We start from the raw sequence: 113,122 nt of genomic DNA, 5'->3' as shown, positions 1-113,122 counted from the left end.
ATCGAATTCAGCTCGTTCGCGCGGTTTGCTCAGGCGGCGGAGCGCGGCAAGTTCGATTTCTTGTTCCTGGCCGAAGGCCTGCGGTTGCGCGAGCAGAACGGCCAGATCTACGACCTGGACGTCGTCGGGCGACCCGACACCTTCACCGTGTTGGCCGCGCTCGCGGCGGTGACTGACCGGATCGGACTGACCGGCACGATCAACTCCACCTTCAACGAGCCCTACGAGGTGGCCCGGCAGTTCGCGTCCTTGGACCACCTCTCCGGTGGCCGTGCCGCGTGGAACGTCGTGACTTCGTGGGATGCGTTCACCGGCGAGAACTTTCGGCGCGGCGGATTCCTGGCAGAAGAACAGCGCTACGAGCGGGCGAAGACTTTCCTGCAGACGACGCTGGAGCTCTTCGATTCCTGGCGCGGCGACGAAATCGTGGCGGACAAGAAAACCGGCGTCTTTCTGTCCGATCCACACGCGGGCGCATTCGCCCACCGAGACGCGCATTTCGACATCCACGGTCGATTTAACGTCCCGAGGAGCCCGCAAGGTCGTCCGGTGATATTCCAGGCCGGCGATTCCGACGAGGGTCGCGAGTTCGCCGCTTCGGCCGCCGACGCGATCTTCTCCCGTCACAGCACATTGGGAGCAGGGCAAGCGTTCTATGCCGACGTCAAGGCCCGCCTCGCCCGATACGGGCGACGTCGCGACGAGCTGCTCATCCTGCCGGCCGCGACTTTCGTGATCGGTGACACCGACGCGGAGGCCGAGGAGATCGCACACCAGGTACGGCTCGCCCAGGTGTCGCCGCAGACCGCGATCAAGTTCCTCGAGCAGTTGTGGAACCGAGACCTGTCGGACCACGACCCGGACGGACCGCTGCCGAGGGTGGACCCCGTCGTGGGGGAGAACACCATCTCGCGCGGCCGGGCCAGCGTGCGTATGTTCCGGGACCCCGTCGCGATCGCGAACGAGTGGCGGGCCAAGGCGGAGGCGGAGCACCTGACCACTCGCGAACTCATCATCGAGGTGACCGGACGGCAATCTTTCGTCGGATCCCCGCGGACCGTCGCCGCTGCCATCAACGACCTGGTTCAGGCCGACGCCAGTGACGGGTTCATCCTGGTCCCGCACATCACGCCCGGGGGACTCGACCCCTTCGTCGACCAGGTGGTGCCGCTGCTGCAGGAACGCGGCGTGTTCCGAACCGAGTACCAGGGCACGACGCTGCGCGACCATCTCGGGCTCGCGCCGCTGCCCGTACCGCGGCGCGCCGCGTCCAGCGGCGTGGCCTCGTAGGTCATCATGACGACTCCACTGGCGGTGCTCGACCTGGTCCCGATCTCGTCGGGATCGACTGCGACGCAAGCTTTGCGCAACAGCATCGAACTCGTGCAGCACGCGGAGGCCCTGGGCTACGCCCGCTATTGGTTCGCCGAACATCATCTCAACCCGGGCGTTGCCGGTACCTCACCCGCGGTGCTGTTGGCGCTCACCGCCGCCGAGACCTCGACGATCCGGCTCGGTTCGGGTGCGGTGCAAATGGGGCACCGCACGGCGCTGGCGGCCGTGGAGGAGTTCGGTCTGCTGGACGCGTTGTATCCCGGCCGATTCGATCTCGGCTTGGGTCGCTCCGGCGGCAAACCGCGCGAGCCGGCACCCGCGGCGCCGGCCGCTCCAGCACCGCGCGAGTTGATCAATCGACGCACACCGAACGGACTGCTGATACCGGCGCCGTTCGATCCCACCCCACTGTTCAAATCGCCCCGCCTGGCGTTGCACAAAGCCTTGCTGCAACTGCCCGGGGCCCAGTCACAGAACTACACCGAGCAGGTCGACGATGTCCTCGCGCTGATCGCCGACACCTACCGCTCGGACGACGGGGAAGAGGCCCACGTCGTGCCCGGCGGCGGCGCCGCCCTGAAGGTCTGGATCCTCGGCAGCAGCGGCGGGGAAAGCGCCGCCGTCGCCGGCCACCGCGGGCTGCGATTCGCCGCCAACTATCACGTCGCGCCCGCGGCGGTTCTCGAGGCGACCGACGCGTACCGGGCCGCGTTCAGATCATCGACCGAGCTCGACCGGCCGTATGTCGCGGTGTCGGCGGACGTCGTCGTCGCCGAAGACGAGGCCACCGCAAGGGAGCTCGCCACGGGTTACGGCCTGTGGGTCCGTAGCATCCGCACCGCCGAAGGCGCGATCCCGTTCCCCACCCCGGACGAGGCGCGCGCCCATACCTGGACCGCTGCCGACCGCGAACTGGTAGCGGATCGGGTGGAAACCCAGTTCGTTGGATCCGCGGTTCAGGTCGCCGACCAATTGGAGCGGTTGCGCGACGCCACCGAGGCCGACGAGCTGATCGTCACGACCATCACGCACGACCACAAAGACCGGCTCCGCTCCTACCAGCTGCTCGCCGACGAGTGGGCCGCCCGAGGCGCCTAGCGAATCTGCAGCCCAGTCAGCGCCCGCGAAATGACCAGGCGCTGAATCTCGCTCGTGCCTTCGAAGATGGTGAAGATCTTCGCGTCGCGGTGCATTCGCTCCACCGGGTAGTCGCGGGTGTACCCGTTGCCGCCCAGAATCTGGATGGCCTCGTCGGTGACATAGACCGCGGTCTCGCTGGCCACCAGCTTGGCCATCGAGCCCTCCGCCGAGTCGAAGCTCTGGTTGTTGCGGGCCATCCAGCCGGCCCGCCACACCAGCATCCGCGCCGCGTCGATGCGGCTCTTCATGTCTGCCAGCTTGAACGCGATCGCCTGGAATTCGCCGATTTTGTGCCCGAATTGCTCGCGCTGGCAAGCGTATTCGAGGGCGTACTCGTAGGCGGCCCGGGCCACCCCGACGGCCATCGCACCGACTGTGGGCCTGGTGCGCTCGAAGGTCTTCATCGCGGCCTGGCCGCGCGACGAGGCGCCGGATTTGACCCGGGCGATGCGCTCCTCGAACTTCTCCCGTCCGCCCAGAATCGCGTCCTCGGGCAGCCGGACGTTGTCCAGCACCACTTCGGCGGTATGCGAGGCGCGGATCCCGTGCTTTTTGAATTTCTGCCCCTGCGACAGGCCGTGGGTGTCCGGCGGGATGACGAACGTGGCCTGGCCGCGGGTGCCGAGCTCGGGATAGACCGAGGCCACCACGATGTGAACATTGGCGATGCCGCCGTTGGTCGCCCACGTCTTGGTGCCGTTGAGCACCCATTCGCCGGCCGCCTCGTCGTAGCGGGCGCGGGTGCGGATGGCGCCGACGTCCGAGCCCGCGTCGGGCTCCGAGGAGCAGAACGCGCCGAGTTTGGGTTCGCCGGGCGTACCGAACATCTCGGGAAGCCAGCGGCCCAGCTGTTCTGGAGTTCCGTTGCCCGCCAACGCCGCCGCCGCCAGGCCGGTGCCCAGGATGGACAGCGCGATGCCGGCGTCACCCCAGAACATCTCCTCGAACGTGGTGAGAAAGCCCAGCCCCGTCGGCTCGGCCGCCTGCTGCGCGAAGAAGTCGGGGGAATAGAGCCCGACCTTCGCGGCCTCCTGGATCACGGGCCACGGGGTTTCCTCCCGCTCATCCCATTCCGACGCGGCGGGGCGGATCACTTCGGCCGCAAACTTGTGCACCCAATCGCGCACCTCGATCACGTCGTCGCTCAATTGCAGTGAGAATGTCACGGGTTTGCTCCTGAAATAGGTTGGTGGTCAGTCGTTCTTGGGCGTGCGATATTGCTTTAGGACGCTGAGCGTCTGGTCCACCCACGCCTCGATGTAGCGGTCTTCGGCGATGTTGCCGGGCAGGCGCCCGGTCAGCGCCTGCAGCGTCGCGGCGTAGGACAACGCCCCGATCGCCACGGCCGCGGTCGCAGCGGGATCGGGTATCTCGTTGCGGCCGGAGCGATTCAACGCGGCAAGTTCGTCGGCGAACCGCTGATAGGCGTTGTCGGTGATGACCTGCCAGGTCTTCTCGTCGAGATCACCGAGCGCGTCTGGCTCGCGCAGCATGACCTTGAGTAGATCCTCGCTCTGCTTGAGGTTGCTCCAGATCAGCTGGCCCGCCGTGCGCACCGCCTGTTCCACACTGGCCGGCTCCCCGGCGTCGTACTGCTCCCGGGCGGCCACGATGCTGTCGATCCGGTGCGCAACCGCGGCCTCCAGCAGCTCGCGCTTGGAGCCGAAGTGCTTGTACAGCGCGCCCGACCCCGGCGCCAGACCCGACGCCCGCTGGATGTCGGCCACCGACGTCGCGGCGTAGCCCTTGTCGGCGAAAAGCCGCAGCGCTTCGCCCAGCAGCCGGTCGCGTCCGGAAGGTTGCATAGGTGAGAGAGTACTCACTCACCTATGCGGTGGCCATATCAGTGTTACGAAGTTCACATCTCTTCCGGCGGCATTCGGCGGCGGCCCAATTTAATGGATGGAAAACATTTGCATTCGATAAGCGCCGGGCCCTCCAGGTTGCCCGCCTCCCAACATCCCAATTACCTTTCACGACAGGGGCCAGGGAATTCGCCTCCGATTCACGACACCGCGAGCCTTGTAAACCGTTAAGCCCCAACGTTTTACATCGGCATCGATGTCGAAGCATGCGAAGCGCACGGCAACAGCCAATGAGAAGGTGAGCAAATGCGGCAAGTCGGAGAATCCCCGGAGCGAGGCGTCGACCGCCCTCAAGTTCTGCGCTGCGAACGAAACGACAAGCTGCGCTCCATGATTCGCAGCGACCTGCCTGCATCGCTGGTCGTGTTCCTGGTCGCTCTGCCCTTGTCACTCGGGATCGCCATCGCATCCAACGCTCCAGTGCTCGCCGGCCTGATCGCCGCGATCGTCGGTGGGATCGTCGCCGGGTTGATCGGAGGATCGCCACTACAGGTGAGCGGTCCCGCGGCCGGGCTCACTGTCATCGTCGCCGACCTGGTGTCCCACTTCGGTTGGGGGGTGACATGTTTGATCACCGTCGCCGCCGGCGTCCTGCAGGTCTTGCTGGGCATGAGCCGCGTCGCGCGGTCAGCGCTGGCGATTTCACCGGTCGTCGTGCACGCGATGCTGGCGGGAATCGGAATCACCATCGCGCTTCAACAGGTTCATGTGTTGTTGGGCGGAAAATCGAAAAGCACTGCCTGGCAAAACGTTATTGGCCTACCGGACCAGGTGCTCGGCGCGCACCGGCCCGGCGTGATCCTGGGCGTGCTGGTGGTTTTGATTCTGATCGGATGGCGGTGGGCGCCCGCCAAAGTCGCCCGCATACCCGGCGCGCTCGTCGCCATCGTTACCGTGACGGTTATTTCGCTGGTTTTTTCGTTCGACGTCCCGCGGATCGAGCTCGAGGGATCCGTGTTGGACGCGCTGCAGCTGCCGGAACTGCCCGACGGCGGTTGGGGCGCCGTCGCGGTGGGTGTACTGACGGTCGCGCTTGTCACCAGCGTTCAGAGCCTGCTGACCGCAGTGTCGATCGACAGAATGCACAACGGAACGCGGACCGACTTCGATCGCGAGCTGATCGGACAGGGCGCCGCGAACATCGTGTCGGGCGCGATCGGTGGCCTGCCGATCAGCGGTGTCATTGTGCGCAGCGCGGCTAATGTCAACGCGGGCGCAAAATCCCGTGCCTCGACGGTCATGCACGGCGTCTGGATCCTGCTGTTCACACTCCCGTTCGCGGAACTGGTCGAGCAGATTCCGAGCGCGGCGCTCGCCGGCCTGCTGATTGTCATTGGAATTCAGCTACTCAAGCCGGCCCATATCGAGACCGCGCGCCGCACCGGAGATCTCGCCGTCTATATCGTCACCGCGCTCGCGGTGGTCTTCCTCAATCTGCTGCACGGCGTCATGATCGGCCTTGCGGTCGCGGTGGCGCTGACCGGCTGGCGGGTGATACGGGCCAGGGTCGAGGCCGCGGGCGTGGGCGACGAATGGACGATCGACGTCGGGGGTGCATGCACCTTTCTCGCGCTGCCCCGGCTGACGCGCGTGCTGGCGTCCGTCCCGGCGGGCGCCAAGGTGACCGTCAACGTCGCTGCCAACTACCTCGATCACGCCGCGCACCAGGCGATTAGCGACTGGCTGCGCCACCATCGGCATACCGGCGGCATGGTGCGCATCCACGGCATGAGTGAGCCGGACGGGACCGGTCGGTCCGACGCTGAGGCCGCTAACGTCGAGCGCGGCGGCGCCCAGCTGACCCTGGTCCATCCCAAGACGGGATCGGCCGAAGGGAGCTGACCGCTGCGCCGGCGCTCGTAGCGCTGCGCGTGTGAACCGCTAACCTCAAACATCGCGCCTATATCCTGAGCTCGTTGGTCAAGCCAGGGCCAAGACGGAAGGCAAGATGTCACGAGAAGTTCGGCCGCTGCCGCGGACGTGTGAGTGATGGCGACCGATAGGCCTCCGCCTCATCGTCTGCGGTTGCCGATGAAGGTGCTCTCGCTGCGCACCATCCTCATCGTCGCAGCGTTGTCGGTGATCACGCTGGTCGTCCTTCTGGGCGCGTGGGTGTGGATCGGCGTCACCAACGATCAATACAGCCAGCTCGACCGCCGGCTGGATTCGGTGAGCAGTTTGGGAGACATCAACACGCTGATCAACAGCGGCCAGCTGGCCAATCCCGATCGGCCGACGCCGGACGGCAACCTGGTGCGCACCGCGCGCATCGGGGATGTCACGGTGTCCGTTCCGGGCAATATCGTTTTGCCGAAGCTCCCGAACGGATACGCCAACACCACCATCAACGGCGTGCAGTACCGCGTCCGCACCTTCAGCGCGGGCCCCGCCTCGATCGCGCTCGCCGCCCCGCTGGCGGAAGCGCAACACCGGATCAACGAACTGCATATGCGGGTGTTGCTGATCTGCGGCAGCGTCATCGGCGGCACGATCCTCGTCGGCTGGGTGATCTCGTTGATCATGGTCAATCCGTTCCTACTGCTGGCGCAGCAGGCCCGCGCCATCAACGCCCAATCCAGCCCTGACGAAGTCCAGGTTCGGGGCGTGCGCGAGGCCGTGGAGATCGCCGAAGCCGTCGAAGGCATGCTGGCCCGCATCGGCAACGAGCAACAGCGCACCAAGGCGGCGCTGGAGTCGGCGCGCGACTTCGCCGCCGTCGCGTCGCACGAGCTGCGCACCCCGCTGACCGCCATGCGCACCAACCTGGAAGTGTTGTCCACCTTGGAAATACCGCGGGAACAACGCCAAGAGGTGATCGGTGACGTCATCCGCACCCAGAGCCGGATCGAAGCGACGCTGACGGCGCTGGAACGGCTCGCGCAGGGAGACTTGACCACGGTCGACGACTTTGTTCCGTTCGACGTCACGGAGCTTCTGGATCGTGCCGCGCACGACGCGCTTCGCGTGTACCCGGATGTGCAGGTGTCGCTGGTGCCGTCGCCCACGGTGTTGATGGTGGGGTTGCCAACGGGGCTACGGCTGGTGATCGACAACGCGATCGCCAACGCCGTCAAACACGGTAGCGCCACCGAAATCCGGCTCTACGTAACCAGTTCCGGGGAGGGCGTGGAAATCGCCATCGACGACAACGGCACCGGGGTGCCCGAGTCCGAGCGCACCGCGGTCTTCGAACGCTTCTCGCGCGGGTCTACCGCTTCCCGTTCCGGGTCGGGTCTCGGACTGGCCCTCGTCGCCCAGCAGGCCGAACTACACGGCGGGACAGCGTCCCTGCACTCCAGTCCATTGGGCGGCACGCGTCTGCTGCTCCGGCTGGCCGGTGACGGGCGCGGGCCGGCCAGCTGACGCGATGCTCTGCCACCTCGGTGTCAACGTGCCGGACCTCCGGGCTGCGAAGCGCTACTACGACGCGTTGATGCCCTTGGTCGGATTCGAGCCCTTCCTTGATGCCGTCGACGAATTCGCCTACAAACCCGCGGCCAACAAGCCCGGCACGTACCTGTTCTTCTACCCGTCGGGCCAACCGGGCGAGTACTCGGCAGAGCGGACCGGTCTGCAGCACCTGGCGTTCATGGTGTGGCGCAGATCCTCGGTGCACGCCGTACACGACCATGTCCTTCGGATCGGCGGCACGGTCATCCATCCCCCGCAGCATTTCCCGCAGTACGCCGGCCACTATTACGCCACCTTCTGGTACGACCCCTTCGGTCTGCGTCTCGAGGCCGTGTGCCACCACGACCGCGACTAATGGGTATCAGGGCCCTTGACATGAATCAGGCAGGTTGATATCACTGGGGGAAGCGCCGCCACACCGATTCGCCGACGAGTGACCGGGGGACGAGATGACTGATCCCAAACCACCAGCCTGGCTCAAAGCGATGAACAAGGTGATGATGGAGATGCAGAAACTCGGCATCGTCGCCGGACCAGTCCGGGTTCTTACCGTGCCGGGCCGCAAATCTGGGCAGCTGCGCAGCACGCCTGTCACGCCGTTCACGCTTCGTGACAGCCGCTACCTCGTCGGACATTCGCAGGCCGATTGGGTGCGCAACGCGCGCGCCGCCAGTACCGGAACCATCATGCGCGGCCGCAAAGCTGAGCGTGTGGCGTTTGCCGAGCTCTCCGAGGAGCAGGCCCGCCCCGTGCTGCGCGCTTTTCCCGAAAAGGTGCCGCGGGGCGTGGGGTTCTATAAGCGCTCCGGGCTGGTGGAGCATGGCACCGCCGACGAGTTCGAGGCCCTCGCCGGCCGATGTGCGGTGTTCCGGCTCGACGCCGCGCCGGCATCCTGAAGGCTAGGTGCTTGCTGCCGAAACCAGTTGGCGCTCGGGCGCTTTCATCACCGCCTGACCGCGCGGCGGGACGGCCCGCGGCCAGAAGAACCACCTACCCAGCAGCGCGACGATGGACGGGACAACGAGCGCCCGCACGACCAGCGTGTCCATCATCAACCCGATCGCGATGGTCGTGCCGATCTGCGCAATGCTGAGCACGCTGCTGCCCAGCAACGCGAGCACGGTGAGCCCGAAGACGATGCCCGCGGTCGTGACTACCCCGCCGGTGCCACCGAACGCGCGGATGATGCCCGTTCTGATTCCCGCGGTTGCCTCCTGCTTGATCCGCAACGCCAGCAGCAGGTTGTAGTCCGCGCCGACGGCGATCAATGCGATGAAGGCGATGGGCGCGACCGCCCAGTGCAACTCGTGATGAAGCAGGCGCTGCCAAATGAGCGCGCTGATGCCCAGCGCCGACGCGTAGGAGGCGACGACGGTGCCGACGACGACCAGCCCGGCCACCGGACTGCGCAGCATCGCCGTGACGATCAGGAAGATGAGGACCAGCGCCGCACCCACGAGCAATGCGCTGTCACGCGCGACAAAGTGCTGCAGATCGGCGGTCACGGGGCCGACGCCGGCCAGGTCGACGCCCGTCGGCGCCAGCGTTCCCTCCTTGGTGGCCTCCTTGATCGCCGTGCGCACCCGATCCGCCCGCGCCGCGCCCTCGGCGCCCCATTCATTCCCCTCGCCGTAGACCAGCAGGTAGCTGGAGCGGCCATCGGCCGAGATCAGTTGGTGCAGGACCTCGATGTACCGCGGGTCGGTCAGCGCGCGTTGCGGCAGGTAGAAACCGGACGCGGCGCTGCCCTGAAATTGGGTGGCGATCTCGGTCAGGTAGTCGGTCAACTGGTGCAGCTGCGGCCCGATCGTCTCGCTCAGGCTCAGCAACTCGTGAGCGGCCGAGCGCGCTTGTCCGAGGGCGTCTTTCATCGAACTCACGGTCTGCGGCAAGCCCGAGATGGCCATCGCGGCGGCGCTTGACCCGCTGGTCAGCTTGGCCGCGCCCTCGCCGAGCCGCGTCGAGGTCTGCACCAGGTTGTCGACGGGCTGGAGCACACGGTCCACCGTCGAGCAGATCGGGTTGGCATCGCAGCCCGGGGTGCGAGCGACGAAATCCCGCAGCGGGTCGAGGTAACCCGATACTGTGGTGACGGAACGCTGGACGCCGTCCATGCCGCTGCGCATGTCGTCCGCGGCCGCGGACATGTCGGCCAAACCCGCGCTGCCGCCGCGCAATCCACCCCCCAGCCTGTCCACCGCGATTTGCGTCTGGGCCAGAGCGCTGTCGAGTTCAGAGACCCGGTTCAGCCGTTGGGTCAGTGAGTCGATCGTGTCCCCGAGCTGACGGCCGAGCACTCCGGTCTGATACGTCAACGTCGCCTCGTCGGGCACCCTGCCGTCGGGGCGGCTCGCGGACTGCACCATGCGCACACCCGGGATCGCCATGATCTGGCGCGCGATCCGTTCGACCGCGATCAGCCCCGCCGGGGTGCGCAGGTCGTGGTCGGCCTGAATGGTGACGACTTCGGGCAGTAGCGAATTCGACGCAAAGTGCCGGTCGCTGGCCGCGTAGCCGCGGCTGGATTCGGCGCCGGCGGGGGTGGCGGCCGGTTCGTTCCACCCGATCCGCGTGCCCGTCAGCGGCAGCGCCGCCAGCAGGGTCAAGCCGCCCGCGGTGATCAGGATGGGGCCGGGCCAGCGGGTCACCGCTGCTCCCACGCGCCGCCAGCGCCGCGACGTCGTCGAGGGCCGCGGCTCGAGAAACCCCCCGCGCAGGGCCAGGCCCATGAGCGCCGGCGTCAGCGTCAGCGCGGCGGCCATGGTGACCAAAACCCCGATCGCGCAAGGTATCCCGGCGCTGCGGAACATTCCGACCCTGGCGAAGCCGAGGCATCCGAGTGCAACCGACACCGTCAGCGCCGACCCGATGACCACCGGCGCGACGGCCCGGTAGGCCTCGGCCAGCGCCTCCGGCGGCGCGATACCGCGGCGCCGGCCCTCGTGGTAGCGGCCGATGAGGAAGATCGCGTAGTCGGTGCCCGCGCCCAACGTCATCGCCGCCATGAGCGCCGCCGAGAACAGCGACACCTCAACGACATTGGCCTGGCCAAACGCCGCGGCGAGGGAACGGGCCAAGGCCAGCGCGATGCCGACCGAGGTCAGGGGAATCGCCGCGGCGATCGGCGATCGGTATACCAACAGCAGCAACAGCAGGATGACCCCGACCGTGGCGGCGGTGATCATGAGCATCTGCCGGTCGATCGCGGAGAATTCGTCGACGATGGTGGCGCCCGGACCCGTGACGAGGACGCGCAGGCCCGGCGGCGGTGACAGCTTGGCCACGTCGCCGCGCACGGCATTCACCGAATCGCGGGCCGCGGACGTGCCGAGCATTCCGGCGAGCCGCACCATCAGGCTGACCGCCCGCCCGTCGGAACTCTCGGCGCCCGCAGCCGTGGCGGGCTGCGACCACAAGTCGGTCAACGCGTTCACGTGGCCACGATCGGCGGACAGGGCCGCAGTCAGCGCATCATAGAACTGGCGGTCGCGCGGCGTGAGGCGCTGATCACGTTCCAGCACAACATAAACGAAGTTGTTGCTTGGCTTTTGGCCGAACAGCCCGGCGGCGCGGGACGCGGCGACGGAGCTCGGCGCCTCGGCGGGCATGAACGCGCGGGCGTGCGTGTCCACCACCCGCTCCAGTTGTGGGATGGCCAGATTCGCGCCGGCCGCTGCCAGGACCCACAGGCCGACGATCAGGATCGCGTATCGGCCGCTAAGGCGCGAGAGCATTCCCGTGCCGTCAAGCAACGGTCTGCCGATCGCTGGGTCCGCCCAGCAACTCCATGACTCGTCGCTCGTCCCCGGACAGGGAACGCACCCGCAGCGAGCGCCGGGAACCGATCTCCAGCAGGGCGTGCAGCCCGGGCTCGGCGGCCGCGAGGTCGGCCCGCACCCGTTCGGCCGCAACGCCGTCGTGCGCCGCCTGATCCAGCTTGGCGACGAGCATCGTCATCCAGCGCTGCCGCAGCGAAAGCAGTAGCCCCTCCTCGTCGCCGAACAGCCGAGACACCTCGGACGAACCGTCGGCCAGCGCCAGGGCCGCCTCGGGATCGGTCTCGGCGGCCTTGATCACGTTGGCCATGAAGGCCATCCGGTCGTGCAGCAGTGTCCATGTCATGCCTCGACGTTAGGAAGGCGGACCTCCGCCGCGCGTCGTGCCGAGGTTCGGTCTTTGCCTCCTACCAGGGGCGGAGACGGGTGCCGACCTCGGCATGATGTGACGAGGAGCGGAGCTCTCTTAGGATTGGACGATGTTGCGTGTCGCCGCGGATTACTTGCGGGAGCAGCTTCGCCGGCGCAGCGAGCTGATCCCCTTGGGTATCACCTGGACGTCGTTTGTCGCTGTCGACGTCACCGAGGTGGGCGCCTGGGTGATCGCGATCCTGCAACGCCCAACCGCCGGCCTGCCCGTGGTGCTGGCGGCGCTCGCGGTGTCGGTCTCACCGACGCTGCTGTTCTTTTTCTTCAACATGAAGCTCAGCCCGCTGCTGATGTGGGCAACCTGGTCGACGGCCACCGCCATCATGCTGTTCGGCACGCCGACACCCGTTCATGCCGATTTCGCCCCGGCGCTGCTGGTGCTCATGGTCCTATCCGTCGCGACCTTGAGCTCCATCGCAGGCGGCTTGCTGGCAGCCGCGTCGGCGGCCGGGCTGCTGCTCGCGGCGGCCGCGCTTCACCGCCTGGACGCGGTCGCCCTATACCTCGGTTTCGTTGCGGCGGGCTGGCTGCTCGGCTACATCATGCGCAGCCAACGGCTGCTGCTGGCCGAGCAGATACGCGCGCAGGAGGCGCTGGCCGAGCACGCCGCGGCCGACGAGCGTCGACGCATCGCCCGAGAAGTGCACGACGTCATCGCCCACTCGCTGTCCATCACGCTGTTGCACGTGACCGGTGCGCGGCGGGCGCTGCAGCAGGATCGCGACGTCGATGACGCGGTGGAGGCGCTCGAACAGGCCGAGCGGCTGGGCCGGCAGGCGATGGCAGACATCCGCCGCACTGTCGGGCTGCTCAACGATTCGCCAATGAAGATCGCGCCCGAGCCCGGCGTCGACGACATCCGGCTACTCGTCGGGGATTACGAGCGAGCCGGTCTGGCCGTTACACTTTGCGTCGAGGGTCCCACCCCGCGCGTCTCGGCGGCCGTCGGCCACGCGCTGTATCGCATCGCCCAGGAATCGCTGACCAACATCGCCAAACATGCCCCCGACTCGAAATCAACGGTGGCGCTGAGCGTTTCAGCGGTCTCAGCAAGCCTCGTCATCGACAATCGGCTGCCGGCCGCAGTGGCCGCGGCCCCGTGCGCGGAAGGGCGCGGGGTGAGCGGCATGCGCCAGCGCGTCGAACTGCTGGGCGGCGCGATCGACGTCGGCCCGACGAGCGACGGGTGGTCGGTGCGTGCCGAGATCCCGCTCGAAGCGGGCGACACGGGCTGGCGGCCGCCGTGGTGCAAGTTGTGATCGACGAGGTCGAGATCGCGGTGCTGCTGGTCGATGACCAGGACTTGGTGCGGTCCGGGTTGCGCCGGATCCTGCGCCGCAAGGACGGATTCAACGTGGTCGCCGAATGCGCCGACGGGGACGAGGTGCCCGCCGCCGTGGCCGCGCACCGGCCCGACGTCGTCGTGATGGACCTGCGGATGCGGCGCGTGGACGGGATCGAGGCGACGCGAAGGCTGGCCGGCGGCCCGCCGGTGCTCGCGTTGACGACATTCAACGAGGACGACCTGCTGTCCGGGGCGCTGCGGGCCGGGGCCGCCGGATTCGTGCTCAAGGACTCGTCGGCCGAGGAGTTGATCCGCGCCGTGCGGACGGTGGCCCGGGGAGACAGCTACCTGGATCCCGCGGTCACCTCGCGCGTGCTAACCACCTACCGCAGGGCCGCCGCCCCCGACGCCTGCGAACGGCGGGGCAACGAGATCGCCCAGCTCACCACGCGCGAGTTGGACGTGCTGACGCTGATCGGGAAGGGACTGTCCAACAGCGAAATCGCCGACGAACTGTGCATCTCGGGTGTCACCGTCAAAAGTCACATCGGCCGGATCTTCGGGAAACTCGACCTGCGGGATCGCGCCGCGGCCATCGTCTACGCCTACGACAACGGGATCGTCGCCCCGCGCTGAAACGTCAAGAGGTGCGGCGACCGCGCCCGCGAACGTGCGCCCAGCCGCACATTCGGCTTCGACCGTGCGCCCAGGCGCACGGTCGAGCAGTGACGGCGACCTACTAGCCCGAATTCACAGCGGGGTGGCCTGCTGGGCCAGGTTCAGCAAGACGTAGGCGATACAGAAGAGGAAGTTGAGTACGACCAGGACCAGGCCCATGAACAGCAGCGAGCGGGTGCCCTGGCGCTTGAGGCGCTTGACCCTCGCGCCCCGGGCCTCACGATTGAGCTGCATCGCGATCAACGCGAAATTCACATCTGTCACTTCGTCGTCGGCGACGGGCACCCCGGCCACCATCTGGCGCAGCCGTTCGGGGGCGGTGTGGACCCCGACGCGCTCGAAGTGGTGACACAGCCGCCGCGCCCGCCTGCGGCCGAGTGCCTGACATCGCATCTGTACCTGATGCAAGAGTTGCCGCCGTTCGTAGCCCCAGGCATCGGACGGACTCGTCACAAGCCGGGAGTCTAATGCGCGCCTACCCGATTTCGGGAGGTCTAATCGAATTCCGACGGCACCTTTTCACCGCCGCTTATCCGCTCGCACTCGGGCAGGTCCAGGTAGCGCTCGAGGTTGCGATGCATGTTGATGACGCGCCGTTCCTCGCTGGAGAGCGCCAGGTGGGTGAACCCGGGTTGGTGCAGGCCGCGCTGTAATCCCGCGAGCAGCCGGATGTCCTGGGTCAGCACCAAGCCCGGTTCGGCCTCCCCGGCGGTGCTTCGGACGTCCGCCGGCTTGCACCGCGGTGCCCCCGGTGCCAGCCGGGTCATCAAGAAGATGACCATTTCGCCGTGATCGGGATCGGCGCCGGGCCTCGAGCACATCAGCGTCAGGTGATCGGCGTTGGCGAGAAACGTCATGTTGGGAAACACGTTGTACTGGTGCAGCCGGGTGACCCGGTCGGTGTCGGCCCACGAGAGGTCCACCCCGCGGCTGGCCGCGAAGGCGCGGGTGCGCTCGGCGATCAAGTCCTGGACGGTCTGCCCTGGCTGGCGTTCGTCGGCGGGGAACGGCGTGCCCTCGGCTGCGCCCATCAGGGCGCCCTGCGTGTAGACGTACGCGTCCCAGACCTCTTCGTCACTCAGCGCGCCCTCGAAGCGCGGGCTCTGCACGCCGTAGGGCTGGTCCGACTTGCCGGTGTGGCCCCAGATCTGTTGGGGCGCATGGACGTCGTCGACGCAGCGCAGCAGCTCGGGATGCAGCGTCTGGATGTGGTAGGTCTCGCTGTAGCCGTCGGCGATCGTCTTCCAATTGGCGTCGACGTCGATGGTCAGCGTCGCGTAGCAGCGGAAGTCGCTCAGGTGGCACCACGCGATGTCGTCGGGCACCGCCTCCAGGTACTCGAGCAGCCGCATCGCGCCGACATCGAGGTTGACGAAGACCAGCCCCTCCCAGGTGTCGACCCGGGCGGGTATCAGCGGGAAGTCCGACATCCGCAGGGAGCCGAAGCCCTTGCGATTGGGCACCCGCTTCAGCGTGCCGGCGAGGTCCCAGGTCCAGCCGTGATAGCCGCACTTGAGCTCGCGCAGCCCGGAACCCGAACCGGCGCACAGCGAGTTGCCGCGATGGCGGCACGCGTTCTGGAAGGCGCGCAGGACGCCGTCGTCACCGCGCACGATCAGCACTCCGTAGGGCCCGCAGCGGTATTCGAAGTAGTCGCCGGGCTCGGAGACGTGGTCGACCATGCAGGCCAGCTGCCACACCTTCGGCCACATCCGTTCGACCTCGAGTTGGGCGAACGCCGCAGAGTAGTAGCGCTCGGCCGGCACCAGGGTCGGGCACGCGGGCGGGGTGCCGATCGCGTCCTCTTGGGCATTGGGGCGAGTTCGAGCGGGGTTGCCCACTGACGCGTTCATGCGCGGAGCCCTAGCGCGCTCCGCGCACCAGGCGGCCGGGGCGCGCCCCGGTGTCGACGTCGTTGCGGCGGGTCACCGTCCCGCTGACGATCGTGGCGGCGTAGCCGCTCGCGCCCTGCAGGATCCGATGGCCGCCGGCCGGCAGGTCGAAGGCCATCGCCGCCGGGTGCAGTCGCAGGGCGTCCATGTCGATCACGTTGATGTCGGCCTTCTTGCCGGCCTCGATGGTGCCGCGGTCGGTGAGGCCGAACAGGTGCGCGGTGTCGCGCGACTGCTTGCGGATCACGTACTCGAGCGGCAGCTTCTCGCCCCGCCGGCGGTCCCGGGCCCAGTGCGTCAGCAGGAAGGTGGGATAGGAAGCGTCACAGATCATTCCGCAGTGCGCGCCGCCGTCGGAGAGTCCCAACACGCCGGCCGGGTGCAGCATCATCTCCCGGATCGCGTCGCAGTTGCCGTCGGCGTAGTTGAACAGCGGCAGCATCAACATGTTGGTCGCGTTCGCCTCGAGCATGAGGTCGTAGAGGGTAGCCAGCGGATCCTCGCCGCGTTCCTTGGCGATCGCGGCGACGGTGCGGTCGGGCGTCGGCTCGTAGTCGGGTGGGTTGCCCAGCGCGTAGAGGCGGTGCAGCGAGTGCTGCACCAGGGCGAACATCCCGTCGAACAGCAGGGTCGGGTCCACCGGCAGGTCGTCCTCGGAAAGGATCGCCGCCTTCACCGCGGGATCGGCGAGGCGCTGCGCGAGCTCGGCGCGGCTGCATTCGGCCGCGAGCCGGCGATACGTCGGGCGATGGCTGAAGCCGTGATGCCCTTGGAAGCCGATCATGATGCCGAACGGGCGCGCCGCGATCTGCGGGTGCAGCCGTGCGCCCGCCGCGTGCGCATCCGCGGAGAGGTCGAGCATCTCGCGCCACAGCTTCGGGTCGGCGTCCACCTGAATGAGGGCGAACGACACCGGGCGGTCGATTTCGGCGCTCAGCCGGCGCATCCAGTCCAATTCCTTCTTCGGGCCGATGATGTCCTCGCCGGCGGCCCCCTGCGGGGCCAGCTCGAACACGGCCTGACCGCCGGCGGCCATGGCGCGGCCCAGGCCGAACAGTTCCTCCTCGGCGGCGAAGGTGCCGGGTACCGGCTCGCCGTCCATCGCGCGGTGGCCCATCGTGCGCGACGTCGAAAATCCGAGCGCGCCGGCCTCGATGGCCTCGGTGACCAGCCGCGACATGGCCGCGATGTCGTCGGGCGTGGCCGGCTCGTTGCGGGCGCCCCGCTCGCCCATCGCGTAGGCGCGGATGGCGCCGTGGGCGACCTGGCTGCCCACGTCGATCGCGAACTTCTGCTTGCCGATCGCGTCGAGGTACTCGGGGTAGGTTTCCCAGCCCCAGGTGATGCCCTCGGTGAGCGCGGTGCCGGGGATGTCCTCGACGCCCTCCATCAACTCGATCAGCCATTGCTCGCTGCCGGGCCGCACGGGGGCGAAGCCGACCCCACAGTTGCCGGTCACGATCGTCGTGACGCCGTGGCCGCTGGACGGCTCGAGCAGGCCGTCCCAGCTCACCTGGCCGTCGTAGTGGGTGTGGATGTCGACGAACCCGGGGGCCACCAGATGCCCTGTCGCGTCGATGGTTTCGGCGGCCTCACCGGCCATCGGGGGGTCGTCGGCACCGCGGCGGACGACGTCGACGATCACGCCGTCCTTGATGCCGACGTCGGCGCGATAGCGGTCGGCGCCGGTGCCGTCGACGACAGTGCCACCGGTGATCTTGAGATCGAACATGAGGGGCCTCTCCGCCGCATTACGCTACGCCGCGTAGCGTAAGTACTGACGATATTCCTCCCGGCACCTTCAGTCAATGAATCCTGCGAACTTGGGGTTAGAGACAACTCTTCAGTGCCGCAATGGTTTCCAGGTCGTCCAGCGCTGCCACGCCGCGCCGCAGGCCCTCCATCGCGATGCCTTCGACCTGCATTCCGCCCATCCCCGCGGTGATCAGCGGGGCCACATACGCGTACAGCGCACCCTGCCGGTAGCGCCGCCACAGCTCCTCGCGGTCGAGGTCCGGTCCGCCCGCCGCCGCCAGGGCGCGTCGGTAGTCGTCGAGCAGCTCCCGTTGGTTTGCCACGCGGTCCTCCGGGGTCAAGCTGGTGATCAGCGTGTACGCCAGCTCGCGGGAGGGGTGTCCGCGCCGCACCGCCTGCCAGTCCAGCAGCCCCGCCTTGCCGCCGTCGAAATACATGTTGCCGGGGTGGGCGTCGCCGTGCATGACGGTGTGCGGGGGCGTGTCGATCAGCGCGGCGACGGCGCGGTAGTTGTCGGCGATGAAAGCGCCGTTCTCGACGGGGATCTCGGTGCGTCCCGCGAGCCGTTTGATCGAGGCGTGCATCAGCGAACCGGTCAACAACGACGTGACGTCGCCCGACGGGGTGTACAGCCAGCCCAGCGGGCCGCGGCGGTCGCGGGGGAGGCGGTCCCAGAAGCTGGCGTGCAGATCGGCCAGCAATTCGACGATGAGGCTGGCCCGGTCGGGGGACAGCGGGTGCAGGGTGTCGGGGAATTCGCACGATCCGGCGGGCAGGTCTTCCAGAACCAGCAGGTAACGGCCCGTCCAGGTGTCGAACGCGGCGCCGTAGGCATACGGCACGCCGTGCAGCTGCGGCGCCAGTTCGTTGTAAAAGCGCACCTCGGTGTGTCCGAGGCGGCCGAGCTCGCCCATCAGACGGGTGGCGGTGGTTTCTGCGGCGACCTTGACGAACACCGACTCGGGGACGTTCTTGCCGGTCAGCACGAGCCGGGCTCGCGACGAGGTCCCGGCATCCCGGTCGAGCACGCGGACCGACCGAACGCTGGTTCCCATCAGCTTGGACAGGACCCGGGCGTCGATGTCAGCGACCGTCCGGGGCAACCCCAGCCGGGCCCCCACCACGGCGTCGGCGGCCACCCGGCGGACCCCCTGGCCCAGGTGAGCGGCCAAGCCCGCGAGGGAAAAAGCTTGTTCCGCAAGGCTTTTCATATGCATCCGTTCTGGTTCGGGAGCCCCGTGCCGGCGGGAGGGGTCACTCAACCGACCCGGGGTCCCGTCAGACAAAAATACCCGAACGTCTGGACATCAGACAATACGTGATTATTGTCTGATTTGTGGCACCAGGGCCCGCACCACGAACTGCTCGACGAACTGGCGCTTGTCGGCGGCCGGGCGATACCGCCACGACGGCCCCAGCAGAAACAACGTGGCGGTGTGCAACCACTGGACGATCGAGCGAAAGTCGAGGTCGTCGTAGAGGCGCCCCGACCGCTTCCACCGATTCAGCAGGGGTTCGTAGTGCCGCAGCAGCAGCTCCACGAAGGGTTCCGAGCCCTTCTCCAGGGCCGCGGCCACCGCGGTGCTCTCCGCGGCGAACATCGCCTCGTTCAGTGGATTGCCGGCCACCGACTCGACCCGCGCCAATACCATTTCGGGCACCGACCGAACCGGGTCGTCCGGCGCGGGCAGCGAGCGCACCAGATCACCAAGCGCTTTGTCGACCCGCATCAGCATCAGGCCGAGCAACACATCGTCGCGGCCGGGGAAGTACCGGTACACCGTCGACCGCGACACCCCGGCCTCGTCGGCCACCTCACCCATCCGGAACTGAGAGTTCCCCCGGCGGACGATGCAGCGCCCCGCGGCGTCGAGGATCCGCCTGCGCGCCTCCTCGTCGTCGAGGATCGCGCGGTCGGCGCCCCACCACCGGCTCGGTTCCATCTCGACGATGGTACGGGATGCGTTGTGCTACTTCGGTATCTGATGCCACGGGCAACCGCGGCGCGGTCGCGATGCGCCGAATCTTGTTGTGGCCCAGGTCATTAACCGGACTAAGAGGGCGATGATGGGCTACTCCGCCGCCGACGAGTCGTTCACGCACCAGCTCCCGACGACCTTCGACCGAGTGCACGATCCCGATCCGACGTGGTCGGACCGGTGCTACTTCTTCGCCGCGTCGCCCGACGGCACCATGCTGTTGGCCAGCGGCTACGGCAACAACCCCAACACCAGAACCGCGCTGGGATATGTCAAGGTCAGCCTCGCCGACGGCCGGCACTGGGACCTTCTGGCGGGCCGGCCCGTGACCGGCGCCGACCGCGCCGACCTGCGCGCCGGGCCGATGAGCTGGACCTGCGTCGAGCCGTTGAAGAAGTGGAGACTCGACGTCGCTCCCAACAAGTCCGGCATCGAGTGGGAGCTCTACTACGAGCCCACCGCCCCGATGTGGGAGCTGCTGCCGATGAAGGTGCACGGTGAGGACGGCCAGCTGCTGGCCGACATGTATCACATGAAGGAACCCGGACGGTGGAGCGGCTGGGTCACGATCGACGGCGAGCGCATCAGCGTGGACGGGTTCCACGGCGGGCGCGACCGCACGTTCGGCGTGCGCGTCTCGGACAAGATCGACTTCTGGCTTTGGCTCGACGCCGGATTCGACGGCCGGGCCATCGAGGCGTGGGTCATTGAATCCTCAGACGGCACAGTCAATTACGTCGACGGCGGGATCACTCACGCCGATGGCACCTTGTCGAAGCGATTCGTCGAGATCGAGCACGAGGTGGAATTCGACGGCGACAGCAAGCGGCCCGCCCGCGCGACACTGGTCTTCACCGACGAAGACGGCAAGGCCTACCGCGTCTTCGCCGACGCCGCCCGCCAGGAAGTCAACGCCTACTATGGCCTGCCGATGGCGCATTGCCAATACGAGGACCTGGGCAACGGAGCGTACTTCATCCATTTCCACTGGGACAGCACCGATCCCGAGCAGCTCGCGGAAACCGAAGGCAAATCGATGGCGCTCGACCAGTTGATGCGGTTCGAGATCGATGGCGACATCGGTTGGGGTGTCTTCGAATTGCTGCTCGGCGGGCAGGGCTACCAACGCTATCCGAACTGGACGGCAATGGACATGTCGGCGTTCACCCAGGACAAGACACCCGTCGACCGGCTGCCCGGAGAGGACGATCCGGTCCGCCAATGACGCTGGACGCCAACTCCGAAGAGCGCCTGACGGCCTGGCTGCGCACGCAGGTACCCGACGCCGACGACGTCCGTGCCGAGGGGCTGGACCGGGTGGACTTCGGACATTCCGCCGAGATGATGATGCTGAGCGTCATCACCCGGCACGGCGACCGGGACACCCGCCAAGACGCGGTGCTGCGGTTGCGGCCCAAACCACCCGCGCTGCTGGAGCCCTACGATCTCGCGCGCCAGTTCGCGATCCTGCGCGCCCTGGCGGACACGGCGGTCCGTGTTCCGCGTGCGCTGTGGCTCGAAGAAACCGGCGACGTGCTCGGCCGCCCCTTCTTCGTGATGGAACGGGCCGCCGGTCAGGTCTACGAGATGGAGGCGCCGGCCGGCGTCGCGGACTCGACCGTGGTGCGGATGTGTCAGAGCTTGGTCGAACAACTCGCGGCGATCCACACCGTCGACCTGGCGCGGACCGGGCTCGACGCGCTGGACGACGGTCGCAGTCATCTCGACCGCGAACTCGACCACTGGGTTGCCGAGATGAACCGGGTCAAGCGCGACCGGCTGCCCGCCCTGGAACGGCTCCACGAGGCGCTGCGCGCCGGCAAACCGCCGCCATGCCCGAAGGTCACGTTGGTGCACGGCGATGCCAAACCGGGCAACTTCGCCTTTCGCGACGGCGAGGTCAGCGCGGTGTTCGACTGGGAGATGACGACCGTGGGCGATCCACTGACCGACATCGGTTGGCTCGAGATGTTGTGGATGCAGCCCGTCGGTATCAACACCCACCCGGCGGCGCTGGGCATCGACGCCCTGCTGGCGCACTACGAGTCGGTCAGCGGGATCACGGTCTGCAACCGCGCGTGGTATCGCGCGTTCAACGCTTACAAGATGGCCGTCATCTGCCTGATCGGCGCGATGCTCATCGAGGATGGCCACAGCGACGACCAAAAGCTCGCGCTCGCCGCCTACGGCACCTCGCTCATGACCAGAGCCGGCCTGACCGAGCTAGGCGTCGACGAAGCTCTCGACGACGGTCCCGTGCTGCCGCGCGACGAACGCATTCAGCAGGTCCTGGCGCCGGCCACTTAGCGCGTCAGGCGAGCTCTTCCGAGGTCGAACCCTCGGAGACACGGCACAGCGCGCTGTCGAGCGTGCTGTACAGCGACAACACGTTGTCCAAACCCATGAGCTTGATCGGCCGGCTGGTGGCCGGGCCATTCGCGACGACCGCGAACCGAGTGGGCGGCGCGACGTCCGCCTGCGCGGACACCAGGACGGTCATCCCGGCCGAGGCCAGGAAATCCACTTTGGACAGGTCTACGACGAGTCCGGCCGGTCCGGTGGCCAGCTCGGTGTGTATCGCCTCGGCGAGTTGCGGCGCACTGAGCATGTCCACTTCGCCCGAGACGGTGAGCACGACCGTCTGGTCTACCTGCCGTTTTCCTACCTCGAAGGCGATCGGATCGGCCGAGTCGCCGGTTTGTTCGATCATGGTTCATCACTCACATTCGTCCGGTGCGGGGACAGAGAAATCAACAGCTACCGCCAAGCCGGGGCTGTCGACTCAACCCGCGTAACACGCCCATGTAGAGGACAAATACTCCATCGATCCTGCGCCGCTAGGCGGAGCGCAGCCGCACGTGATCATTCGATCCTAAGCCACGGGAGATCCCCACGGCGGCTCCGGCCCCGGGCGGGTGCTTACAACGTCGGTTGTCATTAGGCGACCGCTGAACGAATTCCGGCGCCGCGACGTGGTCGCAGTGTGCGTGAGGGTCGCCGCAGGTGTTGCGCACGGCAGCCTCAGGTGGATGAATTGCTTGCACCGAGTGTCGTTCCCAGGCTGCGCGGCTTGGCCCGGAATAGCGGGAAAGGACGGTGGGCATGGGGGCCGGTGATGAGGATGGCGTCCCGGAAGACGACGTTGACACGACCAAACCCGAACACTCCCGTCGCGTCGCACTGAATCGGCGGGCCGCGCTGCTCGGCATGGGCGCCGTCGCGGGCCTCGCGGCGGTGGACGTCGGCGGCTTTGCCTATGCCGGCGGCTGGCTGCGGCCGGACACTCTCACCCCACCCCGGTTCGCCGATCGCTTCGAGCACGTCTTCGGCCGCCATGACGGGTTTCGGCGAAACCATGCCAAAGGACTCAGCGCAACGGGGTCTTTTGCGAGCAACGGGGCGGGCGCGGCCATCTGCCGGGCCGCGGTCTTCCGGCCCGGGACCGTGCCGGTCGTCGGCCGGTTCTCGCTGGGCGGCGGCCTGCCGGACCAGGCGGACAAGCCCGACACCGTGCGCGGCCTCGGGCTGCTGTTCGAGGCCGGCGGCCAGCAATGGCGCACCGCGATGATCAACTTCCCCGTCTTCACGGACAGCACCCCGGAGGGGTTTTACGAGCGGTTGCTCGCATCCAAGCCGCTGCCGGAGACGGGTAAGCCCGACCCGCAAAAGCTGGCCGCGTTCCTCGATCGGCATCCCGAAACCGTCGCGGCGATGAAGATCATCAAGCAGTCCCCGCCCACCGCGGGGTTCGCGGACAGCACGTTTTACGGGCTGAACGCCTTCTGGTTCACCAACACCGCCGGCGCCACCGTTCCGGTGCGCTGGTCGGTGGTGCCAGTGGACGCCGGCCACGGCGGGGGCCCGCAGCCGCCGCACGGCAAGGACTACCTTTTCGACGACCTCATCCGCGCGGCGTCGCAACGGCCGCTGAGCTGGCGGCTGGTGCTCACGGTCGGCGAGCCGGGCGATCCGACCCACGACGCGACCAAGCCGTGGCCGCAGTCGCGGCGGACTATCGATGCCGGCACCATCACCATCACGGCGGTGCAGACGGAGGAAGCCGGCAACGCGCGCGATATCAACTTCGACCCGCTGGTCCTGCCGGACGGCATCACCGCATCGGACGACCCGCTGCCGCCGGCGAGGTCGGCCGTCTACGCCCGCTCATTCACCCGTCGCGCCGAGGAGCCCAAATCGCCCAGCGAGGTCAACGTGACCAAGGTGCTGTCATGACCGAAACCGCAAGCGAAACTACCAGCGCCCCAGCACGTTTCGCCGTCCCCTCCCGAATATTGCACTGGCTGATGGCGCCGATGGTCATCGTCCAGTTGCTGATCGGCGTGACCATGATCGCCTCGCTGAGCTACTACCCGCTGCTGCTGGCGATCCATCGCCCGCTGGGGGTGTTGATCCTGGTCTTCGCCGTGGTGCGCCTGGTGAACCGGCTCACCCACCGGCTCCCCCCATTCCTGGCGACGATGGGCCCGGCCGAACGCCGCATCGCGTCGTGGTCGGAATACCTGCTTTACGCGCTGCTGCTCGTCCAGCCGCTGATCGGGTGGGCGATGCTCTCGGCCGCACGATTCCCGATCACTATGGCGGGGCCGCTGCGGCTACCGGGCATCGCGCCGCACGACCTCGATCTGTACGCGGTGCTCCGGCAGGCCCACAACGTGTTCGCCTTCCTGCTCTTCCTGACGTTCACCGCCCACGTCTGCGCGGTGTTGTTCCACACGCTGGTGCTGCGCGACGGGCTCCTCGATCGCATGGCGCTGTGGCCCACCAAACGCTCCGACCCTCGGCAGGACGACAGCACGCAGTGACGGCCATGCCGTGCGAACATGACCGACGTGACGTACGAGAGCGACCTCACCGGCCTCGTTGTGATCGACCCGTACAACGACTTCATCTCCGAGGGCGGGAAGGTGTGGGATCGCCTGAAGGGCGTCGCCGAGGCGAACCAGTGCGTCCCCCACATGCGGCAAGTCCTCGACGCCGCGCGGGCCGCCGGTGTCCGCGTCTTCTATGCGCTGCACCATCGGTATCGGCCGGGCGACTACGAGACGTGGCGGTACATCGCGCCGATCCAGCGCGCGGCGTGGTCGCGCCGGACCTTCGAATACGGCACCTGGGGCGGTGAACTGCACCCCGGGTTCGAGCCCCAGGCGGGCGACATCGTCGCCCAAGAGCATTGGTGTTCGAGTGGTTTCGCCAACACCGACCTGGACCTATTGCTCAAGAGGCACGGCATCCGGCGGCTCATCATGATGGGACTCATCGCGCATACCTGCCTCGAGGCCACCGTCCGATTCGGCGCCGAACTCGGCTATGAGGTCACCGTGGTCAAGGACGCGACCGCGAGCTATTCGGAGCGGGAAATGGACGCCGCGCTCGAGGTCAATATCCCCAACTACGCGAGCGCCATTCTCACCGCGGACGAAGTCGTGGGCGCGCTGAAGACGCGCCCAAGTAACGGCGGTAGCGTCTGATCATGCTGATCGCGGCACTTCGCGACGTGCGCCGGCGACTGACGACCTGCCCGCTCGCGCCCCGATCGGACGAATATGATCGGCACCCGACAGTGCCACGAGGGAGTGGGGAAGTTCCATGCCGAACCAGCAGCAGGCCGACCGGATGACGTCGGGCAAGGGGTTCATTGCAGCGCTCGACCAGAGCGGCGGCTCGACACCCAAGGCGCTGCGTCTATACGGGATTCAAGAGGACGCGTATTCCTCCGACGCGGAGATGTTCGACCTCATCCACCAGATGCGTTCGCGGATCATCACCTCCCCGGCGTTCAACGGCGACCGGGTGCTGGCGGCGATCCTGTTCGAACAGACCATGGACCGCGACATCGAGGGGGTGCCGTCGACCACGTACCTGTGGGAGACCAAGGGCGTGGTGCCCATTCTGAAAATCGACAAGGGGCTGGCGGAGGCGTCCGACGACGTCCAGCTGATGAAGCCGATGCCGGGACTGGACGAGCTGCTCGAGCGCGCCGTGAGCAAAGGCGTCTTCGGCACCAAGGAACGGTCGGTGATCGGCGGGGCCAACGCGGCGGGCATCGCGGCGATCGTCGCCCAGCAGTTCGAGGTCGGCCATCAGGTGCTGTCGCACGGCCTGGTTCCCATCCTCGAGCCCGAGGTCACCATCTCGATCCCGGACAAGGCCGAGGCCGAGGCCATCCTGCGGGACGAGATCACCAAGCAACTCGAAACCGTGCCGGCCGGTCAGCGCGTGATGATCAAGCTGAGCCTGCCCACCGAGGTCAACTTCTACCGTCCGCTGATCGAGCACCCCAAGGTGATGCGCGTGGTCGCGTTGTCCGGTGGCTACTCGCGCGAGGAGGCCAACGAGCTGCTGGCGAAGAACACCGGGCTGATCGCCAGCTTCAGCCGCGCGCTGACCGAGGGGCTTGCGGTCGACCAGTCCGACGAGCAGTTCAACGCCACCCTGGACAAGTCGATCCAGTCGATCTACGACGCGTCCGTCGCGGGCTGACGCCCGGCGCTAGTAGCGGTGGTTGGCCATGGGCGGACCGCCCCGGCCGGGTTCGCCGTCGTCCGACACCAGCGCGGGCACCATCTCGCTGGTCACCAGCCCCTCGTGCTGCGTGAGTTCGTCGACGACGTCGAAGCATTCGGCGATGTTGGCCGGGGTGTCGATGACGATCGTGACCGCCGGGACGCGACGCCTCAGCGAGAGCAGCTTGTCCCCGTGGGGCCGATGCTCTCCGTGGTAACCCCAGATGCCCCGGACCACCGTCGCGCCGTCCGGCGATTCGCGCTGACGAAGCCGCTGGACGATGGCGCGGTGGATCGGCACCCCATCGTGCAGCGCCGATTCGGAGGTATAGACCATCAGCTTCTGCCACAGGGGCAGGCCGTGTTCGTCAACCCCCGGCAGGGCATGCGGCCGTTCCAGCAATTCGCCGTCGCGCTTGCACACGCGGACCCGTTCCAGCGTGAACATGGGCCGGCGGAGCAGGTCGCCGAGCTCCGGCAGCACCCGAGCGATCCGATCGCCGGACCCGACCGCGACGACCATCATCGGTACGTCGGCGTTGCGACCGAAAAAGTGGGCGCGGTGCCGTTGCCCGTGGATGAGGCCGTCGACGCCCAGGAAGACCGAGGCGCCGGCGATGTGGCGCCGGTGCATCAGATCGCAGACCGCGACGTAGGCCGGCACCCCCTGGGCGCGCTCCTTGCGGCCCAGGTAGATCGTCAGCTTGACGGCCTCGCGCAAGTCGTCGGGTAGCTCCGGCAACCGGACGTCCTGGCGCAGCAGCCGCGCGCGCTCCAGCGTGACCAGGCCGCGCTGTTTGATCGCGAGCACCGGATCGATCAGGGCCTCGATCGATTTGCGGGTGTCCACGGCGACGATCACCACGGGCGGGTCCTCGGATAGCGTCAGCGACTCGTCGGTTCGCAGGTGCCGACCCGTCCCGAATCCGCCGATGCCGCGCAGCACGACGCTGCTGGCGATCCGATGTTGTTGGTAGAGGTTGAGCAGCACGTCGGAGACGAAGCCCTCGCCGGTCCGCCGGCGCTCCGCCAGATAGGCACTGAGCTTCAGACAGTCCTCGTCCATGCCCGCTCCCGTCGCCGTGCGGGATCTTACCCATTGGATCCGCGCCGCTCGGATTTGGGACCAATTCCTCTGCTGTGGCGCCGCAGCGGCCGCTAATTTGGTGTGTGCCTTGATGTTTCGGGGCGTTACCGTTACGCGGACGTTAACACCATGTGGCCGCAAAACCACGAAGGAGTCGTCGTGCTTCCTGAGCGCATGGCCGGGGGAGGTGACCTGCGGCGACTGGCAGGTTTGCTCGACCGGATCGACGGCTTGTTGACCAGGTTGTCCGAGGCCGAGCGCGTGTGGGCGGACTGGCTGACCACCGTGGCGCCCGAGCATCGCATCAGCGCGCGAAACCTGGTCCACTACTGGGCCATTCGGCAATACGACTTGCGGGAGCTGCAGACGGACCTGGCGGAATTCGGGCTTTCGTCGCTGGGCCGCAGCGAATCACACGTTCACGCCACGCTTGCGGCGGTTCGCGCGGCCATCGCCGCCATCGTGGGAGGCACGTGGGAGCCGCCGCCGCCCGCGGTGGTACCCATCGAGCGGGGACCCGAGATACTGCGCCAACATACGGTGGACCTGCTGGGCCCGCGCCCGCCGCATCGCGCGACCCGGATCATGGTCACGCTGCCGTCGGAGGCCGCCACCGACGCCGACCTGGTTCGCGGGCTGGTGCGACGTGGCATGAACATCGCCCGGATCAACTGCGCGCACGACGACGCGCCGGCGTGGCGCGCGATGGCGCACCACGTCCGGGACGCGGCCGCCCGCGCCGGCGAAACCTGCCTGGTGGCAATGGATCTCGCGGGGCCGAAGCTGCGGACCGGGCCGCTGGAGCCGGGCCCCCGCGTCATCAAACTGCGCCCACACCGAAACGCCCTCGGTCAGGTCGTCGCGCCGGCACGCGCCTGGCTGACGTCGGCCGAGGAGCCGACGGACCCGCCCCAGCCCGGCATGGCGGTCATCACCGTCCCGCGACGGTGGCTGACCAACCGCAACGGCGGCGACGTACTGGTATTGCGGGATGCGCGGGGGTCCAGGCGGCGGCTGGGACTCGAGACCGTCGACGCTTCAGGCGGATTCGTGCTGACCGCCCAGCAGACCACCTACCTGGTGACCGGCACGGCCCTGCACGCCGGAGACGGCAGAAAGCCGGCCGAAGTGGGTCCGCTCCCGGCGAAGGAGCAGAGCCTGGTGCTGCGCGCCGGAGACCTGCTGCGGCTGACCCGCGACTGTTCGCCGGCCCCGGTCGACGGTGATCAACCCGTCGCGCGCATCGGTTGTACGCTGCCCGAGGCGTTCGACCATGCCCGCCCCGGGGATGCGATCCATTTCGACGACGGCAGGGTCGGCGGGCGGGTGGTGTCGGTCGATTCCGACGTCATCACCGTGCGCATCGCCCATCCCGAAGAGGGTGAGGCTCGCCTGAAGGCCGCGAAGGGTATCAACATGCCGGACACCGAGCTGCCGATTTCGGCGATCACCGACCGCGACGTCGCCGACCTTGCCGTCGTCGTAGATCTGGCGGACTTGGTGGACATGTCGTTCGTTCGGAGCCCGGCGGATGTCGAGCGGCTGCTGGACGAGCTCGATCGGCTCGGTGCCGACGAGCTGGGCATCGTGCTCAAGGTCGAAACCCGGCGCGCGTTCGAACACCTCCCGCAGCTGCTGCTCACCGCGATGCGCCGGCCGCGGGTCGGGGTGATGATCGCGCGGGGCGATCTGGCGGTCGAATGCGGTTACGAGCGGATGGCCGAGCTGCAGGAGGAGATTCTGTGGTTGTGCGAGGCGGCGCACCTGCCGGTGATCTGGGCGACGCAGGTGCTCGAGCAGCTCGCCAAGACGGGCCTGCCGTCGCGCGCCGAGATCAGCGATGCGGCGATGAGCGAACGGGCCGAATGCGTGATGCTTAACAAGGGTCCCTACCTGCCCGAGGCGGTAACCGTGCTCGACAACATCATGCGCAGAATGGCGGAGCACTACTACAAGAAGAACTCGTTGCTGCGTCCGCTGCACTCTTGGTCAGCGGCGGGCCCCGAGCGCCTCGACGATGATGCGGGTGGTGCGCTCGGCTCGGCGTCGTGAATATGACTGTGCGTCAGAGAGAATCGGGTACACCACGCCGCCGACGATGGCGTCGGCGGCTGACTCGGCCGTTGCCTCGTCGATACCGTCCGCGAGAAGCCGGCTGCGGACGCTTTCATGCAGCGGCAAACTGAACCCGGCCCGCAGTTTGGCGGCGGTTTCCGGGTGCTCCATGCAGGCGACGGTCAGGATGCGCAGCATCGCCGAGCCCCGCGGTGCGGTCAGGGTTGCGGCAAGTTTGCGCACCCACCCGACGAGGTCGGCCGCCAGGTCGTCGGTGTGGTCCACCGACGCCAGGATCTTGTCCGCGTCCTCGAGCATGACGTCGGCGACCAGAACCGGACGGCTGGGCCACCAGCGATAGATGGTCTGCTTTCCCACGCCGGCCCGGGCGGCGACCGCCTCGATGGTCAGTCCGTCGAATCCGCGCTCGAGGAGCAGTTCTCGGGTCGCCGTCACGATGGCCGTGCGCGATTTCTCGCTGCGGCGCCTCGGATAGCTTGCCTGGGTGAGATCGGTTGGCATCTAAGTGATCCTCATCTCCCCAGGTGTCGCCGGTCGTCCGCCGGATCTGGTCCGCTTTACATATCTTGACTCGCCCCGTAGTCTGCCACAAGACGAGACGGTTCGTCTTGTAAGGAAGGGGCAGCGGTCTTCGATGGCGTGTCGCCTCAGCCGCGCGGGGTCGCGGTCATGACCCTGGGACTGACCCCGGAACAACAGGACCTCAGCGACGCCGTCGCCCAGTTCGCCGGCCGGCACGCCCCGATCGCCGCAACCCGCGAGAGCTTCGATGACTTCGCCGCCGGACGCCTTCCGGAGTGGTGGGACGCGTTGGTTGCCAACGGCTTTCACGCGGTGCACCTGCCAGAGCGCCTCGGCGGTCAGGGCGGACGGCTCATCGACGCGGCGTGTGTGCTGGAATCGGCCGGCAAGGCGTTGCTGCCCGGCCCGCTCCTGCCCACCGTGACCGCGGGAGCCGTTGCGCTGCTGGCCGATCCGAACCCGACCGCGGAGTCATTGGTGCGCGACCTGGCGTCCGGCTTGCCCGCGGCGGTCGTCCTTCCCGGTGGCGGTGACTTCCACGCGCGTCGCGACGGCCAACGCTGGGTGCTCGACGGCGCGTCGGCCGTGACGGCGGGCGTCTGTTCGGCGCGGGTCGTCCTGGTGTGCGCTCGGACCGGGGACGGCGACGACGTCTGGGTGGCGGTTGACACCACAAAGCCGACGGCGGCCATCGAAACCGTGCGCGGCACCGACCTGGTGACCGATGTGGGGATCCTGCGGCTTAGCGAATATGTCGCCGCCGAGTCTGCCGTGCTGGGAGGGCTCGACGCCGACCGAGCCGAGTGCGTCGCGGTCGGATTGGTGGCCAGCGTGATGGCCGGCATCGCGCAGTGGTGTGTCGACGCGGTCACTGCGCACCTGCGAATCCGCGAGCAGTTCGGCAAGGTGATCGGTACCTTTCAGGCCCTGCAGCACAGCGCGGCGATGCTGCTCGTCAACACCGAGTTGGCGACCGCCGCGGCGTGGGACGCGGTCCGCGCGGTGGACGAACCACTCGACCAGCACCGCCTCGCCGCCGGCGGGGCGGCGACGATCGCCGTCTCACCGATTCCGGACCTGGTGCTCGACGCGCTGACGATGCTCGGCGCCATCGGCTTCACCTGGGAACATGACGTGCACCTGTACTGGCGCCGGGCCATCAGCCTGGCGGGATCGATCGGTCCGGCGAACCGCTGGGCGCGGCGGCTGGGCGAGCTCACCTGCACCCAGACCCGCGACATGTCCGTCAACCTGGGCGACGCGGAATCCGAGTTTCGTGCCTGGGTCGCCGAAACCCTCGATGCGGCAATGCAGTTGCGCAATGACACGCCCGCGCCGCACGGCGACTACCCGGACCAGGCCTCCGGGCGGCAGCGCACGCTGCTCGCGGACGCCGGGCTGATGGCGCCGCACTGGCCCGCGCCATGGGGCGTCGACGCGGGCCCGCTCAAACAGCTCATCATCGACGAGGAGTTCGCCAAGCGGCCCGCCTTGGTCCGGCCATCGCTGAACATCGCCGAGTGGATCCTGCCCTCGGTGCTGACCGCCGCACCAAAAGAGCTACAGGAGAAGCTGATCCCGGCGACCCAGCGCGGCGAGATCCATTGGTGCCAGCTGTTCAGCGAGCCGGGTGCGGGCTCCGACCTGGCGTCGCTGGCCACCCGGGCCACCAAGGTCGACGGCGGCTGGCGGATCAATGGCCACAAGATCTGGACCTCGTTGGCGCAGTATGCCGACCTGGGCGCGCTGCTGGCGCGCACCGACCCCGAAGCCAGCAAGCATCGCGGCATCGGCTACTTCATCATCGACATGCGATCGCCCGGAATCGAAATCCAGCCCATCAAGACGGCGACCGGGCAGGCGCACTTCAACGAGGTGTTCTTCAACGACGTCTTCGTTCCCGACGAGATGTTGCTGGGCGGTCCCACCGACGGCTGGAGCCTGGCGATCGCCACGATGGCCGAAGAGCGTTCGGCCATCAGCGGATACGTCAAGTTCGACCGGGCCGTCGCGCTCCGCCGCCTCGCCGCACAACCCGGGCCGGATCGTGACGACGCCTTGCGTGAGCTTGGCGAACTCGACGCCTACACCAACGCCATCCGGGCGCTCGGCGTGCGGGAAACCATCCGGCTACTCGACGGGCAGGCGTCCGGTCCGGCTTCGAGCATCGCCAAGGTGGCGATGAACGTGTTGCTGCGCCGCACCTTCGAGGCCACGCTGCAGCTGACCGGGCGGGTGGCGATGGTCGATGACCCCGACGCCGCGGTCGTGGAACCCTATCTGCACCTGCCGGCCGAGCTGATCGGCGGCGGGACGAGGGAGATCCAACTGAACATCATCGCGCAGATGATTCTCGGTTTGCCCCGGAAATAAGGACACCGCATGGGATTACGTGGAGAAGCCGCGATCGTCGGGTACGTCGAGCTGGCGCCCGAGCGCATGAGCAAGGCATCGCCCGCACCGTTCGCCATCGAACAATGGGCCGAGCTCGGCGCCGCCGCGCTGGGCGACGCCGGACTGCCTTTCGAGATCGTCGACGGCATCGTGGCCTCGCACCTGGCCGAGTCGGAGATCTTCGTACCCTCCACGATCGCCGAATACCTCGGCGTCGGAGCGAGATTCGCCGAGCACGTTGACCTCGGCGGCGCCAGCGCGGCGGCCATGGTGTGGCGGGCGGCCGCGGCCGTCGAACTCGGCATCTGCGAGGCGGTACTGTGCGCGCTGCCCGCCCGCTACATCACTCCCATGTCCAAGAAGAAGCCCAAAGCTTACGGCGACGCCCTGTACTTCGGCTCGTCGAGCAACCAATACGGCTCCCCCCAAGCGGAATTCGAGATCCCGTACGGCAACCTCGGCCAGAACGGCCCGTACGGCCAGGTCGCCCAGCGCTACGCGGCCGTCTACGGCTACGACGAGCGGGCGATGGCCAAGATCGTCGTCGACCAGCGGATCAACGCCAACCACACCGAGGGCGCGATCTGGAAAGACAAGCCGCTCACCGTGGAGGACGTCCTCGCCAGCCCGGTGATCGCCGACCCGCTGCACATGCTCGAGATCGTGATGCCCTGCGTCGGGGGCGCCGCCGTCGTCGTCGCGGACGCGGACCTGGCGCGGCGCTCGCGCAATCGTCCAGTCTGGGTCAGGGGATTCGGCGAGCACGTGCCGTTCAAGACCCCGACTTACGCCAAGGATCTGCTGCGCACCCCGATCGCTGAGGCCGCGGACACTGCCTTTGCGATGACCGATCTGACCCGCGATGACATGGACATGGTGTCGATCTACGACTGCTACACCATCACCGTGCTGCTGTCGCTAGAGGACGCGGGGTTCTGCGAGAAGGGCAAGGGCATGGAGTTCGTTGCCAACCACGACCTGACCTTCCGCGGCGACTTCCCGCTCAACACCGCCGGCGGCCAACTCGGTTTCGGCCAGGCCGGATTGGCGGGCGGCATGCACCACGTATGTGACGCCACCCGCCAGATCATGGGGCGCGCCGGCGCGGCCCAGGTCGCCGACTGCAACCGCGCCTTCGTCTCCGGAAACGGTGGAATCCTGTCCGAGCAGACGACGCTCATCCTGCAGGGAGACTGACGATGACCTTCGAGCGGCCGATGCCCGTCAAAACGCCTACCACCGCGCCGTTCTGGGACGCGTTGGCTCAGCATCACATCGTCATCCAGTATTCGCCGTCGTCGCAGAGCTACGTGTTCTATCCGCGGGTGCGTGCCCCGCACACCCTGGCCGACGACCTGGAATGGCGCGAGATATCCGGGATGGGAACGTTGTACTCGTTCACGGTGGCGCGCCGCCCCGTCGGCCCGCACTTCGCCGACGCGGTTCCCCAGCTGCTGGCCATTGTCGAATGGGACGAGGGGCCAAGGTTTTCCACCGAGATGGTGAACGTCGACCCGGCGGACCTGAGGGTCGGGATGCGGGTGCGCCCGGTGTTCTGCGATTATCCCGACCACGACGTCACCATGCTGCGGTACGAACCGGCCGAGTAACAGCCGCGTCACATCCGCCACAATGGCATGTGCGGGCAACGATGTTCGATCTGCCCGCCTCGCAGCGACAACCGGCCTTCGAGACAGCCGCGTTCACGGATTGTCGCTGCGAGGCGGGCACTTCGACATGTCCCGGAAATGGGTGACATATGTGCCGGATGTGGCAGGGCTGAAACGAGTCACTTCAACCGCTCGGTCGGCACCCCGTAGCGGTCCTGATAGGCGCTCACCCGGTCGCGGACCTCGGCGGCGTCCAGGGCGGTGTCCGACCAGGTGTATCGGCTGCCCCCGCCGTCGCCGGGGTGGGCGGCCAGGAAGTCGCGCATCCGCTGGGCGGCCTCGGGTTTCAGCTCGCGGCCCAGCTTTTGGTAGATGTCCTTGATCGTGGTCCACGGGTCGTTCATGAAATCGGTGAACAGCACGTCCACCACGCGGCCGGGCGGCACCGCGCCGCTGTCGCGCAGGGCCATCCCGCGCTCGAGGCCGACGACCACTTCTTCGTAGGACTGGGCCGCGCACTCGGCGATGTCGGATTCGTCGCTGCCCATCCGCCGCAGGTGGTGGGTCAGCGCGGCGATCGATGAGATGACGTTGAGCGGATCGCGGTGGGCCTGCACGATCAGCGCGTCCGGATATTCGGCGAGCAGGGTGTCGAGGTGCCACAGGTGCGCCGGCGATTTCAACAGCCACTGACCGGAGACGCCGGACTGCAGGTGCTGCAGGAAGATTCGGTGGAAGCGGTAGGCGCCGGCGTGGTCGGCCTCGTACAGCAGCCAGCGGTAGTAGCTCGGCAGCCGGTATTGCACCGAGAAGATCATGCTGGTGAACTCGCTGGCCGTGATGCGGACGCACTCCTGCCCGACGAGCGCCCCCATCGGGTGAAATGCCAAGAATCCCGGGATGATCTGCTCGGAGAGTTCGATGCTGGCCTGGGTCTGCGCGATCCGCGGGTCGTCGTGATAGGTCTCGGGCTGCGGGACCGGACAGGGCGCATCCACCTCCCACGTCAGCGGCGCCCGCAGGTCGGGGTCCTGGGCGAGCAGGTCATAGAGGATCGTGGTGCCGCTGCGCGGCTGGCCCACGATGAAGATCGGCGCCGTGATCGGCTTGTCGGCGACCTCCGGATGTTGCTTGCGCCAGTCGATTACGCCGAGCCGGTTCTTCAGGGCGCGCATGACGTCGAGGTAGGCGATCTCCACCCCGATCGCCGACAAACGCGCCTCGTTGACCAGCCCGTCGGTCAGCCGCTGCAGCCCGGCCTGCCACCCGTCGTCGCCGAAGTCGTCACTCCCGGCCTCCTCGCAGGCAGTGGCGATCAGCCGCTCCGGGGTGAATCGCTCCTGCAGCGTCATGCCCGGACCTTTCCCTCGTGGACCGACACCGAGACGTCGGGCGGGCTGGGGTTGTCCAGCCAGCGCACCACCACGAACCCGCGGTGCCGGCCGCCGGTGTCGAGCCAGTGGCCGATGCCGAAGTCCTCCGCCGAGATGGCGATCCGCACCCGCCCGTCCGCGTCGGGCCGCACCGCGCGACTTGTCACCGAGCTGTGCCGGCGGCGCGGCTCCAGGCACTCGTGCCAGAGGCTTTCCAGCGTCACGTTCCAGTAGCGCGTGTCGGGCGGCTCGATGTCGAGAACCAGCGCCTGCCCGGGATCGAGCCGGAATGTCCCCATCATGTAGAGGTTGTCCGGTGTGGTGTCGGCGGCACCCAGATCGGCGGCCTCGGCGGTCAGCAGCGTGTTGGGCGTCTCCAGAAGCTCGGGCTTGATGGTGCGGTGCAGCGTGACCAGCTTCATCAGCGACCAGGCCATCGCCGTGAACTGGTCGGCGAGTTCGTCGTCGGTCAACGGCGCGACGGGGTCGGGGTCCAGGGCGTCGATGCGCATGGTGGCCAACGTCTCGGAGGCGGGGTCGCCGATGTACTCGCGGACGACGACCGAGGACGCGTCCTCGGGGATCTTCACCCATTGCGCGCCGGCGAGATCGGCGGGTTCTTCCGAAGAGAGCACCAGCGCGAGCTCGTCGCCGTTTAGCGTCAGGCCGGTGTCGCTGATGTAGTTGGCCATCCGGCGCGGGGTCAGGCCGGTGCCGGCGAGGATCTGAAACCCAAGGTAGGCGCTGGTGCCCCGGGTGCCGGTGATCCGGTAGCGGCGGTCACCGCGGATCATCGCCAGGTAGTAGTTGCCGTCCGGGTTGGGCCCGCCGATCATCCTTGTCGGAGAACACATATCGAAGAACGTCGGCCGGTCGGGGTCGGCCTCGACGGACAGTTGCGAACACAGCGACGAGACGCGGGCGATGACGCGCAGCCCCTCGAGGAGCTCCCGTTCGGATTCGGCGTCCTCGGTCACGATCTTGGTGACGTCGGCCAGCATCTGCTGGAAGAACTGCCACGCGGCGCGCGCATTCGGAGCCTGGGTTTCAGCCATAGCCACATGCATAGACGATGCGTCAGCCTCCGGGCGCCGATTCGCCCGAATATCGGGAGGGCGACCCACGTGGGACGCGCGGCCCTGTCCGGCCTCACCTGCGGCATTGGACTAATAGTCCCTTACCATTGGCTCGGACTGCATGGTGGGCGGGCGATTGAAGCTGCTGAATAATTGCGGTGCCAGCGCGTATTTGCCGTTCGGCCATAACCCACGGAGCCGTTGACTCTGTGACAGGAATCATTGTCTACTAGTCGCTATATCGGCAGAGGAGTGCGGCATGAACAAGGACGACCTGATCCTGATCAGCGTGGACGACCACATCGCCGAGCCGGCCGACATGTTCGACGCGCACGTCCCCGCGAAATATAGGGACCTGGCGCCCCGGGTGGTCCTCGAACCCGACGGCGTCCAGCAGTGGTACTACGGCGAGGTTCGCGGACGCAACATGGGCCTGAACGCCGTCGCCGGAAAGCCCCGCGAAATGTACAACATCGACGCCTCGCGCTACGACGAGATGCGGCCGGGCTGCTTCAACGTCGACGAGCGTGTCCACGACATGAACGCCGGCGGCCAGCTGGCGGGCCTGAACTTCCCCAATTTCACCGGCTTCTCGGGCCAGGTGCTCAACCAGGGCCCCGACCGGGACGTGAACCTGGTGATGATCAAGGCTTACAACGACTGGCACGTCGACGAGTGGTGCGCGGCCTACCCGGGCCGGTTCATCCCCTGCGGCATCCTGCCGCTCTTCGACGTCGCCGAGGCCGCCAAGGAGGTCAAGCGGCTGGCCGACAAGGGCTGCCACGCGGTGACATTCTCGGAGAACCCGGAAGCCTTGCAAATGCCCAGCATTCACACCAGATACTGGTATCCGCTGTTCGAGGCCGTCTGCGAGAACAAGACGGTCCTGTGCACCCATGTCGGCTCGGCGTCTCGCTCTCCGCAGGTGTCGACGGACGCGCCGCCCAGCGTGCAGATGACGGCGTCGTCGATGATGAGCATGTTCACCTTCACCGAGCTGATCTGGGCCGAATTCTGGGCCGACTTCCCGCAGCTGAAGTTCTCGCTCACCGAGGGTGATGTCGGCTGGATTCCCTACTTCCTCTGGCGCGCCGAGCACGTCTACAACCGCCACTCGGGCTGGACGCTGGCGAAATTTCCACCCGGCTATGCCGGACCCAGCGATGTGTTCAAGCGCCACTTCTACACCTGCTTCATCAGCGACAAGGTCGGCGTGCGCAACATGGATTGGTTCAACGAGGACATGCTGTGCTGGGAGTCCGACTTCCCGCATTCCGACAGCAACTGGCCGTTCGCACCGGAGGACGTCATCGAGACCATGGGGCACCTGGACGACTCGGTCATCGACAAGATCACGCACGAAAACGCCATGGCCGCATACTCGTTCGACCCCTTCCGGTACATACCCAAGGAGCACGCCCGCGCCGGCTATCTGCGCTCGCAGGCCAGCGACGTCGACGTCGTCACACACGTCGGCCGCCCGGCCGGCCAGCGCGACCTCGACGCGTGGACCCGGATGACGCAGGCCGGTCTGCAGGCCCTGGCGCAGGGGCAGCCGCCGCCGACGGTCGAGATAACGGGCATCGCCGGGCGCGCCACCACCCTGGGCAACTGAGTGGCCGCCCGGGCACCGTTCGCCGACTGGCGGGTGCTGGAGTTGTCCAACGGCCTCGCGGTGTCCTACTGCGGCAAGATGTTCGTCGATGCCGGCGCCGAGGTCGTGAAAATCGAATCGCCGCAGGGCGATTCGATGCGGAGCTGGTCGGCTGGCGGGCCCGCCGGCGCGCTGTTCGGCTACCTGGCCGCTGGCAAGAAGTCGGTGAACGACCGTGGGCGGGCGGCGGCGCTGCTGGCCGGCGCCGACATCGTGCTCACCGACCTGACCGACGGCTGGACCGTCGACGACATCACCGCGCACACCGGACCGTCGGCGGTGATCGTGGCGGTGACGCCGTTCGGCACCACCGGGCCCTACGTCGAAGAACAGCTGGTGGCCAACGAGTTCATCCTGCAGGCGCTGTGCGGCTCGATCGACGGCCGCGGCTGGCCGGGCGACGAACCGGTGCAGGCGGGCGGGCGGCTCGGTGAGTGGCTGGCCGGGTCGTTCGCCGCGCCCGTCGCCGCCGCGACGGCCCGCCGCGCCGCCCGGGGCGGAGGCGGGGAGGTCATCGACCTCTCGACCTACGAGGCGATGGCGATCGCCATGGGTGGGCTGTCCGCCATGTCGGCCAGTGTGCTGGGCGCGGATTCCCTTCAGCAGCAACGCAGCCTGGAACTGCCGTCGATCGTTCCCACGGCCGACGGCATGGTCGGCTTCTGCACCATCACCGCGCAACAGTTCCAGGACTTTCTGGTGATGATCGATCGTGCCGACCTGCTCGACGACGCCGAGCTCGCGTCGTTCGTCGGGCGGGTCGAGCGCCGCGACGAATTCCTCGGCATGGTCACGCAGTGGACGGAAACCCGTACCACGCAAGAGATCACCGACCTCGCGGTGGCCTTCCGCATCCCGGTGGCCCCCATCGGCACCCCGGCCACGCTGCAGAAGGTCGACCACTTCGTCGAGCGCGGCGTCTTCGTCGAATCGGGACCCGGCGGCGTGCAGCCGCGGGTGCCGTATCGGAGCGACGCGATGGCGACAACGCCGCCCGGACGGCCCCCGCTGCTGGGCGCGGACAACGGCGGTGTCCACTGGCCGCCGCGGCCCGACCGGCCGCAGGCCGCCGACGCTGGCGCACTCCCGTTGTCCGACATACGGATAACCGACTTCACCGCGTTCTGGGCGGGGCCGGTCGCCACCCAATTCCTGGGCTCCCTCGGCGCCGACGTGATCAAGCTCGAGGGCGTCCGCCGGCCCGACGGCATGAGGCTTTCCGCCGGCCGCCCACCCGACTGGGACCAGTGGTGGGAGTGGGGCCCGGTGTTCTTGTGCAGCAACAACAACAAGCGTGGCATCAGCGCCGAACTCAGCGTCGACGCCGGGCGCGCCATCGCCTTGGAGCTCATCGCCGCGAGCGACTTGGTGATCGAGAACTTCTCACCTCGGGTGATGGAGAATTTCGGCCTGGACTGGGATGCCGTGACCGCGGCCAATCCGCGCGCAATCATGGTGCGGATGCCCGCGTTTGGCCTCGACGGCCCGTGGCGCGATCGCGTGGGCTTCGCCCAGACGATGGAGCAGGCGACCGGGATGGCGTGGGTGACCGGTCACGCCGACGGCCCTCCGGTGATCCCGCGTGGGGTGTGCGACCCGATGGCGGGGCTGCATGCCGCGTTCGCCGCGGTTGCGGCGCTCGTGGTTCGCGACCGGGACGGGACCGGCATGCATGTCGAGTCGACGATGGTCGAGGCTGCGCTGAACGTGGCCGCCGAGGTGGTGGTCGAGTACTCGCGCTACGGGATCGAGTTGCGCCGCAACGGAAACAGGGGCCCGGGCGCGACGCCCCAGGGCGTGTACCCGTGCCGTGGCGACGACGAATGGGTCGCGCTCGCCGCCCAGGGAGACGCCGCTCGCGCGTCGTTGGCGGCGCTCATCGAGCGACCCGACCTCGGCCCGGACAGCGCGGCCTGGCGCGACGGGGCCGACGAAATCGACAAGCTCATTTCCGGCTGGACCGCCCGGCGTTCGGCGACCGACGCAGCGGCGGCGCTGCGCGCCGGCGGGCTGGCGGCGGCGCGCGTCACGCCAGCCGCGGAGCTGCTGAGCGACCCGCAACTGCTCGCCCGAGGCTTCTGGGAAGAGATCGACCACCCCGTCGCGGGCTCGTTCCTGTGCACCGGCATGCCCTTCGCGTTCGTCGGGAAGCCACGACGCTGGCTTCGGCGGGTGCCCCCGTTGTATGGCCAGCACACCGACGAGGTGCTGACGGGAATTCTTGGGCGCAGTCAACGGGATCTGGTGGAGCTGCGCGCCTTGGGGGCCACCAGCGCACGCCCGGCGGGCCTCTGACGTGGCGGTCACGCTGTGCGTCCCGCCGCGCGCTGGGGAGCCCTGCGCCCCGGTCCGGTTCCTGGTGCGCCAGGACTCCGTGGTGATGGAGTTGACCGCCCGCCATCGGATCACCGGTGTCGAGTGGGACGAGAGCGAACGGGCGGTGGCGATGGTCGTCGAGATCACCGATCCGCAATCGGCACGGCCGATCGACGTGCGGATCGACGTGGTCGAAGCCGGTGCCGCGCCCCGCCGCGCGCGGACCACGACGATCGGCACCATCGAGCGCGACGGGCAAGAATACGACGTCGTCGGAACCTACCTGGGAGTTGTCGCGGATGAAAACTAGCCCGGTGAAGCGGACCGCGGCGATCGTCGGAGTGCACAACACCCGGCAGGGCCGCCGGCTGGACGGCGAAACGTCACGAAGCCTGGCGCTCAAGGCCATTCACGGAGCGCTCGCCGACGCCGGCCTGAGCCTCGAGGACGTCGACGGGATCAGCGCGGGCCCGCTGTCCACCGCGTTGATCTACGACCTGCGCCTCGGACCGGCCTGGCAGGGACTGGCTTTCGGGGTCGGCATGATCACCGAGGCGGTGGCCGCGATCGAGCACGGCATGGCCGACGTCGTCGTCCTGGTCGCCGCGCAAGCCGGTGAATACCGCGACCATCAGGCCACTGCTCCGTGGACCCGGCCCGAGAACGAATTCGTCGCGCCCTGGGGGATGTTCACCACCGCCGAGTTCGCGCTGATCGCCCGGCGCCACATGCACGTCTACGGCACCACCCGCGAACAACTGTCGATGGTCGCGGCGACGATTCGCAACAACGGGTCGCGAAACCCCGAAGCCGTTTACTACCAACGGGGTCCGTTCGCGGCGGAGGACATCACCGCGTCGCGGCCGATCGCCGACCCGTTTCATCTCCTCGATTGCGCCACCACCTCCGAGGGCGGCTGCGCTCTCGTCGTGGCCAACATCGACCAGGTGGACGTCGCCGGCCAACCGATCTACGCGTTGGGCAGCGGCGCGGACTTTCACGGCCCGTCGTATCAGCACCCGCCCGCTTGGGACCTCGCCGGCCGGAGCGGCGATCACGGCGACTACGTCAATGGCGTCGTGGGCAGGCGCGCGGCCGAGCGGGCGTTCGCCCACGCCGGCCTGCGTCCCGACGACGTCGACGTGCTGGAGCTCTACGATCCGTTCTCCTTCGAAATCATCCGCCAGCTAGAGGCTTTCGGCTTCTGCGGCGACGGCGAGGGCGGACCGTTCGTCGCCGACGGCCACATCGCGATCGACGGCAGCCATCCGGTCACCACCGACGGGGGGACCATGTCGTTCAGCCACGCCGGCTCCAATCCGCAGATGATGCAGCGGGCCGTCCGGGCCGTTCAGCAGCTGCGCGGCCAGGCCGGTGACCTCCAGGTGCCCGACGCGCACATCGCGTTCTGCAGCAACGGAGGTGCGGGAGCCCTGTTCACCACCGTGCTGATCCTGGGAGACGAGCCGTTATGAGATCCGAACCGTTGCGGCCACAGAGCGGGCCGGTGCCCCACGCCAGCAGCGAACTCAGCGTCCCCTTCTGGCAGGGCTGTGGGGCGGGGGAGTTGCGTTACCAACGCTGCGAAGCGTGTGGCCTGTCGAACTTTCCGCCGACCGAGCACTGCCGCCAATGCCTTTCGGCCGAACTGCGGTGGGAGTGCAGCGGCGGGCTCGGCGAGATCTACAGCTGGACGGTGGTGCATCGCCCGGTCACCGCGGAATTCGAGCCTCCCTATGCGCCGGCGATCGTCACGCTGGACGAGGGCTACCAGATGCTGACAAACGTCGTCGGGGTGGACCCGGGTGACCTGGCGATCGGCATGCGCGTCCGGGTGCAATTCCACGCCGTCGGCGCCGACGTCACCCTGCCGTATTTCACTGGATTGCAATGAGTCCCGCCCGCACCAGCAACGGCCTTCCGGTGACGGCCTACCTGGTGCTGGGCGTGTTGGCCGCGAACGACGAGCAACTCACCGCCGGTGAGATCAAGATGCGTGCCGAACTTTCGGTCGGCCACTTCTACTGGTCGCCGTCGGTGAGCCACGTGCGGCGCGAGCTGAACCGCTTGCTGGAGCGGGGCATGGTCAGCGAGATCGGCGCCCAATCCGGCAAGCGGGCGATCACGTTGTACGAGACCACCGATTCGGGCCTGGACGCGCTGCGCCGGTGGGTCCAGCACTTTCCGGCCGAGGATCGGGTGGTCATCAAACACCCCGTCATCCTCAAGACCTGGCTTGCGCGCGGCGAAAATCCGGAACACCTGGTCGACACGCTGGATCGCCATCTCGAGGCGACCCGCGCCCGGCTGGACGAGGCGCTGTGGTCGCGGCAGCGCTCTCGCGACCTCGGTCTGGCCGATGACCCGGACCAGCGTTGCTCGTTCGCGGTGCTGGACTACGCGATTCGCGGTTTGTATGCGGAGATCTCCAACATCGCGCAGCTGCGCGACGAGATCGCCGGCGGCACAAGCCGAGATCCGGTCAAACGGGTGCGACGGGCGAAGGGGCAGATCCGCCGTCGGGCACCCAGGGACCCGCGCTAGACCGATGGTGGCGACCCGCAGCGCCCGGCTACGCCGCGCTTGCGATCGCCACTGGACGTGGCCTGCCGGTAGGCGGTACCGCGCCCGTCACGCTCCCAGAGGATTTCGCCCTGGCCGGCGGACGCGCCTTCGGCGATCAGCTGGCGTTTGAGCACCTTGTGGGTGGCGGTGCTGGGCAGGTCTGCGGCGATGCGCACGTATCGCGGCCAGGCCTTCGGAGACAGGTCGGGTTGCGCGTTGAGGAAGGCTTCGAACGCATCGGGGTCGAGCTCGGCGCCGTCGTTGAGGACGATCGCGGCCATCACCTGATCTCCCACCCGTTCGTCCGGGACGGCGTACACCGCTGCGCGGTTGATGGCGCTGTGCCGCAACAGGATCCGCTCGATGGGAGCCGCGGCCAGGTTCTCGCCGTCCACGCGCATCCAATCGGCGGTGCGCCCGGCCAGGTAGATCCAGCCGTCGGCGTCGCGGTAGGCCAGGTCCCCCGACCAGTACATGCCGTGGCGCATGCGTTCGGCGTTGGCCTCGGGGTCGTTGTAGTAGCCGGTGAAGAACCCCGAGCCCGCGGTGTTGACCAACTCGCCTACTGCCTCGTCGGCGTTGGCCAGCGCCCCGTTGGCGTCGAAGCGTGCGACGGCGCATTCGGTGACGGTCTCGCTGTTGTAGACCGCGACCCCGTCGACGCCGCGGCCGATCGACCCCTTCGGCGTCCCGGGTTCGCGGATCACGATGACCGCGTTCTCCGTGGAGCCGAAGCCGTCTTCGACCTGAACGCCGAATCGGCGGGCGAACTCCTCGATGTCCTTGTCGTTGGCCTCGTTGCCGAACGCCACCCGCAGTGGGTTGTCGGCGTCGTCGTCGCGTTCGGGGGTGGCGAGGATGTAGGCCAGGGGCTTGCCGACGTAGTTCATGTACGTGGCCCCGTAGCGGCGGATGTCGTCAAGGAAGTTGCTCGCCGAGAACTTCGCAGGGACGATCGCGGCGCCGGAGACCACGGCGGGAGCCCATCCGGCGACGACCGCGTTGGAGTGAAACAGCGGCATGGACACGTAGCAGGTGTCCCGCTCGGTCAGGCCGAAGCGTTGGACCAGGTTGATACCGGCGAACGTGGCCATCAGGTGGGACACCTGGACCGCCTTGGGATTACCGCTGGTTCCCGACGTGAAGATCATCATGAACGCGTCCATCGCGGTGACCTCGCGGTGGGGGACCAGTTCGCCTGCGCTCCCGAGGAATTCGGCCCACTGCGGCGTCGAGGTGTCCAGGATTTGCGTTCTCCCGAGGTCCAAGCCGTCGAGCAGCGGCCGATGCTCGGGGTCGGTGACCACGAACTGACAGTCGGCCCGCCGGATATCCGCGGCCAGGGCCTCGCCGCGCCGCGTCGTGTTCACTCCGCACAGCACGTAGCCGCCGAGCCCGGCGGCGGCCATCTGGGCCAGCATCTCCGGCGTGTTTCCCAGCAGGGCGCCGACGTGCATCGGTCGACGCGGGTCGGCGGCGGCGATCAGGGCCGCGGCCCGCGCCGTCGCCTCGGTGAGGTATTGATCCCAAGTCCATTGCAAATGGCCGTGTTTGATGGCAACGGCAGGGTCGGTCAGGCGCTTACGCAGCAGCGCCTGAATCGTGTCGTCGGCCATCGCAGCGGTCCACCTTCGGTTACGAGACGAGACGGTCCGTCTTATCTTAGCGGCGGTCCCCAGCCCCGGGTGCTAACCGCCCACCATCATCAGTCCGCCGTCGACGGCCAGCAGTTGCCCGGTGATGAAGCCCGAGCCGGTGCCGGCCAGGAACACGAGCATGGGCCCCACGTCCCGCGCGGGATCACCGAGTTTCCCGCCGATCGGGATCATCAGCTGCATCTGCTGATCGATGAGGGCGCTCGCATCGGGACCGAGGAAATCCCGGAAACGGTCGGAGCCCGGTGTCTCTACCGCCGGAGCCAACGCGTTGACGGTGATGTTGTCGGAGCCCCAGGCTTTCGCGGCCGATCGTGTCCAGGCCTGCACCGCGCCCTTCGTTGCGGCGTAGACCGCCGAGATCGCGCTGCCCTGTACGGCTTCGGACGACCCGAAATTGATGATCCTGCCGCCCTTGGGGTTCTGCTCTTTCATCACCGAGTAGGCGGCCTGATTGGTCAGGATGGTGGCCTTCACGTTGGTGTCCAACAGGAACGAGATGTCGTCGGCGCCGATGTAGCCCGGAATTCCGGCCTGCCACAGCCCCGCGGCGTTCACCAGGACGTCGAGCCCGCCGAGGTGGTCCGCGGCCTGCCGCACCATCGCCGTAACGGCGTCGGCGTCGCGCGCGTCGCATTGCAGCCACGTGTTCGCCAGCCCATCCGGCGGCGGGGTCTTGTGGTAGGTGCCGACCACCTCGGCCCCCGCGTCGGTGAGGACTCCGATGGCGGCCGCGCCGATACCGGTGGCTCCGCCCGTTACCAGGATCCGCCTGCCTTGCAGCACCTTTTGCATGCCGCGAGCGTAGCGCCCGCCAATCGGCCTCCCGAGCTAGGTGCGGACCGCTATCGACGACAGCAGATCGGCGAGCCGCTCCGGCTGGTCGAGCATCGAGAACGTGCGCGCCCCCTCGATGACCTCGAGGCGGGCGTTGGGGATGGTCGCGGCCAGCCGTTCGCCGTCCGCGAGCTCGAAGAACACGTCGTCGGCCGACCAGGCGATGAGCGTGGGCTTGTCGAACTCGTGCAGTCGCGCGGCGACGCCGGTGGTGACCTCCGTGCGCATCGAGAGGCTGAACTGGCGCAGGTCTTCGGCGATCGCCGGGTCGGACAGCCCCGGACGCACCCATGCCTCGGTGAGTTCGTCGATGTTGGTGTATGCGAGGCCGTCGAAGGCGCGCTTGCGCGCGGCCGGCGCGCGCATGGCCTGGGCGACGGTCTTGAACATCATCTTGGACTTGGCCGCCAGGATCACCGGCTTGAGGATCGGCGGTGGAAAGTGTTCGAACGCATCGCAACTGGTGAGCACCAGCGCCCCCAGCCGCTCGGGATGGTGCACCGCGACGAGTTGGGTGACGACCCCGCCGGTGTCATTGCCGACCAACACCACGTCCTCGAGATCGAGGGCGGCAAGCACCTCGGCGACCATGCCGGCGACACCGTAAATGGTCCGGTCGGCGCCCGCCCGCAGGGGCTGCGGATGCGCGCCCAGGGGCCAGGTGGGGGCGATGCAGCGCAGCCCGCGATCGGCGAGGCGCACGCCGACCTGACGCCACAGTTGGCTGCCCATCATGTACCCGTGCACGAAGACGACGGGCCTGCCGTTCTCGGGTCCGGTTGCTTCGTAGTGAATGGTCCCGGCACTAATGTCGATCGTCGACATGGCTGACTCCTACATCGAAAGGTACATTTACAAACAGGCTGTCTGTTCGTAAGTTACCAACAGGCTGTATGGAAATCAAGAGACGGACCCAGGAGGAGCGCTCCGCGGCGACCCGCGACGCGCTGATCTCGGCTGCCCGCCGTCTGTGGGGTCTGCGCGGTTACGCGGAGGTCGGGACGCCGGAGATTGCGACGGCCGCCGGGGTCACCCGCGGCGCGATGTACCACCAATTCGCCGACAAGGCAACGCTTTTCGCCGAGGTGGTCGAGGCCGTCGAGCAGGATGTGATGGCCCGGATGGGCACCATCGTGGCCGAGTCCGGAGCGACGACGCCCGCCAACGCGATTCGAGCCGCCGTCGACGCCTGGCTCGACGTTTCCGGCGATCCCGAGGTACGCCAGCTCATCTTGCTCGACGCGCCCAGCGTGCTCGGGTGGCCGGCGTTCCGGGACGTCGCGCAGCGCTACAGCCTGGGCATGACCGAACAGCTGCTCACCGAGGCCGTCAAGGCCGGACAGTTGGCCGAGCAACCGATGCGGCCGTTGGCCCACATCCTGATCGGCGCGCTCGACGAGGCGGCCATGGTCATCGCCACCGCCGACGACCCAAAGCGCGCCCGCCGGGAGACGGGGGAGGTGCTGCACCGGCTGATCGACGCGATGTTGGACGAATGACGTTCGGCGCGTTGAGGATCAGCGACGGCCGGGGCTGCCGTAGGGTCCGGCGTTTCGGGCGCGGGCCGCGGCTTGCGTGCGGTTGTCAACACCGAGTTTGGTCAGGATAGCGGCGACGTGATGCCCGACGGTCTTGGGGCTGATGGACAGTTTGGTGGCCACCTCGGCGTCGCTGTGCCCGGCGGCGATCAACGCAAGGACCTCGCGTTGCCGTCGGGTCAGCCCGTCCGGGTCGGAAACCGTGCCGGCGCCCTTGCCGCGACGAGCATCACCGCGCAGCGTTGTCAGGCGCTGCTGGGCCCGGCGGGCCGCCGCTCGTGCTCCGAGGCCACGGAAGGTTGCCAGCGCCGATTCCGCCGCGGCGACGTCGCCGCCGAGCCGGGCGATGGCCGCGTCGTAGGGGCAGCCGCGGCGTTCCCAGGCCGCCGCGGCCCCGCGCCAGTCGCCGCCGATCTCCAGCTGGAACGGAGTGACTGGGCCATCGCCGGCGATTGGCTCTGGCGGGCCACCGGGAAGTTGGGCCCACCGGCGCAGCTGCCAGATCAGCCAGGGATTGCGGTCCGCGCCCATCTTGGCCAGTGAACGTTGCGCGACGGTGCGAGCCAGGTCGTCGTCGCCGGCCAGCCAGGCGGCTTCGGCGCGTGCGGCCCACATCGGAAAGAACCGCTGTTGCTCTATCTCGTAGTCGGATTCCAAGTCGTCGAGCAGCGAGGCGACCGGTTGTTCGCCCCGGCGGGCGTTGATCAGCGCCAGGGTGATGCGCGGCGAGATCCAATTCACCAGCGTCAGCCCGGGGCGGGTCAGCAGATCCTCAGCGCGCGCGGTGGTGCGATCCCACTGGCCGCGATGCAGGCCCGCCAACATGTCGGCGCCGTCGGCGATTCCCTCGAAGAGGTAGATGCCGCGGTCGCGGCAATACGCGACGGTGCCGGCGATGTAGCGATCCGCCCGATCGGGGTCGTAGTGCATCGCCGCGATGTAGCCGTTCACCGCCCCGAAGAAGGCGGCGGTCTCGCCGCGGGCGTCGGCGTCCTTTGCTTGGTGCCAGACCGCTTCCAGTTCGTCCCAGCCAGTGTCCGTGCGCACCACATTGGCCAACGCGGTGTAGCCACGCGCCCGGACCACCGCCGCGTCGTCGCCGAGTTGGGTGCCGACGGTGATCGCCCGAGCCGCGTAGTCGGCGCACGCCGGGTCGAAATTCCACAGGCCCTGCTCGGCCATGTTGACCAACGACCAGGCCAGCTGCGGACACGGGTCGGTGTCCTCCAGCAGGCGCAGGGAGGCGCGTGCCGCGTCGGCGGATTCGCTGACCCGACCCAGGCCCCACAATCCGTGCGACAGCCAGCGCAAGTCGTCGCCCTCGCCCAGCCGGTCGCCCATCGCCTGGCGCAGCGCGATCGCCTCGCGCCAGGACGACACGGCGGCCTCGCCGCGCCCGCAGAGGTAGCACGCCACCGCGTGTTGCTCGAGCCACTGGACCCTTTTCTCGGCCGGTTCGGTGTCGGCGCGCCGCAGCGCGAGCGCGAACAGGTCGGCGGCCTGCCGCGGCGCCCCGAGGGCCGCGGCGCGCTCGGCCCCGGCCACGCCGTAGCGGATCACGGCTTCGGCGGCGTCGACCTGATCGGCGTGAAAAGCCAACGCTGCGAACGTGTTCGGGTCGATCGGTGGTTCGGCAAGGGCGTCCAGTGCGCGGGCGTGCAGGGCCTTGCGCTCATGGGCGGGGATTTGGTCAATGGTCGCGCGCCGGGCCAGCTCGTGCCGAAACCCGATCGCGTCCCACTCCGTGTGCAGCACCCCGGCGTCGAGGCATTCGGCCAGCCCCGCGCTGCCGGCCGGGCATGCCTTGTCCAGCACCGCCGGGTGCACCCGTGGGCCGCAGACGGCCACCGCGTGCGCGGTCTCGCGCGCCGCGGGCGACAGCCGCCCCAGGCGGCCCCAGACGGCCTCGGTAACCGTGCGCGGCAACGCATTTCGCTGCAGCGCTTGCGCCCCGGCCGCCAGCACTTCCGTGACATAGAACGGGTTTCCGCCGGTGAGTTCGTACAGTTGGTCCGCGTTGACACCGCTGCCGGCGGAGAGCACCGCGACCGCTTCCCGGCTCAGCGGCTCCAATCCGACGCGGCTGACCCCCGCGCACGTCGCGATATCCCCGAGCGCGACCGAAAGCGGGTGCTGCCGGTCAAGCTGGTCGTCGCGATAGGACACCACCAGCAGCAGCGGTAGCGAGTCGATGCGCCGGGCCAGGAATCGCATGAGATCGAGGGTCGCTCCGTCGGCCCAATGGGCGTCCTCGATCAGCCAGGCCCAGCGGTGTCCGTCGCGCAACACCGTCAGCAGCCGCCGGTACAGCGCGCCGGTGTCACCCGATTCGATCGCGTCATCTAAAGCCCGGGCCGCCGTGGGACCCACACCGCCCAGCGCGTCCAGAAGCGGGCCCAGCGGCCGTGGCGCGGCCAGCGGGTCGCACCAGCCGCGCAGCACCCGCATCTCGTCGAGGCCCGCGGAGAAGCGGATGATCACCGCGGTCTTGCCCACGCCGGCTTCACCGCGCAGCAAGACCGCCTGGCCCTTGCCCTTTCGCACCGCGCGGGCCAGTGCGGCCAGCTTCGCGAGGACGGCCTCACGCTCTAGCAAGCGCTCCATATGACAAGTAAACCGGCGAATGTCGAGTTGTTGCACCGAAAACGCGTCGATCGCCCAAACCCCTCGACGCTGGGCAGATGGTCAGCGGTGGCTCTGGGCGAAGAACTGCCAGATGGTGTCGGTGGCGTTGAGCGCCGTCGACGGTTCGGGGATGCCGGCGAGTTCTGCGAGCGGGCTCGGCTGGCCGCCGGGCCATTGATGGCCGGCGCCGGCCACCGAGATCAACTCGACGGTGCGCCCGTCGGGGCATCCGGCCGTCTGCGTGGTCACGCTGCCGGCGGTGGTCGAGGTCGGGGGTCCGCATCCGTCGATGGACCGCCAGGTGGCGTTGACCGACTCCACCGAGGGGCCGTCGACGCGTGGATTCCCGTTGATGGCGACGGCCTTTCCGGGTCCGCCGTTGTAGGGCACCCGGTCGTCGGCGGTGCCGTGGATCTGCAGCACCGATGTCGGTCGCGCTTGGGAGCAGTCGGTGAGCAACGTGCCGGCGACGGGGGCGATCGCGGCGAAGGTGTCGCTCTGGCAGCCCAGCCGCAGCGCCATCATGGCCCCGTTCGACATGCCGGTGGCGTAGACGCGCGCGCGATCGACGGGGATCTCCTGTTCGATGGCCCCCACCATCGCGGTAAGGAAACCGACGTCGTCCGTATTCGCGCGCTCCGGTTCGCCGCAGCAGGTCCCGGCATTCCAGGCGCGGTTGAGGCCGTCGGGATAGGCGACCAGGAAATGCCCGGTGTCCGCCTCGGCGTCCCAGTTGTAGGACCGCTCGGCCTGCGCGCCGTTGCCGAAGCCGCCGTGCAGCATCACCACCAGGGGCGCCGCGTCGGGCAACCCCTGCGGTCGGTACAGGTGAAAGGTCCTGCTGACGCCGCCGGAATCGATGGATTGCGTGGACTGCCCGACCGGAATCGGTTGGGCGCCGGGCGTTCCCAACGCATGACCGCCGCCGACGCACCCGCCGAGCACCACGACCAAAATCGAAGCGAGACAGACACCGAACCCCCGAGCGCACAGCGATCGCATGAACCCATCGTGGCAGCCGGCCGACATTTTGACAAGTAACTTGTCAAAATACACTCAGGTGGCACACTCTTCCCATGCGACGTGTTGCGGACGGCCACTGGAAGCCCACCGTCCCGGCGCTGGTGAACCTGGTGGCCGCCTCGGGCGCGCCCCGCTTGCGGGCCGCGTTCGCCGCTGCCGGCCTCGACGGCATCCGGCCGGCGCAGGCGGTTGCGCTGGTGCCGCTGGCGGGCGGCGGCCTGCACGCGTCGGATCTGGCCGACCGGCTCAACGTGAGTCGCCAGGCGGTGGCCCAGGGGATCGCCGGCCTGGAGCGGCACGGCTATGTCACCCGAGTGGCCGATCCCGAAGACGCCCGGGCCAGGATCATCGAGCTGACGCCGCGCGGTCGCCAAGCGCTGCGCGTGATGCGTTCCAACGCAGTTGCTTTGGAGAAGCGGTGGGAACAGCTGCTGGGCCCCGAGCGGCTGGGCGAATTGCGCGACACCCTGCAGACGTTGCTCGCCAGCGAGGCCGACGCGGTGCGCGATTGACACGGCGTAAGTTCGACGCAAGACAATGACAGGAGTCCGCCGTGCCCATCTTCATGGTCGAGCGCAACTTTGCCGAGGACATGGAACCGAGCTTGGAGGTCGCCGACGGCATCAACCGGATCAACGACCTCGAAGGCGTTCGCTGGATGTACTCGTTCCTGTCGGCGGACAAGCGCAAGACCTACTGCCTTTACGAGGCGCCCTCACCCGAGGCCATCAGGACGGCGGCCGCGAGGGCTGGCCTGCCCGCCGACGTGATCGTCGAGGTCCGCGATCGCGTCATGCCCGATGGCAAGCTCTCCGATATCTGAGGGTCGTCACCCGAGCAACTCGTGGTCGGCGGCGTACATTGCCGCCTGGGTGCGGTTCGCGGCGCCCGTTTTGATCAGGATGTTGCGCACGTGGTTGGCGGCCGTGTTGGTGCTGATGTAGAGGCGTTCGCCAATCGCCCGATTGCTCAGCCCCTCGGCGAGCAGCCGCAACACCTCGACCTCCCGGTCCGTCAAGCCGTCCGGGCCCGTCACCAGCACCGCGTCCACCAGCTCGACGACGCGGTTCTGACCGATCGGCGTGGCGATCGCGCGTGCCTCGTCGGCAAGGCGCCGGGCTTCCTCCGTGCGCCCGCGTGACGCCGCGAACAACGCGTGCCGGGCCAGCGTCTCGGCGATGTGAACCACCGAGCCCATCCGGCGGTCCATCTCGAGCGCCGCGGCGAAATGCCGCTCGGCCGCCGCGGTGTCGCCGTCGAGTGCCGCGATCCGGGCGAGGTAACGGTCGGCGCTGCCGAACAAGGCGACGAATTGGCCGGCGACCAAATTCTTGCCGGCATAGCGACCCATGTACGGACGCAGCGAATGCAGAGCCTCGCGGTTGCCGAGCTCCAGCGCCGCCTCGACCATGAACGCCAGCTCCATCGGCCACTGCGCCTCGTCGGTGCGATCGCCGAGTTTGCGGTTGAGCAGGTGGTTGAGGGCTCGGGTCATGCCCGCTTCACAGTTGAGCTCGGTGTACAGCGCGAGCAGGCCGGGCACCCAGCGTCCGGCGAATGTCTCGCTGCCGTCGATGAACCCAGCGAATCTCTTCAGGTCCGAAGTCTCCCGGCGGATCATGAACATCTGGACGCCGTTGGAACCCGCGGTATCGTCCGCGTCGAACAAATCGCCTGCGCGCAAAGCGATGTCGGCCCACCGTTCGGCGCCGGTGAAGTCGCCGCGCAGATAGGCCAGCGCCTGCTCGACGCACGCACCGACGAACCCGAAGACCGGTTGCCCGATGGCTTTTCCCGCGCGGCGCATGTCGGCGGTCGACGCGGCCAGGTCGTCGGGCCGGCCGGCCAGGTAACTGACCATGGCGCGAAAGTGCGAGGACGCCCCGAGCACCTCGTAGTCGCGGCGCTCCAGCGCCATGCGGGATACCTCGGCCGATCGCTCCGCTTGGGCTTCGCACAGCTCCGGGGTGAGCCCGTGCCACAGGCTCGTCTTGAGCGTGTGCATCAGCACCGCCTGATCACCGGTGGCCCGCGCGCGGTCGATGGCGTGGTTGCCCACCTCGCGCGCTCGCGCCGCCTCCCCGGCGAAGGCCAGCGCGCGCCCAAAGCTGCCGAGTGCCTGCAGGTAGCGCAGGTCTTCGGTCTCCAGCCCGCAGGATTCCAGCGCCGACGCGAGCAGGTCGGCGGCCGTCGAATCCGACTGTCCGCGACGCCAATTCGCTTCTTCATAGCCGACGGCCGCCCCCAGCCGGATGAGCGGATCGTCCATCGCGCTCAGGCGTTCATAAATCGCTCGCGACCGCGCGAAATCGCCGGCGCGCACGTGGTTGGCGGCCGCATCGAGGTCCAGCCGCGCCCGATCGGTGCGGCTCAGCTCCGGCAGCGACGCCGCCCGCTCGAACCACCTCGCGGCGTCCTCGTAGGCCAGGCTTTGTTCGGCCATCCGGGCCGCCTGGTGGGCGTACCGCAGCGCCTGCTCGTGGTAGCCGAGCACGTGGGCCCGTAGGTAGTGGTTTGCCAACCGGGGAATGAGCGACGGGTCAGCCCGGCCCTCGAGCGCTTCGGCCGCCCGCGCGTGCATGATCCGCAGCCGGGACGCCGCCATTCCGCCGACCACGGCCTCGCGGGTGAGCGCGTGCACGAACGCGAACTCGCCGTCGGAGTCGCGAACCGGCCGGATCAGGCCGACCCCCTCGGCCGAATCGACCGCCGCCAGCGTCGCGGCGAGATCGGTTTCGCTGGCGGCGATCAGCGCGGGCAGGTCGAACGTCTCACCGAGCACCGCCGCCTGTTCGATGACGACCCGGACACCGGCGCCCAATCCGCTGAGCCGGCGGGCAATAGCGTCCCCGATCGACGCCGGCACGGTCTGCTGCACACCGAGCGTCGCCAGCCCACCACGGGCTTCAAGGTCGCCGACCAGCTCGGTCAGGAAGAACGGATTGCCACCGGTCTTGTCGCGCAGCAAGGCGGCGGCCTTGCGCGCTGACGCGGGAGCCAGCTGCTGGGTTCGCCTGACGAACTCGGCGATCGCCTCGGTGTCCAGCCCGGCGAGATCCAGTCGCCGCACCCCGTCAAAGCGGTGCAGCTCGGCCAGCCGGGTGGTGAGCTCGTCGGAACGGTCCGGTTCGGTCGACCGGAAGGTGGCGACCACCAGCATTCGGACGTCGGCGCAGCCGATCACGACGCGCTCGAGCATCACGAGGGTGGGCAGCTGCGCCCAATGCAGGTCATCGAGGATCAACGCGATCGGACGGTCGGCGGCCAGGCGCCGCAAGAAACCCGTCAGGGCGTCGAAAAGTGCCTGCCTGGGCGCCCCGACCTCGTCTGCCGGGCCGATGTCGGGCAAATGCCGATCGACCTGGGTGGACAGCCGGCGCAGTTGCGCTCCGGCGTCGGCCAGGGTGTCGGCCAGCGAACCTGGCGGGGCCGCGAGCAGCAACCGGTCCAGTGCCTCGGCGAACGGCGCGTACGGCACGTCCGCGTCGGCCGTCGAGCTCCCGACGAGCACCGGGACGCCGTGGTCGGCCAGCGTTCCGGCCACCTCGGCCGCCAGGCGGGTCTTGCCCGCCCCGGGTTCACCGCCGATGAATACCGCCTGGCGGGTGCCGCCTTCGACGCGTTCCCACGCCTGCTCGAACGCGGCAAGCTCCGCCGCACGGCCGACGAGCGGGCCGCGCCGACGCGCCAGCAATTCCGCCGGAAGGGGTGGTGGCACCCACTGGGCCATGGAATCAAGGTAACCGCGCCGATTTGGCCGGTCGATAGTCAGATCTGACTATCGTTAAAGGCCTGGCAAATGCTTCGTTGTGGTCATGACGCGGGGCCTCGCCGCCTCGTAGCGTCGCGGCATCAAACCTGCGAGGCAACCAGAGGAGGTGCGGGCGATGAGCGTGACAACCGCAACCGACGAACTACGCGGCCGGTTCGGGGCACAGGTGATCCTGCCCCACGACGCCGGATACGACGAGGCCCGTGCGCTGCACAACGCGATGATCGACAAGCGGCCCGCGGTGATCGTGCGCTGCGGAACCACCGGCGACATCGTCGGCGCCCTCGAGTTCGCCAGGGCGTCGAACCTGGAGGTCGCCGTCCGCGGGGGCGGCCACAACGGACCCGGCTTCGGTTGCGTCGAGGGCGGTCTCGTCATCGACCTGTCGCCGATGAACCGCGTCCACGTGGACCCCGATCGGCGGACCGCCCGCGTCCAGGGCGGGGCGACGTGGGCGCAGGTGGACGCCGCGACTTACGCGCACGGCCTGGCGACGCCGTCGGGCATCATCTCGAGCACCGGCGTCGGTGGGCTGACCCTGGGCGGCGGCCACGGCTACCTGACCCGCAAGTACGGCCTGACCATCGACAACCTGCTGGAGGCCGAGGTCGTGCTGGCCGACGGCCGGGTGGTGACGGCGTCCGAATCCGAGCACCCCGACCTGTTCTGGGCGCTGCGCGGTGGCGGCGGAAACTTCGGCGTCGTCAGCTCGTTCACGTTCCGCCTGCACCGGGAGCACACCGTGCTGTGCGGCCCCACGGCGTGGCCCGCATCGGCCACCGCCGACATCCTCAGCTGGTATCGGGACTTCCTGCCCGCCCAGGACGAGGACCTCTACGGCTTCTTCGCGACCATGACCGTCCCGCCGGCGCCGCCGTTCCCCGAGGCGTTCCACCTGCAGAAGGCGTGCGCGGTGATCTGGTGCTACACCGGCGATCCCGGCGGGGCCGACGAGGCGTTCGCGCCTGTCCGCCAGATGCGGCCGGCCTTCGAGGGCCTCATGGCGGCGCCCTATCCCGCGCTGAACTCCACCTTCGATGCGCTGTATCCCAAAGGGTTGCAATGGTATTGGCGCGGCGACTTCATCCGCACGATCCCTGACGTAGCCGTCACGGCCCATGCCCGCTTCACCGAGGAGCTGCCGACGATGCACTCCACGATGCACCTCTACCCGATCGACGGTGCAGTGCACCGGGTCGGTCAGACCGACACCCCCTGGGCCTACCGCGACGTGAACTTCTCTCAGGTCATTGCGGGCGTCGACCCCGATCCGGCCAACGCCGAGGCGTTGAAGCGCTGGACGAAGGAGTACTGGGAAGCCATCCACCCGTACTCGGCCGGCGGCGCCTACGTCAACTTCATGATGGACGAGGGCCAGGACCGGGTCCGCGCCACCTACGGCCCGAATTACCAGCGGCTCAGCGAGATCAAGGCCGTATACGATCCGGCCAACGTGTTCCACATCAACCAGAACATCCTGCCGGCCGGGTGACACAAGCGGGGGCACCTGGTGATAACTCGTGATGTCGACGTCGACGCCGTCGCCGACTTGGCGCTCTCACCCCCACGGGCGGCGTTGGCCACATTCGGCGACGACGAAATCGCGGTATTGCCAGTGGGCGTGGACCTCGAAGAGCCCGCCAACCCCGTGGCATCGCCGCGCATCGTGCGGGTGCCCGAGGGTGCTCCTGGCCTGGCCGGTCGCAATGTCGTGGTGGTCGCCGACGACGGCCCGCAGTGGTTTCGGCTGCGCTCGTTGACCGTGCGAGGAATCGCCGAGCCCGTCGGCGCGGGCGCTTATCGCGCCGTGCCGACGAAAGTCGTTGCGTGGGACTACGGTTCGCTACGCGACGTACCCACCCCGCCGGCAGGCTCGCCCGTGCGATCGCCATCGTTTTCGGTCGGTGAAGAACCGCGGGCCCAGCCTTTCCGCTCACCGAATCTCCAAGCGGCGCTGAACAGTTCGCGGGTGATGATCCTCGCCAGCCGTTCGGCGAAGGGCACGCCGTTCGCGGTGCCGCTGTGGTTCGTCACCCACGACGGCCGCATCTACGCGACGACGTCGGCGTCGTCCTGGACGGTGCGCAACGTTGCCGCCGCACCGCAGGTGGCCCTGTTGCTCGGGGGCGAGGGCGCCGACGACGGCAATAGGCTTCTGGTACGCGGCCACGCGCGATCGGTCCGCGGCGCGCCGCCGCCGGCGGTGCTGGCCCGGCTCGCCTGGCTGTACTACCTGCAACCCCGATTCGCGGCGGTAGAACTAAGTCACATGCGGCTGTGGCCGTTGCGAATGCGGTATTACCTGCAGTCGCGGGCCGCGTACGTCGTGATCACGCCCGAGGCGGCTGCCGAATGCCGGGTGCCGTAATACGAGGGCGGCGACGAAGATCGGCACGCGCCGGGCCCTGACGAGCTCCCGAGTTGGCCGCGGGTGTGTCGAGTGTCCCTGGGAAACGGGACTAGTGACCCTAGGAGCGGGCCGCCCGTCGAACCGACAATCCCACCATGGCAACAACGATTGGCGCGGACCGAATGCTGATCGAAGCGGCAGTGCCGGCGTTCGACGCCATGATCGCCGAGCACGTGGTGGTAGCGGCTGACCCCGCGGTTACTTTCCGGGCGGCAAGGTCCCTGGACCTGCTCACCGTGCGCACGCCGCTGTTGACCGTGTCGATGTGGATCCGCGCCTTGCCGGAGCGGTTGCTGGGCAAGCCCGTCCCGGCGCCACCGCGGCTGGTAGTGACCGACTTCGCCCTACCGGGCTGGCTATCCCTTGGCGAAGAGCCGGACCGCGAGATCGCTTTCGGCGCGGTGGGAAAGTTCTGGCGGCCGATCATCGAATGGCGCGACGTGACGCCGGCGGATTTCGCCGGCGTCGCCGAACCCGGATGGGGAAAGATCGCCGCGAACTTCTCGATGGCGCCCTACGGCGAGAGCCACACGCTGCTCAGCTACCAATGCCGAACCGTCACAACCGATCCCGATTCCCGTCGGGCTTTCGTGCGCTACTGGTGGCTGATCCGGCCATTCGTCAAACACATCATGCGCGCGACGCTGCGCGCCATTCAAACCGACGCCGAGGCGGCGGCGATAGACAGGAGTCGGTGATGCGAGTTCTGGTGGTTTACGGATCCAAGCGGGGCGGGACCGCGGGACTGGCCGCGATGATCGGCGACGCGCTGACCGAGGCGGGGTTCGAGGCGGTCGTGAGCGCGGCGAAGGACGTCGATGGACCAGGCGGCTTCGATGCGGTGATCGTCGCGGGCGCCCTGTACGCCTACCGGTGGCACCGCGACGCGCGACGATTCGTGCGCAAGAACGCCTCGGCGTTGCGCGAGTTGCCCGTCTGGCTCGTCAGCAGCGGGCCTTTGGACAACTCGGCCGAAGAGCGCGACATCCCACCGACGGCGCAGGTCGCCAAGCTGATGCGCCGCGTGAATGCCCGCGGGCACGTTACCTTCGGGGGCAGGCTAGCACCGGACGCAACGGGTTTTCCGGCCAGCGCGATGGCCAAGAAAAGCGCGGGCGATTGGCGCAGCCCCACGCACGTGCGGCGCTGGGTCAGGACCGTCGTCAAAGAACTCGACCGGCCGACGATCGCCCACCGGGCATAATCATCGGGTGATGGAAGATCCCCATATCTACCGCCGCCTCGCGCTGCTCGAACAGCAGGTGCGCCTGCTGTCGGATCGGCTCGGGGTTCCGTGCCCGACGTTCGGCAGCGACGTTGGCGCCACATCGGGTGTGCTCGAGAACGGTGTGCCCTCAGAAGTCGTCGCGCTGGCCCGCTCCGGCAACGCCATTGCCGCGATCAAGCTGTATCGCGAGCTGACCGGCGCAGGGTTGCGCGAGGCGAAAGACATCGTCGACAACCTGTAGGTCGGCTACTGCCGGCGAAAAGCACCGTCCATCCGCCGCTTGAAGGCGCGATCGAAACGCCGGTAGCCGCGGCGCAAGTCCTGGCCCGGCCAGTCGTCGCCCGCGAGTTCGGCGGGCAGCAGCGGGTCGAGCTGAAGATGGCGCACCACGGCGATCGACAGCGCGAACTCGTAGGTGAAGCTTTCGGTCGAATCGTCACGCGTGTCGGCCTCGAGCGCGGCATCCATGGCCTCGATGAGCGCGCGCGCGTTGCCGGCCCATTCGTCGAGGGAAAACAGCGCTCGCACGTGCGCGGCCGTGATGTCGGTGGTGGCGCCGTGAAAGCGGGTGCACTGCTGGTCGAGGACGGCCGTGAGGGCCGGAAACCGTTGCGGATCAAGGTTGTCCGGGCGGATCCAGACGCCCTCCCGCAGCTCGGCCAGGTGCAGGGCCGTCGCGGCCTTTCTCAGCTCCAGGCGATCGGTCGCCGATCTGCGCTCCAGCGCGACGATCGCGAGTTCCCACGTCCCGTCCCATCGGCGGGCGGCCGTGTCGTCGAGCCGGGCCGCCTCGTCGACGCGCTGGCGGCGATCCGACAGCCGGCCCGCGAGCGCGTAACTACCGTCGTCGGCGGTCAGTTCACCCGCGGACACCATCCGCCACAGGCAGGTGCGGGCCGCGCCGGGGCTAATGCCGAACTGCGAGGCAACCGCCACCAGCTCCGCCACCGTGAGGCGGCCCCGGTCGGACCCCAGCAACGCGGACGCCAGTACCGAGCGCGCGCTCAGCGGCCGGCTATCGACCAGGTCGCTCGCTCGAGATCGGGGCAGGGCGGGCACGGCAGCCAACGGTATCACCAAATCATTGACGCGTGACGACTATGGTGTGATACTGACACGCATGAGCTTGCCGACCAAGTCGGTGCTCGCCGACGATGTGGAGATCGTCCGGCGCGTCCTCGCCCATATTGACGCCGGTACCACCGACGAGGGTGACGCCTGGCGCGAGCCGGTCGAAAACTATTTGAGCCCAAGCCGATTCGCCGAGGAGCTCCGTTTGCTGCGCGCGATGCCGAGCGTCTTCGTTCCGTCGGCGACGATCCCCAATCCAGGCGACCACGTCGAGCGGAACACATTTGGCGTGCCCCTATTCGCGGTGCGCGGGCGCGACCGGCGGGCGCGGGTGTTCCGCAACGCGTGCCGGCACCGCGGTTTCGCCCTCGTCGAGGGGGCCGGCTGCGGGCAAGCGTTCGTGTGCCGGTACCACGGCTGGACATATCGGCTGGATGGCTCGCTCTCGCATGTGCCGCACGCCGAGGCTTTCCCCGGTCTCGACATGGCGACCCGTGGTTTGGTCGAGGTGCCCAGCCACGAGGTGGACGGTCTCATCGTCATCGGCGCGCTCGACTCCTCGGGCGCGGGCCCGGGACACGATGTCGACGATGCGATGGCGTGGCTCACGGACGGGAATCCTTGGCGTGACAAAGTTTTGCCATTTGAACGGCTGGTCTACGTGGAATCGACTCCGCGAGAGATCAACTGGAAGGTGCTTGCCGAGCAGTTTCTGGAGGGTTATCACATCCGATCGACGCACAAGAACACCTTCTATCCTTTGCAATACGATGATCTCAACGTGGTCGAGAAATTCGGCCCAAATAGCCGTATCACGTTCCCGTACCGCAATATTGAGCGACTGCGCGATCGTCCCGAAAGCGCCTGGACGATCGACGCGCGGGTGACGCTTTTGTATCAGCTGTTTCCCAACGTTATGTTGGCGACGTTCCCGGACCTGATATCCGTGGTTGTGCTCGACCCAGTGGACGTCGACCACACCACGGTAACGGTGTATTCGATGGTGAGGCCCGAGTTCGCCGAGCGGGAGTCGCTCGACCGACCGAGCACTCTCGTCGGCGCGGGAAGCCTCATTGGAACCGGTCTCATCGAGGACAACGAGATGTCCGAGGGCGTCCAGCGCGGGCTGCGTTCGGGCGCTAACGAATTCGTGGAGTTCGGCCGGCACGAGAGCGCGATCGGGCACTTTCACGTCACGCTTGATGAGCGCCTTGCCGCGCTGGCCCGCTAGGAGTCGAACGGCGCCATCCGCACGGCCAACGGCAGCCCACACCGAACCAGGAGACCGAAGCGTCCCCTCGGCACCGCGGCCGCCTCCGCTCGCGCCATGCCGATCAGCTCGGTCTTGAAATCGCCTCGCGGATAACGCCGCAACACCGCCTCGACGTTACGGGGCGCGACGTCCCACATCCGCAGTCCGGCGCCGTCGACCATCGCGCCCCATTGCAGATAACAGCCGATCAGGCCGTCCGTGTCGACCTTGACGCCCGGCGTCGTGTGCACGCAGATGCCATCGGCGAGCAGTTGCGCCCGTTCGTCGTTCAGCCCGGCGGCGGTGGCGCACGAGAGCAGCCGCTCGACGCTGCCGAGCGTGAAATCGCGGTCGGGCGTTGGGTTCACGATGCCGTAGTCGTGCAGGAGCGCGCCGCAATAGAAGAGCTCGTCGTCCAATTCGCGGCCGTCGACGCTGGCGAGCGCATGCCCGAACAACCAGGTTCGGTAGGAGTGCCCCTGAAGGCCCGTCGGTAATTCCGCGCACGCCTGCTCGGCCTCGCGCGCGAACCGGGAGTCGGGGATCGAAAAGGCGGTTACATCCACGCGCTCGGCGGCGGCCGGAAGCCGGCCCAGCGCGAGCTTGGCCCGGCCCACGGCGTTCTGCCACTGACCCACCGCGATCGCCACGAAAAGCCGGCGCCGCTCGGCGGCCGACAGCCGACCCCCGGTGCGACGGACCCAGGCAAGGCCGCCAAGCCGCTGCGGATCCGGCGCCTGCACTTACGGCGTCTTGAGGAAGATGTCGTTGAGGGTGACCGTGCGCAGGTCTCGGTCACGGATGATGTCGACGAGTTGCGGATAGACGTGCGTGACCGGCGGGTGGTTGAGGTGGCCGATCACGATGGACTGCGGGGTGAAGTACTGATCGGCCATCTTCACGATGTAGTCCTCGTGGATCAGCGTGGAATCCGACAGCGACCCCGACCACAAAGTCGGCACGGTGTAGCCGAGGTCGGCGGCCACCGCGTCAACGGCGGCGTTGCGCTTCGCATACGGCGGCCGCCAGTACGGTTTCGCGCCGATGCCGTAGGTCTTCTTCAAGAATTGGTCGTTGCGGGTGAGCTGCTGGGCGATCTGGTCCTTGGGCAGGGTGGTCAGGTCCGGGTGCGACCAGGTGTGGTTGCCCAGTTGGATCTGGCCGGAGTCGACCAGCGGCCGCAGTAGGTCCAGGTTCTCGGTCCAGGAGTCGTAGACTCCGTTGACGAAGAACGTCAGCCGGATCCCGGTGTCCTTGGCGAACTGCGTGTAGGCGCGGACCACCTCGCTGTTGACGCCGTCATCGACGGTCAGCGCGAGCAGGTCGCCCTCTCCGGGGATCTTGGTCAGCGCGCCGCCGCCCGGCAGCGCGATGCGCGCGCTCGGCGGTGGGGGCGGCAACAGGGCCGACGGGGCCGTCGGGCCGGAGGTCGCGACGTTCGCTGGCGGCGCCTGGGCGAACGTCCGGGGTTGCGGGTCGACCACCAGGCGAGCGGCGCCCACGCCGGCCACGGTCGCCGCGGCCAGCGCCCCCAGGAAGCGGCGCCGGCTCAGCTCCGGCGCGGTGCCGCCGCCGAAACTCGGGACGGCGAACGTCACGCGCCTCTCGGGTCTTTTGCGGTGGGATGTCGGCACACGCGACCCGGTACCCCGGATTCCTGTGTTGCCAAACTCCGCCGCCACAGCAGCGAACGGTACCAGTGCCGGTTTCAATACGCCGGGTTCGTTGCAGGAGGTTCAGCTGTGAATTGGGGCTCGAAAAGGTAACGGTCCTGCATAGCTGGCGTCAGTGCGGCGCGCCGCCGCCGCGCTGCGGCAGTTCGACGGGCTCGGTGCCGGGAGTCCCCAGTGTCCCGGCCAGCCAGGGCAACGACGCGGCGAACGCCTGCGCGGCAAACGGCCAGTCGTGCCTGCCGGGCTGGGTGACCACCGCGCAGGTGATCCCATTGGCGGTCGCGACGTCGCACAGCGCGTTGGCGGCGGCGTCCTGGCCTTCGGGGTTGGCGGCCGGGTCGGCGCTGGGCCCGGCGATGGCGGAGTTGGCTTCCTCGGCGACGGCGTGCGGACCGGGCGAGGAGGGGACGTCGAACCACCCCGACAGCCCGGTGTAGTGGCCGTGCCGGGTCATGACGGTGGTGGGGTCGAAGGTGGCCCAGGCGGCGCCGTCGCCGCCGAACAATCGGGCGATGGTCTGGTCCTTCGAGCCGATGCTGGGGCTGCGGTCGCCGGCGATGTCGACGAACGCGCTGAACAGCTCCGGATGCATGACCGCCAAATCGACCGCGCAGGTGCCGCCCATCGACCATCCGGCGACGCCCCAGTTGGCTCGGTCGGCGCTCACCCCGAAGTTCGAGACGACGAAGGGCACCACGTCCTTCGTCAGGTGATCGGCGGCGTTGCCGCGGGTGCCGTTGACGCATTCGGTGTCGTTGTCGAACGTGCCGGTGGGGTCGACGAACACCAGCACCGGGGCGAAGCCGTGATGCTGGGCCGCGAAGTCGTCGATGGCGGTGAAGGCGCCGCCGGGGCGTAGCCAGTCGGCCGGGGTGTTGAACGCCGAGCTGATCATCATCACCGCCGGCAGCCGGGGTGGCGGATTGCTGTTGAACCAGGCCGGCGGCAGATAGACCAGCTCCTGGCGGTGCGGGAAGTGCGACGCGTCGGCGCTGATCGTCACGGGCACCACGACGCCCTTGGCGGGCTTGGTCCCCTCGAGCTGCATCGCGGTGACCCTGAGCCGATCGATTTGATCGGGCAGGGGCTGCGAGGTCAGCTGGTCCCAGGCCGCCGCCACGGTGGGGAAGTAGCCGACCCAGCCGTTCAACGCGAGGGCCGCGCACACCGCGCACAGCGGCACCGAAACCACTGCCAGGCCGCGTCGCCACCAGCGGGCGCCCGGCCAGCCGAGGGCCAGCACCGCGACCGCGAGCCCGCTCATCGCGATCCACAGCCACAGCGTCACCGGGGCCGGGTCCCCGGCCACACCGATCGACGTGATGTACCAGTACGACAGCGCGGTAGCCAGGCAAGCGACGCCCAGCGCCACCGGAAGCGCCCAGCCGCGCCAACGGCGCCGCGTCACGCCGATCGCGCCGACGACGACCAGCAGCGCGAGCGCCTGCGCCGCCACCGGCAGCCAGCCATGCAGCAAGGACAGCTGTTCGACGAATGGGGGCAACGGCGGTGACCTTCGTTAAATCAAATCTGGTTGCGAATAACCCACCGGCCAAGGCTTGAAGAACGCGGCAGGCCAGATCAACTATCCCACAGGATCCGTGCGCATCGTGCCCGCGAAGGTGCGCAGTCGCAGGCTGTTGCCTACGACGAATGCGCTGGAGAACGCCATCGCGGCGCCCGCCACCATCGGATTGAGCAGGCCGAGCGCCGCGAGCGGGATCGCGGCGACGTTGTAGCCGAAGGCCCAGGACAGGTTCGCCTTGATGGCGCGCAGGGTCCGCCGGGACAGCCGGATCGCGTCCACCGCGGCGCACAGGTCGCCTCGCACCAGGGTCAGATCCGCGGCTTCTATTGCCACGTCGGTGCCCGTCCCCATGGCGAGCCCCAGATCGGCGCGGGTCAGGGCCGCGGCGTCGTTGACGCCGTCGCCGACCATGGCGACCACTCTGCCCTCGGATTGCAGGCGTTCGACGGCGGCCACCTTGCCGGCGGGCGTCACGCCGGCGACGACGTGGGCGATTCCGACCTGCTCCGCCACGCGCCGGGCGATGGTCTCGTCGTCACCGGTCAGCAGCACGGGCGTGAGTCCCAGGGCCTTGAAGCGCCGGACCGCCTCGGCGCTGGTGGGCCGGACGGCATCGGCGACCACCAGGATCCCGTGTGCGCGGCCGTCCCACCCGACGGCGACGGCGATTTTGCCTTCGGCCTCGGCACGGGCCTTGGCTCCCGACAGTTCCGCGTCGAGCTGCTGGGCCCGGTCGGCCAGCAGGTCTTCCCGCCCGACGACGACGGCATGGCCGTCCACCATCCCGTGCACGCCTTGCCCGCCCACCGCCACGAAATCCCGGGCCGCGGGCAGGGCGTCGAGTTCGGCCCTGGCGGCGGTGGCGATTGCCTGCGCGACGGGATGTTCCGAGGCGTCCTCCACGGCCCCGGCATAGCGCAGCAGCGTTTCGCGGTCCGCGTGCGGCCCGGCAATCACGTCGACCAGGGTCATCCTGCCGGTGGTGACGGTGCCGGTCTTGTCGAGCACGATCGTGTCGACCTTGCGCGTCGACTCCAACACCTCGGGTCCCCTGATCAGCACGCCGAGCTGGGCCGCCCGGCCGGCGCCGACGAGCAGGGCGGTCGGCGTCGCCAACCCGAGCGCACACGGGCAGGCGATGATCAGCACCGCGAGCGCGGCGGTCACCGCGGCGGTGACGGATGCGCCCGCTGCCAGCCACGTCGCGAGGGTGGCCACCGCGACGACCATGACGGCCGGGACGAACACGCCGGAGACGCGGTCGGCCAGCCGCTGCACCCGGGCCTTGCCCGATTGCGCCGCTTCGACGAGGCCGGCCATCTGCGCCAGCTGGGTGTCATCGCCCACGCGGGTGGCCCGCACGACCAGGCGCCCCCCGACGTTGACGGTTGCGCCGGTGACGGCGTCGCCCTCACCGACCTCGACGGGGATGGACTCACCGGTGAGCATCGAGGCATCGACGGCGGAGGAGCCCGAGACGACGATCCCGTCGGTGGCGATCTTTTCGCCCGGGCGCACCACGAACACGTCGCCCACCGCCAGCTGGTTGACGGGCAGCCGGGTCTCCGACCCGTCCCGCAGCACGGCGACGTCCTTGGCGCCGAGCTCGACCAGGGCCCGCAGCGCCGCCCCCGCGCGCCGCTTGGCGCGCTTCTCGAAGTAGCGGCCGGCCAGGACGAACATCGTGACGCCCACGGCAACTTCGAGGTAGACGTGTCCCTTCCCGATAAGCAAGGCGTACAGCGACCCGAGGAAGGCCGAGAGCGTCCCGACCGAAACGAGTGTGTCCATCGTGGCGGCGCCGTGCTTGAGGCTCGCCCACGCGCCCGCATGAAACGGGCGGCCCGCCCACGCGACGGCCGGGGCCGCGAGGGCCAGCGACACCCATTGCCAACCGCGGAACTGGAGCGCGGGCAGCATCGCCAGCGCGATCACCGGGACTGCGAGCACGATCGCGCCGACCAGGCGGGTGCGCAGCGCCGCCAGCTCGCCGTCGTCCGCGGGCGCGGGCGTTTCGGGCCCGGGCTCTGGTCGCGGGAGCGCCGCGGTGAAGCCGGCCTTCTCGACCTCCGCGATCAGCTCCCGCGCGTCGTATCCGAGGGGCAGAGTGACGGCGGCCTTTTCGGTCGCGTAGTTGACCTGGGCGCTGACGCCGTCCAGCCTGTTCAGCTTCTTCTCGATGCGCGCCGCGCAGGAGGCGCAGCTCATCCCCCCGATTTCCAGCTCGACGTTGTTGACCGTGTTAGCGTCCGCCGTCACGCGACCAGGACCGCCCGATAGCCGGCCTCGTCGACCGCTTGCAGCACCGCGCTTGCATCGACCGGAAGGGTGCTCCGCACGACGAGCCTGCCCGTGCCGGCGTCGACGTCCACGCCGTCCACACCGGGGATCCGGCCCACCTCGTCCTTCACGGCAGCCTCGCAGTGCCCGCACGTCATCCCGCTCACCTCATACTCGCGCGTGGTCACGACCCTCCTTTCCGTACGCCCCTGCGGTATAGGCATCACCGATACACGGTATGAGGCAGAACGATTGTGCCTGGTCGGCGGGATAGGGGCGTGCCCGGACTGGGGCTCGGGAATGCGATCAGACGTAGCCCACGCCGATGTCGACCGACACCTGACTGGCGGTGACCAACCTGGACTGGTCGGAGACGAGCCACGCGATCGCGTCGGAGATGTCTTCGGGCTGCGCGATGCCGTCGGGCAGCAGCGGTTTGTGCAGGCCCCGCAGGTGCGGGTAGCTGTCGGCGGCCGATCGAAGCGCGTCGCGCATCCGGCCGGTGCCCATCGGGGTGGCGACCGCCCCCGGGTTCAGACTGTTGACCCGGATGTTGTAGCGGCCGAGTTCGGCGGCGAAGGCGCGCGCCATCCCGACGACGGCATGTTTGCTCGCCGTGTAATGGACCATGAACGACTGCATGTTGATGCCGGCGGCGGATCCGATGAGGATGATCGAGCCGCCGCGACCGCCGTCGATGATGTGGTGAGCGCCGGCCATCACCGTGTTCCAGGTGCCGATCACGTTGGTGTCGATGGTGTCGCGAAACGCTTGGGGGGTGATTTGGTCCCACGGCGCGGGACTGCAGATCCCCGCGTTGGCGACGATGATGTCCAGGCGGCCGAACTCCGCGACGGCCGCGTCGACGGCGGCCGTGAGCGCGTCGAGGTCACGGATGTCGACCGCCGAAGTGATGGCCCTCCGGCCGTTGGCGCTCACGAGTCGCGCCGTCTCGGCCAGATCGTCGGGCGTCGCTGAATCGTAGGGAACGCTGGGCGGCAACGGCCCGGCGATATCGACGGCGATGACGTCGGCGCCTTCGGCACTGAGCCGCACCGCATGCGCTCGCCCTTGTCCCCGGGCGGCGCCGGTAATCAACGCCACCCTTCCCGGAATCGACTGGCTCACCGAACGCCTCCCCGCTGAACATCGTTGTTCGAACAACAGTGTTGTAAAGATTCAATCCGGCGAAGCGTAGCGTCGGGTCCGCGCTGCCGGATACCCGGAAGGAGACCGTCATGACCGTCAACCTTGTCGACGCGGGTCCCCGACAGGTGAGCCGCTCGGTCGAAGTCGACGCCCCGGCCGCCGAGCTGTACGCGATGGCCATCGATCCGCGGCGGCACCACGAACTGGACGGATCGGGTACGGTGGGCGACAACATCAGTGTTCCCGCGGAAATGGCTGTGGGATCGAAGTTTTCGACCAAGATGAAGATGTATGGCGTGCCGTACCGCATCACCAGCAGGGTGACGGCCCTCAAACCCAACGAGCTGATCGAATGGCGCCACCCCGTGGGACACCGCTGGCGCTGGGAGTTCGAACCGCTGTCACCGACGAGGACGCGGGTCACCGAGACGTTCGACTACCGCGAGGCCGGCGCGATCAAGAACGCGCTGAAGTACTACGAGCGGATGGGTTTCCGCAAAGCCAACGCCGAAGGCATCGAGGCGACGCTGGCCAAGCTGCGCGACCGTTACGCGGGATAGTAGATATCCGGGTCCGAGTATTTGGGTCAGTGAACCCAGACGTGTCGCCGACCGTGGTCTCGTCGGGAACGATTGCCCGCCCACCGACCCGCTCGGCGAAAGGATCCCTTCTCGATGATCGACCACGCCCCGTCGCCCGCCCTCACGTCGCATCGGCTCGCCGAGTTGCTGACCCGCGCAGGACAGCTGATCAGCCGTTACGGGTTGGTGGTTGTCCTGGCCTGGATCGGGTTCGGCAAGTACGTGAAGATGGAATCCCGGGTGCTCATCGAGCACAGCCCGCTGATGAGCTGGATTTATCACGTGGCCTCGGTCACCACGGTGGCACGTGGGCTGGGGACGATGGAAATCGTTGCGGCGCTTCTCATTGCGCTGCGACCGGTGTGGCCGCGGGCATCGGTGGTGGGCAGCGCGCTTGCCGTGGTGCTATTCATGGGAACGCTGAGCTTCCTGTTCACCACGCCGGGGGTCGTGTCGACCCACGCCGCCGGCATTCCGGTGCTGTCCGCGCTGCCGGGTCAATTCCTGCTCAAGGATCTCGTTTTGATCGGCGTTGCGCTGTGGACGCTGGGCGACTCGCTCGCGGCTCGAAAAGCGTTCCCCTGAGCAGGTTTTTGGCCGACGCCAGCGTGGCGGCGTACGCGTCCGCGGTCAGGTTGGCCGACCGGTCCGTCAGCCCACGGGCCAGCGCGTAGATCGCGTTGACCGCGGCGCCCGGGTCGGTATCGGGCGACAGCGCTCCCCGCGCCTGAGCGTCCCGGACGATGTCATCGATGGTGTCGCGCAAGCCTTTCAGCCCGGCATGCCCGCGCATCGCGCGTTCGAACGCGGCCAGGTGCGGATATTCGCGCAGCAACCTGTCCAGCTCGTCCAGCATCGCCTCGAGGCGCTCGACGACGTCATCGGAATGCGCCGCGGCGGACCGCACCCGTGGCAACGCGATCTCGTCGATCTCCCGGACGGTCGCCGTGAGCAACTCGGACTTGTTCGGGAAATAGTGGTAGAGGCTGCCGCTGGTCATGTCGGCGGCCTTGGCGATCTCCCGAATTGTCGCCTGGGAGTAGCCCACCTCCGCGACGCAGCGCATCGCCGCGGTGATTATTCGAGCGCGGGTCCGCTCGCCGCTGGCGCCCACCGGGCGCCCCAACTGCGACCGCGCGGGGTTCATGCGGGCGCACCTCCGAGCAGGAACCGGATATTAATTGATCGTTCGATTATATTCGACGGCATGCTAGGTCGCCCGGTCGGCGCCAGCGGCGAGGAGACTCGCCAGCGGATAATCGTCGCCACCATGCGGTGCGTGGCCAGCGTCGGATACTCACGCGCGACCATCCGGGAGATCGCCCGCACGGCCGACGTCACCAGCGCGAGCCTGTACAACTACTTCCCGAACAAGTCCGAGTTGATCAAGGCCGCCGTCGCCGCAAGAACCGAGGTCGCGTTGCCGCGGCTGCGCGAGGCGGCCGGGAGCCCCGGTGACGTCGTCGACCGGATCGAAGCGGTTCTCGACGAATCGGGCCGGTTGATGCGCGAGTACCCCGACCTGGCGGCCTTCGAGTGGGCGATCCGCGCCGAGGGCGCCGTCGATCCCGGGGCGCACGGCGCCGGCTTCCAGGCGTTCCGCGAGATCATCGAGGGCATCGTCGGACGCGCCGGCAAATCGGGTCCGGTCGAAGCGATCTATTCGTTGATCTACGGGCTGACCGAGCTGGCGGCCACGCTGCCGCCCGAGGACTACCACGCGGCGCTCGGCGCGGCCAAGCGGCTGGTCAGGGGCACGCTGCTGGGTGGCGGTCCACCGGCCCATTGATATGATCAAACGATTGATTATATAGTCTCCCCCGGGGTCACGATGAGGGAGCCGATGCCAAGGCCTGCGACCGTTGGGGTGACGTTCGACGTCGACGCGCTGCGCCGCAAGTACGCCGATGAGCGGGCGCGCCGACTGCGCCCGGATGGAATCGCACAGTACGTCGAGACGGCGGGTGCCTTCGCGCGATTCGCCGAAGACCCATGGGTGGACGGCACGTTCACCCGCGAACCGCTCACCGACGAGGTCGACGTCGCAGTCGTCGGTGCCGGGTTCGGCGGCCTGCTGACGGGCGCGCGGCTGCGCGAGCTCGGTGTCCACAGTGTGCGGTTGATCGACAGGGCCGCCGACGTAGGCGGCACCTGGTACTGGAACCGGTACCCGGGGATCGCGTGTGACGTCGAAAGCTACGTGTACATACCGCTATTGGAGGAGCTCGGCTACGTTCCGGCGGACAAGTACGCCCGGGGTTCGGAGATCTTCGCCCATTGCCAGCGCATCGCCGAGCACTACGACCTCTATCGCGACGCCTGCCTGCAAACCGACGTACACGAGATCCGTTGGGATTCAAATGCTTCACGCTGGATCATCCGGACCAACCACGGGGACGAGATGCGGGCCAAGTTCGTCTCCATGGCCAATGGTTACCAGGCCAAGCCCAAGCTGCCCGGGATCGCCGGCCTCGGCAGTTTTCGCGGGCCGACCTTCCACACCAGCCGGTGGGACTACCGCTACACCGGCGAAAAGCTGGAGCACCTGGCGACAAAGCGCGTCGGGATCATCGGCACCGGCGCCACCGCGATCCAGTGCGTGCCGCACCTCGCCGCGGCGGCGCGGCATCTCTACGTGTTCCAGCGCACACCGTCATCCGTCGACGTGCGAGCCAATCGGCCCACGGACCCGCAGTGGGCCAAGGCATTACGGCCGGGCTGGCAGGCCGAGCGCATCCGCAACTTCCAGATCCTGACGGCGGGCGGTCAGGCCGACGAGGATCTGGTCGCCGACGCGTGGACGAGCATCACCCGCAAACTTCCCGTCATGCGCCAGGACGGCGCCGGCCCCGCCCCGAACATCGAACTGGCCGACTTCGCCAAGATGGAGGAGATCCGGGCGCGCGTCGACGAGATCGTGATCGATCCCGCGACCGCCGAGGCGCTCAAACCGTGGTACGGCTACTTCTGTAAGCGGCCGTGTTTCCACGACGAATATCTGCAGACCTTCAACCGAGACAACGTCACGCTGGTCGACACCCGCGGCCGCGGGGTCGAGCGCATCACCGAGGCCGGCGTCGTCGTCGACGGAACGACGTACGAACTCGACTGCCTGATCTTCGCGACCGGATTCGAGGTCGGCACCGACTACTGCCGGCGCACCGGGTTCGAGCTGATCGGCCGCGACGGCGTGACGCTGACCGACCGGTGGCGCGACGGCGTGCGCACCTTCCAGGGCTTGTGCGCCAACGGGTTTCCGAACTGCTTCATCGAAAGCATCGCCCAGGCGGGGCTCACCGTGAACTTCCCCTACCTGCTGGACGTGCAGGCCAGCCACGCGGCGTGGATCATCGCGTGGGCGCTGGAGCGCGGCGTCAGCGAGATCGAGGCGTCACGCGAGGCGGAAGCTGCGTGGGTCGACCTGGTGGTGGCCCGCTCGACGGCGACCGCCGAGCGGGCCAGGACCTGCACCCCCGGCTACTACAACCGGGAAGGCAAGGCGGACGCCAAGACTCGGCAGGGCAGCTTCTTCATCGGCGCACCGACCGAGTACGCGGACCTGCTCCAGGCGTGGCGGGCGAAGGGGAACCTCGAAGGGTACGACGTCCGCAGCGGAAAGGCCGGGCCGTGACGAGCCGAGGCGCTCGCCGGCGCTATGCGGTCGGCCGGCTGCGGGCGGCCACGCGCCGCCGACGCCCGCCCAAGGTGGCGATCATCGGGGCCGGCTTCGGCGGCCTCGGCGCGGCGGTGGCGCTACGCCGCGCCGGCCTCGACGACCTGTTGATCATCGAGGCCGGCGACGGGGTCGGCGGCACCTGGCGCCGCAACACCTATCCCGGCGCCGCCTGCGACATCCAGAGCCACCTGTACTCATTTTCCTTCGCGCCCAACAAGTCCTGGAGCCGCACGTACGCTCGTCAGCCCGAGATCCTGGCCTACCTCGAGTCCGTGGCCGACGACTTCGACCTGCGCCGCCATCTCATGCTCGGCACCAAAGTGCGCTCGATCCGGTGGGACTCCGACGCGTGGTGCTGGGACTGCGAGGTGGACCGCGCGGGGCAAGCCGAGACGCTGAGCGCCGACGTCGTCGTCTGCGCCGTCGGATTGTTCGGATCGCCGAAGCGTCCCGACATCGCGGGGCTGACCGACTTCGGCGGCTCGCTGATGCACACCGCACAGTGGGATCACGGCATCGAGCTGGCCGGCAAGAAGGTGGCGGTGATCGGCACCGGCGCCAGCGGCGTGCAGGTGGTCCCGGAGCTCGCGAAGACCGCGGAACGCGTGACGGTGTTCCAGCGGACCCCGCCGTGGATGGTGCCCAAGGACGACCGGCCTTACACCCCGGCCGAATTGGCGCGCTTCCGGCGTGATCCCCTGGCGGTGCGCCGCGCCCGTTGGCAGATCTGGAAATTCCAGCACGACAACACCGCCACCTTCGCCGACGACCCGGTGGTCGCCGCGCGCACGCACGTCGCGACGTCGTTCTTGGAGCGCACCGTGGCCGACGGGCGGCTGCGCCGCGCGCTGACGCCGGACTATCCGTTCCGCTGCAAGCGGGTGCTGCTGGGCGACGACTATTACCGCGCGTTGCAGGCGGACAACGTCGAGCTGGTCACCGATCCCATCGCGCGGGTCACCGAGACGTCGGTGCTGACCGCGGCCGGCCGGACCGTCGACGTCGACGTGATTGTGCTGGCGACCGGCTTCGAAACTTCGCGCTACCTGTCGGGGATCGACGTGGTCGGCGTCGACGGTCAACGGCTGCACGAGCACTGGGGCGCCGACCCGAGCGCCTATCTGGGGGTGGCCGTCGCGGGCTTCCCGAACTTCTTCATGCTCTACGGCCCCAACACCAACCAGGGCGGCAACTCGATCGTCTACATCCTGGAGGCGGGCGCGCGGCTGGTGGCCAGCGCCGTCAGCCGGGTGGCGCGCCGGGGCGGCTACGTCGACGTGCGCCCGGAGGCCGAAAAGCGCTACAACGAAGCGCTTTCCGCGGATCTCGAGCGCACCGTGTGGACCCGGTGCGACAGCTACTTCCGTTCTCCCACCGGCCGCATCGTGACCCAATGGCCCTATACCGAACTGGAATACGCGCGGCGCACCTGGCGGCTGCGGTCGCACGATTGGTGGCACCGCTCAAGAGCTGCTTCGCCGCTTCCGCGGCCTCCTCGGCACGCCGATCCGGCTCGCCACGTTGTCTATCGCCCTGCGGACCGCCTACATGCCGAAACCGATTCCAAAGGAACGTAATTGGAGGCCTCTCAGCGGGCGGGATCGTCGGCCACCTCGATGTCGCCGGCCTTGGCCGCCGCGCGCAGTTGATGGAAGTCGTCGAGCGACTTGTCGGCGTATGCGTAGCTCCACTCGGCGATCGCCTCGTGCAAGGTGTCGCCGGTGCCCGCATAGCCGCGCATTATTGACGCGTTGGCGCTCTGGGAGTGCGCCCGCGCCAGCAGTACCGCGCACGCACTGACGTATTCGCTGAACGTCGAGGGTGACATGCCTTCGGTGTCGACGGAGCCTTTCATGTCGTGGAATTGCCGGACGTAGTAGTCGCGGCCGTCCTTGCGCGTCGCGCCGAGGAAGACGTCCGACATCGCCTGCAGGATCTGCTGGCCATCGATGACGCGAACGCCCTGGCCGCTCGCCTCGACGGCCGCATTGAGGCTATCCGGTTGGGCCCAACGGCCGTACTCGTCGAGCACCGATCGAGTGGCCTCTTTGATCTGCAGGATCAGCGGCGTGCCGTTGGGCCCCACCAGGATGACCAGGTAACACCGGGTGCCGACGCTGCCGACGCCGACCACGCGCAGCGCGACATCGGTAATGCGGAAGTGCGACAGCAGCAGCGCAACGTCGGCCGGGACCGCCGTCAGGTACTCCTGGACCGCCTCCACCAACGGCCCTTCGGTCTCCTCGTCGACATGTTGGAGTACCGGCGGCGCCTCCCGCAGCCGTGGGGTTCCGTCGGGCCCAATTTCGGTGATCCGCTTGAAGACTCGCGCCGAGGTACGGGTGCGTGCCCGGGATATCGTCTTCTGGATCACCGCCTGCAGGCCCTTGGACACCGCCCCGGTGTAGTGCTCCGGTTCCACCCGCAGGTAGTAGCGCTGCAGGACGTCCATCTCCTCGAGCATCGCCGTCAAACTCGCTTGGTAGCTCACCAATGCCTGTTCGACGCAACCGCGAATGGCCTTGACCGGGTATCCGGCGTGGCGTCCCCCGACGATCGCGCTGGTGATCAGGCGTTTGACGTCCCATTCGGAGGGCGCGACCGCGGCCTCGTCAAAGTCGTTGAGGTCGAAGATTATTGAGCGATCCGGCGCGGCATATACGCCGAAATTCGAGATGTGAGCGTCGCCGCAGCACATGATTTCGATCCCGCTGGTCGGGCCTGCGGCGAGGTCGGCGGCCATCACCGCCGCCGAGCCGCGGTAGAACGAGAAGGGGTCGGCGAGCATTCGGGCAAAACGCAGCGGGACGAGTTCGGGCAGCCGGCCGGCGTTTTGGGCGACGAGGATCTCGGTGGCCGATCGGTTCGCGGGAGTCAACCGCGCCAAAGAACGCCGGGGGGCGGTCTTGCGCAGGGCCCGCCCGCGCGCCACGTCCTGCTCGGGTACTTCGAGTTCGATCAGGCGGTCACGCAAAGCCCGCTGCGGCATCTGCTCAGCATAGGTACGGGGCGCGTTTCGCAGTTAGCTTCAGGGTGATTCTCAACGCTGTGCCGAAGTGGCCCGATCGTTAACATCCTTGAAAGTATTGGTGCCGGACAAAATGGTCCGGCGTTTGCTGTGAGAGGACGCCTGGATGTTGAAAGCGCGTCCGGCGTTCGAGCGTTTCCGCCCCCGGTTGCGCATCGGCTGGCTCAACGTCGTCGGGGTGGTCGCCCTCGTCCTCGCCGCCACCGCGATCGTCGTCAAGAACGCTCCCGGCGCGGGAACCAACCAAATCCTCAACGTCTCCTACGACCCGACGCGTGAGTTGTACGCGGCGATCGACAAGGCATTCATCCCGCAATATCGCGCGCACACCGGAATCAGCTTGGACATCAAGGAATCTCACGGCGGTTCGGGCCGTCAGCTGCGCAGCGTCCTCGACGGCAGCCAGAAGGCCAGCGTGGTGTCGCTGGCGCTGATCAGCGACGTCGAGACGCTGAGCAAGCGGGGGCTGGTCGCCCCCGACTGGCAACGGCGGCTGCCGCACAACTCGGTGCCGTACACCTCGACAATCGTCTTTGTCGTCCGCAAGGGCAATCCCAGGGCCATCCACGACTGGCCCGACCTGATCAAGGGCGACGTGTCCGTGGTGACCCCCAACCCGCGCAGTTCGGGCAACGGCCAGCTCAGCGTCCTCGCGGCCTGGGGCTCGGTCACCACCCGGGGCGGCAGCCACGCCCAGGCGACCGACTACGTGCGGTCGCTGTTGCACCACGTGGCGGTCTCGGATGCCGGGGCGCGCGGTGCGGGCGACAGCTTCACGCTGGCGAAGATCGGCGACGTCCAGCTGACCTGGGAGAACGAGGCGCTGCGCGAGGTCGCCGCCAACAAAGACGAACTGCAGCTGGTCTATCCGCCGGTCAGCATCCTTGCCGAACCCGCCGTGGCCTGGGTCGACGCCAACGTCACCGATCCGAAGTCGGCGACCTACGCCAAGGCCTACCTCGACTACCTGTTCACCGACGCCGCGCAAGAACAGGTGGCGCAATACGGTTACCGCCCGTTCAAGCCGGAGATCCTGGCCAAACATGCCGACCGGCTGCCCCCGCTCGCGCTGTTCCCGATCACCGCCATCGCCAAGGACTGGAGCGACGCGCGCGAGCAGTTCTTCGGCATCAACGGAATCCTCGACACGATCTCGGCGCCGCCGGGTGCGGCGTCCGCGACCTGACGGAAAGACCGAACGCAACGTGGGCTTGGCGCTGAATTACGACCTGGTGAAGGGCCGGCACGATCTCATTGCCGGCCTGACCGTTGCCGCCATCTCGTTCCCCCAGGCGATGGCGTATGCGTTGATCGCCGGCGTGGACCCAAGGTTCGGGGTCTATTCGGCGATCGTCGTGACGATCGTCGCGTCGATCTTCGGCTCGTCGTCGCATTTGATCAACGGGCCGACGAGCGCCATCTCGCTGCTGGTCTTCGGCGCCCTGGCATTCATCGATTCGGAGAACAGCACCCAACTCTTCGAGGGGTTGTTCCTGCTGGCCGTGCTGGTCGGCGGATTCCAGATCGTGATCAGCCTGTTCAAGCTCGGCAACCTGACCCGCTACATCTCCGAGTCGGTGATCATCGGCTTCATGGCTGCGGCGGCGTTTCTGCTCGCCGCCGGGCAGCTGGGCAACGCACTCGGGGTGCGCGACAAGGGAAACGGGCACATGCAGGTCTTGCGCCGGGTATGGCTCACCCTCACGCATGGCGACGCGATCAACTACCGCGCCCTGACGCTCAGTGTCGCCGCGGTGGTCCTGGCGGTCGTGCTGCGCCGGCTGGTCCGACGCTACGGGTGGCCGCAGGTCGACATGCTCGCCGTGCTGATCGTCACCGCCCTAACCGCCTACGTGGCGGGGTGGTCGATTCCGGGCGCCAACGGACATACCGCGGTCGCGGTGGCCGCGAAGATCCCGCGCAGCCTGCCGGCCCCGCACATTCCGGAGGTCCACATCGACTGGCTGCCTGAGCTGTCCTCCGGCGCGCTGGCGATCGCATTCGTCGGCATCATCGAGGCACTGTCGATCGCCAAAGCCATTGCCTACCAAACACAACAGCAGATCGACTACAACCGGCAGATCATGGCCGAGGGTCTGGCCAACCTCACCGGCGGCTTCTTTCAAAGCCTGCCGGGCTCGGGCTCGCTGTCACGATCGGCGATCAACTTCCAGTCCGGCGGGTTGACCCGGTTCTCCGGGATCGTCTCGGCCGGAACGGTTGCCGCGGCACTGCTGGTGTTCGCGCCGCTGTTGCGCTATGTGCCCCAGGCGGCGCTGGCCGGGCTGCTGCTCGTCACCGCCGCCCGCCTCGTCGACTTCAAGCGCCTGATCTACACGCTCAAGGCGTCGCGCTATGACGCCGGCCTGGTGCTCGTCACCGCGTTCACGGGAGTGGCGATCGATCTCGACAAGTCGGTTCTGCTGGGCGTGATCCTGTCGATCCTGCTGTTTGTGCCCCGCGCGGCGAAGCTGAAGGCCAAAGAGCTGATCGTGACCCCCGAACGCGTGGTCCGCGAACGCATCTCGGGCGACCCGACCGATCCCTCGATCGTCATCTACGACGTGGAAGGCGAGCTGTTCTTCGGCGCCGCACCGGAATTGGATCGCTACCTGTCGGACATCAGACAGCGGGTCGACAGCGACGGCATCCGGTTCGTGGTGTTGCGGCTCAAACGGGTGCGCCATCCCGACGTCGTCTGCATCGAGCGCATCGAGCACTTCCTGCGCGAGGAGGCGGCGCGCGGTGTCACCGTCCTGCTCGCCGGAGTGCGCGCCGATACGCTCACGCTGCTGAAAAACGTTGGTTTCCAAGGTTGGTTTCCCGCGGAGCACGTCTTCCCCGAGGAAGACGAGGAATACTCCGCGACACTCAAAGCGGTGCGCTACGCCCACAACGGGCTGTCGGAACCGGCCCCGCCCGCAGACCTGTATTACCTGGTCTGAGGATCAACCCTTGGCCGCGGCCACCCTGGCTCGCTCGGTCATCGAGGCGATCACCCCGCCGTCATTGAGGATGTCGGTGCCGGTGAGGTAACCCGCTTTGTCGCTCGCGCAGAACGCGAGTAGCTCCGCCATCTCCTCGGCCTTGCCCCAACGCGGGACGGCCACGTCGGCGACCATGGCGCCGGCCCCGGCCTGCTCCTCCAGCCGGCCCATCTCGGTGTCGGTCGACCCCGGCGAGACGGAGACGATGCGCAGCCCGCGCGCATTGAATCGCTCCGCCTGTGCCTGGCTGTACCACTTGACGAAGGTCTTGCTCAGCGCGTAGGCGATGCCGGAACGGACATCCTCGGGCGCGACGTCGCAGGCCGCCAGCATGGCGCCCATAAAGGCCTCGGGGTCTTCCAGGGCCAGCGGAAATTGGTGTGCCGGAACGATTTCCGCGGGGAGCATGTAGGCCGACATGGACGCCACGTTGACGATCACCGCGCCTTCACCTGCGATCGCGTAAAACGCCTCGTTGACGTTGACCGTGCCGACCGCGTTGGTCCGCATGACGTAGTCGGCGGCACCCATGCTCGGACTGACCCCGGCGGTGTGGATGACCGAGGCCACCGCCCCGAGCTTGGTTGCGGTGTCGAGCAGTGCATCGACCGCGCCCCGGTCGGTGACGTCGCAGTTGACCGCCGTGGGCGTCATCCCGAGGCCTTCCAGGGTCGCGGCCGCGGCATTCAGGCGGTCCTGCCGCACGTCGCAGAGGACCACGGTGTGGTCGCGGCCAACGATTTTGGCCGTGGCCAGACCCATGCCGCCAGCGCCGCCCGTGATTACCGACACTCGATTCATACGTGGACCGTATACGCACAGCGCCTTCGCAGCGCGGGCCGGGTTATCGCGCGCTAGCCCGTGAGCGTGGGGCGCTCCCCCTCATGATGCGGGTGGCCCGTGTGGCGGATCGCTCGGCCGACGAACGGCGCCCGGAACGTGGCAATCAGGTGGCTGTGGTTGACGATCAGGCCGACGACCGCCACCGCGGTATAGACACCGCAGAGCAGCAGCCGCTCCTGCGTCGAGACCAGCGGGAACTGGACGAAGAACAACCCCAGCAGCGCGCCCGCCGCGAACCGCCCGAAACGCAGCCCCAATATCAGCGCCACCCCCATCAGCGTCTGGGTCGCCGTCAGCAGCACTTCCTCGACCTGGCGGGAGTCGAGCGCCAGCGAGGGGCCGCCGCCGCCGAGGAGGTGGGCCACGGGCAACGATCCGATCAGCAGCGTCCACTGGTTGACCTTGGAGGAGATGAGCGTGGCGATCGCCGCGGTGCCCTTGCCGCGGGAGGCGAAGATGACCGCGATGATGAACTCGGGCGCCTCCGATGCCAGCGGTGCGAGCCACTGGACGAGCAGGAACCGGTCGATGCCCAACTCGGTGCCCGCCGCGACGAGGTTGTCGGCGAACGGCTTGGCGCACAGCAGGATCACGGCGCCCGACGTGACGAACAGGCCGATCACGGCGATGCGCCGGGTGCGGTCGGGCAGCTCCCCGAGGGCGGCCGCGGTACCGATGAGATCGGGCTCCTCCACGTCGCCGTGGCCGATCTTGTACAGATAAAAGCCGAACCAGGCCAGCAGTACCAGCCCCAGCGCCAGGTGGATCTGCCCGGTCGCGGGCATCACGAACGCGACCACTCCGGCGACGAGCAGGAAGCCGAGTTCGACGCGATTGGCGGGCTCGAGGGTCACGCCGCGGGATTTGGGGCTGCCCGCTTTTCGCGCCACCATGATGCTGACCAGCACCACGACCGGCCAGCCCAGCCCCATCAGGAGCCGGTTGGACCCGGTCATGTTGGCGGCGGCGTACTGGGTGTAATCCGGATCGTGGCCGGAAACGTAGGCGTAGTAGAGGTCGACGGCGTATTCGGGCAGCACCGCCACCAGCGCCAGCACCGCGATCGCCAGTCCGCCGGAGACGTCGATCTGCGCGGTCTCGGCGGCCCACGCGAGCAGGAAGCTGGCCGCGACCACCGCGGACCCGTAGATCAGCAGCGCGGCGACCGGGTCCAGGTGCAGGCCGATGATTCGGATGACCAACGCCGGGGCGATGAAGGTCGCGGTGATCAGCGCCGAACGGGTCAGGGTGAACCGCCGCGCCCGCGATGTCGCCGCGACCGTGGCGGCGGGTGAGTCTGTGGCCGGCATCGTCATCCTTCAGCTCGAAGAGGGGTGCCGATCAGTGGTGGGTGCTTGGCTCGTATGCCCTGGCGAACTGCTCCCAAACGTACCCGCGGAACCATGGGCCAGCAACGCGACGGGATCGGCAAAGGAGCCGTACAACGCATTCCGTCTTCGCTGGCCACGCCAATCGGGGTGAAAAGTTCGGGCTGGCTGATCTGAAACTTTGGCAAACCTTTTAGGCGTTGTGGTGCCGTTTTGAGCTGCCCACGCCGCGGGCCGCCGCGTCTCGGGCCACGGATGTGTCGACGGGTGCACAGATAGCTCGATCAACTTCGGGGAAGTGCACTCCGCCGGACAACCGTGGAACATCAACATTCACTACGACGCGTTGCTGGATTCCAAGGTTCCCGGCGGAGCCCGTCGGGTGCCGGGTGCTGATCTCGTGGCGCGCCCCCGGCTAGCCCGGCGGGCCCATCGCCGCGGCCGCGGCCTGTGCGAAGAGTTCGACCGCCTGCTTGCGCGTCAGTGAACTCGCCAGCTGCTCGGCGGCGCGCATGACGTCGCCGACGAACCAGGTTGGGCCGTTCGCGAGGTTGTCGAACGCCTCCGCGATCACGTCCTCCACGGCGACGGCGCCCGGTGGGGTCTCGTCGGGCGAACTGATCTGGCCGCGGCTGTGCTCGAGCCGGCGCAGCGCGGGCGTGTCCGTCTTGCCGAGGATCAGGCCCACCACGTCGACGCCTTTGTCGTGCAACTCGGCCCACAACGCCTCGGCGAAGACCATGTCGAACGCCTTGGACGCGCCGTAGGCCACCATGTTCGCCCCGCCGGCCAGCCCGGCGCCGGACCCGAAGATGACGATGCCGCCGCTGCCCCGCTCGACCATGGCGGGCGCGAAATGGTGACACAACTGCATCGGCACCATGCAGTTGCGTTGCACCATCGCCTCGGCGGCCTCGATCGGGTTGGCAAGGAACGGTTCATAGTTCGGGTCGGCACCGGCGCAGTACACGAGGAAGCCGATCTCCAGATCGCTGGTCGCCGCCGCGATCGCCGACGCCGCGCCCGGCCCCGCGAGGTCGATCGCGAGGGTGCGTGTTTCGGCAGAAGTCTTGGAATTGATCTCCGCCGCAACGCGATCCAGTTCCGATTGGCGGCGGGCCAGGAGTACGACGTTGACGCCGCGCTCAGCGAGCCCCGCGGCGAACGCGGCGCCGAGACCGTCGGAAGCCCCGGCGACCAGCGCCCACGGCCCGTACTTGGTTGCGAATGTCATCTAAGGGGTCCCCACTGTAGCCACCCGCACCACGGTGAACCGCCGCCGCGCGATGCGCCATCCGTCGGCGGTGCGGACGATGTCGTCGTCGTAAAAGCCGATCCCGTTGGCACCGGATTGGTTGTCGGCGAACATGATCAGCGCATCGACATAGGTGCGCGCCGTGGCCTGGTCGCCGTCGATCGTGATGACCTGGTTGGTCAACCGGTGCAGCGTATGCCCCGCCAAGGCGTGCGTCTTCTCCATGAAGTCCGTGACGGCGTCAACGCCGTTCCATGCGCCGATCTCGCCGTAGTCGAGCTGGCAGTCCTCGGTGAACACCGTTCGAAACAGCGGCCAGTCGCGTCGGTCGATCCCCGTCGCATAACGAGTCAGCAGATCCGAAATCTCCTGCCGATCGCCGTTTTCGGTCATCGGACGTCTCCATTCGGATGGACCACGGTGCGCGGTGGTCCTTGGGATCTGCGGCCCCAGCTCGAGCGCCGGGCACCTCGTCCAGGCAGCAACGCATCAGCCTCGTTTATTATCTCGAATAATCGATATAGAGTTTCGAATGTTCGGTGCAACCATATGAACCTCGCGGTAGAGGAGTCAAGACATTCGCGGATCGCCGTCAGCGCCGACCGCCCGCGTGCTCGACGTGGTCGAGTTCCTGGCCCGGTCCCCGGATGCGCCGCTACGCTTCTCCGACGTCGTGCGCGAGTTGGATCTCACCCAGGCGACGGCCCACGCGATCCTCAAGACGCTGTGCGACCGGGGCTGGGTCAGCCGCGACCCCGTCACGAAGACGTTCACCCTGGGTCCCGCGCTGGCCGTGGTGGCGGCGCGGACCGACACCGCGCGTCCCCTGGCGCACGCCGCGCGTTCCGCGGCGCTGCGACTCTCCCGTGAAGTCGGCTACGCCGGTTCTGTGGTCGAGCGATTCGGTGACTCGTTGGTCGTGACCGCCTTCGAGGGCGACCCCGCGACGCAGCCCGCGGGCATCCCGGGTGATCGGATCCCCTACGCCCCGCCGTTCGGCGTCGCCCTCGCGGCGTGGGACGGGGAGGAGGAGCAACGGGCATGGATCCGTCGCGGCGCCGGCGACAACATCGATCGCACTCAGCGCCTCGAACGCGTACTGGAGCACACGCGGGAGCGGGGCTTCGACGTCGACTGGACGACGCCCGCGCTGGCGCAGGCCGTCCAGGCGGTCGGGACGCTGGATCAGCACGAGATGCCGACTCCCGTGCGGCACATTCTGGATCAGCTGCTGGTCGAGTTCACCACCATCGGCTTCCTCTCCGACGACAACCCCGGCCGGCGCAAGCAACCCGTGGTCACAATCGCCGCGCCGGTCTTCGACCATCGTGGGCAGGCCGCCCTGATGCTGGCCGTGCATCCGTTGTGCCCGCTCAGCGCGAGGCAGATCCGGCTCATCGGCGAGAAGCTCACCGACGAAACGGCGGCGATCACGCGATCGCAACGGCATGCGGTGGATCGCGCCGTCTAAGTCAGCGATCCGGATATCAGAGCGTCATCACCAAAACACCTGCAGTACAGCCCGTCTCGTCGGCATCCCGGTATGCCGCAGAGCCGCCGTCTCCCGGCCTGATGGGCGCTACGTCTCCTCGCGGCCGGGAACTCCCGCGTCGAAGGCGTTGAGCGTCACGGCAACCATGGAGAAGCAGCCCACCAGAAAAACGATCTCGGCGGCCCCTTGCTCGCCGAACCGCGCGACGGCACGTCGGTAGGTGGTCTCGGGCAGCACACCGCCGCGGTTAAGCGCGGCCGCCATGTCGTACGCGGCGCGTTCGTCGCCGGTCAGGTCGGCGGGGCGCCCACCGGCGGCGACGGTGGCGATCTTGTCGTCGGACAGCCCCGCGCGGCGTGCGAAGTACTCATGCCCGTAGATCTCGTACCGCGCCCCGAACTTCGCGGCGGTGACCAGGATGACCAATTGATGGACGCTGCCGGGCAGCACGGCATGCTCCCACAGCGATCTGTTGAAAGCCCAAGCCGACGAGCCGAATTGGGGAAAATGCAGCCAACCGTTGAACGGCCCGACCAGCGCGCCGTCGCCGCGGTAGGCAATGAGTTCGCCGAAGCCGCTGTCGATTACGGCGCGCATGTCGGCGTACAGGGCTTGCTGTGCGGCGGTCAAACCGCTCGGTGGCAACAGCGGAAGTCGCACCGGCTCCCTCCCCCTACGTGATCGCGGTTGTCTTAACCCAGCCAATCCCCGGAACGCCGACGAGTCCACGACGGGCTTTCGACCAGTGCTAAGTCACGCTTCCTACCGCAGGTAGAGCCACTTAAGCTCGTCTCATGGAACTGCGGCAGCTGGGCTACTTCGTGGCGGTTGCCGAGGAGTTGCACTTCGGTCGGGCGGCCAGGCGGAAACACATCTCGGGACCGGCTCTCTCGCAACAGATCATCGCCCTCGAGCGCGAGTTGGGCGCCGAGCTGTTCGCGCGAGACCGGCGCAGCGTCCGGCTGACGGAAGCCGGACGCACCTTGCTGCCGGACGCGCGGAGGATATTGGCCCTGGCCGACGACGCCAAGCGTCGACTGCAGCTGGCGGCGGCCGAAAGCACGCCGGTGCGGCTCGGTTACGTCAGCTGGCTGCCCGACGACATCACCAGCTTGCTCGGGCCCGAGGTGGCGCTGCGAGTCGATGAATGGGTGCTGCCGTCGCACGCGCAGGCCGACCGAGTGGCGGAGGGCACGCTCGATGTCGCGCTGGCGTGGGTGACCGCCGAGCAGGTCAAGCAACGCGGGCTGACGGCACACCTGCTGCGTGTCGAACCCCTGCAGGCCGTGCTTCCCGGCGTTGGATCACCGGAACCGATTGCCGCGCAACGGGTCAAGGTCCTCGTCGACGCCGACGAGTCGGCATGGTCGTCGTGGAATCGGTTCGCCGAGGAGTTCGCGGCCCACACGGGCGCGCGGATCGTCAGGATTGACGACGGCGGCGTCACGGGTGACGCCTTTTACGCCCATGTGCGCAGGATCGGCGCCCCGGTGCTCGCTTCACCGAAGCGACATACCGCGGTCATTCCGCCCAGCCTGGGCGAGCGTCCCGTCGCCGCGCCGACACCCCTGTGGACGTGGTCGTTGTTGCACCGCCAAGACGATGATCGGGCCGGTGTGCGTGGGGTGGTGGACGCGCTGCTGACGACCGCGCGGGGGCACGGTTGGCTCACCCCGCCCACCGACCGGTGGTGGGCTCCCGCCGACGACCCGCACCGCGACGCCCTCGCCTCGGCCGCCGAACTGCGGTAGGAACTCCCGTCGAGCACTGGTAAGAGATCGGTCCTGGACTTCCGTGTCGTTGCGGCGCTTCAGTGGAGTCAACGACGGGAGGACGAAACCCCATGGCGCATAACTACGTTGTCGACGAGCTCGCCGGCTTTGTCGTCGGCGCCCAACAAGAGGACCTGAGCGGGCAACCCCGGGCCTTGCTGAAACGCAACGTGCTGGACAGCGTCGCCTGCGCCGTCGGCTCGCTGGACGGTGAGCTGATCACCACGATTCGCGAACACACCGACCAGTTCAGCGGGGTCCCCACCGCGACGCTCGTCGGTGGCGGCCGGGCCTCGGTCGATCAGGCGGCGTTCTTCAACGCGGTCCTGGTGCGCTATCCGGATCTGCTCGACACCTATCTGACGATGGGGGGACTGTGCCATCCGGCCGACAACTTCGGTGCGATCCTGGCGGTGGCCGAGCATGTGAACGCCACCGGGGCGGATTTCCTGCTGGCGCTCGCGCTCGCCTACGAGATCCAATGCCGGTTCAGCGCCCAGGTTCCCGTGATGGCGCGCGGGCTCAATCACGCACTGCAACTGGCGATGTCGGTCGCGGCGGGATCGGCCAAACTGCTGGGGCTCGACGCCGAGCAAACCGCCAACGCGATTGCCGCCGCCACCGTCGACAACGTGTCCCTGGCGGCCGTGCACGCCGAACCGGTCTCGAACTGGAAAGGCATCTCGCCCGCGATAACCGGCATGCGCGCGGTATACACGACGATGTTGGCCGCCCGCGGCGTCACCGGACCCAAATCGCTGTTCGAAGGCCCGCACGGCCTGGTGCAGCTCTTCGATCAGCCGATTGACTTCCACACCGCCGACCGCGCACTTGCCTGCGTCGAGCAGACCTACTTGAAGCAGTACTGCTCACTTATCCACGGGCAGGCCATCATTGACGCGGTCTTGGCGATCCGCGGCGATAACGACCTGCGCGGCGAGGACGTCGCGCGGGTGAGGCTCGAGGTCTTCCAGGGCGCCTACGACTTCGCCGGCGGGGGAGCGTACGGCGCCAAGGATCACCCGCTGACCAAGGAGCAGGCCGACTACAACCTGAAATACCTGAGCGCGGTTGCGCTGCTCGACGGGGGTGTCGGTCCCGGACAGATCGAGTCGGACCGCCTGTTGCGCGGCGACGTTCAGGACCTGCTGGCCCGGGTCGACCTCAAGCCCGCGCCCGACCTGACCGCGGACTACCCGCAACGCACCGCGGCCCGCGTGCACGTGCTCACGCGCGACGGGCGGGAATTCAGCCGGGAGCAGAGCGATTACGAGGGATCGCCCACCCGGCCGATGTCCTGGGAGCGTGTCGTCGACAAGTTCGGTTGGCTCGCCGAGCCGTTCTGCGACGAGGCGCTGCGCGACGACATCGTCGCCGCGGTCGATCGCCTGGACGAGATCCCGGTCGCCGAGTTCGCCGCCCTCCTCGGCGCGGTCAGCCCGAGCGCCCGGCGTCGCCGCAGCAGGGCACGCTTCTGACGCTCGCTGCGCGCGTCCCCTTGCATGGTTCGCTGCGGGCGTTCAATGATCGGCCATGCGCAAAGATCGCGGCATCAACCGGTGGGAACTGATCACCTGCGCGCTGGCGGGGCACGTGACGTACGCGCCGGACGAGAAGGGGCTGGCCGAGCGGCTCAGCGGCACCACCGGGCTGGGCGAAGTCTGGCGTTGCCTGCGCTGCGGTGAATTCACCGTCGGCGAACCACACGGCCGCGGCCACGCCGACGACGCCCCGATGATCATGCGCGGCAAAGCTTTACGCCAGGCCATCATCATCCGTGCGCTCGCGGTCGAACGGCTGTTTCGGGCCGTGGTGATCGCGCTGGCCGCGTATGCCGTCTGGAAATTTCGCGGCGCCCGCGGGGCCATCCAGGCCACCCTGGACCGTGACCTGCCGATCTTCCGCGCGGCCGGGTTCAAGGTCGACCAGATGACGATCGTGCACGAGCTGGAAAAGGCGCTGGCCGCCAAGCCGTCCACCTTGGCGCTGCTGACGTTGATGCTGGTCGGCTACGCGCTGATCGAGGTCATCGAGGGCGTCGGCCTGTGGTTGCTGAAGCGCTGGGGCGAGTACTTCGCGGTGGTGGCCACCTCGGTGTTCCTGCCCCTGGAAATCCATGACCTCGCCAAGGGCATCACGATGACCCGCCTGGTCACCTTCACGATCAACGTGGCCGCCGTGATCTATCTGCTGGTATCGAAGCGGCTGTTCGGCCTGCGGGGCGGTCGCAAGGCCTACGACGAGGAGCGCCGCGGCGAGCAGCTGCTCGACGTCGAGCGCGCCGCCACCGCGACCTGAATGGGCACCTATGCGATCACCGGATCGGCGTCCGGGATGGGCCGCGAGGCCGCGCAGCGGCTGCGGGCCGACGGGCACACCGTGATCGGAGTCGATGTGAAAGACGCCGAGGTGGTCGCCGACTTGTCGACGCCGCACGGCCGCGAGGCGGCCGCCGCCGGAATCCTGGCGGCCTGCGGCGGCAGGCTCGAGGGCGCCGTGCTGGCCGCCGGCCTGGGCCCGAGCCGGGGCCGGGATCGGGCGCGCCTGATCGCCCAGGTCAACTACCTCGGCGTGGTGGAACTGCTCGTCGCATTGCGCCCCGCGCTGGCCGCGGCTGACCGCGCCAAGGTCGTCGTCGTCTCCAGCAACTCCACGACGACGGTGCCTGCGGTACCGGGCCGGACGGTGCGCGCGTTGCTCGCGCACGATGCCGACCGGGCGGTGCGATCCGTGCGGCCGTTCGGGCCGGCCGCGCCCACGATGATGTATGCGGCCTCGAAAATCGCCGTGGCACGTTGGGTCCGACGCCACGCGGTGCGGCCGGAATGGGCCGGCTCGGGAGTGCGCCTGAACGCCCTGGCGCCGGGCGCCATCATGACGCCGATGCTGCAAGAGCAGCTGGCGGACCCCAGGCAGGCCAAAGCGGTCCGATCGTTCCCGGTACCGGTCGGCGGTTTCGGAGACGCCGGGCAATTGGCCGACTGGATGCGTTTCATGCTATCCGATTCGGCCGACTTCCTTTGCGGCAGCATCGTTTTTGTTGACGGCGGGACCGACGCGTACTTCCGCGCCGACGACTGGCCGAAGGCGTTGCCGGCGCGCCGGCTGTTCGGCTATCTGCGGCGGTTCAGGACCGGCATGTGACGAGCCCGCTGCGCCACCGAGTATGTGCCTTACGCCACAACGCGGCTTTTCGCGACGTTTACCGCGGCGCGGCGCGCCCGTAAAACCGCTGGGGTGCAATTCAATGAGTCGGCGAACTGGCCGAATGGACAAGGGACGGACAAGGACGGCAACTGTGCCAACACTGCAGCACTTGATGAGCCAGAGCCCGACCAGCCTCGACGTAGTCACCCCGATCAAGGCGCGGGCGTGTGTCGCCCTGCAGGCCGTGCTGAGAAGCAGGCCGCGCCAAGCGGGTTCACCCGCGCGGATCATGCCGAAGGGGGTCGAGCGCTGCTGAGGGCCGGCGCGCCGAACTAGGCGCCGGCGCGATCCCGTTCGCGTCGGCGAGCCCGCGAAGCCCGCAAATTTGCGGCGTTCCCGCACGTCTTCACGTCGTGCCACACCCCGCTGTTGTTCTTTGAGCGGTCGTAAAACGTCGACGCGCAGCCGGGGTTGTGGCATTGCTTGACCCGCCGCCACGTGCCGTCGCGCTGGCTGAGCAGAATCTCTCCCCACAGGGCCGACGCCAGCCATCGCCAGCCGGTTCCGGCGGGCTCGAGCCGTACCTCGCCGGTCTCCGACAGCGTCAACGAGGCCGAGGCCACGCCCGCCGCGCGTCCGGTCTGCGGCTCCCCCGCGACCAGCCGTGCGATCGTGTCGCGCAGGGCGCGAAGCTTCGCCACGTCCGCGTCGCCGAGCGGCGGCGGCTGCACGTCCAGCCCGCGCGCGGTCGCCCATGTCCGGACGGCGCCGGCCGCCCAGTCGCCGGCAACGGCCGCGTCGGCAAGCAGGTCCGGGCCGTATTCTCCGATGCGCACGGTGTTGAGGAAGTCCTGGACCAGGCCCAGGCCGCCGGGCGCCGGAGCGAGCTGATAGCGCTGTGATGCACGCCATTCGGTAGACATACTCAAAAGATACTTGCCTATGTCGCGAGCGTCAACTATGGTGACAGAGGCAAAACGCTTTCAACTACGTCAAGGAGTACGCATCATGGTTAACATCAATGGCTCGACGGTCGTGGTAACCGGCGGGCAGCGCGGGCTTGGCAAGGCCATCGTCGAGGAGTTCCTGCAGCGGGGCGCGGCGAAGGTGTACGCCACGGCGAGGGCGCCCAAGCCCAGCGAGGACCCGCGGGTGGTCGCCCTCGAGCTGGACGTCACCAAGCCGGATTCCGTTGCGGCGCTGGCTGCTACGGCGTCCGACGCCGACATCGTCATCAACAACGCCGGAATCATCGGTGCGTCGAAGTTGCTCGGCAGCGACATCGAGGAGGTGCGCGAGGTGTTCGAGACGAACTACTTCGGCGCCCTTCGGGTCGCCAAGGCGTTCGCCCCGATCCTGGCCGACAACGGTGGCGGAGCGCTGGTCAACACCCTTTCGATCCTGTCCTGGGTCGCGGGGTTCGGTGGCTACGGCGACTCCAAGGCGGCCCTGTGGGCGGCGACGAACTCGCTGCGCATCGAGCTGGAAAAGCAAGGCACCCTGGTCACCGGCGCGCACCTGAGCTTCACCGACACCGATATGGCCGCCGGCTTCGACGCGCCGAAGAACGACCCACGCGACGTCGCGCGGCAGATCGTCGACGGTATCGAGCGGGGCGACGCAGAGGTGCTGGCCGACGACGACACCCGTTACATGAAGGCCGCGCTGTCCGGACCGGTCGAGGCGCTCCGGGTCGGCTAACCGAGGCGGGCAGGTAAATGGCCTGTCCGAAGGCAGATCCCCGTCTTGTGACGGTGGGTCAAGCAGGCCGTGGGGGCCTCACCCAAAAATGGGCTTGCTGCACTTCGGACAGGCCACCGGGTTCCCCCGGCACCGATCACGATGCCAGCCCAACCGGGAGCGCCACGACGGCCGAAGGTCCCGAAGGCGGCCGGCCGAAAGTCACATCCACCCCGCAAGGGCGGGCATGTTTGGATGGCGACATGGAACCGGAACGCATCGTGAGCGCAACCCGCGTGATCTCGGCGAGCGCCGAGCGGATTTTCGAACTGATCGCCGATCCCGCTCAGCAGCCGAGCTGGGACGGTAACAACAACCTCGCCTCGGCCGCCCCCGGTCAACGGGTCCGCCAGGTCGGCGACGTGTTCAAGATGACGCTGACCAACGGCGCCGTGCGGGAGAACCACGTGGTGGAGTTCATCGAAGGCACGAAAATCGCCTGGCGTCCAGCAGAACCCAAGAAGCTGCCGCCCGGCCACCTGTGGCGCTGGGAACTGCAGCCGATCAACGCGACCCTCACCAGCGTGACGCACACCTACGACTGGACGGAGCTGACCGACCGCGCCCGGATCGAAAGGGCGAGCTCGACGACTTCCGACATGCTGCGCGAGTCGATCGACCGGCTCGCCACGCTCGCCCAGGCAAGCGACGGCTGACATGGCCCTCCCGCCGCCGGGCGCCGACAGCGCCGCGATCGTCACCGGCGCTTCGTCGGGTATCGGCGAACAGTTCGCCGGGATACTCGCGCGGCGCGGCTATCAGGTGGTGCTGGTGGCCCGCAGGGCCGACCGTCTCGAGGAACTGGCCGCGCGGTTGGGCGCGCCGGCGCACCCGCTGCCGGCCAACCTGTCCGATCGAAGCGAACGGGCTGCCCTGCCAGACCGCATCGCGGCCCTCGGTCTGATTCCGGACATCCTGGTCAACAACGCGGGCCTCTCGACGCTCGGCCTGGTCGCGAAATCCGTTCCGGAGCAAGAACTCAATCTCGTCGAGGTCGACGTCGCCGCGGTGGTGGACCTGTGCAGCCGGTTCCTGCCCGGAATGGTCGAGCGCCATCGGGGCGCCGTGCTGAACGTGGCATCGGTGGCCGGGTTCGGTCCGCTGCCGGGCCAGGCGGCGTACGGCGCCGCCAAGGCGTTCGTGTTGTCCTACACCCACAGCCTGCGCGGTGAGTTGCGCGGCACCGGGGTCGGCGCGACGGCGCTGTGCCCGGGGCCGGTGGACACCGGATTCGGCGAGGCGGCCGGTTTCTCCAAGGAGGAGGCCGAATCGGCGCTGCCGCGGGTGATGTGGGTGCCCGCCGACAAGGTGGCCCAGGCCGGAATCGACGGGCTCGCGGCCGGCAAGGCCGTCGTCGTGCCCGGCCGCGTCAACCGGGTGGCGTCGGCCTTCTTCCGGGTCGCGCCCCCCGAGCTGCTGCTGCCGGTGCTGAGGCGCGGGCATCCGGCCTTCAAACGGGGCTGAGGCTCAGCCGTTCTTACCGCGCACCCACTGGAACGTGCCGTAGTTCTTGACCCGCACGCTGACGAATCCGTTGTCTTCCAGGATGTCGCCGATTTCGTCGTCGTCGAATACGTGCGCCCCCACGTTCGGCAGCTTTTGCCAAAACCTGGCGGCCTGCCCGACGGTGGGCACCATGATGGCCAGCCGCGCGCCCGGCCGCAACACCCGGGCCATCTCGGCCAGTGCCGCCGCCGGATTCGGAACCAGCTGCAGCACGGCCATCGAAACCACCGCGTCAACGGTGTTGTCGCGCAGCGGAAGTCGTTGCGCGTCCGCCTTGATGAAGCCGACCTGCGGCCCGGCTTCGTTGCGGACGGCGCGGGCCAGCATCGCCTCGGAGATGTCGACACCCAGGGCTAGTCCCTCGGGACCGGCCGCGCGCGCGAGCGACGCGGTGACGTTGCCTGGGCCCGAGCCGACGTCGAGCGCCACACCGCCCGGCGGGATGCTCAACCAGTCGATGGGCAGTTGCCACGCGCTGATCAGCCGGCGCGACAGGGCTTGTGCGTTGTCGTACAGCATCGACCCGATGGGTGATGCCCAGGCCGCCTGTATCGGGCCGGTGTTCTTTTCGACGGCGTCGTCCTCGGCCGATCCGGCGCCGAGCAGATCCAGGTAGCCCCTGCTGACGTCCGGGTCCGCGGGCGGATCGGCGAGTAGATCCAGCGCGCGGCGCAGCGCGGGCGGTAGCGAGACGTGCACGTCGGTCACGCGTACTCCTTCGATCAAAAATCAAGCCGTGCAGCAAGAGTGGAGCTCCGGCATACCCCTGTTGGCAGCCTACGCCGCGCCCTTCGTTACTGCCTGACGGCGGCGCGCTCGCGCACCAGGGCGCAGAGCTGCCACTGACCCGGCACGCCCTTGAGCGCGCTCTCGCCGCGGTCGGCGAACCTGTGGCGCGAGCCGGTCACGATGTCGCGCACTGTCGAGGACACCAGCACCTCGCTGGCCTCGGCGAGCGCCGCCACCCGCGCGCCGATGTGCACCGCCATGCCGGCGATGTCGTTTTTCAGCGCGCCGCGTACCTCGACCTCGCCGGCGTGCACCCCCACCCGCACCTCGATGCCGAGCACACGCACCGCCTCGACGATGTCGTCGGCGCAGGCGAGTGCGGCGCTGGGGCTGGGGAAGGTGGCGACGAACCCGTCGCCCGCGGTGTTGACCTCACGCCCCCCGAACCGCTGCAGTTCGTGGCGGATGATGGTGTCGTGGTTGTCCAGCAGGTCGCGCCACCGACCGTCCCCGAGCAGGGCGGCCCGTTCGGTGGAGCCGACGATGTCGGTGAACACGATCGTGGTCAGCAGCCGCTCGGCGTCGGAACCGCCCCGCATGCCGGTGATGAACTCTTCGATCTCGTCGAGCATCGGCCCGGTGTTGCCGACCCAGTACAAGGTGTCGTCGCCCGGTAGCTCAACGAGCCGCGATTCGGCGATGTTCTCGGCGAGGTACCGGCCGTGCGCGACCGGCGTGAAGTCGGAGTCGGCGCGGTGCAGGATCAGCGTCGGTGCCGTGATTTTCGGCAGCGTGTGGCGCACGTCCGCCTGCCGGATGGTCAGGATCATCGCGCGCGCCATGCTCGGGGAGGCGGCGCGGTTGCCGGCGGCGTCCCACCAGGCGCGGAACGCGTCGTCGCGGGCGACGCTGGGAGCGATGATGCCCAGCATGTCGAAGCCCTGGGCGATGGCGTCGGGGTCGATCGCGAGGGTGGTAAACGGGTCGAGGGCCTCGATCTGGGCGCCGATCGGGTAGTCGGGCGCGTACAACGTGCGGGCGGCGCCGTTGATGATCACCAGGCTGCTGACCCGTTCCGGGTACTCGGCCGCGAGCACGAGCCCAGTCATCGAGGTGAAGCCCGGCGCCACGATCGTGGCCCGCTCCGACCCCACCGCGTTCATGACGGAGACGACGTCCTTCGCCCAGTATTCCGGTCCGATCACGTCGATCGAGGGGACGCGGGACGACAGCCCGATCCCACGCTGGTCGAGCCGGATCACCCGGGCGAATGACGCCAGCCGGCGGTGGAAACGGTACATCGACGGCTCGGCGTCCACCGAGTCGATCGGGATAGACGGCCCGGGCAGCAGCACGAGGTCGATCGGCCCATCGCCGAAAACCTGGTAGGCGATGTCCGTGTCGCCGCAACTGGCGTATCGGGTTCGCGGTGTCCCAGAAAATCCAGGCACGAGTCCAAGGCTAATTCAGCGCACCGACAAGTCCGCTAGCGGCCGATGATCGGGACCAGGTAGCGGGCGGCGTAGTCGCGCACGGCCGCCTGGTCCGAGGTGTCGAGCCGGTCGGTGGGGAACACGATGATGCCCAAAGCGACGCGCAGCAGGACGTCGGCGATGTCGGCCAGGTCGGCGTCTGGGATGTCGGCCCCGCAACGCCGCAGCGTGTGCGCGATCCCGTCGGCGAATTGGCGAATCGGGAAGACATGGGACCGGGAAAACAGGCCGAGCAGCTCGGGCTCGCTTTCGACGATCCGCGAATAAAGCCGGGAGTCTCCGACGAGCCGCACCCCGAGCGTGAACGCCTCGATCACGGCCTCTTGCGGGGTGCAGCCCTCGGTCGCCCGGTGGAGCGTGCCGAAGAAGTTTTCGGCCTCGCGCCGCACCACGTGTTCGAACAGGTCGTCCTTGGTCGGAAAGCGCCGGTAGATGGTGCTGCGACTGACTCCGGCGCGGGCCGCGACGTCTTCGATGTTGGCCCGGCGCACGCCGTAGGTCTCGAAGACCGTTCGCGCGGTCTCCAGGATGGTGCGGTCGACGTCGGTGAGCTCGCCGAGAGTGCCGTCGCGGGTGTGGTTCTGCATCAATAACGACCCCCAGGGCGATCTCGGCGGAGCGTGCTAACGTGACACAAAGATACGCATTTGTTTCTGTGGTTCACAACCCGATTTGTGGGGCCAGGAGGTTGGGATGACGGCGCAATGGGCGGAGCAGGATTTCGACGCCGGCGTACGCGAGGCGGTGCCCATGCCGGTCGACGACGACGTCGCCGACTCGGCTCCCCGGCTCGGGCCAGAGTCGTTGACGTGGAAGTTCTACGGCGATCACCGCACCCAGTTCTTCGGGTTTCAGCGCACGGCCGGCGTGGAGAACTGCATCGAACAGCTCGCCCAGGGCGTGCTCGATCACTCGGTGATCTTCAGCGACACGTTGGGCCGGGCCAAGCGGACGGCGCCGCCCCTGATGAAGACCGTCTACTCCGCCGACCCGCACGAGTGGGGCCGCAAGGTCCGCGACTTCCACAAGCCGATCAAGGGCACCATCAGCGACGGCTCGAGATATCACGCGCTCAATCCGGAACTGTTCTATTGGGCGCACGCCACCTTCGTCGATCAGGTCATCTACACGGCCGACACGTTCATCCGCCGGTTGTCCCGCGCGGAGAAGGAGCAGATCTTCAACGAGGGCAAGGTCTGGTACGGCCTCTACGGGGTGAGCGACCGCGGCCAGCCGCAGACGTACGACGAGTTCGTCGCCTACTGGGACGAGATGCTCGAGCGGTTCGTCCCGCATAAGACCGTCCTGTACGGCACGGGTTACATCCGCAAGGGGATCCCGGGCCCGCGCGGGGTTCCCAGGCCGGTCTGGAAGGTGTTGTCCGCGCCGCTCAACGCCTATACCCGGCTGGTGCTCGTCGGCACCCTGCCGCCGCAGATGCGCGAGGTGTGCCGGCTGCAGTGGGATGCCAAGAAGGAGAAGCGATTTCAGCGGTTCGCCGCCGCGATGCGGGCGCTCAATCCGCTGATCAACCGGCTGCCCGTGTCGTTCATCTACCTGCCGTGGGCGGCCGCGGCGTGGCGCCGCGCGGGCGTCGACCCGCGCAAGCTGCACAATTTCCGTTCCGAACGGGCGGCTTAACCGATGCGCAGCAGCCGTTCGGCGTTGCCGTGGGCGATCTTCTCCCGGTCGGGCGCGGACAGCGTCGTCCGCTCGAATCCCTGGACCGCCTCCCGGGACGACTCGTAGGGATAGTCGACCGAGAACATCACGGCGTCGGCGCCGACCTCCAGCACCGCTCCCAGCATCACCGCCGGGGAGAACACCCCGCTGTTGGTGAAGACGATGTTGGTGCCGAGGTACGCCGACGGCGGGCGCTGCAGCGGAGTCGTCGTCGCTATCGTCGCGTAGCGGGAGTCCAGCCGGCTGCGCTGAAACGGCAGGAACTCACCCATATGCCCCAGGATCAGCGTCGCTCCCGGATGCCGGTCGAACACGCCGCCGAACACCAGCCGCAGTGCGTGCCCGCTGACCTCGGCGGCCCAGCTCCAGGTCGCCCCGTACAGTTCCGGGCGCCCGTCGATCACACGCCAGCGATCCGCCGGCGGTGCGCCCGGGTGCAAATACATCGGCACCCCAAGGGATTCCACCGCGGACCACAACTCGTCGTATTCGGGCGCGTCCAGATACCGACCGCCGGGCCCGCTGATGCAATCGTTGACCAGTGCACCGCACAACCCGTCCTCGGTGACGGCGCGCTCCAGCTCCGCCGCCGCGGCGGCCGGGTCCTGTAGCGGCAAGGCGGCGAAGCCGCGGAACCGATCGGGATGCCGGGCAATGACTTTCGCCAGGTAGTCGTTGGCGAACCGGGCGTTGGTGCGCGCCCGCTCGGCGTCGATGTCGACCTGCAGACCCGGGGATGTCAGCGACAAGACCTGCATGTCGATGCCGGCCTCGTCCATCTCCGCCAGCCGGTATTCGGTGAAGTCGGGCAGCCGGCGTTCGTACCGCTCGGCGAACTCGGGTTTCAGCAGCTGCATCAGTCGTTGATGGGCCGGCTGCAGGTCAGCCAGTTCGGTGACGAAAAACGCTTCCTCCAACGCGATGTAGCGCATCGGCCTCCCTCATCCGTGGTGGGGCATGACGTGCAGTATTGCGCGGTCTGCACGTCAATCCGCCCTGGGGTCTACCCATCGGTCCCCGAAAGCACGAAAGTGAGGGGGTAGGCGAAACCGAAGGAGGGGAGCGGCCATGCAGATGACGGGCAACACGGTGCTGGTAACCGGCGGCGGCAGCGGGATCGGGCGCGGCCTTGCCGAGGCGTTTCACCGACTCGGAAATACGGTTGTCATCGCCGGACGGCGCCGTGAGCTGCTGCAGGACGTCGCGAAGGCCAACCCGGGCATTCGGACGTTGTCGCTGGATCAAGGCGATCCCGCCGACATCCGCCGGTTCGCCACCGAGCTGACCGACCACTACCGGGACGTCAACGTCGTCGTCAACAACGCCGGCGTCCAGCGCTTCGAGAACCTCACCACGACCGGCCCCAGCGTGGCCGAGCTGACGGTCGCCATCAACCTGCTGGGTCCCATCCGGCTGACGGCGGCGTTGCTGCCGTCGCTGCTGAAGAAGCCGCGGGCCGCGATCCTCAACGTCACCTCGGGCCTCGCCTTCGTCCCCAGCGCAGTGACGCCGACGTATTGCGCCACCAAAGCGGCGCTGCATTCCTACACCGAGTCGCTGCGCTTCCAGCTCCGCGGAACCGCGGTCCAGGTGATCGAGATAATCCCGCCGCACGTGCAGACGGAGCTGCAGCGCGGCCGGGGATTCGACACCAGCGACCCCAGGGCGATGCCCTTGGACGAGTACATCGCCGAGACGATAAAGCTGTTGGAGACGCAACCGGAGGCCGACGAGATCATCGTCGAGCGGGTCAGGCCGTTCCGCTGCGCCGAACGCGACGGCGTCTATCGGGACACCTTTGCCGCCCTGAACGAGGCGATGGTGGCGGCCGTCGCTCAATCGCGCAACGGCTGAAAACGGGCCGGTCACAAAGAGTTCGCCGCGGGATCGGGCAACGTTCAACGCCCGTATGCCCGGCGCGCTCCGGCACGGTTGTCGGGCGGGTCAGCGATGCGACAGGATCGACGGCATGGGCGACTTTTCGCTGTTGGACGTTCCCCGATCGGCTCCGGTCGCCGACCCCGAGGCGTACCTGCGCGCCGCCATGGCGTGGCACTTCGGCGAGGACACCGGTTCCCGCTTCTGGTTGCGAACCGCCCAGACGCTGAACTTCGACCCGTTGACCGACGTCAAAACCTTTGCCGACTTGCGCCTGTTCCCCAACCTCGTCAACGAGTTGCGGGTCACGCCGGTCGAGGACCTCATTCCGCGCGGTTATGGGTCGCCCGCGCCGCTGCCCCAGATATTCGAGTCCGGCGGCACCACCGGCGCACCGAAACGCACTGTGCAGATGCCGGATTGGATCGCGCAGGTCGTCGAATGGCAAACCGAGGACTTCGCGGGGGGCGGCTTTGTTCGGGACCGGGGCTTCCTGTGCGTGATGCCGAGCGGGCCGCACGGGGTCGGCTACTTCTCCCGCTTGGTCTCCCAACGGCTCGGCGCGGTCTTTCACGCGATCGACATCGACCCCCGCTGGGTGAAGAAGCTCGCGGCCCGCAACGCGGCCGACGAGGTGGCCGCCTACATCGACCACGTCGTCGAGCAGGCGGTGTTCGTCCTGCAGACCCAGAACGTCGCCAATCTGCACACCACCCCGCCGCTACTCGAGGCCATCGCCCGAGACGACCGCGTGGTCGACCTGGTCAACGACAAGGTCCGCTATTTGTTGCTCAGCGGTGCCCACGTGGACGCCGACACGCTCGACCTGCTGCGCGACATCTTCCCCGACACGACCATCACCATGGCCTTCGGCAGCACCATGGTGCTCTCCCAAGCGGTCACCCGCACCACCGACGGCGACTCGTTCGTCTTCGACCCGCGCACACCGTATGTGGTGTTCTGGGTCGTCGACCCCGAGACCGGAGAGCGAGTGCCGTACGGGCAACGAGGCCAGGTGGTGATGAACCACATCAGCAGGGGCATGTTCATCCCCAACAACCTGGAGCGGGACCTGGCCATCCGGATGCCGGGGCCGGCGGGCGAACTCAGCGATTCCGTCAGCGAGGTGCGGCCCGTCACCACCTTCGAGGGCGAGGCCGTCATCGAAGGCGTGTACTGACCGTGGGAGGGCAAAGCTCCGGCCTCACAACCGATTTGGTGCAGATCGACGCGCTTGGCCCCGGTGGCGAGTATCGCACCCGCAACCGCGAGGTCGTCATGAACACCGCCGGCGCCCCCGTTGCCGAGCTGAGCATCGTTCCGCCGCTGTATGTTTCGCGCACCATCGGCACGCAGCGGAAGGCCGCGCCGCTGCCCGCCGGGCAGCGCGAAGCGGCGCTGGCCGACGCGGCCGGTCTGTTTGCCACTGCGGTCATCGGCGGGCTGGACTTCGAGGAGTACGTGCGGCTGGCCAGTGGCATTTCCGGGCTGCCGATCGCGGTCGCCCGGGCCGGGGCACGGGGGGTGGCCGACGCCGTCGGCTCGGCCTTCGACGCGGTGCGCTCGGCTCGGCCCGCCGGCGCCGCGCTCGACTGGCGCGAGGAGCGCATCCGCAAGGGCGGCGCGGTGTGGGCGCGGCGCGGGGAGGCGTTCTCGGTGCACGCGGCGGGCAACGGTCCGGGGGTGCACGCCCTGTGGCCGCAGGCGCTCGCGCTGGGATACCGGGTGGCGGTGCGCCCGTCGCGCCGTGAACCGCTGACCGGCCACCGGCTGGTGAATGCCTTGCGCCAGGCGGGATTTCGTCCCGAAGACGCGGCCTATCTGCCCACCGACCACGGCGGCGCCGACGAGATCATCCGCTCGGCCGACCTGGCCATGGTGTACGGCGGCCAGGACGTGGTGGACAAGTACGCCGACGATCCCGCCGTGATGGTGAACGGTCCCGGCCGCACGAAGATCCTCATCACGACGGACCGGGACTGGCGCGACCACCTCGACCTCATCGTCGACTCGATCGCCAACCTGGGTGGGATGGCGTGTGTCAACGCCACCGCGGTGCTCTACGAGGGCGACCCCGCCCCGTTGGCGCACGCCATCGCCGAGCGGTTGGCCGCCATCGAGCCGCTGCCCAGCGAGGACGAGCGCGCGATCCTGCCCACCCAGCCCCTGGAAAAGGCGCGGGCGCTTGCGGCCTATCTGGCCGTCAAGGCCACCGGAACGACGCCGCTGCTGGGCGCCGATGGGGTGGTCGCCCCGATCGGCGACGGCTGTGCGGCGCTGCGTCCGGCGGTGCACCTGCTGGAGGAACCCGGCTCCGGCCAGCTCGGCGACAAGATCAACACCGAGTTGCCGTTTCCGTGCGTCTGGGTGGCGCCGTGGCCGCGCGCCGCGGGCGTCGCGCCGCTGCGGCATTCACTGGTGGTCACCGCCATCGCCGACGACGAGCGGCTCGTCGAAGAGCTGCTCGCCGAACCGACGGTCGCCAACGTCTACCCCGGGCACCACCCGACCTTCTACGCGGCCCCCGAAATCCCGCACGACGGGTTTCTGGCCGATTTCCTGATGCGCAACAAGGGATTTGTCAGGGACTAATCCCGGTCCGCTCAGCTGCCGAAGCCCCCGCCGCTTGGCGACGCGACGACCGTCGTCGGCGCCGCGGGACCCGCCGGGGCGGCTGGACCCTCGCCGAGGCGGCTCAGCGCGAAGGCGACGCCTTTGTCGATCATCGCCCCGTCGTCGGCGTAGGCATCGTGGGCGGCGAAGTTCATGCCGTCGGAGCACACCGGGTCCTCGGGGGCGCACACCTTGATGGTCTTGCCCTGATACAGCGGACCGATCGAGACCGGGGGCTGGTTGAGGAAGTTCATCGCCCGGACGTTCGGCATTCCGAACAGCACCACCGAGGAGACGTGGTTGGCCACGTCGGGACCCAGCGGCTTCGGTACGGTCGCGGGATCCACCCCGTCCGGCACGGAGGACGAGGTGACGAAGCCCATCACCGCCGCACCCTGGGAAAAACCGCCGAGCACCATCTTGGTGTTGGGGCAGTCATGCGCCATCGAAACCACGTGCGCGCCTGCGTCCCTGATGCCGTCGAGACCCGTCGCCCACTCCTGGCTGGCGGGATAGTTGACCGGATAGATGTCGAAGGACCTTGCGCCGACTCGCGAGCGGAGGGTGTCGGCGAACGCCTGGCCGGTCGCGCCAAGGCCGGGCGGCTCACCGGTCCCGCGGGCGAACACCACCTGCACGTCGGGACATTGGGCGGAGGCGGCTGGGAGCGCGCCGGAGAGGACCGAGGCGCTCACGCCGGCCGCCGCGACGACTGCTGGACCAAGGAAACGAGGGAGGTGACGTGCGATCATGCCGCAATTGTGCCCAACTGAACCCCTGCCTAAACAGTGATCTTCCGGCGAAATATTTCAGATCCGTAAAACCTCCGGCGGACGCGCGCCAGCGCGCCGGTGAGCGATTCGCGACAGCGACCGATTGCCGGGCCGGGGCGCGGGCCCATCCCGCGGTGTGGTCTGCTTGCTGTAGTCCGAGTCGAGGCACACGGTCGAGCCAGCGCCGCCCCTCGCGCGCAATTCGGAGTGAATGCGGCAATGAACGTGAACGTGATACCTCAGCCCCTCGCGAAGGCCTTCGACGCGACCCTGGCGCGAGCCACCGATCGATTGGCAAATCCGGCGCGGATCTCCGACCCCGACCGGCTGCGCGGTGCCGTTTCCGGCAAGACGGTACTGGTGACCGGTGCGTCGTATGGCATCGGCGAGGCGACGGCCCGCAAGATGGCCGCCGCGGGAGCGACGGTCCTGATCGTCGCGCGGTCCGCGGAAAGGCTCGAGGACATCGCGGCGGCCATCAACGCCGGCGGCGGCCGGGCGGTCGCCTACCCGACCGACCTCACCGACGAGTCCGCGGTCAGCGAGCTGACGAAGCGGGTCACCGAGGAGTACGGCGCGGTGGACATCGTGGTGAGCAACGCGGGCAAGTCGTTGCGTCGCAGCCTGCATGATCAGTACGACCGCCCCCATGACTTCCAGCGCACCATCGGCATCAACTACCTCGGACCGATCTGGCTGCTGCTGGGCCTGCTGCCGGCCATGCGCGAGCGCGGCGGCGGGCACATCGTGAACGTGTCGAGCGTCGGGGTGCGCGTCGTTCCCGGCCCGCAGTGGGGCGCCTACCAGGCCTCCAAGGGCGCGTTCGACCGGTGGCTGCGCAGCGTTGCCCCGGAATTGCACGTCGACGGCGTGGACGTCACGGCGGTCTACTTCGCGCTGGTCCGTACCCGGATGATCGCGCCCACACCGATCCTGGGCCGGCTTCCCGGCCTGTCCCCGGACGAGGCCGCCGACGCGATCGCCAAGGCGGTGATCGAGCGGCCCCGCACCAATGAACCGCCGTGGGTGTGGCCGGCCGAGCTGGCCTCGGTGCTGCTGGCCGGGCCCGCCGATCGCGCGGCCCGGCTGTGGCACCGGCGCTTCTTCGCCGACGCCGACGACCAAGAGGCCGGACGATGACCGACGGCGTGGTCGCCACCGCGTTGCGCGCGCTGCTGCGCTCCCGACTGCTCAGTCCACCTTCGCCGGTCGCGACGGTGCGGCTCATTCGCGAGGCGCGCCGCGGCGGCACCAATCCCTACACGCTGCTGGCGGTCACGGCGGCTCGCTGGCCCGACCGCGCGGCGATCATAGACGACGACGGCGCCCTCACCTACCGCGAGCTGCGCTCGGAAACGGAATCCCTTGCCCGCGAGTTGTCCGGCGCCGGGGCCGGTCCCGGACAGGCCGTCGGGCTGATGTGCCGCAACGGGCAGGGCTTCGTCAAGGGCTTCTTCGCCGCCGCGCTGATCGGCGCCGACGTGGTGCTCGTCAACACGGACTTCCGCACCGACGCGCTGGCCGCCGCGCTGAGCGGGCACAGGATCACGACGATGGTCGCCGACGACGAGTTCGCGGAACGGGTGCGCGCAGCCGATCAGTCGGTTGCCCTCGTCGACCCGGCGGCGGTCGGTGCGCGCGACGAAGGCTGGCGGCCTTCGAGACCCGACGTGGCCGCGCCCGGCCGGATCATCCTGCTGACGTCGGGTACGACGGGCAGGCCCAAGGGTGTGCCGCGCACACCGCAGCTGCGTTCGGCGGTGGGCGTCTGGGTGACGATCCTGGACCGCACCGGGTTGCGGACCGGGTCGCGGATCTCGGTGGCGATGCCGATGTTTCACGGGTTGGGGCTCGGCGTGCTGATGCTGACGGTGGCCCTCGGCGGGACGGTCCTGACGAATCGACACTTCGACGCCGAGGCCGCGCTGGCGCAGGCATCGCTGCATCGTGCCGACGCCTTCACCGCGGTGCCGGTCGTGTTGGCGCGCATCCTGGACCTGCCGCAGCGAGTGCGGGTGCGAAACCCGTTGCCCTACCTGCGTGTGGTGCTGTCCAGTGGCGACCGGCTGGATCCCAATCTCGGGCAGCGGTTCATGGACGCCTACGGCGACATTCTCTACAACGGTTACGGCTCAACCGAAGTCGGCATCGGCGCGCTGGCCACGCCGGCCGACCTGCGCGAGGCCCCCGAGACGGTCGGAAAACCCGTTGCCGGCTGCCCGGTGCGCATCTTCGACAAGAACGACCGACCCGTCGGCCCGCGCGTCACGGGCCGCATCTTCGTCGGCGGCGAGCTGGCCAGCGAGGGCTACACCGACGGTGGTGCCAAAGCCGTCGTCGGCACCATGACCAGCACCGGCGACATGGGCTACCTCGACAACTCGGGCCGGCTCTACATCGTCGGCCGTGAGGACGACATGATCATCTCCGGCGGCGAGAACGTCTACCCGCGCGCGGTCGAGAACGCGCTCGCCGAGCACCCCGACATCGCCGACAACGCGGTCATCGGCGTTCCCGACGAACAGTTCGGTCATCGGCTGGCCGCGTTCGTGGTCCCGCAGCCCGGGCGCAGCCTCGATCCGGAGGCGCTGCGGGATTACTTGAAGGGCAGGGTTTCCCGCTTCGAGCAGCCGCGCGACATCAACATCGTCGAGAGCATCCCGCGCAACCCCGCGGGCAAGGTGGTGCGCAAGGAGCTGTCGACCTAGAAGCTGGCTATTGCTTGTCCTTGGGCTCCAGCGCGGCGACCCGGTTGGCCAGCCAGTTGGGCGCCAGCACCGACACGGCGGTGGCCCCCGCCGTCGAACCGATCACGCCGGACCAGGCGACCGGCCCCAAGGGCGTGCAGCCGAAGAACTGGCTGACGCCCGGGGTCTGCACGATGGCGACCAGCACACCCGCGCTGCCCAGCGCGGTGGCCAGGACCAGCGGGCTGTGACGGCGGGTCAACAGGGTCTGCGCGAGCTGCGTGCTCACCAGCGCGGTGAGACCCATTGTCGACGTGCGGCGTTCGGTGCCCGGAGTCCAACGCCCGATGGCCCAGGCCGCCGTCGCGCCGGCGGCGGTGACGGCGCCGCGGGTGACGATCTGGCGCATGAGCGGCGCGTCGAGCGACGGCGAGGGTTCGGACAGCGCCGCCAGCTGGAAGGCCCGCTGCATTTCCTCGGCGTCGCGGTCGGCGCCGTCCTCATCGTCTTCTGGTTGCGGGTACTGCGGCGTGACGGCCACCGCGAGCGCGGGAAACATGTCGGTGAGCAGGTTCACCAGCAGCAGTTGACGCGTGCCCACCGGCGCCCGGCCGGTGCCCAACGCGGTCCCGATGATGGTGAAGAGCACCTCGCCCACGTTGCCGCCGACCAGGATGCTGACGGCGTCGCGCACCCCGCCCCACATGCCGCGGCCCTCGACCAGCGCGTCGAGCAGGACGCCGAGGTCGTCGTCGGTCAAGACGATGTCGGCGGCCCCGCGGGCGGCCGACGACCCGCGACCGCTGACCCCGATGCCGACGTCGGCCATCCGGATCGCGGCGGCGTCGTTGGCCCCGTCGCCGACCATCGCGACCGCCTGCCCGCTGTGCTGCAACGCCGCGACGATCTGCACCTTCTGCTCGGGGCTGACGCGGGCGAACACCTGCACGTCGGCGGCGAGTCTGGCCCGGGCGTCCTCGTCGAGCGCGGCCAGTTCGGCCCCGGTGGCCTCACGCGCATCCGACGGCAGCCCCAGCTGGCGCGCGATCGCCCGGGCGGTGATGGGGTGGTCGCCGGTGATCAGCACGACCCGGCGTCCGGCCTGCACCAGCGCCTCGATCAGCGGCCGCGCCGACGGGCGCGCGGTGTCGGCCAATCCCACAAAGCCGACCAGCTCCAGGTCGTGCGCGGCGGCGTCGACGCTGTCGGCGTCGGTGTCCTCCTCGGCGGTCCCGCGGTCCCAGTTGCGCCGGGCCACCGCCAGCACGCGCAGGCCTTCCCCGGCGAGACTCAACACCAACGACTCGGCATGGTCTTGGTCCCCGTTGCCTTCGGCGAACCGGCATCGCGGCAGGATCTCCTCGGGGGCGCCCTTGACCATCAGCATCGGCTCCGCCGTCGCGGCGGTGGCGGTGACGATGGAGGCAGAGTAGCCGCGACTGGACTCGAACGGCACCTCGGCGAGCACGGTCCACTCCGAATCCGCCTGACCATCAAGGGAATTGGCGGCCGTCAGGATGGCCTCGTCGGTGGCGTGCGCGTGCCCCTGCCCGTTGTGCGGCTGGGTGCACGCGCGCGCGGCGATGCGCAGCACCTCGACGGCGCGCGGCTCGGCGGGATCCGGGAAGGGGCCGTCCGCGCTCGTCTCCTGCGGCACCGCCCGGACGAGGCGCAGGCGGTTCTCGGTGAGGGTGCCGGTCTTGTCGAAGCACACCGTCTGGACGCGGCCCAGCGCTTCGACGGCGCGTGGGGTGCGGACCAGCACGCCGCGCCGCGACAACCGCTGGGCCGCGGCGAGCTGGGACAGGGTGGCCACCAGCGGGAGTCCCTCCGGGACGGCGGCCACCGCGATCGCGACGCCGTCGGCGACCGCCTGGCGCAGCGAACCCTGGTGCGCCAGGGCCAAACCGGTCACCGCCGCGCCGCCGGCAAGCGTCAGCGGAAGCACCTTGCTGGTCAATTCCCGCAACCGCGCCTGCACCCCGGCGGCCGACTCGACATCGGCGATCGCCGACATCGCCCGTTGCGCGGCGGTGCCGGCGCCGGTGGCCACCACGATCGCCCGGGCGCGGCCGGCGACGATGGTGCTGCCCTCGAAAAGCATGCTGGCCCGGTCGGAGTCCGTGACCGCGACGGGATCGACCTGCTTGTCCACCGGCAGCGACTCACCGGTGAGGAAGGACTCGTCGACCTCGAGGTCCTCGGCCACCAACAGGCGCGCGTCGGCGGGCACCACCTCCGGGGCGGCCAGGTCGATGATGTCGCCCGGGCGCAGCGACTTGGCGCTCACCGTCACGGTCCGTTCGGCGGAACGGGCCGCCTCGAGCCGGCGACGCGCCGTCGCAACGGTCGGGAGGACGACGCGGCGCGCGTGCCGGTCCTGCTCGGCGAACAGCTCGGCGACCGCCGCCTCGGCCCGCAGCCGCTGCACCCCGCCCGCGATCGCGTTGGCCGTCATCACGCCCGCAACCAACAGCGCGTCGACGTTGCTGCCGACGATCGCCGAGGCCGCCGCGCCCACCGCCAGGATCGGCGTGAGCGGATCGGCGAGCTCGGCTCGCGTCGCGGACAGCAGCCGCCCGAGCCGGGTGGCCGGGCCGCGCAGCGGCGCGACGAGCGGGTTGTAGGAAAGGTCGTCGAGCACCTGCCGCCAGGGCGCCTCCCCGGGCTCGACGGCCAGCGGCCGCGTACGGCTGGCCAGCCGCGAGTAAACGATTTCGGGATCCAGGGCGTGCCACGCGGTCAGCGGTTGCGGCGTGGGGTCCGGCAACCGGAGCGCCCGGGTGGCCGAGAAGACGCCGGATACCAACGCGGCCGCGGCGGCCGCGTTGACCGGGTTGAGCCAGCGCTGCACCGCCAACGGATTGGCCGTCCCGGGCTCGCCCGTGACCAGCAACAACCCGGCCAGCGTGCTGCCGCCCTTGGCCAGGCGCACCGACGATTCGGTGGCCTCCCGGGCCACCGGCAGCGTCGAAAGGATTCGCACCGCCGCGGCGAGGTCGGTGCCGGTGATGATGTCGGCGGTCCACGGCGTCGCGGCCTGCGGATCGTCCAGGGCCACGCCGACGTCGGCGACGGCCAGGGCCGCCAACGTATCGGTGGACGCGAAGTCCCGGTGCACGGCGGTGATCAGCAGCACCGGGCCACGGTCCGTCCGCAGATCGCGGACCAACTGCAGCAGCGGCGTGCCCGCGGGGTGGCTCACCGCGACGCTGGCAGTCAGGTCCTCGGTGCCGGCGACGTGGCGCAGCACCACCCGCGCCCCCGTCCGGTGGGCCGTCTGCAACAGCGGGATCGCGAACGGGTCGACCTCCCATCCCACGTCGACGCCGCCGACGCGTTCACCGTCGACGATGAGGTCGGCGTGTTCGAGGCCCTGGGCGGGCGTCGCCGACGGCTCCTGGGCGCGGAGCCATCGCAGGCGCGCCCCGGTGGCCGGCAATTCGTCGGGGTCGGGGTCGGGCGCCTCTTCACCGTGCAGCAGCGCGTCGGCGACCTCGTAGACCCGGTCCTCGTCCCAGCCGGGTACGTCTCCTCTGGCCTGCAGCACCGCGCGGTTGTCGCCGCGCAGCGCGGCGCCGTCGATGACGACCACCTTGACCCGATCCAGCCGGCGCAGGGCGCCGGGGTCCAGGATCAGTTGCCCGGCGTTGGCGAGGCCGCGCCCCAGCACAGCGGCGAAGGTCTGACGGCCCACGTGCGCGGCCCGCGGCACGCCGGCCAGCAGCGCGCCGGCCGCGTCTTCGGTGCCACCGCCGGCCAGCAGCGCCCCGGCCGCGGCGATAAGCGAGGCGTTCGCGGCCTGATCGGCGTACTCCTCGACCGGGCCGGCCATGGAACCCTTCGCGGTGTCGATGGCGGCGTCGATCGCCCCGCCGACCATCACGTGCGAGACCTCGCCGGCGGCCGCCGCGGCCCAGTTGTGCCGCGGGGCCTGCGAGCTGGGCCCGGCCGACGAGATGACGGGCACTACCGGCGCCTGGGGCCGATCCGGCGAGGCCAGCTGCGGCTCCCGCTCCCGCCAGCGCTGACGGTGGGCCGACGCCTCCGAGATCTGCAGGCCGCGTTGCGCCAGGTCCAGCATCGGCGTGCCCACCGCCTGGGTTAGTCCGTTGGCGAGGGCCGTCGAGGCGCTCAGCGCGATGTCGGTGCCGACGCGACCCAGCCGCGACTCCAGGACGGCCACCACCCGCGGCTGGTGATTGAGCAGGGCCGCCGCGGCGCGCGCGCTGCGCGGCGCGACGGGCAGGCGGCCAAGCCACCCGGTTACCGCGGCGCCGATGGCCGCGACGTCCATCGCCGCGGCGGTGAACGGGACCAGAATCGCCAACGGGTTACCCGGGTCGGCGAACGGCGCGGTGCGGCTTATCGCCTTGGGTCCGGTGAAAGCCAGGTCGGCGGCCACGCTGCACACCGTCTCCCGGACTTCGTCCAGCACCTGGTCGGCGTCGGCGTTGGCGTCGAGTTCGACCACGAGCCGGCCTAGCGCGCCCTCGACATGAGCCGTGGCGACGCCCGGAATCCTGCGAATAGGTTCCTCCACCACCGCCGCGTGTTCGTGCCAGCTGGGGAAGGGCAGCAGTGGGTCCAGGTCCAGATGCACCCGGCGCCCGCTGTGCCAGCGCACCGGCGGGGCGACACCGTTGGGGGAGGAGCCGTTGGACGCGGCGCCGATGCCGATCGCCCGGCCGGTCGTGTGGGCCATCGACGAAACCACCGGGCTGGCCAATTCCATCACCGGGCTGGCGAATATCTGCACCGCGCCCGCGGCGCCGGCCGCAGTAGAGACGCCGGCTCGTACCACCTGCGCGGCCCCGCCGGTCACGCCAGCGACGACGCTGGTTACACCCGGAATCCTCATTCCGTCACCCTTCAAACCCGTCTGCCCGCGCCTAATGATCCTGGCGTGTCAGCGGCCTGTCCACATGTGGCCCGGATGGACGGCCGCGCGATTACACCAGCGAGTGGGGCGCGTCGGACTCGCTCGGTTGCCAGGGTTGCAATTGCTTCCTGGCAAAAAGGTTACCGGGTTGGCGGCGGGCCAAACATGGGAGAACACGCAGAGGTGCAGAAATCTCGGGGAGGCGTCGTCGGAACGACGCCGTCGCGGCATCGCGCGCCGAACTGGTTGGCGGAGAAGGTGTTTCGGGAACGCCAGGCGTACCAGCCGGGCTGAAAACACAAATGCGCGGTAGCCGTCGGACGGCTACTCGCGCATTCGGCTTGGGTAAAAGGTCTACAAGATCCGGTGATTCGCCCTGCCAACCTGATAACCGGCCGGGAAGGACTTCTCGATGACCTGCAACTGATGGTTCACCCGGGACTCCAGCTCGAGGACCACGCAACTATCGCCGAGAGATTTCGACTCGAGAACTATGTACCGCTGACCACAATCGGTGATCGGGTCGCCCGAGTGCAATTTCTCGACCGGCACCGACTCCGGGGTTCCTGCTTCCTCCATCCCAACACGGTAGGTCAATTCCGCGGGGGAGGGAATAGACCTCTAGCCGGTGTCGGGCGAGCGTTGCTTGAAGAACACGCTGACGCGAGAGATCAGCCCGTCGTCTCCCCGCTCGAAAAGAATGCATTCGGGCCACGTCGCGCTGACGCCGTCGATCTCGAACGCCTCGGTCAACTCGACGTAGGAAAGGCAATCGTTCACGTGCGAGACCCGCTGCACCTCCAGCCGGTGACCCTTGAGGGTCGTACACACCTTGCGCAGGTAGGCGACGTAGTGCTGCTTGCCCTCGACGACGTCGCAGAACGGGCCCTCCCGGGTCAGTCCGTCGTCGGCGATGGTGGTGGCGAGGCCGTCCCAATCGTGGGCGGCGAGGCATTCCAGGTAGCGCTCCACGACGCCGGCCCGGACCTCAGTCACATTCGGTGACCTCACGGAAAACACAGTAAGGCACCGCGGCAACCTGGGAAACGGTGAGAATAGTGCGATGACTGCACCCAGGCCACCGGAGGCCGAAGCGCCGACGTGTTACCGGCATCCCGGTCGCCAGACCTATCTGCGCTGCAACCGCTGCGAGCGCTACATCTGCCCGGACTGCATGCGCGCGGCCGCGGTCGGTCACCAATGTGTGGAATGCGTGGAGGCGGGTGCCCGAAGCATTCGTCAGCCCCGCACGCAATTCGGCGGGCGGGAACGGCCGGGCATGCCCGTGATCACTTACGCGCTGATCGCGATCAACGTGGGAGTGTTCGCGCTGCAGATGTCGGTGCGGGGCTTGCAAAGTCAGCTCGTGCTGTGGCCACCCGCCGTCGCCGACGGCCAGCTGTACCGGCTGGTGACCTCGGCGTTCGTGCATTACGGCGCCGCTCATCTGCTGCTGAACATGTGGGCCCTGTACGTCGTCGGCCCGCCCCTCGAGATGCTGCTCGGCCGGTTGCGGTTCGGCGCGCTGTACGCGCTGAGCCTGCTGGGCGGGTCGGTGCTGGTCTACCTGATCACGCTGAACACGGCGACGGCGGGCGCGTCGGGCGCGGTGTTCGGCCTTTTCGGCGCCACTTTGGTGGTGGCGAAGCGGCTCAACCTCGACATGCGCTGGGTTGTCGCGGTCATCGTGATCAATTTGCTCTACACGTTCGTGGCTCCGGCCGTGAGTTCCGAACGGATCAGCTGGCAGGGCCACGTGGGCGGGCTGGTGACCGGCGGATTGGTCGCCGCGGCTTACGTTTACGCGCCGAGGGAACGCCGCAACCTGATCCAGGCCTCGGTCACCGTCCTGGCATCGGTTCTGTTCGCGGCGTTGATCTGGTGGCGCACGGGCGTTCTCGCGGCGGAGCTCTACCTGTGAGCTGGTGGACGGCGCACGCCGAAACCGAGCTGTCCGAAGATGTCCCCGCGCCGCCCGACGACGTCCGCGATTTTTACGTGGATCTGGACAACATCAAAGTCGTGCATCCGCTGATCGTGTCGGTGCAGGCGACGTCGCGCGCCGAAACGCCGGAAGGCTACCTGCAGAGCTACCGGGTGGTGGACCGGATTCCGTTGGGGCCGTTCACCATGCGGATCACCTATCGCGCGCGGCTGCACGTCCGCACGGACGGCGAGGTGACGACCGAGGCCGATCAGTCGCCGGGGGTGCGCCTGCGCGGAAGCGTGAGCTTCGCGCCGATCGACGGCGGAACCCGCGTCACCGAGCGGATCCGGATCGCCGCGCCCCGCCCGCTCGCCGCGATGACGACGCGGGAGGCCGTCAAGGCGCATGCCGAGATGCTGGCCGGCATCCGGCGCCACTTCGAATCCGGTTGAACGGGCGGCGTTTTAGGCGCCGGCGAAATCGATGATCCCGCGAATGTTCCGCCCTTCGCGCAGGTCCGCGAACGCCTCGTTGATCTGGTCGAGCCCATAGTGGCGGGTGACCAGCTCGTCCAGTTTCAACGCGCCCGCCTGATACAACGACAGCAGCAGCGGCACGCTGGTGCGCGGGTTCATCCCGCCGTAGAGGGCGCCCCGGAGTTGTTTGGCCGACAGCGTCATCTCCTGCAGGACCAACGGCGTCGGGGGCTCGGTGTACGGGGTGATGCCGGTGAGCACGCAGACCCCGCCCTTGCGAAGCAGCGTCATCGCCAACGGGATCAGGTCCACGTGCACAACGCCGGGGCAGACGACGACGCGGTCGGCCATCAGGCCCGCGGTGATCTCTCTGACCAACGGTATCGCGTCCTGCGCGGAGGCGGCGGTGTGCGTGGCGCCGAATATCTTGGCCGAATCCCGCTTGGATTCAACGGGATCCACCGCGACCACATATTTTGCGCCGACGGCGCGCGCGCCCTGCAGGGCGTTCATCCCGACGCCGCCGGCACCGATGACGACGACGGTGTCTCCCGGTTCGGTGCCCGCCGAGACCGTCGCGGAGCCCCAGCCGGTGCTGACACCGCAGGAGACCAGTGAGGCGGCGTGGAAGGGTATCGCGTCGTCGATCTTGATGACGGACCTCTCGGACAGCACCGCGTATTCCGCGAAAGTCCCCAGTTGCCCATAGGCCAACAGGTTTTCGTCGCCGAGGTGCCGGCGGCACGTTCCGTCGGTGGGCATCTCCCGCACGAACAGGCTCGCGCCGATATCGCAAATGTAGCTTTGACCGTTGACGCAGAACCGGCAGCTGCCGCATGCGGGGATGAACGAGAGCGCCACGTGGTCCCCGGGTTGCACCGTCGTCACGCCCGGCCCGACCTCCGCGACGACGCCGGCGCCCTCGTGGCCACCCAGCAGCGGGAACCAGTCCGGCGCGGGCTGACCGCTTGCGGCCAGCACTTCGGGGGTGGGCACCACGTCGCCGGTGTACACGTGGTCATCGGAATGGCAGATTCCGGCCACGGCCATTCGCACCAGGACCTCGCCGCCGCGTGGTGGGTCGAGAGTGATCTCGCGGACCTCCCAGTCCTCGGCGACGCCGCGCAGCACGGCGGCACGACACTTCATGGCAGACCTCCTGCTTCGGTCAGTCGCTTGACGGCCAGTTCCCGAAGTTCGCCGGCCTTGATCTTGGCGTTGCCCGTCACCGCCACTTCGTCCTCGCGGAAGAACAGCACATGGCGCGGCACCTTATAACTCGCCAATCGTTGCCGAATACAGGCCAAAAGCGCTGCGGTGTCGATGATTACGCCGTCGTGTGGCACGATGCAGGCGACAACGACCTCCCCGAGGGTGTGGTGCGGAACGCCGACGGTCTGGGCAACCTTGACGCCCGGCTGCGCCATGAGGGCCTCGTCGACTTCGCGGGGGGAGACGTTCGCGCCGCCGGTCTTGATGATGTCGGTCAGCCGGCCCTGCCAGTAGAGCCGCCCCTCGTCGTCGAGGTAGCCGCCGTCGCCGGTCGGGAAGAAGCCCTCGGAATCGAGCGTCTCGTCGAGCGGGGTGCCGAGATAGCCGAGCATGAGTGTCGGCCCCTTGACGCAGATCTCGCCCGCCTGGCCGCGCGGGACGGTGCCGCCGGTGAGCGGATCGGCGATCTTCAACGTCACACCGGGCAGCGCCACCCCGAAGCTCTCGGCGTGGACCTCGGGTGGGGTGTTGGCGGGATAACCCGTTGTGATCGTGAATGTTTCGGTGTTGCCGTAGGCGTGGCCCGGCTCGCGCCACTCGCCCGACACCGTCGGATGGTGGGCGATGGGGGTCTTGAAATCCGCGAACCGCACGCTGCTCAGGTCCACCGTGCTCCAGTTGGGCGCGCCCTCCAACTGGGCCCACTGGTGGGGCCACGCGAACGGGAAGTTCACCCGCTCGGCCTGCATGAGCTCGAGCGCCTCGGCGGCGTCGAACGTCGATTGCAGGACCAGTGCCCCGCCACTGGCCAGCGTGGATCCGAGCACCATCGTGAAATTGCCGGACCAGAAGAAGCCGTTGGCGGTCCAGCCGCGAATGTGGTCGTCCGGGCTGAACCCGTACATGCGCCGGAAGCGCCACAGCTGTATGCACACCCCGCGGTGCGCGCCGAGGATGCCCTTCGGCTTGCTGGTCGAGCCGGACGAGAAGAACAGCACGGCGGCATCGCTGGGATACACCGCCGCGGCAGTCGCCTCGACCAGTTCGCGCGGCTCGTCGTGGCCGGACGACAGGAACTCGGGCCACGATTCGATGCCCGGCGCCGGGTCACCGACGAGCGCGAGTTTGCGCAAATAGGGGTACGTCGCCGGGTCCAGCTCGGCCAGCACGGCCGCGAAGTCCTTCGTCAGCACCCTGCGTTCGAACAACAGCACCGCGATGGCGGAGGCCCGGATCAGATGGTCCAGTTCGGGCGGCGTCGAAAACGTGCTCAACGGGACGGCGATGCCCCCGGCCAAGGAGGTGCCGAACACTGCGGCAAGCCATTCCGGCCGGTTTGTCATCAACACCCCGACGCGGGTGCCGTTGCCCACGCCGCAGGCGCGCAACGCGCGCGCCACCTCGATCGCGCGGTCCCAGAGTTCGGCGTACGTCCACCGGGTGACGCTGTCGGCGGTGCGCCACACCAATGCCTCGCGCGGGCCGTACGTCCGCGTCACGTCGTGCAGGAAGCCCGGCAGCGTGAGCGACCCGAGCCCGGGCTCATCCGACAGCGGTGGCCCGGAAACGATCGAAAGAACATGTGCCGCTTGCGGATCCGTCTCGTCGGCCATGGCTACAACGGGAGTTCCACCTCGGCCGTGCAGCCGACCAGCATTTCCCCGTTCTGGTTGGTCAGCCGCAGCTTCACCTGGACCAGCGGCACACCCCAGGCCGACTCCGTTTGCTTGTCGACGATCTCGGCATCGAAATATGTCACGTCGCCCTCGAAGGCGGGCGTGCGGAAGTCGGCCTTGGAGTGACGCACCAAGCCGTCGTGGCCGGCCCAGTACGCGAGATAGTCGGTGCACCACGCGCCCATCGTGGCGCCGTAGCCGTAGGCGCGCGCCATGCCGACCTCGCTGGCCCGCTCGGCGTCGATGTGTCCACGCGACGGACCGACGTAAAGCCCGTCGCGCTTGCGCGGATCGATCTTCGCGTCTTCTTCGTCGAAGGCAAAGTCCTTGCCCCAGCCGGGATCCTGATAGACCCAGGGATCCTCGATGCCCGCTGGCGCCACCCACTCGAAGGTGCCCCAGATGTTGAACAGGAACGCCCGGTATTCGGTGGTGAAGCTGGCGATGCTGTGCGGGCCGATCACCCGACGCGGCAGCGTGTCGCCGACCTTGACCTCGTCGAAGCGGGGCGAAACACCCAGCCGGTTGGACTCGAGCCACTCGCGGCGCAGCCTCTCGACGGCCTCGAGTTCGATTTGCGTCCAGCGCTTGATCTCGCCGAGCTGGTTTTCGAACATGCCACGCTTGGTGGCTTCCTCGTACAGATAGCGGATCGCGGTGGAACGCTCACGCGCCACCAGGGCGCCGTGCTGGTTCTTGTGGACGGTGTCGCCGCGCGAAAACATCGTGGGCCCGGCAAATTTCGTCTCGGTCACCTTGTAGTCGTGGAACCGGCGCTCCTGGAACAACTTGTCCCCGGGCCGAACCGGACAGCCGTAGAACCACCACTCCTCGCCGCCGAAGATCAAGTGGCTGTTCGGGATGTGGCCGACACACGCCGGCGCCGCGCCGTGCCCGTAGTCCAGGGCTACCGCGATGGACTGCGGCGCGACGATGCCACCGAACTTCGACTCGC

The 113,122-nt window shown here is 68.4% G+C and carries 103 protein-coding genes (2 of these 103 only partly in view); 57 read left to right on the top strand and 46 right to left on the bottom strand.

Annotation, left to right across the window (positions count from 1 at the left end; genetic code table 11):
* Together AWB92_RS07710 and AWB92_RS07705 are read left to right on the top strand one after the other, a co-directional pair.
* Positions 1–1,290, top strand: partial view of an NtaA/DmoA family FMN-dependent monooxygenase gene (locus AWB92_RS07710; RefSeq protein ID WP_085184776.1) — the 3' portion only. It extends 93 nt beyond the left edge of the window; the window shows 1,290 of its 1,383 coding nt (coding positions 94–1,383); its start codon lies off the left edge, out of view; its stop codon occupies positions 1,288–1,290.
* A gap of 6 nt (positions 1,291–1,296) precedes the next feature.
* Positions 1,297–2,433 (top strand): LLM class flavin-dependent oxidoreductase, encoded by a 1,137-nt coding sequence (locus tag AWB92_RS07705; protein WP_085184775.1) that lies wholly within the window; start codon positions 1,297–1,299, stop codon positions 2,431–2,433.
* Here AWB92_RS07705 and AWB92_RS07700 read toward each other — a convergent pair.
* Complete coding sequence (locus tag AWB92_RS07700; RefSeq protein WP_085184774.1) at positions 2,430–3,641, bottom strand: acyl-CoA dehydrogenase family protein; 1,212 nt, start codon at positions 3,639–3,641, stop codon at positions 2,430–2,432. The two genes, AWB92_RS07705 and AWB92_RS07700, sit on opposite strands and share 4 nt — an antisense overlap.
* Before the next feature lie 27 nt (positions 3,642–3,668).
* Positions 3,669–4,280, bottom strand: a complete 612-nt coding sequence (locus tag AWB92_RS07695; RefSeq protein WP_085184773.1) for a TetR/AcrR family transcriptional regulator — start codon at positions 4,278–4,280, stop codon at positions 3,669–3,671.
* Between the two features lie 390 nt (positions 4,281–4,670).
* Between AWB92_RS07695 and AWB92_RS07690 the strand changes: the two genes are divergently transcribed.
* The 4 genes from AWB92_RS07690 (at position 4,671) to AWB92_RS07675 (ending at position 8,647) form a co-directional block, all read left to right on the top strand.
* Positions 4,671–6,182: a SulP family inorganic anion transporter gene (locus tag AWB92_RS07690; RefSeq protein WP_241523397.1), complete on the top strand. Its 1,512-nt coding sequence runs from the start codon at positions 4,671–4,673 to the stop codon at positions 6,180–6,182.
* Positions 6,183–6,371: 189 nt separating this feature from the next.
* Positions 6,372–7,703, top strand: coding sequence for a HAMP domain-containing sensor histidine kinase (locus AWB92_RS07685; protein ID WP_085184771.1), 1,332 nt, complete (start codon positions 6,372–6,374; stop codon positions 7,701–7,703).
* Positions 7,704–7,707: 4 nt separating this feature from the next.
* On the top strand, positions 7,708–8,106 hold the full coding sequence (locus AWB92_RS07680; RefSeq protein WP_085184842.1) for a VOC family protein: 399 nt from the start codon (positions 7,708–7,710) through the stop codon (positions 8,104–8,106).
* Between the two features lie 94 nt (positions 8,107–8,200).
* Positions 8,201–8,647, top strand: coding sequence for a nitroreductase/quinone reductase family protein (locus AWB92_RS07675; RefSeq protein WP_085184770.1), 447 nt, complete (start codon positions 8,201–8,203; stop codon positions 8,645–8,647).
* A gap of 3 nt (positions 8,648–8,650) precedes the next feature.
* On the opposite strand, the gene AWB92_RS07670 is transcribed toward AWB92_RS07675, so the two are convergent.
* Entirely contained in the window at positions 8,651–11,503 is a 2,853-nt protein-coding gene (locus AWB92_RS07670) for an RND family transporter (RefSeq protein WP_085184769.1), read from the bottom strand.
* Positions 11,496–11,873, bottom strand: a complete 378-nt coding sequence (locus AWB92_RS07665) for a hypothetical protein (RefSeq protein ID WP_085184768.1) — start codon at positions 11,871–11,873, stop codon at positions 11,496–11,498. The genes AWB92_RS07670 and AWB92_RS07665 overlap by 8 nt, the downstream gene beginning before the upstream one ends.
* A 133-nt stretch (positions 11,874–12,006) precedes the next feature.
* On the opposite strand from AWB92_RS07665, the gene AWB92_RS07660 reads away from it, so the two are divergent.
* Complete coding sequence (locus AWB92_RS07660; RefSeq protein ID WP_085184767.1) at positions 12,007–13,215, top strand: histidine kinase; 1,209 nt, start codon at positions 12,007–12,009, stop codon at positions 13,213–13,215.
* Positions 13,215–13,877 (top strand): response regulator transcription factor, encoded by a 663-nt coding sequence (locus tag AWB92_RS07655; protein WP_085184841.1) that lies wholly within the window; start codon positions 13,215–13,217, stop codon positions 13,875–13,877. The genes AWB92_RS07660 and AWB92_RS07655 overlap by 1 nt, the downstream gene beginning before the upstream one ends.
* 114 nt (positions 13,878–13,991) lie before the next feature.
* Here the strand turns inward: AWB92_RS07655 and AWB92_RS07650 are convergent, their stop codons facing one another.
* The 5 genes from AWB92_RS07650 to AWB92_RS07630 form a co-directional block, all read right to left on the bottom strand.
* The gene (locus tag AWB92_RS07650; protein WP_239645426.1) at positions 13,992–14,372 is read right to left on the bottom strand and encodes a hypothetical protein; all 381 of its coding nucleotides are present in this window, start codon (positions 14,370–14,372) and stop codon (positions 13,992–13,994) included.
* A 41-nt stretch (positions 14,373–14,413) separates the two neighbouring features.
* Positions 14,414–15,772 carry an aromatic ring-hydroxylating dioxygenase subunit alpha gene (locus tag AWB92_RS07645; RefSeq protein ID WP_085184766.1) on the bottom strand — a complete coding sequence of 453 codons (1,359 nt, stop codon included), beginning with the start codon at positions 15,770–15,772 and terminating at the stop codon, positions 14,414–14,416.
* Positions 15,773–15,782: 10 nt separating this feature from the next.
* Positions 15,783–17,543, bottom strand: coding sequence for an amidohydrolase family protein (locus tag AWB92_RS07640; RefSeq protein ID WP_085184765.1), 1,761 nt, complete (start codon positions 17,541–17,543; stop codon positions 15,783–15,785).
* A 97-nt stretch (positions 17,544–17,640) separates the two neighbouring features.
* Positions 17,641–18,777: a phosphotransferase gene (locus AWB92_RS07635; RefSeq protein ID WP_173817374.1), complete on the bottom strand. Its 1,137-nt coding sequence runs from the start codon at positions 18,775–18,777 to the stop codon at positions 17,641–17,643.
* A gap of 111 nt (positions 18,778–18,888) precedes the next feature.
* Complete coding sequence (locus AWB92_RS07630) at positions 18,889–19,509, bottom strand: TetR/AcrR family transcriptional regulator (protein WP_085184763.1); 621 nt, start codon at positions 19,507–19,509, stop codon at positions 18,889–18,891.
* A 124-nt stretch (positions 19,510–19,633) separates the two neighbouring features.
* Between AWB92_RS07630 and AWB92_RS07625 the strand changes: the two genes are divergently transcribed.
* Complete coding sequence (locus AWB92_RS07625; RefSeq protein WP_173817373.1) at positions 19,634–20,770, top strand: hypothetical protein; 1,137 nt, start codon at positions 19,634–19,636, stop codon at positions 20,768–20,770.
* Positions 20,767–21,852, top strand: coding sequence for a phosphotransferase family protein (locus AWB92_RS07620; protein ID WP_085184761.1), 1,086 nt, complete (start codon positions 20,767–20,769; stop codon positions 21,850–21,852). The genes AWB92_RS07625 and AWB92_RS07620 overlap by 4 nt, the downstream gene beginning before the upstream one ends.
* Before the next feature lie 4 nt (positions 21,853–21,856).
* On the opposite strand, the gene AWB92_RS07615 is transcribed toward AWB92_RS07620, so the two are convergent.
* The gene (locus AWB92_RS07615) at positions 21,857–22,255 is read right to left on the bottom strand and encodes an STAS domain-containing protein (protein WP_085184760.1); all 399 of its coding nucleotides are present in this window, start codon (positions 22,253–22,255) and stop codon (positions 21,857–21,859) included.
* A 392-nt stretch (positions 22,256–22,647) separates the two neighbouring features.
* On the opposite strand from AWB92_RS07615, the gene AWB92_RS07610 reads away from it, so the two are divergent.
* From AWB92_RS07610 to AWB92_RS07595, 4 genes are all read left to right on the top strand, one after another.
* Positions 22,648–23,778: a catalase family peroxidase gene (locus AWB92_RS07610; RefSeq protein WP_277622283.1), complete on the top strand. Its 1,131-nt coding sequence runs from the start codon at positions 22,648–22,650 to the stop codon at positions 23,776–23,778.
* Positions 23,775–24,368, top strand: a complete 594-nt coding sequence (locus AWB92_RS07605) for a cytochrome b/b6 domain-containing protein (protein ID WP_085184759.1) — start codon at positions 23,775–23,777, stop codon at positions 24,366–24,368. Before AWB92_RS07610 ends, AWB92_RS07605 begins: the two co-directional genes overlap by 4 nt.
* Positions 24,369–24,386: 18 nt before the next feature.
* Entirely contained in the window at positions 24,387–25,034 is a 648-nt protein-coding gene (locus AWB92_RS07600; RefSeq protein WP_085184758.1) for an isochorismatase family cysteine hydrolase, read from the top strand.
* A gap of 118 nt (positions 25,035–25,152) precedes the next feature.
* Positions 25,153–26,046 carry a fructose bisphosphate aldolase gene (locus AWB92_RS07595; protein ID WP_085184757.1) on the top strand — a complete coding sequence of 298 codons (894 nt, stop codon included), beginning with the start codon at positions 25,153–25,155 and terminating at the stop codon, positions 26,044–26,046.
* Positions 26,047–26,055: 9 nt separating this feature from the next.
* Here the strand turns inward: AWB92_RS07595 and AWB92_RS07590 are convergent, their stop codons facing one another.
* Complete coding sequence (locus AWB92_RS07590; RefSeq protein WP_085184756.1) at positions 26,056–27,135, bottom strand: DUF190 domain-containing protein; 1,080 nt, start codon at positions 27,133–27,135, stop codon at positions 26,056–26,058.
* 195 nt (positions 27,136–27,330) lie between these two features.
* Between AWB92_RS07590 and AWB92_RS07585 the strand changes: the two genes are divergently transcribed.
* Positions 27,331–29,208: a pyruvate kinase gene (locus tag AWB92_RS07585; protein WP_085184755.1), complete on the top strand. Its 1,878-nt coding sequence runs from the start codon at positions 27,331–27,333 to the stop codon at positions 29,206–29,208.
* Here AWB92_RS07585 and AWB92_RS07580 read toward each other — a convergent pair.
* The gene (locus AWB92_RS07580; RefSeq protein WP_085184754.1) at positions 29,146–29,733 is read right to left on the bottom strand and encodes a TetR/AcrR family transcriptional regulator; all 588 of its coding nucleotides are present in this window, start codon (positions 29,731–29,733) and stop codon (positions 29,146–29,148) included. The two genes, AWB92_RS07585 and AWB92_RS07580, sit on opposite strands and share 63 nt — an antisense overlap.
* A 168-nt stretch (positions 29,734–29,901) precedes the next feature.
* Here AWB92_RS07580 and AWB92_RS07575 point away from each other — a divergent pair, with 168 nt between their 5' ends.
* Genes AWB92_RS07575 through AWB92_RS07565 form a run of 3 tightly spaced genes read left to right on the top strand, consistent with a single transcriptional unit; the run spans position 29,902 to position 33,758 of the window.
* Positions 29,902–32,127 carry an acyl-CoA dehydrogenase gene (locus AWB92_RS07575; RefSeq protein ID WP_085184753.1) on the top strand — a complete coding sequence of 742 codons (2,226 nt, stop codon included), beginning with the start codon at positions 29,902–29,904 and terminating at the stop codon, positions 32,125–32,127.
* A 9-nt stretch (positions 32,128–32,136) separates the two neighbouring features.
* Entirely contained in the window at positions 32,137–33,345 is a 1,209-nt protein-coding gene (locus AWB92_RS07570; protein WP_085184752.1) for a thiolase family protein, read from the top strand.
* A 2-nt stretch (positions 33,346–33,347) separates the two neighbouring features.
* On the top strand, positions 33,348–33,758 hold the full coding sequence (locus AWB92_RS07565) for an OB-fold domain-containing protein (RefSeq protein ID WP_085184751.1): 411 nt from the start codon (positions 33,348–33,350) through the stop codon (positions 33,756–33,758).
* Positions 33,759–33,937: 179 nt separating this feature from the next.
* On the opposite strand, the gene AWB92_RS07560 is transcribed toward AWB92_RS07565, so the two are convergent.
* Together AWB92_RS07560 and AWB92_RS07555 are read right to left on the bottom strand one after the other, a co-directional pair.
* The gene (locus AWB92_RS07560; protein WP_085184750.1) at positions 33,938–35,110 is read right to left on the bottom strand and encodes a sulfotransferase; all 1,173 of its coding nucleotides are present in this window, start codon (positions 35,108–35,110) and stop codon (positions 33,938–33,940) included.
* Positions 35,107–36,186: a DUF1214 domain-containing protein gene (locus AWB92_RS07555; protein WP_085184749.1), complete on the bottom strand. Its 1,080-nt coding sequence runs from the start codon at positions 36,184–36,186 to the stop codon at positions 35,107–35,109. The genes AWB92_RS07560 and AWB92_RS07555 overlap by 4 nt, the downstream gene beginning before the upstream one ends.
* Positions 36,187–36,466: 280 nt before the next feature.
* On the opposite strand from AWB92_RS07555, the gene AWB92_RS07550 reads away from it, so the two are divergent.
* Genes AWB92_RS07550 through AWB92_RS07525 form a run of 6 tightly spaced genes read left to right on the top strand, consistent with a single transcriptional unit; the run spans position 36,467 to position 42,721 of the window.
* Entirely contained in the window at positions 36,467–37,822 is a 1,356-nt protein-coding gene (locus tag AWB92_RS07550; RefSeq protein ID WP_085184748.1) for an amidohydrolase family protein, read from the top strand.
* Positions 37,823–40,156, top strand: coding sequence for a CoA transferase (locus AWB92_RS07545; protein WP_085184747.1), 2,334 nt, complete (start codon positions 37,823–37,825; stop codon positions 40,154–40,156).
* A gap of 1 nt (position 40,157) precedes the next feature.
* The gene (locus AWB92_RS07540) at positions 40,158–40,487 is read left to right on the top strand and encodes a hypothetical protein (protein WP_085184746.1); all 330 of its coding nucleotides are present in this window, start codon (positions 40,158–40,160) and stop codon (positions 40,485–40,487) included.
* The gene (locus AWB92_RS07535; RefSeq protein ID WP_085184745.1) at positions 40,477–41,652 is read left to right on the top strand and encodes a thiolase family protein; all 1,176 of its coding nucleotides are present in this window, start codon (positions 40,477–40,479) and stop codon (positions 41,650–41,652) included. The genes AWB92_RS07540 and AWB92_RS07535 overlap by 11 nt, the downstream gene beginning before the upstream one ends.
* Positions 41,649–42,071, top strand: a complete 423-nt coding sequence (locus tag AWB92_RS07530) for an OB-fold domain-containing protein (RefSeq protein WP_085184744.1) — start codon at positions 41,649–41,651, stop codon at positions 42,069–42,071. The genes AWB92_RS07535 and AWB92_RS07530 overlap by 4 nt, the downstream gene beginning before the upstream one ends.
* Positions 42,068–42,721, top strand: a complete 654-nt coding sequence (locus AWB92_RS07525) for a MarR family transcriptional regulator (protein ID WP_068129428.1) — start codon at positions 42,068–42,070, stop codon at positions 42,719–42,721. The genes AWB92_RS07530 and AWB92_RS07525 overlap by 4 nt, the downstream gene beginning before the upstream one ends.
* Here AWB92_RS07525 and fadD1 read toward each other — a convergent pair.
* From fadD1 to AWB92_RS07510, 3 genes are all read right to left on the bottom strand, one after another.
* Entirely contained in the window at positions 42,718–44,358 is a 1,641-nt protein-coding gene (fadD1, locus tag AWB92_RS07520) for a fatty-acid--CoA ligase FadD1 (RefSeq protein ID WP_085184743.1), read from the bottom strand. The two genes, AWB92_RS07525 and fadD1, sit on opposite strands and share 4 nt — an antisense overlap.
* A gap of 72 nt (positions 44,359–44,430) precedes the next feature.
* Positions 44,431–45,192: an SDR family oxidoreductase gene (locus AWB92_RS07515; RefSeq protein ID WP_085184742.1), complete on the bottom strand. Its 762-nt coding sequence runs from the start codon at positions 45,190–45,192 to the stop codon at positions 44,431–44,433.
* A gap of 36 nt (positions 45,193–45,228) precedes the next feature.
* Complete coding sequence (locus tag AWB92_RS07510; protein WP_085184741.1) at positions 45,229–46,059, bottom strand: alpha/beta hydrolase; 831 nt, start codon at positions 46,057–46,059, stop codon at positions 45,229–45,231.
* A 68-nt stretch (positions 46,060–46,127) separates the two neighbouring features.
* Between AWB92_RS07510 and AWB92_RS07505 the strand changes: the two genes are divergently transcribed.
* On the top strand, positions 46,128–46,733 hold the full coding sequence (locus AWB92_RS07505; RefSeq protein WP_085184740.1) for a TetR/AcrR family transcriptional regulator: 606 nt from the start codon (positions 46,128–46,130) through the stop codon (positions 46,731–46,733).
* 18 nt (positions 46,734–46,751) lie between these two features.
* Here the strand turns inward: AWB92_RS07505 and AWB92_RS07500 are convergent, their stop codons facing one another.
* Both AWB92_RS07500 and AWB92_RS07495 read right to left on the bottom strand, forming a co-directional pair.
* A complete protein-coding gene (locus AWB92_RS07500; protein WP_085184739.1) occupies positions 46,752–49,376 on the bottom strand; it encodes a LuxR family transcriptional regulator in 2,625 nt (874 codons plus the stop codon).
* A gap of 81 nt (positions 49,377–49,457) precedes the next feature.
* Complete coding sequence (locus AWB92_RS07495; RefSeq protein ID WP_085184839.1) at positions 49,458–50,399, bottom strand: PHB depolymerase family esterase; 942 nt, start codon at positions 50,397–50,399, stop codon at positions 49,458–49,460.
* A gap of 74 nt (positions 50,400–50,473) precedes the next feature.
* On the opposite strand from AWB92_RS07495, the gene AWB92_RS07490 reads away from it, so the two are divergent.
* Both AWB92_RS07490 and AWB92_RS07485 read left to right on the top strand, forming a co-directional pair.
* Positions 50,474–50,932, top strand: coding sequence for a MarR family winged helix-turn-helix transcriptional regulator (locus tag AWB92_RS07490; RefSeq protein WP_068111661.1), 459 nt, complete (start codon positions 50,474–50,476; stop codon positions 50,930–50,932).
* Between the two features lie 41 nt (positions 50,933–50,973).
* A complete protein-coding gene (locus AWB92_RS07485) occupies positions 50,974–51,243 on the top strand; it encodes a DUF4242 domain-containing protein (RefSeq protein ID WP_068180997.1) in 270 nt (89 codons plus the stop codon).
* A 6-nt stretch (positions 51,244–51,249) separates the two neighbouring features.
* On the opposite strand, the gene AWB92_RS31025 is transcribed toward AWB92_RS07485, so the two are convergent.
* Complete coding sequence (locus tag AWB92_RS31025; protein WP_085184738.1) at positions 51,250–54,150, bottom strand: helix-turn-helix transcriptional regulator; 2,901 nt, start codon at positions 54,148–54,150, stop codon at positions 51,250–51,252.
* 157 nt (positions 54,151–54,307) lie between these two features.
* Between AWB92_RS31025 and AWB92_RS07475 the strand changes: the two genes are divergently transcribed.
* The 5 genes from AWB92_RS07475 to AWB92_RS07455 all read left to right on the top strand — a co-directional run bounded on the left by AWB92_RS07475 (position 54,308) and on the right by AWB92_RS07455 (position 58,071).
* On the top strand, positions 54,308–55,684 hold the full coding sequence (locus AWB92_RS07475; RefSeq protein ID WP_085184737.1) for an FAD-binding oxidoreductase: 1,377 nt from the start codon (positions 54,308–54,310) through the stop codon (positions 55,682–55,684).
* A gap of 18 nt (positions 55,685–55,702) precedes the next feature.
* On the top strand, positions 55,703–56,560 hold the full coding sequence (locus AWB92_RS07470; protein ID WP_142281981.1) for a pyridoxamine 5'-phosphate oxidase family protein: 858 nt from the start codon (positions 55,703–55,705) through the stop codon (positions 56,558–56,560).
* Positions 56,561–56,697: 137 nt separating this feature from the next.
* Positions 56,698–57,300: a hypothetical protein gene (locus tag AWB92_RS07465; RefSeq protein ID WP_142281980.1), complete on the top strand. Its 603-nt coding sequence runs from the start codon at positions 56,698–56,700 to the stop codon at positions 57,298–57,300.
* Entirely contained in the window at positions 57,300–57,806 is a 507-nt protein-coding gene (locus AWB92_RS07460; RefSeq protein WP_085184734.1) for a flavodoxin domain-containing protein, read from the top strand. Before AWB92_RS07465 ends, AWB92_RS07460 begins: the two co-directional genes overlap by 1 nt.
* Positions 57,807–57,816: 10 nt before the next feature.
* Entirely contained in the window at positions 57,817–58,071 is a 255-nt protein-coding gene (locus AWB92_RS07455) for a ribosomal protein L7/L12 (protein ID WP_068111648.1), read from the top strand.
* Positions 58,072–58,076: 5 nt separating this feature from the next.
* On the opposite strand, the gene AWB92_RS07450 is transcribed toward AWB92_RS07455, so the two are convergent.
* Entirely contained in the window at positions 58,077–58,889 is an 813-nt protein-coding gene (locus tag AWB92_RS07450; protein WP_085184733.1) for a PaaX family transcriptional regulator C-terminal domain-containing protein, read from the bottom strand.
* Between the two features lie 61 nt (positions 58,890–58,950).
* On the opposite strand from AWB92_RS07450, the gene AWB92_RS07445 reads away from it, so the two are divergent.
* The gene (locus tag AWB92_RS07445; protein WP_173817372.1) at positions 58,951–60,132 is read left to right on the top strand and encodes an SRPBCC family protein; all 1,182 of its coding nucleotides are present in this window, start codon (positions 58,951–58,953) and stop codon (positions 60,130–60,132) included.
* Here AWB92_RS07445 and AWB92_RS07440 read toward each other — a convergent pair.
* From AWB92_RS07440 to AWB92_RS07415, 6 genes are all read right to left on the bottom strand, one after another.
* Complete coding sequence (locus AWB92_RS07440; protein ID WP_085184731.1) at positions 60,129–60,896, bottom strand: hypothetical protein; 768 nt, start codon at positions 60,894–60,896, stop codon at positions 60,129–60,131. The two genes, AWB92_RS07445 and AWB92_RS07440, sit on opposite strands and share 4 nt — an antisense overlap.
* On the bottom strand, positions 60,897–61,706 hold the full coding sequence (locus AWB92_RS07435) for a polysaccharide deacetylase family protein (protein ID WP_085184838.1): 810 nt from the start codon (positions 61,704–61,706) through the stop codon (positions 60,897–60,899).
* A gap of 232 nt (positions 61,707–61,938) precedes the next feature.
* Positions 61,939–63,330 carry an alpha/beta hydrolase-fold protein gene (locus AWB92_RS07430; protein ID WP_193791392.1) on the bottom strand — a complete coding sequence of 464 codons (1,392 nt, stop codon included), beginning with the start codon at positions 63,328–63,330 and terminating at the stop codon, positions 61,939–61,941.
* A gap of 81 nt (positions 63,331–63,411) precedes the next feature.
* On the bottom strand, positions 63,412–65,613 hold the full coding sequence (locus AWB92_RS07425) for a heavy metal translocating P-type ATPase (RefSeq protein ID WP_346962943.1): 2,202 nt from the start codon (positions 65,611–65,613) through the stop codon (positions 63,412–63,414).
* Positions 65,610–65,822: a heavy metal-associated domain-containing protein gene (locus AWB92_RS07420; RefSeq protein WP_085184835.1), complete on the bottom strand. Its 213-nt coding sequence runs from the start codon at positions 65,820–65,822 to the stop codon at positions 65,610–65,612. Before AWB92_RS07420 ends, AWB92_RS07425 begins: the two co-directional genes overlap by 4 nt.
* Positions 65,823–65,940: 118 nt before the next feature.
* The gene (locus tag AWB92_RS07415; RefSeq protein ID WP_085184730.1) at positions 65,941–66,762 is read right to left on the bottom strand and encodes a mycofactocin-coupled SDR family oxidoreductase; all 822 of its coding nucleotides are present in this window, start codon (positions 66,760–66,762) and stop codon (positions 65,941–65,943) included.
* A gap of 110 nt (positions 66,763–66,872) precedes the next feature.
* Between AWB92_RS07415 and AWB92_RS07410 the strand changes: the two genes are divergently transcribed.
* Positions 66,873–67,343: an SRPBCC family protein gene (locus tag AWB92_RS07410; RefSeq protein WP_085184729.1), complete on the top strand. Its 471-nt coding sequence runs from the start codon at positions 66,873–66,875 to the stop codon at positions 67,341–67,343.
* Positions 67,344–67,457: 114 nt separating this feature from the next.
* On the top strand, positions 67,458–67,949 hold the full coding sequence (locus AWB92_RS07405) for a DUF417 family protein (protein ID WP_085184728.1): 492 nt from the start codon (positions 67,458–67,460) through the stop codon (positions 67,947–67,949).
* Here the strand turns inward: AWB92_RS07405 and AWB92_RS07400 are convergent.
* Positions 67,873–68,511 carry a TetR/AcrR family transcriptional regulator gene (locus tag AWB92_RS07400; protein WP_085184727.1) on the bottom strand — a complete coding sequence of 213 codons (639 nt, stop codon included), beginning with the start codon at positions 68,509–68,511 and terminating at the stop codon, positions 67,873–67,875. The genes AWB92_RS07405 and AWB92_RS07400 overlap by 77 nt on opposite strands.
* A gap of 60 nt (positions 68,512–68,571) precedes the next feature.
* Between AWB92_RS07400 and AWB92_RS07395 the strand changes: the two genes are divergently transcribed.
* From AWB92_RS07395 to AWB92_RS07385, 3 genes are read left to right on the top strand one after another with little or no spacing between them, the layout of a single operon-like run.
* Positions 68,572–69,153, top strand: a complete 582-nt coding sequence (locus AWB92_RS07395) for a TetR/AcrR family transcriptional regulator (RefSeq protein WP_085184726.1) — start codon at positions 68,572–68,574, stop codon at positions 69,151–69,153.
* Positions 69,154–69,207: 54 nt separating this feature from the next.
* Positions 69,208–70,995 carry an NAD(P)/FAD-dependent oxidoreductase gene (locus AWB92_RS07390; RefSeq protein ID WP_085184834.1) on the top strand — a complete coding sequence of 596 codons (1,788 nt, stop codon included), beginning with the start codon at positions 69,208–69,210 and terminating at the stop codon, positions 70,993–70,995.
* Positions 70,992–72,617 carry an NAD(P)/FAD-dependent oxidoreductase gene (locus AWB92_RS07385; protein WP_085184725.1) on the top strand — a complete coding sequence of 542 codons (1,626 nt, stop codon included), beginning with the start codon at positions 70,992–70,994 and terminating at the stop codon, positions 72,615–72,617. The genes AWB92_RS07390 and AWB92_RS07385 overlap by 4 nt, the downstream gene beginning before the upstream one ends.
* Positions 72,618–72,628: 11 nt before the next feature.
* Here AWB92_RS07385 and AWB92_RS07380 read toward each other — a convergent pair whose 3' ends face one another.
* Complete coding sequence (locus tag AWB92_RS07380; protein ID WP_085184724.1) at positions 72,629–74,029, bottom strand: DUF2252 domain-containing protein; 1,401 nt, start codon at positions 74,027–74,029, stop codon at positions 72,629–72,631.
* A 145-nt stretch (positions 74,030–74,174) separates the two neighbouring features.
* On the opposite strand from AWB92_RS07380, the gene AWB92_RS07375 reads away from it, so the two are divergent.
* Both AWB92_RS07375 and AWB92_RS07370 read left to right on the top strand, forming a co-directional pair.
* Positions 74,175–75,254, top strand: coding sequence for a sulfate ABC transporter substrate-binding protein (locus AWB92_RS07375; RefSeq protein WP_085184723.1), 1,080 nt, complete (start codon positions 74,175–74,177; stop codon positions 75,252–75,254).
* Positions 75,255–75,273: 19 nt separating this feature from the next.
* The gene (locus AWB92_RS07370; protein ID WP_085184833.1) at positions 75,274–77,013 is read left to right on the top strand and encodes a SulP family inorganic anion transporter; all 1,740 of its coding nucleotides are present in this window, start codon (positions 75,274–75,276) and stop codon (positions 77,011–77,013) included.
* A gap of 3 nt (positions 77,014–77,016) precedes the next feature.
* Here the strand turns inward: AWB92_RS07370 and AWB92_RS07365 are convergent, their stop codons facing one another.
* The 4 genes from AWB92_RS07365 to AWB92_RS07350 all read right to left on the bottom strand — a co-directional run bounded on the left by AWB92_RS07365 (position 77,017) and on the right by AWB92_RS07350 (position 80,874).
* Entirely contained in the window at positions 77,017–77,856 is an 840-nt protein-coding gene (locus tag AWB92_RS07365) for an SDR family oxidoreductase (protein WP_085184722.1), read from the bottom strand.
* A gap of 53 nt (positions 77,857–77,909) precedes the next feature.
* Positions 77,910–79,214 (bottom strand): sodium:proton exchanger, encoded by a 1,305-nt coding sequence (locus tag AWB92_RS07360; RefSeq protein ID WP_085184721.1) that lies wholly within the window; start codon positions 79,212–79,214, stop codon positions 77,910–77,912.
* Between the two features lie 427 nt (positions 79,215–79,641).
* On the bottom strand, positions 79,642–80,460 hold the full coding sequence (locus tag AWB92_RS07355; protein WP_085184720.1) for an SDR family NAD(P)-dependent oxidoreductase: 819 nt from the start codon (positions 80,458–80,460) through the stop codon (positions 79,642–79,644).
* Positions 80,461–80,874 carry a nuclear transport factor 2 family protein gene (locus AWB92_RS07350; protein ID WP_085184719.1) on the bottom strand — a complete coding sequence of 138 codons (414 nt, stop codon included), beginning with the start codon at positions 80,872–80,874 and terminating at the stop codon, positions 80,461–80,463.
* A 217-nt stretch (positions 80,875–81,091) separates the two neighbouring features.
* Between AWB92_RS07350 and AWB92_RS07345 the strand changes: the two genes are divergently transcribed.
* Positions 81,092–81,952, top strand: a complete 861-nt coding sequence (locus AWB92_RS07345; RefSeq protein ID WP_085184718.1) for a helix-turn-helix domain-containing protein — start codon at positions 81,092–81,094, stop codon at positions 81,950–81,952.
* Between the two features lie 108 nt (positions 81,953–82,060).
* Here AWB92_RS07345 and AWB92_RS07340 read toward each other — a convergent pair whose 3' ends face one another.
* On the bottom strand, positions 82,061–82,633 hold the full coding sequence (locus AWB92_RS07340; protein ID WP_085184717.1) for a carboxymuconolactone decarboxylase family protein: 573 nt from the start codon (positions 82,631–82,633) through the stop codon (positions 82,061–82,063).
* 134 nt (positions 82,634–82,767) lie between these two features.
* Between AWB92_RS07340 and AWB92_RS31020 the strand changes: the two genes are divergently transcribed.
* From AWB92_RS31020 to AWB92_RS30010, 5 genes are all read left to right on the top strand, one after another.
* Positions 82,768–83,724, top strand: a complete 957-nt coding sequence (locus AWB92_RS31020; RefSeq protein ID WP_085184716.1) for a LysR family transcriptional regulator — start codon at positions 82,768–82,770, stop codon at positions 83,722–83,724.
* Between the two features lie 92 nt (positions 83,725–83,816).
* Complete coding sequence (locus tag AWB92_RS07330) at positions 83,817–85,223, top strand: MmgE/PrpD family protein (protein WP_085184715.1); 1,407 nt, start codon at positions 83,817–83,819, stop codon at positions 85,221–85,223.
* A 55-nt stretch (positions 85,224–85,278) separates the two neighbouring features.
* Positions 85,279–86,043 carry a DUF2127 domain-containing protein gene (locus tag AWB92_RS07325; protein WP_085184714.1) on the top strand — a complete coding sequence of 255 codons (765 nt, stop codon included), beginning with the start codon at positions 85,279–85,281 and terminating at the stop codon, positions 86,041–86,043.
* On the top strand, positions 86,044–86,889 hold the full coding sequence (locus AWB92_RS07320) for an SDR family oxidoreductase (protein ID WP_085184713.1): 846 nt from the start codon (positions 86,044–86,046) through the stop codon (positions 86,887–86,889).
* 175 nt (positions 86,890–87,064) lie between these two features.
* A complete protein-coding gene (locus AWB92_RS30010; RefSeq protein ID WP_241523396.1) occupies positions 87,065–87,208 on the top strand; it encodes a hypothetical protein in 144 nt (47 codons plus the stop codon).
* A gap of 16 nt (positions 87,209–87,224) precedes the next feature.
* On the opposite strand, the gene AWB92_RS07315 is transcribed toward AWB92_RS30010, so the two are convergent.
* Positions 87,225–87,815: a CGNR zinc finger domain-containing protein gene (locus AWB92_RS07315; RefSeq protein ID WP_241523395.1), complete on the bottom strand. Its 591-nt coding sequence runs from the start codon at positions 87,813–87,815 to the stop codon at positions 87,225–87,227.
* Between the two features lie 85 nt (positions 87,816–87,900).
* Between AWB92_RS07315 and AWB92_RS07310 the strand changes: the two genes are divergently transcribed.
* The 3 genes from AWB92_RS07310 to AWB92_RS07300 all read left to right on the top strand — a co-directional run bounded on the left by AWB92_RS07310 (position 87,901) and on the right by AWB92_RS07300 (position 90,096).
* Positions 87,901–88,593, top strand: coding sequence for an SDR family oxidoreductase (locus tag AWB92_RS07310; protein ID WP_068181074.1), 693 nt, complete (start codon positions 87,901–87,903; stop codon positions 88,591–88,593).
* Positions 88,594–88,835: 242 nt separating this feature from the next.
* On the top strand, positions 88,836–89,288 hold the full coding sequence (locus AWB92_RS07305) for an SRPBCC family protein (protein WP_085184712.1): 453 nt from the start codon (positions 88,836–88,838) through the stop codon (positions 89,286–89,288).
* Position 89,289: 1 nt separating this feature from the next.
* Positions 89,290–90,096: an SDR family oxidoreductase gene (locus AWB92_RS07300; protein ID WP_068181120.1), complete on the top strand. Its 807-nt coding sequence runs from the start codon at positions 89,290–89,292 to the stop codon at positions 90,094–90,096.
* 3 nt (positions 90,097–90,099) lie between these two features.
* Here the strand turns inward: AWB92_RS07300 and AWB92_RS07295 are convergent, their stop codons facing one another.
* The 3 genes from AWB92_RS07295 to AWB92_RS07285 form a co-directional block, all read right to left on the bottom strand.
* On the bottom strand, positions 90,100–90,846 hold the full coding sequence (locus AWB92_RS07295) for a methyltransferase domain-containing protein (RefSeq protein ID WP_085184711.1): 747 nt from the start codon (positions 90,844–90,846) through the stop codon (positions 90,100–90,102).
* A gap of 86 nt (positions 90,847–90,932) precedes the next feature.
* A complete protein-coding gene (locus AWB92_RS07290; RefSeq protein WP_085184710.1) occupies positions 90,933–92,318 on the bottom strand; it encodes an adenylate/guanylate cyclase domain-containing protein in 1,386 nt (461 codons plus the stop codon).
* A 35-nt stretch (positions 92,319–92,353) separates the two neighbouring features.
* Positions 92,354–92,947: a TetR/AcrR family transcriptional regulator gene (locus AWB92_RS07285; protein ID WP_085184709.1), complete on the bottom strand. Its 594-nt coding sequence runs from the start codon at positions 92,945–92,947 to the stop codon at positions 92,354–92,356.
* Positions 92,948–93,053: 106 nt separating this feature from the next.
* Here AWB92_RS07285 and AWB92_RS07280 point away from each other — a divergent pair, with 106 nt between their 5' ends.
* Positions 93,054–94,001 (top strand): oxygenase MpaB family protein, encoded by a 948-nt coding sequence (locus AWB92_RS07280; protein ID WP_085184708.1) that lies wholly within the window; start codon positions 93,054–93,056, stop codon positions 93,999–94,001.
* Here the strand turns inward: AWB92_RS07280 and AWB92_RS07275 are convergent.
* The gene (locus AWB92_RS07275) at positions 93,998–94,975 is read right to left on the bottom strand and encodes an amidohydrolase family protein (RefSeq protein WP_085184707.1); all 978 of its coding nucleotides are present in this window, start codon (positions 94,973–94,975) and stop codon (positions 93,998–94,000) included. The genes AWB92_RS07280 and AWB92_RS07275 overlap by 4 nt on opposite strands.
* 136 nt (positions 94,976–95,111) lie before the next feature.
* Here AWB92_RS07275 and AWB92_RS07270 point away from each other — a divergent pair, with 136 nt between their 5' ends.
* From AWB92_RS07270 to AWB92_RS07260, 3 genes are all read left to right on the top strand, one after another.
* Complete coding sequence (locus tag AWB92_RS07270; protein ID WP_085184706.1) at positions 95,112–95,897, top strand: SDR family NAD(P)-dependent oxidoreductase; 786 nt, start codon at positions 95,112–95,114, stop codon at positions 95,895–95,897.
* 115 nt (positions 95,898–96,012) lie between these two features.
* Positions 96,013–97,101, top strand: a complete 1,089-nt coding sequence (locus AWB92_RS07265; protein WP_085184705.1) for an AMP-binding protein — start codon at positions 96,013–96,015, stop codon at positions 97,099–97,101.
* Between the two features lie 35 nt (positions 97,102–97,136).
* Positions 97,137–98,513 carry an aldehyde dehydrogenase gene (locus AWB92_RS07260; RefSeq protein ID WP_085184831.1) on the top strand — a complete coding sequence of 459 codons (1,377 nt, stop codon included), beginning with the start codon at positions 97,137–97,139 and terminating at the stop codon, positions 98,511–98,513.
* A gap of 11 nt (positions 98,514–98,524) precedes the next feature.
* On the opposite strand, the gene AWB92_RS07255 is transcribed toward AWB92_RS07260, so the two are convergent.
* Positions 98,525–99,286 (bottom strand): cutinase family protein, encoded by a 762-nt coding sequence (locus AWB92_RS07255; RefSeq protein WP_085184704.1) that lies wholly within the window; start codon positions 99,284–99,286, stop codon positions 98,525–98,527.
* Positions 99,287–99,526: 240 nt separating this feature from the next.
* Here AWB92_RS07255 and AWB92_RS07250 point away from each other — a divergent pair, with 240 nt between their 5' ends.
* Both AWB92_RS07250 and AWB92_RS07245 read left to right on the top strand, forming a co-directional pair.
* A complete protein-coding gene (locus tag AWB92_RS07250) occupies positions 99,527–100,447 on the top strand; it encodes an SDR family NAD(P)-dependent oxidoreductase (RefSeq protein WP_085184703.1) in 921 nt (306 codons plus the stop codon).
* The gene (locus AWB92_RS07245; protein ID WP_085184702.1) at positions 100,444–102,015 is read left to right on the top strand and encodes an AMP-binding protein; all 1,572 of its coding nucleotides are present in this window, start codon (positions 100,444–100,446) and stop codon (positions 102,013–102,015) included. The genes AWB92_RS07250 and AWB92_RS07245 overlap by 4 nt, the downstream gene beginning before the upstream one ends.
* Positions 102,016–102,022: 7 nt before the next feature.
* On the opposite strand, the gene AWB92_RS07240 is transcribed toward AWB92_RS07245, so the two are convergent.
* The 3 genes from AWB92_RS07240 to AWB92_RS07230 all read right to left on the bottom strand — a co-directional run bounded on the left by AWB92_RS07240 (position 102,023) and on the right by AWB92_RS07230 (position 107,872).
* Positions 102,023–106,855, bottom strand: coding sequence for a cation-translocating P-type ATPase (locus tag AWB92_RS07240; RefSeq protein WP_085184701.1), 4,833 nt, complete (start codon positions 106,853–106,855; stop codon positions 102,023–102,025).
* A gap of 375 nt (positions 106,856–107,230) precedes the next feature.
* Entirely contained in the window at positions 107,231–107,455 is a 225-nt protein-coding gene (locus AWB92_RS07235; protein ID WP_068130514.1) for a hypothetical protein, read from the bottom strand.
* A 42-nt stretch (positions 107,456–107,497) separates the two neighbouring features.
* Positions 107,498–107,872, bottom strand: a complete 375-nt coding sequence (locus AWB92_RS07230) for a nuclear transport factor 2 family protein (RefSeq protein ID WP_085184700.1) — start codon at positions 107,870–107,872, stop codon at positions 107,498–107,500.
* Between the two features lie 67 nt (positions 107,873–107,939).
* On the opposite strand from AWB92_RS07230, the gene AWB92_RS30410 reads away from it, so the two are divergent.
* Both AWB92_RS30410 and AWB92_RS30405 read left to right on the top strand, forming a co-directional pair.
* The gene (locus tag AWB92_RS30410) at positions 107,940–108,797 is read left to right on the top strand and encodes a rhomboid family intramembrane serine protease (RefSeq protein ID WP_241523394.1); all 858 of its coding nucleotides are present in this window, start codon (positions 107,940–107,942) and stop codon (positions 108,795–108,797) included.
* On the top strand, positions 108,794–109,255 hold the full coding sequence (locus tag AWB92_RS30405) for an SRPBCC family protein (RefSeq protein ID WP_241523393.1): 462 nt from the start codon (positions 108,794–108,796) through the stop codon (positions 109,253–109,255). The genes AWB92_RS30410 and AWB92_RS30405 overlap by 4 nt, the downstream gene beginning before the upstream one ends.
* A 12-nt stretch (positions 109,256–109,267) precedes the next feature.
* Here AWB92_RS30405 and AWB92_RS07220 read toward each other — a convergent pair whose 3' ends face one another.
* The 3 genes in view from AWB92_RS07220 to AWB92_RS07210 are tightly spaced (at most 2 nt apart) and all read right to left on the bottom strand, a layout consistent with a single transcriptional unit that may run on beyond the window.
* A complete protein-coding gene (locus AWB92_RS07220; protein WP_277622282.1) occupies positions 109,268–110,428 on the bottom strand; it encodes an NDMA-dependent alcohol dehydrogenase in 1,161 nt (386 codons plus the stop codon).
* Entirely contained in the window at positions 110,425–112,104 is a 1,680-nt protein-coding gene (locus tag AWB92_RS07215; protein ID WP_085184699.1) for a class I adenylate-forming enzyme family protein, read from the bottom strand. The genes AWB92_RS07220 and AWB92_RS07215 overlap by 4 nt, the downstream gene beginning before the upstream one ends.
* Positions 112,105–112,106: 2 nt before the next feature.
* Positions 112,107–113,122: the 3' portion of a MaoC family dehydratase N-terminal domain-containing protein gene (locus tag AWB92_RS07210; protein WP_085184698.1), read on the bottom strand. Its footprint extends 181 nt past the window's final position; the window shows 1,016 of its 1,197 coding nt (coding positions 182–1,197); its start codon lies off the right edge, out of view; the stop codon is at positions 112,107–112,109.

It is taken from the genome of Mycobacterium sp. IEC1808 (assembly GCF_002101935.1).
GTDB lineage: Bacteria > Actinomycetota > Actinomycetes > Mycobacteriales > Mycobacteriaceae > Mycobacterium.
This window is presented reverse-complemented; position numbering and strand designations above follow the sequence as displayed.

Excerpts from the sequence above, each read along its gene's own strand:
- AWB92_RS07705 (WP_085184775.1), top strand. The coding sequence starts at position 1,297 with ATGACGACTCCACTGGCGGTGCTCGACCTGGTCCCGATCTCGTCGGGA.
- AWB92_RS07695 (WP_085184773.1), bottom strand. The coding sequence starts at position 4,280 with ATGCAACCTTCCGGACGCGACCGGCTGCTGGGCGAAGCGCTGCGGCTT.
- AWB92_RS07690 (WP_241523397.1), top strand. The coding sequence starts at position 4,671 with ATGATTCGCAGCGACCTGCCTGCATCGCTGGTCGTGTTCCTGGTCGCT.
- AWB92_RS07685 (WP_085184771.1), top strand. The coding sequence starts at position 6,372 with ATGAAGGTGCTCTCGCTGCGCACCATCCTCATCGTCGCAGCGTTGTCG.
- AWB92_RS07680 (WP_085184842.1), top strand. The coding sequence starts at position 7,708 with ATGCTCTGCCACCTCGGTGTCAACGTGCCGGACCTCCGGGCTGCGAAG.
- AWB92_RS07675 (WP_085184770.1), top strand. The coding sequence starts at position 8,201 with ATGACTGATCCCAAACCACCAGCCTGGCTCAAAGCGATGAACAAGGTG.
- AWB92_RS07665 (WP_085184768.1), bottom strand. The coding sequence starts at position 11,873 with ATGACATGGACACTGCTGCACGACCGGATGGCCTTCATGGCCAACGTG.
- AWB92_RS07660 (WP_085184767.1), top strand. The coding sequence starts at position 12,007 with ATGTTGCGTGTCGCCGCGGATTACTTGCGGGAGCAGCTTCGCCGGCGC.
- AWB92_RS07645 (WP_085184766.1), bottom strand. The coding sequence starts at position 15,772 with ATGAACGCGTCAGTGGGCAACCCCGCTCGAACTCGCCCCAATGCCCAA.
- AWB92_RS07640 (WP_085184765.1), bottom strand. The coding sequence starts at position 17,543 with ATGTTCGATCTCAAGATCACCGGTGGCACTGTCGTCGACGGCACCGGC.
- AWB92_RS07635 (WP_173817374.1), bottom strand. The coding sequence starts at position 18,777 with ATGAAAAGCCTTGCGGAACAAGCTTTTTCCCTCGCGGGCTTGGCCGCT.
- AWB92_RS07630 (WP_085184763.1), bottom strand. The coding sequence starts at position 19,509 with ATGGAACCGAGCCGGTGGTGGGGCGCCGACCGCGCGATCCTCGACGAC.
- AWB92_RS07625 (WP_173817373.1), top strand. The coding sequence starts at position 19,634 with ATGGGCTACTCCGCCGCCGACGAGTCGTTCACGCACCAGCTCCCGACG.
- AWB92_RS07620 (WP_085184761.1), top strand. The coding sequence starts at position 20,767 with ATGACGCTGGACGCCAACTCCGAAGAGCGCCTGACGGCCTGGCTGCGC.
- AWB92_RS07615 (WP_085184760.1), bottom strand. The coding sequence starts at position 22,255 with ATGATCGAACAAACCGGCGACTCGGCCGATCCGATCGCCTTCGAGGTA.
- AWB92_RS07610 (WP_277622283.1), top strand. The coding sequence starts at position 22,648 with ATGGGGGCCGGTGATGAGGATGGCGTCCCGGAAGACGACGTTGACACG.
- AWB92_RS07605 (WP_085184759.1), top strand. The coding sequence starts at position 23,775 with ATGACCGAAACCGCAAGCGAAACTACCAGCGCCCCAGCACGTTTCGCC.
- AWB92_RS07600 (WP_085184758.1), top strand. The coding sequence starts at position 24,387 with ATGACCGACGTGACGTACGAGAGCGACCTCACCGGCCTCGTTGTGATC.
- AWB92_RS07595 (WP_085184757.1), top strand. The coding sequence starts at position 25,153 with ATGCCGAACCAGCAGCAGGCCGACCGGATGACGTCGGGCAAGGGGTTC.
- AWB92_RS07590 (WP_085184756.1), bottom strand. The coding sequence starts at position 27,135 with ATGGACGAGGACTGTCTGAAGCTCAGTGCCTATCTGGCGGAGCGCCGG.
- AWB92_RS07585 (WP_085184755.1), top strand. The coding sequence starts at position 27,331 with ATGGCCGGGGGAGGTGACCTGCGGCGACTGGCAGGTTTGCTCGACCGG.
- AWB92_RS07580 (WP_085184754.1), bottom strand. The coding sequence starts at position 29,733 with ATGCCAACCGATCTCACCCAGGCAAGCTATCCGAGGCGCCGCAGCGAG.
- AWB92_RS07575 (WP_085184753.1), top strand. The coding sequence starts at position 29,902 with ATGACCCTGGGACTGACCCCGGAACAACAGGACCTCAGCGACGCCGTC.
- AWB92_RS07570 (WP_085184752.1), top strand. The coding sequence starts at position 32,137 with ATGGGATTACGTGGAGAAGCCGCGATCGTCGGGTACGTCGAGCTGGCG.
- AWB92_RS07565 (WP_085184751.1), top strand. The coding sequence starts at position 33,348 with ATGACCTTCGAGCGGCCGATGCCCGTCAAAACGCCTACCACCGCGCCG.
- AWB92_RS07560 (WP_085184750.1), bottom strand. The coding sequence starts at position 35,110 with ATGACGCTGCAGGAGCGATTCACCCCGGAGCGGCTGATCGCCACTGCC.
- AWB92_RS07555 (WP_085184749.1), bottom strand. The coding sequence starts at position 36,186 with ATGGCTGAAACCCAGGCTCCGAATGCGCGCGCCGCGTGGCAGTTCTTC.
- AWB92_RS07550 (WP_085184748.1), top strand. The coding sequence starts at position 36,467 with ATGAACAAGGACGACCTGATCCTGATCAGCGTGGACGACCACATCGCC.
- AWB92_RS07535 (WP_085184745.1), top strand. The coding sequence starts at position 40,477 with ATGAAAACTAGCCCGGTGAAGCGGACCGCGGCGATCGTCGGAGTGCAC.
- AWB92_RS07530 (WP_085184744.1), top strand. The coding sequence starts at position 41,649 with ATGAGATCCGAACCGTTGCGGCCACAGAGCGGGCCGGTGCCCCACGCC.
- AWB92_RS07525 (WP_068129428.1), top strand. The coding sequence starts at position 42,068 with ATGAGTCCCGCCCGCACCAGCAACGGCCTTCCGGTGACGGCCTACCTG.
- fadD1 (WP_085184743.1), bottom strand. The coding sequence starts at position 44,358 with ATGGCCGACGACACGATTCAGGCGCTGCTGCGTAAGCGCCTGACCGAC.
- AWB92_RS07515 (WP_085184742.1), bottom strand. The coding sequence starts at position 45,192 with ATGCAAAAGGTGCTGCAAGGCAGGCGGATCCTGGTAACGGGCGGAGCC.
- AWB92_RS07510 (WP_085184741.1), bottom strand. The coding sequence starts at position 46,059 with ATGTCGACGATCGACATTAGTGCCGGGACCATTCACTACGAAGCAACC.
- AWB92_RS07505 (WP_085184740.1), top strand. The coding sequence starts at position 46,128 with ATGGAAATCAAGAGACGGACCCAGGAGGAGCGCTCCGCGGCGACCCGC.
- AWB92_RS07500 (WP_085184739.1), bottom strand. The coding sequence starts at position 49,376 with ATGGAGCGCTTGCTAGAGCGTGAGGCCGTCCTCGCGAAGCTGGCCGCA.
- AWB92_RS07495 (WP_085184839.1), bottom strand. The coding sequence starts at position 50,399 with ATGCGATCGCTGTGCGCTCGGGGGTTCGGTGTCTGTCTCGCTTCGATT.
- AWB92_RS07490 (WP_068111661.1), top strand. The coding sequence starts at position 50,474 with ATGCGACGTGTTGCGGACGGCCACTGGAAGCCCACCGTCCCGGCGCTG.
- AWB92_RS31025 (WP_085184738.1), bottom strand. The coding sequence starts at position 54,150 with ATGGCCCAGTGGGTGCCACCACCCCTTCCGGCGGAATTGCTGGCGCGT.
- AWB92_RS07475 (WP_085184737.1), top strand. The coding sequence starts at position 54,308 with ATGAGCGTGACAACCGCAACCGACGAACTACGCGGCCGGTTCGGGGCA.
- AWB92_RS07465 (WP_142281980.1), top strand. The coding sequence starts at position 56,698 with ATGGCAACAACGATTGGCGCGGACCGAATGCTGATCGAAGCGGCAGTG.
- AWB92_RS07460 (WP_085184734.1), top strand. The coding sequence starts at position 57,300 with ATGCGAGTTCTGGTGGTTTACGGATCCAAGCGGGGCGGGACCGCGGGA.
- AWB92_RS07455 (WP_068111648.1), top strand. The coding sequence starts at position 57,817 with ATGGAAGATCCCCATATCTACCGCCGCCTCGCGCTGCTCGAACAGCAG.
- AWB92_RS07445 (WP_173817372.1), top strand. The coding sequence starts at position 58,951 with ATGAGCTTGCCGACCAAGTCGGTGCTCGCCGACGATGTGGAGATCGTC.
- AWB92_RS07410 (WP_085184729.1), top strand. The coding sequence starts at position 66,873 with ATGACCGTCAACCTTGTCGACGCGGGTCCCCGACAGGTGAGCCGCTCG.
- AWB92_RS07405 (WP_085184728.1), top strand. The coding sequence starts at position 67,458 with ATGATCGACCACGCCCCGTCGCCCGCCCTCACGTCGCATCGGCTCGCC.
- AWB92_RS07400 (WP_085184727.1), bottom strand. The coding sequence starts at position 68,511 with ATGAACCCCGCGCGGTCGCAGTTGGGGCGCCCGGTGGGCGCCAGCGGC.
- AWB92_RS07395 (WP_085184726.1), top strand. The coding sequence starts at position 68,572 with ATGCTAGGTCGCCCGGTCGGCGCCAGCGGCGAGGAGACTCGCCAGCGG.
- AWB92_RS07390 (WP_085184834.1), top strand. The coding sequence starts at position 69,208 with ATGCCAAGGCCTGCGACCGTTGGGGTGACGTTCGACGTCGACGCGCTG.
- AWB92_RS07380 (WP_085184724.1), bottom strand. The coding sequence starts at position 74,029 with ATGCCGCAGCGGGCTTTGCGTGACCGCCTGATCGAACTCGAAGTACCC.
- AWB92_RS07375 (WP_085184723.1), top strand. The coding sequence starts at position 74,175 with ATGTTGAAAGCGCGTCCGGCGTTCGAGCGTTTCCGCCCCCGGTTGCGC.
- AWB92_RS07365 (WP_085184722.1), bottom strand. The coding sequence starts at position 77,856 with ATGAATCGAGTGTCGGTAATCACGGGCGGCGCTGGCGGCATGGGTCTG.
- AWB92_RS07360 (WP_085184721.1), bottom strand. The coding sequence starts at position 79,214 with ATGACGATGCCGGCCACAGACTCACCCGCCGCCACGGTCGCGGCGACA.
- AWB92_RS07355 (WP_085184720.1), bottom strand. The coding sequence starts at position 80,460 with ATGACATTCGCAACCAAGTACGGGCCGTGGGCGCTGGTCGCCGGGGCT.
- AWB92_RS07350 (WP_085184719.1), bottom strand. The coding sequence starts at position 80,874 with ATGACCGAAAACGGCGATCGGCAGGAGATTTCGGATCTGCTGACTCGT.
- AWB92_RS31020 (WP_085184716.1), top strand. The coding sequence starts at position 82,768 with ATGGAACTGCGGCAGCTGGGCTACTTCGTGGCGGTTGCCGAGGAGTTG.
- AWB92_RS07330 (WP_085184715.1), top strand. The coding sequence starts at position 83,817 with ATGGCGCATAACTACGTTGTCGACGAGCTCGCCGGCTTTGTCGTCGGC.
- AWB92_RS07325 (WP_085184714.1), top strand. The coding sequence starts at position 85,279 with ATGCGCAAAGATCGCGGCATCAACCGGTGGGAACTGATCACCTGCGCG.
- AWB92_RS07320 (WP_085184713.1), top strand. The coding sequence starts at position 86,044 with ATGGGCACCTATGCGATCACCGGATCGGCGTCCGGGATGGGCCGCGAG.
- AWB92_RS30010 (WP_241523396.1), top strand. The coding sequence starts at position 87,065 with ATGAGCCAGAGCCCGACCAGCCTCGACGTAGTCACCCCGATCAAGGCG.
- AWB92_RS07315 (WP_241523395.1), bottom strand. The coding sequence starts at position 87,815 with ATGTCTACCGAATGGCGTGCATCACAGCGCTATCAGCTCGCTCCGGCG.
- AWB92_RS07310 (WP_068181074.1), top strand. The coding sequence starts at position 87,901 with ATGGTTAACATCAATGGCTCGACGGTCGTGGTAACCGGCGGGCAGCGC.
- AWB92_RS07305 (WP_085184712.1), top strand. The coding sequence starts at position 88,836 with ATGGAACCGGAACGCATCGTGAGCGCAACCCGCGTGATCTCGGCGAGC.
- AWB92_RS07300 (WP_068181120.1), top strand. The coding sequence starts at position 89,290 with ATGGCCCTCCCGCCGCCGGGCGCCGACAGCGCCGCGATCGTCACCGGC.
- AWB92_RS07285 (WP_085184709.1), bottom strand. The coding sequence starts at position 92,947 with ATGCAGAACCACACCCGCGACGGCACTCTCGGCGAGCTCACCGACGTC.
- AWB92_RS07280 (WP_085184708.1), top strand. The coding sequence starts at position 93,054 with ATGACGGCGCAATGGGCGGAGCAGGATTTCGACGCCGGCGTACGCGAG.
- AWB92_RS07275 (WP_085184707.1), bottom strand. The coding sequence starts at position 94,975 with ATGCGCTACATCGCGTTGGAGGAAGCGTTTTTCGTCACCGAACTGGCT.
- AWB92_RS07270 (WP_085184706.1), top strand. The coding sequence starts at position 95,112 with ATGCAGATGACGGGCAACACGGTGCTGGTAACCGGCGGCGGCAGCGGG.
- AWB92_RS07265 (WP_085184705.1), top strand. The coding sequence starts at position 96,013 with ATGGGCGACTTTTCGCTGTTGGACGTTCCCCGATCGGCTCCGGTCGCC.
- AWB92_RS07255 (WP_085184704.1), bottom strand. The coding sequence starts at position 99,286 with ATGATCGCACGTCACCTCCCTCGTTTCCTTGGTCCAGCAGTCGTCGCG.
- AWB92_RS07250 (WP_085184703.1), top strand. The coding sequence starts at position 99,527 with ATGAACGTGAACGTGATACCTCAGCCCCTCGCGAAGGCCTTCGACGCG.
- AWB92_RS07245 (WP_085184702.1), top strand. The coding sequence starts at position 100,444 with ATGACCGACGGCGTGGTCGCCACCGCGTTGCGCGCGCTGCTGCGCTCC.
- AWB92_RS07240 (WP_085184701.1), bottom strand. The coding sequence starts at position 106,855 with ATGAGGATTCCGGGTGTAACCAGCGTCGTCGCTGGCGTGACCGGCGGG.
- AWB92_RS07235 (WP_068130514.1), bottom strand. The coding sequence starts at position 107,455 with ATGGAGGAAGCAGGAACCCCGGAGTCGGTGCCGGTCGAGAAATTGCAC.
- AWB92_RS30410 (WP_241523394.1), top strand. The coding sequence starts at position 107,940 with ATGACTGCACCCAGGCCACCGGAGGCCGAAGCGCCGACGTGTTACCGG.
- AWB92_RS07220 (WP_277622282.1), bottom strand. The coding sequence starts at position 110,428 with ATGAAGTGTCGTGCCGCCGTGCTGCGCGGCGTCGCCGAGGACTGGGAG.
- AWB92_RS07215 (WP_085184699.1), bottom strand. The coding sequence starts at position 112,104 with ATGGCCGACGAGACGGATCCGCAAGCGGCACATGTTCTTTCGATCGTT.